This is a genomic window from Nitrospira lenta, assembly GCF_900403705.1.
GTDB lineage: Bacteria > Nitrospirota > Nitrospiria > Nitrospirales > Nitrospiraceae > Nitrospira_D > Nitrospira_D lenta.
In genome coordinates, this window is record NZ_OUNR01000002.1 from 1 (window position 1) to 90088 (window position 90088).

General features: G+C 57.4%; 85 protein-coding genes and 1 tRNA gene. 42 read left to right on the top strand and 44 right to left on the bottom strand.

The genetic code is table 11. The features are described 5' to 3' along the window. The first annotated feature begins 549 nt into the window (after positions 1–549). The gene (locus tag NITLEN_RS05340) at positions 550–2940 is read left to right on the top strand and encodes a YncE family protein (RefSeq protein ID WP_121988571.1); all 2391 of its coding nucleotides are present in this window, start codon (positions 550–552) and stop codon (positions 2938–2940) included. Positions 2941–3178: 238 nt separating this feature from the next. Here the strand turns inward: NITLEN_RS05340 and NITLEN_RS05345 are convergent, their stop codons facing one another. Continuing rightward, positions 3179–3820, bottom strand: a complete 642-nt coding sequence (locus NITLEN_RS05345) for a zinc metalloprotease (RefSeq protein ID WP_121988572.1) — start codon at positions 3818–3820, stop codon at positions 3179–3181. Between the two features lie 343 nt (positions 3821–4163). Between NITLEN_RS05345 and NITLEN_RS05350 the strand changes: the two genes are divergently transcribed. Next, entirely contained in the window at positions 4164–6590 is a 2427-nt protein-coding gene (locus NITLEN_RS05350; protein ID WP_181416645.1) for a metallophosphoesterase family protein, read from the top strand. A gap of 553 nt (positions 6591–7143) precedes the next feature. Here the strand turns inward: NITLEN_RS05350 and NITLEN_RS05355 are convergent. Then, positions 7144–7365, bottom strand: a complete 222-nt coding sequence (locus NITLEN_RS05355; RefSeq protein ID WP_121988574.1) for a hypothetical protein — start codon at positions 7363–7365, stop codon at positions 7144–7146. A gap of 475 nt (positions 7366–7840) precedes the next feature. On the opposite strand from NITLEN_RS05355, the gene NITLEN_RS05360 reads away from it, so the two are divergent. The 4 genes from NITLEN_RS05360 to NITLEN_RS05375 all read left to right on the top strand — a co-directional run bounded on the left by NITLEN_RS05360 (position 7841) and on the right by NITLEN_RS05375 (position 13579). After that, positions 7841–8416: a hypothetical protein gene (locus NITLEN_RS05360; protein WP_121988575.1), complete on the top strand. Its 576-nt coding sequence runs from the start codon at positions 7841–7843 to the stop codon at positions 8414–8416. Between the two features lie 133 nt (positions 8417–8549). Then, positions 8550–9239, top strand: a complete 690-nt coding sequence (locus tag NITLEN_RS05365; protein WP_121988576.1) for a hypothetical protein — start codon at positions 8550–8552, stop codon at positions 9237–9239. 411 nt (positions 9240–9650) lie between these two features. Then, complete coding sequence (locus NITLEN_RS05370) at positions 9651–12263, top strand: response regulator (protein ID WP_181416646.1); 2613 nt, start codon at positions 9651–9653, stop codon at positions 12261–12263. A 251-nt stretch (positions 12264–12514) separates the two neighbouring features. Continuing rightward, a complete protein-coding gene (locus NITLEN_RS05375; protein ID WP_121988578.1) occupies positions 12515–13579 on the top strand; it encodes a phospholipase A in 1065 nt (354 codons plus the stop codon). Here NITLEN_RS05375 and NITLEN_RS05380 read toward each other — a convergent pair. Continuing rightward, entirely contained in the window at positions 13563–14516 is a 954-nt protein-coding gene (locus tag NITLEN_RS05380; protein WP_121988579.1) for an AraC family transcriptional regulator, read from the bottom strand. The genes NITLEN_RS05375 and NITLEN_RS05380 overlap by 17 nt on opposite strands. 228 nt (positions 14517–14744) lie before the next feature. Here NITLEN_RS05380 and NITLEN_RS05385 point away from each other — a divergent pair, with 228 nt between their 5' ends. Continuing rightward, positions 14745–15692 carry an alpha/beta hydrolase family protein gene (locus tag NITLEN_RS05385; RefSeq protein WP_121988580.1) on the top strand — a complete coding sequence of 316 codons (948 nt, stop codon included), beginning with the start codon at positions 14745–14747 and terminating at the stop codon, positions 15690–15692. 120 nt (positions 15693–15812) lie between these two features. Here the strand turns inward: NITLEN_RS05385 and NITLEN_RS05390 are convergent, their stop codons facing one another. After that, positions 15813–17075 (bottom strand): threonine ammonia-lyase, encoded by a 1263-nt coding sequence (locus NITLEN_RS05390; RefSeq protein ID WP_281267786.1) that lies wholly within the window; start codon positions 17073–17075, stop codon positions 15813–15815. Between the two features lie 376 nt (positions 17076–17451). On the opposite strand from NITLEN_RS05390, the gene modA (NITLEN_RS18050) reads away from it, so the two are divergent. Both modA (NITLEN_RS18050) and NITLEN_RS05400 read left to right on the top strand, forming a co-directional pair. Continuing rightward, positions 17452–18243, top strand: coding sequence for a molybdate ABC transporter substrate-binding protein (gene modA, locus NITLEN_RS18050; protein WP_181416648.1), 792 nt, complete (start codon positions 17452–17454; stop codon positions 18241–18243). Between the two features lie 155 nt (positions 18244–18398). Further along, positions 18399–18992: a Tll0287-like domain-containing protein gene (locus NITLEN_RS05400; protein WP_181416649.1), complete on the top strand. Its 594-nt coding sequence runs from the start codon at positions 18399–18401 to the stop codon at positions 18990–18992. 196 nt (positions 18993–19188) lie between these two features. Here NITLEN_RS05400 and NITLEN_RS05405 read toward each other — a convergent pair whose 3' ends face one another. From NITLEN_RS05405 to NITLEN_RS05430, 6 genes are all read right to left on the bottom strand, one after another. Beyond that, a complete protein-coding gene (locus NITLEN_RS05405; RefSeq protein WP_121988584.1) occupies positions 19189–19938 on the bottom strand; it encodes an SDR family oxidoreductase in 750 nt (249 codons plus the stop codon). An 86-nt stretch (positions 19939–20024) separates the two neighbouring features. Further along, positions 20025–20375 (bottom strand): cupin domain-containing protein, encoded by a 351-nt coding sequence (locus NITLEN_RS05410; RefSeq protein WP_121988649.1) that lies wholly within the window; start codon positions 20373–20375, stop codon positions 20025–20027. A 192-nt stretch (positions 20376–20567) separates the two neighbouring features. Beyond that, complete coding sequence (locus tag NITLEN_RS05415; protein ID WP_121988585.1) at positions 20568–21068, bottom strand: RrF2 family transcriptional regulator; 501 nt, start codon at positions 21066–21068, stop codon at positions 20568–20570. Between the two features lie 489 nt (positions 21069–21557). Next, positions 21558–22625 (bottom strand): alkene reductase, encoded by a 1068-nt coding sequence (locus NITLEN_RS05420; protein ID WP_121988586.1) that lies wholly within the window; start codon positions 22623–22625, stop codon positions 21558–21560. 57 nt (positions 22626–22682) lie between these two features. Then, entirely contained in the window at positions 22683–23105 is a 423-nt protein-coding gene (locus NITLEN_RS05425) for an Rrf2 family transcriptional regulator (RefSeq protein WP_121988587.1), read from the bottom strand. Positions 23106–23354: 249 nt separating this feature from the next. Further along, on the bottom strand, positions 23355–23606 hold the full coding sequence (locus tag NITLEN_RS05430; protein WP_121988588.1) for a hypothetical protein: 252 nt from the start codon (positions 23604–23606) through the stop codon (positions 23355–23357). A gap of 271 nt (positions 23607–23877) precedes the next feature. On the opposite strand from NITLEN_RS05430, the gene NITLEN_RS18810 reads away from it, so the two are divergent. Continuing rightward, on the top strand, positions 23878–24366 hold the full coding sequence (locus NITLEN_RS18810; RefSeq protein ID WP_121988589.1) for a thiol-disulfide oxidoreductase DCC family protein: 489 nt from the start codon (positions 23878–23880) through the stop codon (positions 24364–24366). 106 nt (positions 24367–24472) lie between these two features. Here the strand turns inward: NITLEN_RS18810 and NITLEN_RS05440 are convergent, their stop codons facing one another. Next, positions 24473–24829, bottom strand: coding sequence for a hypothetical protein (locus tag NITLEN_RS05440; RefSeq protein ID WP_121988590.1), 357 nt, complete (start codon positions 24827–24829; stop codon positions 24473–24475). Positions 24830–25430: 601 nt separating this feature from the next. Further along, positions 25431–25664: a DUF2630 family protein gene (locus NITLEN_RS05445; RefSeq protein ID WP_121988650.1), complete on the bottom strand. Its 234-nt coding sequence runs from the start codon at positions 25662–25664 to the stop codon at positions 25431–25433. Positions 25665–26215: 551 nt separating this feature from the next. On the opposite strand from NITLEN_RS05445, the gene NITLEN_RS05450 reads away from it, so the two are divergent. Next, the gene (locus NITLEN_RS05450) at positions 26216–27679 is read left to right on the top strand and encodes an RNB domain-containing ribonuclease (protein ID WP_121988591.1); all 1464 of its coding nucleotides are present in this window, start codon (positions 26216–26218) and stop codon (positions 27677–27679) included. Positions 27680–28116: 437 nt separating this feature from the next. Here the strand turns inward: NITLEN_RS05450 and NITLEN_RS05455 are convergent, their stop codons facing one another. Then, positions 28117–28977, bottom strand: a complete 861-nt coding sequence (locus NITLEN_RS05455) for an acyl-CoA desaturase (RefSeq protein ID WP_219999394.1) — start codon at positions 28975–28977, stop codon at positions 28117–28119. A gap of 327 nt (positions 28978–29304) precedes the next feature. Next, positions 29305–30660, bottom strand: coding sequence for a hypothetical protein (locus tag NITLEN_RS05460; RefSeq protein WP_146216106.1), 1356 nt, complete (start codon positions 30658–30660; stop codon positions 29305–29307). A 466-nt stretch (positions 30661–31126) separates the two neighbouring features. On the opposite strand from NITLEN_RS05460, the gene NITLEN_RS05465 reads away from it, so the two are divergent. Together NITLEN_RS05465 and NITLEN_RS05470 are read left to right on the top strand one after the other, a co-directional pair. After that, positions 31127–31465, top strand: a complete 339-nt coding sequence (locus NITLEN_RS05465) for a YajD family HNH nuclease (RefSeq protein WP_121988593.1) — start codon at positions 31127–31129, stop codon at positions 31463–31465. A gap of 191 nt (positions 31466–31656) precedes the next feature. Then, positions 31657–31938 carry an antibiotic biosynthesis monooxygenase gene (locus NITLEN_RS05470; protein ID WP_121988594.1) on the top strand — a complete coding sequence of 94 codons (282 nt, stop codon included), beginning with the start codon at positions 31657–31659 and terminating at the stop codon, positions 31936–31938. Between the two features lie 140 nt (positions 31939–32078). On the opposite strand, the gene mrtJ is transcribed toward NITLEN_RS05470, so the two are convergent. Further along, a complete protein-coding gene (gene mrtJ, locus NITLEN_RS18815) occupies positions 32079–32627 on the bottom strand; it encodes a JDVT-CTERM system glutamic-type intramembrane protease MrtJ (protein WP_425464137.1) in 549 nt (182 codons plus the stop codon). A 25-nt stretch (positions 32628–32652) separates the two neighbouring features. Next, a complete protein-coding gene (locus tag NITLEN_RS05480) occupies positions 32653–35796 on the bottom strand; it encodes a S8 family serine peptidase (RefSeq protein WP_121988596.1) in 3144 nt (1047 codons plus the stop codon). A 1009-nt stretch (positions 35797–36805) separates the two neighbouring features. On the opposite strand from NITLEN_RS05480, the gene NITLEN_RS05485 reads away from it, so the two are divergent. The 6 genes from NITLEN_RS05485 to NITLEN_RS05510 all read left to right on the top strand — a co-directional run bounded on the left by NITLEN_RS05485 (position 36806) and on the right by NITLEN_RS05510 (position 41728). After that, on the top strand, positions 36806–37717 hold the full coding sequence (locus tag NITLEN_RS05485; RefSeq protein ID WP_146216107.1) for a hypothetical protein: 912 nt from the start codon (positions 36806–36808) through the stop codon (positions 37715–37717). Between the two features lie 160 nt (positions 37718–37877). Beyond that, entirely contained in the window at positions 37878–38969 is a 1092-nt protein-coding gene (ychF, locus tag NITLEN_RS05490) for a redox-regulated ATPase YchF (RefSeq protein ID WP_121988598.1), read from the top strand. A gap of 8 nt (positions 38970–38977) precedes the next feature. Continuing rightward, a complete protein-coding gene (locus tag NITLEN_RS05495; RefSeq protein ID WP_121988599.1) occupies positions 38978–39208 on the top strand; it encodes a VF530 family protein in 231 nt (76 codons plus the stop codon). A 67-nt stretch (positions 39209–39275) separates the two neighbouring features. Beyond that, positions 39276–39824 (top strand): YaeQ family protein, encoded by a 549-nt coding sequence (locus NITLEN_RS05500; RefSeq protein WP_121988600.1) that lies wholly within the window; start codon positions 39276–39278, stop codon positions 39822–39824. Positions 39825–40607: 783 nt separating this feature from the next. After that, positions 40608–41228, top strand: a complete 621-nt coding sequence (locus NITLEN_RS17845) for a hypothetical protein (RefSeq protein ID WP_146216108.1) — start codon at positions 40608–40610, stop codon at positions 41226–41228. A 137-nt stretch (positions 41229–41365) separates the two neighbouring features. Beyond that, a complete protein-coding gene (locus NITLEN_RS05510; protein ID WP_245924389.1) occupies positions 41366–41728 on the top strand; it encodes a translation initiation factor in 363 nt (120 codons plus the stop codon). Between the two features lie 42 nt (positions 41729–41770). Here NITLEN_RS05510 and NITLEN_RS05515 read toward each other — a convergent pair whose 3' ends face one another. Next, positions 41771–42022 (bottom strand): hypothetical protein, encoded by a 252-nt coding sequence (locus tag NITLEN_RS05515; protein ID WP_121988603.1) that lies wholly within the window; start codon positions 42020–42022, stop codon positions 41771–41773. A gap of 238 nt (positions 42023–42260) precedes the next feature. Between NITLEN_RS05515 and NITLEN_RS05520 the strand changes: the two genes are divergently transcribed. Beyond that, positions 42261–42336: transfer RNA gene (locus tag NITLEN_RS05520), tRNA-Met, on the top strand. Between the two features lie 480 nt (positions 42337–42816). On the opposite strand, the gene NITLEN_RS05525 is transcribed toward NITLEN_RS05520, so the two are convergent. The 13 genes from NITLEN_RS05525 to NITLEN_RS05590 form a co-directional block, all read right to left on the bottom strand. Next, positions 42817–43611 carry a DNA polymerase domain-containing protein gene (locus NITLEN_RS05525; protein WP_146216109.1) on the bottom strand — a complete coding sequence of 265 codons (795 nt, stop codon included), beginning with the start codon at positions 43609–43611 and terminating at the stop codon, positions 42817–42819. Positions 43612–44011: 400 nt separating this feature from the next. Then, positions 44012–44278 (bottom strand): hypothetical protein, encoded by a 267-nt coding sequence (locus tag NITLEN_RS05540; protein WP_121988607.1) that lies wholly within the window; start codon positions 44276–44278, stop codon positions 44012–44014. Positions 44279–44481: 203 nt separating this feature from the next. Continuing rightward, positions 44482–44664, bottom strand: coding sequence for a hypothetical protein (locus tag NITLEN_RS17850; protein WP_146216110.1), 183 nt, complete (start codon positions 44662–44664; stop codon positions 44482–44484). Continuing rightward, positions 44645–44893: a hypothetical protein gene (locus NITLEN_RS05545; protein ID WP_121988608.1), complete on the bottom strand. Its 249-nt coding sequence runs from the start codon at positions 44891–44893 to the stop codon at positions 44645–44647. The genes NITLEN_RS17850 and NITLEN_RS05545 overlap by 20 nt, the downstream gene beginning before the upstream one ends. A gap of 19 nt (positions 44894–44912) precedes the next feature. Continuing rightward, positions 44913–45458 (bottom strand): transcriptional repressor LexA, encoded by a 546-nt coding sequence (lexA, locus tag NITLEN_RS05550; protein WP_181416653.1) that lies wholly within the window; start codon positions 45456–45458, stop codon positions 44913–44915. A gap of 256 nt (positions 45459–45714) precedes the next feature. Then, positions 45715–46803 carry an ABC transporter ATP-binding protein gene (locus NITLEN_RS05555; RefSeq protein WP_121988610.1) on the bottom strand — a complete coding sequence of 363 codons (1089 nt, stop codon included), beginning with the start codon at positions 46801–46803 and terminating at the stop codon, positions 45715–45717. Beyond that, positions 46788–47462: a molybdate ABC transporter permease subunit gene (modB, locus tag NITLEN_RS05560; protein ID WP_121988611.1), complete on the bottom strand. Its 675-nt coding sequence runs from the start codon at positions 47460–47462 to the stop codon at positions 46788–46790. Before modB ends, NITLEN_RS05555 begins: the two co-directional genes overlap by 16 nt. 13 nt (positions 47463–47475) lie before the next feature. Then, positions 47476–47805: a hypothetical protein gene (locus NITLEN_RS05565; RefSeq protein ID WP_121988612.1), complete on the bottom strand. Its 330-nt coding sequence runs from the start codon at positions 47803–47805 to the stop codon at positions 47476–47478. After that, entirely contained in the window at positions 47783–48544 is a 762-nt protein-coding gene (gene modA, locus NITLEN_RS05570) for a molybdate ABC transporter substrate-binding protein (RefSeq protein WP_121988613.1), read from the bottom strand. Before modA (NITLEN_RS05570) ends, NITLEN_RS05565 begins: the two co-directional genes overlap by 23 nt. 11 nt (positions 48545–48555) lie before the next feature. Further along, positions 48556–50280 (bottom strand): porin, encoded by a 1725-nt coding sequence (locus NITLEN_RS05575; RefSeq protein ID WP_121988614.1) that lies wholly within the window; start codon positions 50278–50280, stop codon positions 48556–48558. Positions 50281–50352: 72 nt separating this feature from the next. Then, positions 50353–51015, bottom strand: coding sequence for a hypothetical protein (locus NITLEN_RS05580; RefSeq protein WP_121988615.1), 663 nt, complete (start codon positions 51013–51015; stop codon positions 50353–50355). A 58-nt stretch (positions 51016–51073) separates the two neighbouring features. Beyond that, positions 51074–51931 carry a molybdate ABC transporter substrate-binding protein gene (locus NITLEN_RS05585; protein ID WP_181416654.1) on the bottom strand — a complete coding sequence of 286 codons (858 nt, stop codon included), beginning with the start codon at positions 51929–51931 and terminating at the stop codon, positions 51074–51076. Between the two features lie 34 nt (positions 51932–51965). Beyond that, positions 51966–53108 (bottom strand): substrate-binding domain-containing protein, encoded by a 1143-nt coding sequence (locus NITLEN_RS05590; RefSeq protein ID WP_181416655.1) that lies wholly within the window; start codon positions 53106–53108, stop codon positions 51966–51968. Positions 53109–53578: 470 nt separating this feature from the next. On the opposite strand from NITLEN_RS05590, the gene NITLEN_RS05595 reads away from it, so the two are divergent. The 9 genes from NITLEN_RS05595 (at position 53579) to NITLEN_RS05635 (ending at position 63346) form a co-directional block, all read left to right on the top strand. After that, a complete protein-coding gene (locus NITLEN_RS05595) occupies positions 53579–55195 on the top strand; it encodes a hypothetical protein (RefSeq protein ID WP_121988618.1) in 1617 nt (538 codons plus the stop codon). A 42-nt stretch (positions 55196–55237) separates the two neighbouring features. Next, positions 55238–56062, top strand: a complete 825-nt coding sequence (gene modA, locus NITLEN_RS05600; RefSeq protein WP_181416656.1) for a molybdate ABC transporter substrate-binding protein — start codon at positions 55238–55240, stop codon at positions 56060–56062. Between the two features lie 65 nt (positions 56063–56127). Continuing rightward, the gene (locus NITLEN_RS05605) at positions 56128–56853 is read left to right on the top strand and encodes a hypothetical protein (protein WP_121988620.1); all 726 of its coding nucleotides are present in this window, start codon (positions 56128–56130) and stop codon (positions 56851–56853) included. Positions 56854–56928: 75 nt separating this feature from the next. Then, positions 56929–57912 carry an ABC transporter substrate-binding protein gene (locus NITLEN_RS05610; protein WP_121988652.1) on the top strand — a complete coding sequence of 328 codons (984 nt, stop codon included), beginning with the start codon at positions 56929–56931 and terminating at the stop codon, positions 57910–57912. A 1-nt stretch (position 57913) separates the two neighbouring features. Further along, positions 57914–58720, top strand: a complete 807-nt coding sequence (locus NITLEN_RS05615; RefSeq protein ID WP_121988621.1) for an ABC transporter ATP-binding protein — start codon at positions 57914–57916, stop codon at positions 58718–58720. Next, entirely contained in the window at positions 58717–59487 is a 771-nt protein-coding gene (locus NITLEN_RS05620; RefSeq protein WP_121988622.1) for an ABC transporter permease, read from the top strand. Before NITLEN_RS05615 ends, NITLEN_RS05620 begins: the two co-directional genes overlap by 4 nt. Before the next feature lie 81 nt (positions 59488–59568). Then, positions 59569–61128, top strand: a complete 1560-nt coding sequence (locus NITLEN_RS05625; RefSeq protein WP_181416657.1) for a sensor histidine kinase — start codon at positions 59569–59571, stop codon at positions 61126–61128. Beyond that, entirely contained in the window at positions 61128–62471 is a 1344-nt protein-coding gene (locus tag NITLEN_RS05630; protein WP_121988624.1) for a sigma-54-dependent transcriptional regulator, read from the top strand. The genes NITLEN_RS05625 and NITLEN_RS05630 overlap by 1 nt, the downstream gene beginning before the upstream one ends. A gap of 260 nt (positions 62472–62731) precedes the next feature. Continuing rightward, positions 62732–63346, top strand: coding sequence for a pyridoxamine 5'-phosphate oxidase family protein (locus tag NITLEN_RS05635; protein ID WP_121988625.1), 615 nt, complete (start codon positions 62732–62734; stop codon positions 63344–63346). A 31-nt stretch (positions 63347–63377) separates the two neighbouring features. On the opposite strand, the gene NITLEN_RS05640 is transcribed toward NITLEN_RS05635, so the two are convergent. The 7 genes from NITLEN_RS05640 to NITLEN_RS05670 all read right to left on the bottom strand — a co-directional run bounded on the left by NITLEN_RS05640 (position 63378) and on the right by NITLEN_RS05670 (position 70229). Then, on the bottom strand, positions 63378–64253 hold the full coding sequence (locus NITLEN_RS05640) for a hypothetical protein (protein WP_121988626.1): 876 nt from the start codon (positions 64251–64253) through the stop codon (positions 63378–63380). Then, positions 64250–64705 carry a hypothetical protein gene (locus NITLEN_RS05645; RefSeq protein ID WP_121988627.1) on the bottom strand — a complete coding sequence of 152 codons (456 nt, stop codon included), beginning with the start codon at positions 64703–64705 and terminating at the stop codon, positions 64250–64252. The genes NITLEN_RS05640 and NITLEN_RS05645 overlap by 4 nt, the downstream gene beginning before the upstream one ends. A gap of 301 nt (positions 64706–65006) precedes the next feature. Then, a complete protein-coding gene (locus NITLEN_RS05650; RefSeq protein WP_219999395.1) occupies positions 65007–65822 on the bottom strand; it encodes an MOSC domain-containing protein in 816 nt (271 codons plus the stop codon). A gap of 99 nt (positions 65823–65921) precedes the next feature. Next, the gene (locus NITLEN_RS05655) at positions 65922–66365 is read right to left on the bottom strand and encodes a group I truncated hemoglobin (RefSeq protein ID WP_121988628.1); all 444 of its coding nucleotides are present in this window, start codon (positions 66363–66365) and stop codon (positions 65922–65924) included. A gap of 35 nt (positions 66366–66400) precedes the next feature. Then, complete coding sequence (locus NITLEN_RS05660) at positions 66401–67069, bottom strand: MarR family winged helix-turn-helix transcriptional regulator (RefSeq protein WP_219999396.1); 669 nt, start codon at positions 67067–67069, stop codon at positions 66401–66403. Positions 67070–67085: 16 nt separating this feature from the next. Then, complete coding sequence (locus NITLEN_RS05665; protein ID WP_181416658.1) at positions 67086–67340, bottom strand: DUF2024 family protein; 255 nt, start codon at positions 67338–67340, stop codon at positions 67086–67088. A 465-nt stretch (positions 67341–67805) separates the two neighbouring features. Further along, positions 67806–70229 carry a Tex family protein gene (locus NITLEN_RS05670; protein WP_121988630.1) on the bottom strand — a complete coding sequence of 808 codons (2424 nt, stop codon included), beginning with the start codon at positions 70227–70229 and terminating at the stop codon, positions 67806–67808. Positions 70230–70547: 318 nt separating this feature from the next. Here NITLEN_RS05670 and NITLEN_RS05675 point away from each other — a divergent pair, with 318 nt between their 5' ends. Continuing rightward, complete coding sequence (locus NITLEN_RS05675; RefSeq protein WP_121988631.1) at positions 70548–71417, top strand: DnaJ domain-containing protein; 870 nt, start codon at positions 70548–70550, stop codon at positions 71415–71417. Between the two features lie 18 nt (positions 71418–71435). On the opposite strand, the gene NITLEN_RS05680 is transcribed toward NITLEN_RS05675, so the two are convergent. Both NITLEN_RS05680 and galE read right to left on the bottom strand, forming a co-directional pair. Continuing rightward, the gene (locus NITLEN_RS05680) at positions 71436–71900 is read right to left on the bottom strand and encodes a tRNA (cytidine(34)-2'-O)-methyltransferase (protein ID WP_121988632.1); all 465 of its coding nucleotides are present in this window, start codon (positions 71898–71900) and stop codon (positions 71436–71438) included. Between the two features lie 116 nt (positions 71901–72016). Continuing rightward, positions 72017–73036 carry a UDP-glucose 4-epimerase GalE gene (gene galE / locus NITLEN_RS05685; RefSeq protein ID WP_121988633.1) on the bottom strand — a complete coding sequence of 340 codons (1020 nt, stop codon included), beginning with the start codon at positions 73034–73036 and terminating at the stop codon, positions 72017–72019. 323 nt (positions 73037–73359) lie between these two features. On the opposite strand from galE, the gene NITLEN_RS05690 reads away from it, so the two are divergent. Beyond that, positions 73360–75132 (top strand): tetratricopeptide repeat protein, encoded by a 1773-nt coding sequence (locus NITLEN_RS05690; protein ID WP_121988634.1) that lies wholly within the window; start codon positions 73360–73362, stop codon positions 75130–75132. Positions 75133–75162: 30 nt separating this feature from the next. Here the strand turns inward: NITLEN_RS05690 and NITLEN_RS05695 are convergent, their stop codons facing one another. Continuing rightward, positions 75163–76242, bottom strand: coding sequence for a glycosyltransferase family protein (locus NITLEN_RS05695; protein WP_181416659.1), 1080 nt, complete (start codon positions 76240–76242; stop codon positions 75163–75165). 204 nt (positions 76243–76446) lie between these two features. On the opposite strand from NITLEN_RS05695, the gene NITLEN_RS18055 reads away from it, so the two are divergent. The 4 genes from NITLEN_RS18055 to NITLEN_RS05715 all read left to right on the top strand — a co-directional run bounded on the left by NITLEN_RS18055 (position 76447) and on the right by NITLEN_RS05715 (position 79061). After that, positions 76447–76614, top strand: coding sequence for a hypothetical protein (locus NITLEN_RS18055; protein WP_181416660.1), 168 nt, complete (start codon positions 76447–76449; stop codon positions 76612–76614). Positions 76615–76680: 66 nt separating this feature from the next. Next, a complete protein-coding gene (locus NITLEN_RS05705) occupies positions 76681–77430 on the top strand; it encodes a hypothetical protein (protein ID WP_146216111.1) in 750 nt (249 codons plus the stop codon). A gap of 14 nt (positions 77431–77444) precedes the next feature. Beyond that, positions 77445–78425: a hypothetical protein gene (locus tag NITLEN_RS05710; RefSeq protein WP_121988638.1), complete on the top strand. Its 981-nt coding sequence runs from the start codon at positions 77445–77447 to the stop codon at positions 78423–78425. 87 nt (positions 78426–78512) lie between these two features. Further along, positions 78513–79061 carry a GNAT family N-acetyltransferase gene (locus tag NITLEN_RS05715; RefSeq protein WP_121988655.1) on the top strand — a complete coding sequence of 183 codons (549 nt, stop codon included), beginning with the start codon at positions 78513–78515 and terminating at the stop codon, positions 79059–79061. A gap of 15 nt (positions 79062–79076) precedes the next feature. On the opposite strand, the gene NITLEN_RS05720 is transcribed toward NITLEN_RS05715, so the two are convergent. Beyond that, positions 79077–80021, bottom strand: a complete 945-nt coding sequence (locus tag NITLEN_RS05720; RefSeq protein ID WP_181416662.1) for an aldose 1-epimerase — start codon at positions 80019–80021, stop codon at positions 79077–79079. 138 nt (positions 80022–80159) lie between these two features. Here NITLEN_RS05720 and NITLEN_RS05725 point away from each other — a divergent pair, with 138 nt between their 5' ends. The 5 genes from NITLEN_RS05725 (at position 80160) to NITLEN_RS05745 (ending at position 84684) form a co-directional block, all read left to right on the top strand. Continuing rightward, positions 80160–80426, top strand: a complete 267-nt coding sequence (locus NITLEN_RS05725; RefSeq protein ID WP_121988640.1) for a GIY-YIG nuclease family protein — start codon at positions 80160–80162, stop codon at positions 80424–80426. Between the two features lie 103 nt (positions 80427–80529). After that, a complete protein-coding gene (locus NITLEN_RS05730) occupies positions 80530–80952 on the top strand; it encodes a hypothetical protein (protein WP_121988641.1) in 423 nt (140 codons plus the stop codon). Between the two features lie 119 nt (positions 80953–81071). Further along, complete coding sequence (gene aepX, locus NITLEN_RS05735; protein WP_121988642.1) at positions 81072–82706, top strand: phosphoenolpyruvate mutase; 1635 nt, start codon at positions 81072–81074, stop codon at positions 82704–82706. A gap of 258 nt (positions 82707–82964) precedes the next feature. Then, positions 82965–83711, top strand: a complete 747-nt coding sequence (locus NITLEN_RS05740) for an OmpA/MotB family protein (protein WP_181416663.1) — start codon at positions 82965–82967, stop codon at positions 83709–83711. 28 nt (positions 83712–83739) lie between these two features. Then, positions 83740–84684 (top strand): tetratricopeptide repeat protein, encoded by a 945-nt coding sequence (locus NITLEN_RS05745; RefSeq protein ID WP_181416664.1) that lies wholly within the window; start codon positions 83740–83742, stop codon positions 84682–84684. 61 nt (positions 84685–84745) lie between these two features. Here NITLEN_RS05745 and NITLEN_RS05750 read toward each other — a convergent pair whose 3' ends face one another. Then, positions 84746–85831: a hypothetical protein gene (locus NITLEN_RS05750; RefSeq protein WP_121988645.1), complete on the bottom strand. Its 1086-nt coding sequence runs from the start codon at positions 85829–85831 to the stop codon at positions 84746–84748. Positions 85832–86159: 328 nt separating this feature from the next. On the opposite strand from NITLEN_RS05750, the gene NITLEN_RS05755 reads away from it, so the two are divergent. Next, the gene (locus tag NITLEN_RS05755; RefSeq protein ID WP_121988646.1) at positions 86160–86576 is read left to right on the top strand and encodes a hypothetical protein; all 417 of its coding nucleotides are present in this window, start codon (positions 86160–86162) and stop codon (positions 86574–86576) included. A gap of 14 nt (positions 86577–86590) precedes the next feature. Here NITLEN_RS05755 and NITLEN_RS05760 read toward each other — a convergent pair whose 3' ends face one another. Together NITLEN_RS05760 and NITLEN_RS05765 are read right to left on the bottom strand one after the other, a co-directional pair. Beyond that, on the bottom strand, positions 86591–87493 hold the full coding sequence (locus tag NITLEN_RS05760; RefSeq protein WP_121988647.1) for a hypothetical protein: 903 nt from the start codon (positions 87491–87493) through the stop codon (positions 86591–86593). A gap of 197 nt (positions 87494–87690) precedes the next feature. Further along, positions 87691–89214 (bottom strand): PAS domain S-box protein, encoded by a 1524-nt coding sequence (locus NITLEN_RS05765; RefSeq protein WP_121988648.1) that lies wholly within the window; start codon positions 89212–89214, stop codon positions 87691–87693. A gap of 385 nt (positions 89215–89599) precedes the next feature. On the opposite strand from NITLEN_RS05765, the gene NITLEN_RS17855 reads away from it, so the two are divergent. Further along, positions 89600–89905, top strand: coding sequence for a hypothetical protein (locus tag NITLEN_RS17855; protein WP_146216112.1), 306 nt, complete (start codon positions 89600–89602; stop codon positions 89903–89905). Positions 89906–90088 lie beyond the last annotated feature (183 nt).

Consider the following 90088-nt stretch of genomic DNA (forward strand, 5'->3'; position numbering starts at 1 on the left):
TCAGCGACTCCATCAGAGTCTGGCGTATCTCAGTCCGCTGGAATTTGAGCGACGGAGCAGTGACTCTTAACCTGGTGTCCACGAAACCCGGGCCAGCTCAGGCTACTTTTCTAGCAGTTTCCTCGACCTCCCCCCGCTGCCGTAGCGTCGATTCCAAGCCCAGCGTCGCCGCAATCTTTGCTTGCCAGTCTTCCCTTCCAAATGGCTGCTGCCGATTCACGCAAGTGAGAAGCGTGACCAGTTCATGTTCAAACAGTGATTGATCGATCTTGGCTGAAGACGGTCGTCCCCCCGTCCCCTCGATTCAGAACATGGCAGGCGTGCTCGGCGATTTGTCCGCGCGGAATCTGAGGCATGGATCAGTAAGGTCCGCGAAGCAGCTGTCACATCGCAAGAATAAGCAGTCTGTCCCCTCTTCTTTCCACCTTGCTCACTGTCGAGATCCAGCATTGAGGGAAGTTTCTCCTATTTTTTCAATCCACCTAAAGTAGGTATTGATTCTAATATCATACTTAGGCACCCTACTAGCATTTGTCACAGGAGCGGCTAATGCTACTATCTCACCTGCTTCTTGTTCTCATCGCAGGCAGTCTCATTTCATGCAGTGGGGGAGAAGGAAGCAGTGGGGGATCCGCTCCGCTGAGCGGCTCTTCAGCCGCTGGCACGACGGTGTCTGGATCCGTCCAGGCTCCCGGTGGACAGATCGCGCTAAACCTAAAGAGCCCCGCACAGTTCTTTGCCAATCTTTTCTCTTCAGCAGCCTACGCTGGCATCTCTGGATCCAGTGCCGTGCCGGACGGTACAGTCGTTCAGCTCGGGCGATTGACTGGAAACGGTTCCGGGTTCTCCATTATTTCTACTACACAAACCACAGGGGGAAGGTATTCTTTCAACCTGACAAACCTCAATCTTCAATTCGCCAGCGATCTCATCGTTCGTGTCATCAGTGGAGCGGTCCAGATGCGCGCCTTTGTGGTGTCGGACTCCATTGATCTTGACCCCGTTTCAGAAACAGCCGTGCGACTGGCTCTTGAGCAACTTGCCTCGAATCCTCCCTCGACCTTGAATAACTTTACCGTGCAAGAATTGGCTGACCTGTCCGGTGCGATCTCCGTGATGACAACGGCACGATCCTTAACAAGTTCTTCTACCATCGATGCGACCGTCACAACGTTAAGGAGTGCTGTATTGGCCAATGGACCCTTAGCTGAATTTCTCACAGCAGCGGCCAATCCAGGACAAACCATTGACGGACCAGGTGACGTGGGCAATCACTTTCCCCTTAGCCCAAACAGTTTCTGGGACTACACAGGAACTCAATCCGGCACGGGACAATCTCCCGTCACCTACGCCAACAGACGGACCATCAGCGGAACACGAATCATTGGCACCACCACAACCGTTGTTGCAAGCGAAACCAATGGTCTCAATACCGGCTCCTCCAGCGAGGAGTATTTCATCAAGTCGAACAGCGCGCTCGCAAATTGGGGAAACAATGACCCCGGTGATTTTCTTACCCCTCAAGTCGCCCCATACCCCGAAGTGCGATTTCCCCTCTACCCCGGCGCGATCACTTCCTCAATTGACAAGCCAGGAATCAACTTCCCGCAAGATCTCGATGGCGATGGCAAAAATGAAACCGCCTCGTTCAAGCAGGTCGTCAAGGTTATCGGCTATGAGAATGTGACTGTACCGGCTGGCACCTATGCAAATACGCTTCGAATCGAATCTACTATTACCCTTGCGGTGACGATCTCAAGCACAAGAGAATCGTTTTCCCAAAACGAGGTTCAGACCATTTGGGTTGCCTCAGGATTTGGAGTTGTTCGACTCCTAGACGTTGTGACATTTGACAGCATCACTGAGACCACGGTTGAGGAACTGACAGGTGCGATCGTAGATGAGCGAGGTACAGGTTCTGCCGCCGATGTGCGAAGATTCCCTATTATCGCCAACGACCTTGCCTATAACCCCATCAGCAATGTGTTTTATGTGTCCCGTCCGGGCAATCCTGGAAATGTGGCCGTAGTAGACCCCACGAACGGTTCCATCCTCGACTCGCTCTCTCTCGGTAATGGACAGGCCTTTAATTCTGTCGGGCCAAGCACCCTCGTGATATCGGACGACGGACACTATCTGTATGCAGCACTTAATACTGAGTCCGTGATCAAACGCATCAATCTTCAGACGTTTACCGTCGACGCAACTCTCCAGCTTGGGCCCGATGTTGTTCAGCCGCAATGTATCTTGCAAGTCGCCAGTATGAGAATTCTCCCCGGCAATCCTCGTGCACTGGCAGTCTCGAAAATCACAGGCTCTCCTCCTGGTGTGAGCTGTGGTGAAAACTTCTATGAAGTGGCCATCTACGATGATGCGGTTCAGCGGCCTAACACGGTGAGGTTCCCGACTCCCCCCTCATTCAACGGCATCAGGCTCTCAATGAACCAGATAGCCTTCGTGAATTCGGCTCAGAGACTTTATGGGTTCGACACGGGATCCACGGGAGCGGGTTTTTTTGAAATGGCTGTCAGTGCGAGCGGCCTTGCCGTTTCAAATGCTGTAAGCCTGCAGCCGCTGACATTCCAGAAAGTCATGCAGTCCGACGGCATCCGCATTTATACCAGCGAAGGAAACGTTGTTGATCCGGCCACCCTCACAGTTCTCGGCAACACGCCCCTCTTTCCAAACAATTTTACCCATCTCGTCCGACCAGACAGCACTGCCAGGCGTGTTTTCTACTTGAAACAAGATGTGTTTGCACCAACCGCCCTATTGCAGGCATTTGACACAACCACTCTAGGGCTTGTCGGCAGCAACGAGGTCCCCATATCCAATACCCCGGCGTTCCTCACAAGTTTGACCCGCTATGGCACGAACGGCCTCGCCTTTTTGAGTCAGAATAGAGAAATGTATGTGATTCGGACTTCTTTATTGCCGTGACATCTTGTTGAAGACTCCAGGGAGGGTATAGAAAAAACTAAGGGGACAAAAAAAGGAAAAGGTGACAGGCTACTTTTCTAGCGGCTTCCTCAGCCTCCCCCGCTGCCGCATCGTCGATTCCAATCCCAGCATCGCCGCAATCTTTGTTCGCTAGTCTTCCCTTCCAAAGGGCTGCTGCCGATTCACTCAGGTCCGCAGTCTCGTCAATTCATGGTCGAAGAAATGGACACATTTCCGGTCATAGATCCTCTTCCATGAAATCAAGCTCCTGTGGCCCACCAATCTTGCTAAATAATGGGCTGCGACAATTCGAGCTCAATGATAGGCGATAGTGAAGCACACCTATGTACTTCGTGACCATTTTGCGCAGCCGTTTCCCTTTCCATTCAGAATCAATTGGCCACACAGCCATAAATCGAGTATCCATCCTAGCTGAGGAAACAATGGCTCGCTGATCTGATCTATAACCAAATGCATACCTCCAGCTAGACTCACGGATGTAGAGATCCTGATCCGTAAACGCAATGAGGGTGGAATTGGGTTCCCAGGCGGCCGTCGCTTGCTCTAAGATGGCGATGATTTCTTCTGCAACATACTGCCCTCGCTCCTCATTGAATGCGTGCGCTACTACTGCTGGCAGCGGTGCCGAAAGTACGGATATGTTCAAGCCATACTTATTTCGATAATAGGTCACGAGCCTATTCAACACGTCCTGAGGAAAGGTGCCAATCGGCACAAAATAGACCTGACCGATGCCCTGGAGTGCATTGAGACCGACTGGCACATAAGGTTCTTGTATTAGGCAGGCAACATTCGAAACCTTCCCAAAGTAGAGAAGGAGAATAAATAGGGTAACCTGCAGCCAGGTAAAATAGCTCATTTTCAACGTCGTCTAGCCAATGCCCCCATGGAACCCCAAGCAATGGTCACGCAAAAGATTACCAGCGGCCTTCTCATTGAACAAGAAAACGAGAAAGAACTGAGACATTCTGAGTTTCCCAGCGCGTAGCCGTCCGGCGTCTTCCTCGACTCCCCACCCCTCAGCTCTCCCCCATCACCTCCGGGAGGAAGAAAAAGGTGTCAGGAACCATTTCCCGGCGTGGGCCGTCCGGTGCCTTCTTCGCCTCCCTCACTTCACCACCCCTCCCCTCAGTCGCCCGTAGACCAAGATAGCCTGAAAAAGTAGAATGCCCCTGCTTCTTCGCTCAAATCAGGAGATACCGATGCCCTCGCCTCATACCTTTCGTATTATTCACTGTTCAGATCCCCATTGGGGACGACAATTCAACCCGGAGATCTGGAAAGACTTCGTCCTCAAAGCGGTGGATCGACAGCCTCATCTCTTGCTTATCACTGGTGATTGCGTAGACACCCCCTGGGGCTGGACCCTCAATTCAGCCAAGCGTGACCTTGACGAGTTGGATACCAAACTCAATTCCGGCCGCGGAGATACAGACCGCTGTCATATTCGCATGACCCCGGGAAATCACGATGTTCGGCTGACCGGCCTTATTCCGGTTCAACCTTGGGTGACCATTCCCCTGACCGGCCTCTTCTTCGGAGCCATCCTTTCACTCGCCATGTGTTTGGGACTCTTATCGTTTTGGACTGTCTTCCTCCTTACCACCGGCATGATGGTCATTCTTGCTCTCCTGCACTTCTTGTGTATCAGTCAATTCAGCAGGGTCTTTCACAATCGCCTCAGCTCCACTCCCGAGCAGTTTCTCATCAACAACATCTGCGTAGAGCTCTTTTATTTTGACTCCGCTACGGAGCCGATCCTCTCGGCAGAGGGAATGGTCCGGCTGCGGGATTTCATCACCGCGACACAAACCCCCGTCCCCGTTCCTCCTCTGACCAACCCCACACCTCAACCACCCAATCAGCTGGCCTATCGAATTGCCATGACCCATCATCACGCCATAGGGATCCCCCATGATCACCAGCAGGAACGTTTAATGATCATGCGCAACTCGGGAGCCTTTTTGAGCGAACTGACCGCCCAGCACATTCGGCTGATCCTGCACGGGCATAAACACCATCCTCACTTCAGCCGGTTAACCGTCAATGCAGAACGGCCGGAGGAATTTCAAATCGGGGTACTCGGGGCAGGGACGCTCACTCGAGGCAATCCATTGCCGGAGCCTCACGGGTTTCATTTCTACTATCTCGAACTCGACGCCAACCTGAACATGAACGCCACTCCGTTCCTCAGTCACGGGGGAGCGTTTCATCCCCAACCATCGTTCTACATCGAAGCCATCCATGAGGCGATACGCCGGCAGCGCACCTTTGCAGAGACGGCGTATGGCATGAAAGCCAAAACACTCAAGAGTGTGACCACCGTCTTTCCCGATGGCGATACGCGAGAACGCGTAGAATTCCTGAACTTTCAAATCGTCAATCAAACACAACGCTATACCCAACTGCCGCAAGTGTCCCAGGCCAGCGTTGACCGTGGACATATTGAGGGATTCATTGCCGGGCCGCTCGATGCGCAATGTCCGCCTTCACTCCATCTTCGCCCAGACCCAACACGATTTAACTTGAGAGAACAATGTGGTCAGGTCGAATTCGGAACTGGCATCTATGCGAACAATCCTCCCTTTAGTTTCTTCACAGAATTCCACGCGCTGAATAGCGTGGCAATGAGCGTACAACAACACGAAGAACGGTACGGCAAGCCCCCTCAGCCTCGCACAGAATCAACGGTTCTTGTCACACCCCCCTATCCTGTCGATGGTCTGGAAATCATCATCGAGTTTCCAGCCAAATTCCAGATCGCGGGACGGCCTGAACTGAATGTCGAAAATTCCGACAGCCAGCGCCTCAATATCATCGAACAGGAATATCGAGCCGGGCTGGTCTACGACACCGCAACGAATGTCATCAGACTAACTGTCAATAATCCGTCGCCTGATACCACCTTCCTCATTCGCTGGGGGCTCTGTCATGTCGAACCGCCGGAAGCTCGTGCGGTCGCACACCTCAGTGGAACGACGAAGCAACTCCAACGCACTCTCCTGGATTTGTCCTGGGGCAAGAATCGTTCCGGGCTCAACCGCACAAACTGGGATGAGTTTCAGAAGGTGGCTCGAGTGGCAGAAGATCTCATACGAGATAAATTAGGAGTTGGCTCTTCAGCCCATGACCCGCTCGAAGTCAGCCTGATGGTGTACGATCATGAAAAAGCATGCTTGCGGATTATAGGCGGCAATTATTTGGTGACAGACGAACGCGCAACCAAGACACTTGCATACGGAGACGGAATCGCAGGCCGATGTCACAAGACCAATGCCATGCGGCTATTTATTAAATCCAACAATCAAACAACTCGAGCGCCTTTTGGCTATCTCCCATGGGCCAACTACCCCTCTCCGGCTGGGATACCGCATGAGGTTTTATTCTGTTTGCCCCTCACAAATCCCGATGAAGGATCGCTCATCTATGGTGTCTTGAACATTGGCTCCAAGCGTGCTGATTCGAAGCTCCTTATGCTTGAAAGGCCAGCAGACGAGACACCTCAAAAAACCAAAGAACGTGATGACTTATTCCTATTGCTCAACATGATTTGCTTTACCGCCTTAAGCAAAACGATTGAGGATCCTCCCTTGACAACCCACCCTGCCAGCGATACTCTGACTCCATAGGAGCTTTTATGAAGGCGACAAGCATTTCTCCTGCTATCATCAACATCAAGACTCCCTCACAAGAATCTCTGTCGGTCGAGAGAAAAGCCGAATTACTTCGGCTGATTGAAAAGTACAAACCTGCTCAGCCCATTCGGATACTTCGAGAAGAAGATCAGAACTCTTAGTCATTTTCTGACTACAGCTTTCTCGCTCGCATGTAAGAAAATAAAAGGGCCAGGCGGAGCTGGTCCCTTTCTAATCCACGCCTCGGTCCCTGCTACTTCGGAAAGGTCGCTGAAGCCGCCGCCAGGGGGGCAAAGTCAAGCAACGACCCCACTCTTCCATGCGAAGGTGACTATCGAATCGTGTAGACGATTCAAGACAAGAAACTGATTGTTCTGGTCGTGAAGATTGGAGACCGCAAGGAAGTCTACCGCTAATCAACAGGAGTGACAGCGGCGACGTCCACCTCGTCGGCAATAAAACGATGTCGTGAATCGCAAAGGAAGAAAGAACAGGATATTCAGGGGCAGGAGGGATGCAAGGCAGGAAAGGACAAATATCAACGCCCCTATTGCTCGAACTTCATCTCTGCTGACTTGGCCGCATGCCGCTGTATATCGCGATCCGGAATGATGATATTCACGACCTCGCCGTCTTCATAGACGTCTGCAACATTGAGCGCTCCGCTCAATATCAAAGCGCCAACTGTCTCTTCGCTGATATTCAGGCGTGTCGCGGTCGCAGCAGGAGAATGCCCCCGCAGACCGGGATCCCGCTCAAGCGCTGCCATCCATTCTGATGGTGAGTACCGTTTCCTCATGCACTGCAGTCTATATAAGGGTCCGTACTAATTCAATCGACGGCCACGCCCGAGAAGATGAGTAAAACCCACGTGTAGACTTGTGGAAAAGAACAGCTGTCAGGCTCCCTTTCCCCCAGCCGCCGCCACGCCCTCCAGCTTTAGGCTCCCGCCGATGAGATGGTCGATTCCGTGGCAAGTATTGTAGCCAGACCCTAACGGTCTTGGAAGGAAGAGCTGGAACGGAGGGAAAATGGGAATGTTCTGAGTTTCCAGGCGCAAGGCCGATCATCGCCGTTGCACGGGCAGGACACAGACCTCACACAACGCGGAGACGCCCGGGGCACTCACACCAGCATGCACGGCCATCCTCACCGCGCAGAATCGTGAAAGTATTTTACCGAAACCCTCTCCTCTGGATAGAGTACGAACAGTCTGGTGTGTACACATGCGTTGGAGGTGGCCGATGAGCGATAAGGACCCCGCAGCGGAGCAGACGGTCCGGCGCACGCCCCTGCATGCATGCCAGACATCCGCATTCTCCGGGTTTCACTACACGATCAGAGATCCCGCGGGGCAACTTCTGGGGGAGGTGACCTGGCCCATGATGGCCCAGGCGACAAACGCGCGCATTCGGTGGAATGGCTCAGACTCGTCGAATGGCACGATCGTGATCACCTGCGCCAGCCATCGGTACGACATCCAATTCGAGTACCTCGATCGCGGGTGGATCAACGATATACGCTTTACGCTGACAGATGGAACGACAAGCCTCGCGGTCGCGGAGCTGCGCTTCCCGCCTCGCATCTTCGCGCGCGGGCGCGTGCGATTTCTGGAACCGTTCGAGGGTACGCTCCTGCGGAAAAATGGCTGGTTTCGCCGCCGATACTCAATTGACAGCGATGCCGGCGTCATTGGGACCATTGAAGAACGTGCCGCGATCATGGCGGTCCGGGAGATGCGAATCAACTTGCCTGATACCATGGGTATCCCAACCAAGATTTTCGCCTTCTTCTTGGCCGTACACCTGCTCCAAGCCTAGGCATGACTAGCGGTGCGCGGCGATCCGACGTCTTTACCTTTCCCCTTCACAACACAGACCGATGGACCAGTCGGTCGGGAAAGAGTAGAGTGACCCACGGCTTTCTGCTAGGCATCGAGACGCAGGAGCAAAGATGACAATAAAAGAAAGTTGCTCTTCTTCCCGTTCTACGTTTTTTCTGCTCATCCTGGTTCTCTTTCTGCTCGGTTCGTTCTTGCTCCCTTCCTTCGATCTGAGTCCAAGCCAAGCCCGCGCCGCAGGCAAAGGTCAGACGAAGTTCCAGCGCATATCGACACAGTACATCGCGGCGTTGGGCGATCCAGGTGCGACCTCTGGGAGCGGCGCGCAATCGTGGGGTCTGTGGCCTCTGGACCCGGGTCCTCGGGGCGTCGAGCTGACCAGCTATAAACGGTTGAAGGATGCAGGGGAAGTTGCCCCGGCGCGCTGGACATTCGACGCCACCGACTGGTGGCTGGAGGAACACGGCTTAATCATGGAGCAGCCGACCTTTCCGCTCCCTCCCGGCAAATACATGGTCACGGGCCGCCGCGACGTGACGGCGGTGCTGACCATTCATCCCGCCGACAGGAATGGCGACCGGCGCTGGGAACTCGATAAAGGCGCGACGCTCTACGACGTGACGCACCTGGCCTGCCGCTCCGCGCGCTATACACCGGCAGCGACTGGTAGTTCGTGCTCGCCGGCAAACGTGCAGAAGACTGCGTTTCCAGTTAAGCCAGGGGGAGCGATGCCTCCGGTCGAGGGCTGCGCGAAACAGGACTATGCGGTTCTACTCGTGATCGGCGTGGGCGTGAACGACTAAACGCCGGTGACGACGGACGAGACTAAGAAAAAGGTGCCTGAGCCTTCTCCATAACCTTCATCTTTCGGCCACTGGAAGCTTCGAAGCTCTGAGGATACAAGAGAATCCGTTTTTCGGAAGCCCGCTCCCCCTTTGCATACTCCTCTTTCATAGCTATCCGGTCCTACCTTTGCCCGGCCGAGAGGCGACAGAAATAGTCAGAAAGCCAAGGGGTTACAAGAAAAATGTATTGCACCAAGAGGAAAGACTGAGCTGCAAGAGCAGAGGCCTTCGCGGCCAAGCACTCATTCGGCTTCGCCGCCCCCACTGCCTCAAGACTCTTTCCTAAGAAACCGAGAAGACTCGTAGCGCCCTACATCCTGCATGGCAGGACCCCTTCAATCTTTAACCTTGATAGATGCCGATACACTTGTGACTGCTCGTATAAAAAACCCCGGCATCTCCACGGCTCGATTTGTCCGGCACCTCTGGCTGATCTTGGGATTGTTCGCGGCCCTGGCAGGGCAGTTTGCCCTCTATGTCCAGGTGCAGCATGAGGTCGCCGAAGCGAGTGCCGTGCGTGAGACAGCCCTCCAGCTTGCGCAGGAATTACGCCAATCCTCCGACGACCTCACGCGAATGGTGCGCACCTATCTGACTACCGGCAACCCGCTCTACAAAAAACACTTTCAGGAAATTATCGCGATCCGGAATGGGACCAGCCCTCGCCCGGTCGACTATCACCACGTGTATTGGGACATGGTGCAGCTGGATGACCGCCGCCCGACGCCAATGGGGCCACCGGAAGCGCTTCTAACAAAGCTCGCCGCGGTTGGAGTCACCGACGAGGAACTGGCCAAGCTGAAAGAATCGATGCAGCGCTCCGACGATCTGACCACCCGTGAGTTTGCCGCGATTGCCATGGTGGAACAGCACTCACCGGTACCGCTCTCGACACGGCTGGCCGCCATCAATCTGGTGCACGATGAGACCTATCTCCAGGCCAGAAGCCGGATTATGGCCCCGATCGGTGAGTTTGCGCGCCTGATCGATGCCCGCACACTGAACGCCGTTGAGCGTCAGCAGGCCCATGCCGATCGAGCCCTGTGGATCTTAATCGGTATCGGCATGCTCCTCGTGGGGGTGCTCTACAATACGCACCGAAGTCTCTATCACATCCTCGGCACGACGGTAGACCGGCTCTACACGCATATGGACCGACTCGGACAGGGACACTTCACTGAAGCGATCGCTCTCAACCCAGCACAGGTCCCTTCCATTCTCGGCAGGCTGGCAGAAGCGCAGCGCAACTTAGCCGCACTCGATGGAGAACGCCGGCAGGCAGAGGAGGACCTGCAGCAGCATCAGGCCCGGCTCGAAACCCTCGTGGCCACACGCACCGCTGACTTAGAGATCGCGAAACAGGCGGCCGAATCCGCCAGCCTGGCAAAGAGCGCATTTCTCGCTTGCATGAGCCACGAGATTCGCACACCGATGAATGCCATCATTGGTATGACCGAACTGCTCCAGGAAACAGCCCTCTCTGAGGAACAGCAAACCTACGTCGACCGCTTCGGCCGCGCCACGAACGCCCTCTTGAGCCTGATCAACGACATTCTGGACCTGTCAAAAATCGAAGCCGGCCAGATGGAATTGGAATGTATCTCGTTCGATCTGGTCGACGTCATCGAATCCGTGGGGGAACTCATGGCGCAACGCGCCTCCTCAAAAGGGCTTGAGCTGATCCTTCACTTGGACCCCCGGCTCCCCCGATATGTGCGCGGCGATCCGACGCGGCTGCGGCAAATCTTTGTCAACTTAGTCGGTAACGCCGTCAAATTTACCGTGCGAGGCGAGATTGTCTTGCGGGCGGAACCGTCTCTGTCTGAGTCCGAATGCCTGTCATTTCACGTCACCGACACAGGGATCGGCATTCCCGCCGACAGGGTCGATCACATCTTTGAACGGTTTACACAAGTCGATTCCTCGACCACGAGACAATACGGAGGAACGGGATTAGGACTCAGCATATCGAGACACTTAGCCGAATTGATGGCGGGGCGGATATGGGCCACCAGCACGCTTGGGATCGGTACCACCATCCATCTCACGATTCCCCTACCCCCGGCGCACACGCTCACGGCCGCGGCACCCCATCTCACCATGCCGGTTGAGCGGCGAATTTTGATCGTCGACGACAATGACACCAATCGCCTGGCGCTCCGCACGGTGCTGTCTCAGACTGGAGTGATCGTGTCGGAAGCCCGCTCCGGGCCGGAAGCGCTCACTCAGTTGGAGGACGCGCGGCAGAATGAGACGCTGCCGCACCTCCTCCTCTTAGATTGTTATATGCCGGACATGGACGGATTCGTGGTAGCCGAAGCGCTGCAAGCGAAGCCGGAACTGGCGGCGATTCCTTCGATCCTGCTGACCTCCGACCTGCGAGCCGGCGACCGGGCTCGCGCCACGCGCGCCGGCATTCGACGGTTTTTGAACAAGCCCATTCGCCGCTCCGCCCTGCTGAAAACCATCGACACGCTACTGACCGACCCCAGGCCGGAATCCTCCGCGGCCAGCGCCGACGTTCCAGCAGCCGCACCGGCGCAGGCGGCGCCCCCCGCGCCACCGCCGGTATCGCCGGCACAGACAACCGGCCGTATCTTGCTGGCAGAAGATATCGAAGATAATCGCGAGATCGTCAAGCTGTTCCTCAAGTCCACCGGCTATCAGGTAATCAGTGTGGAAAATGGCGCGCTCGCGGTCGAACACTTTCAATCCGCCAGCGTTGATCTCGTGCTGATGGATATTCAAATGCCCATCATGGATGGGCTCACGGCAACGGCTATCATCCGAGCATGGGAACAGCAGCAGGGCCGCCCGATGACACCCATCATCGCCCTGACGGCCAATGCCTTTCAGGAAGATATCACGCAATGTCTGGCGGCCGGATGCTCGGCCCATCTAGCCAAACCGATTAAGAAGCACGCACTCTTGAGTCTCATTCAAGCCTGCCTGACCTCCGCGCCTTCTCGACAAGCGGCCTAGACACACCCTTCACTCACACTCCTCCGAGCTTCGATAACCAAGTGGGCCCGGCAAGCGTTGCCGCCAACGCCTTACCTTCATTGGGGTAGCAAAGATTTTCCGACTGCGCGTATGATGATCGCGCAAACATCGGAGGAGTGTCTGCCTTGGCAACACAGAACTCAACGCGGACCCTACCATTGCTGAATAGCTCTACCCGCAGCCCTCTATGGCGGCGCGACGCCGCATCGCAATCCTCTCGATCCGCGACAATGACAGCCTGCAACGACCATTCGCTTCCGCTTCACAAGAAGGCCGTCCGCGCGCTGGCCGTCCACTGGTTGATCCTCTGTTGCCTGCAGGCCCTCGCGGGCGCCGTCACGACAGGCGTGGCCCACGCCGAGAATGACACCTCCACGGCGGCGGCACCGCGCACCGCGACATGCCAGACGATTGAGTCGGACGACGCACGATTGAGGTGCTACGACCTGGCAGGCTTAGAGGGCGCCGCGCAAACCACGGATAGCCTTCCGACGCCATCGCTGATGGGGACCCGGTGGGAACTCGACCCCGGCACACAGCACGATCTGTTTTCGATTCGCCCGCATAAACCGATCTATTTCCTTCCGGCGCGCTATACCTCCGGCGTCAACAATCAGCCGTCCAGCCCCACCCAAGGAACCGTTCCCCGGTCGCTCGGCTATACCGACACCGAAGTGAAGTTTCAACTGTCCTTCAAGCTTAAAGCGCTGACGCTGAAGGAACGTTTCGACCTCTGGCTGGGCTATACGCAACTCTCGTTTTTCCAAATGTATAACAAGTCCAAGTCGGCGCCCTTCCGTGAAAGCAACTACGAACCTGAAATTATGGGCGTGATCCATACGGACTACGACCTCTTCGGCTTGAAGGGCCGCTTCATCAACCTTGGCATTGTCCACCAATCCAACGGGCGGACGGATCCGCTGTCACGAAGCTGGAATCGGGTCTATGCGCAATTCGGATTCGAGCGAGGTGCCTTTGGATTGACCATCAGGCCCTGGCACCGCATCCGGGAAGACTGGACCGACAATAACAATCCCGATATCACGGACTACATTGGACGGGGCGATATCCTGGCTACCTACGCCATCGGCGGCCACAATCTTTCACTGTTGCTGCGCAGCAACCTCAACTTCTGGAACTTTCATGGCGCCACACAGCTGAACTGGAGCTTTCCGCTCTACCACCAGATCAAAGGCTACGTGCAACTCTTCACCGGATACGGCGAAAGCCTGATCGATTATAACCACTACCAAACAACGGTTGGCGCAGGAGTCCTGCTCATTGACTGGATGTAGGCGAGCGCGAGGCCGCGTCTCGCAGCCGCTCAATGTCGCGCATGGGAGGCGCGCCGAACGAGCGGCTGTATTCACGGCTGAATTGGGAGGGGCTTTCATATCCGACCTGCAACGCCGCAGTGGTAGCATCCAGCCGCTCAGCGAACATCAAACGCCGCGCTTCATTCAACCGCAGCCACTTTTGGTACTGCAGCGGACTCATCGCCGTCACGGTTCGGAAGTGGTGATGAAAGGTCGAGGCGCTCATATTGACTTGATCGGCCAGCGCCTCAATACGAAACGGCTTATTGAAATTGTCTTTCAACCAATAGATGGCCTGCGCAATCTGCCGGCTCTGAGTGCCCGCCAGCGCCATCTGGCGCAGATGGGCTCCTTGATCGCCCACGAGTAACCGATAGACGATTTCCCGTTGGATGATCGGTCCGAGGATCGGGATATCCTTCGGCTCATCAAGCAGATCGACCAATCGTTGAAAGGCCGCCAGCAACGGCAGCGTGACGTCGCCGATCGCCATGCCGCGACTCGATTGCTGTGCGCGCGGCGGTGGCAAGTTATTGTCCGCCATCAACAGCGCCATCTCCCGTTGATCGATCGTCAGGAGGAGGCTCAGATACGGAGACTCCCGGCTCGCGTCGAGCACCCGGCATACGACGGGGAGATCCACGGAGGTGATCAAGAACTGACGCGAGTGGTGCACATACGTATCGTCGCCGAGCAGCACCTGTTTGACCCCTTGCGCAACCACGCAGATGCTTCGTTCGAACAGATAGGTCATCGGCTGCGTCGGGGCGTCCCGGCGGAAGAGCGACAAACCCGGAATGGCGGTTGAGAGCCGGTCGCCGGGCTCGGTCCATCGGGCAATGCTCATCTTCAATCCGTCAAGCGCCACGGAAAAGCCGGCACTCGTAATCCCCTGTTCATTCAGCCATGCATGCATGGTTTCCACGGACCGAAGGTTACCAGATGGCAGAGGGCGAGACAAGTCGGGCTCTCAACGATTCAGAGTATCAGGCAATAATTGAGCAGGATCAGTCTAGCGACCCTGCGCTGCCTAAAAGTACAAAGAGTAGACAGCGCGGTCGGCGCTTCAATCTCAGAATCGCTCGCAGAGCGATTGGTGCATACCACAGGAGGTGCCTAGATGAGTCGAATGTCGAAGGAGAGAATGGACAAGGCCTTGGAACAACTCAAGACGATTTCTCCAGCGGATCACGCCAAGGTGAAAGGGCTGGCCAACATTGTGAAGCCCCTCCGCAGCGTGCTGTTTAAAACGCCTGACGATCACGGCATGACCGGCTGGAAGGATCTTGTCATTCCGTCCGATGACGGCACTCCGTTGGAGGCCTGGTACATCCCAGCCAAAGGCGGCGAGAGCAACAAACTCGTGATCTTCAACCACGCATTGCCGATGTGTCGCGCCGGATTCCCCGGGCATCTGGGCGAACCCTGGAGCCTGTACGACGCGGTGGAAATCGACTTCGTGCTCCAGTACAAACATCTCACCGATGCGGGCTACAACGTGCTCACCTATGACATCCGCAATCACGGCAACAGCAGTGCCGCAAACGGCGGCTTGTGCGGCATCGGGAATTGGGAGTGGCGGGATTGCGTCGGGGTGAAAAAATACGTAGACAACCATCCAGCCCTCTCGACGATGAAGGTCGCGCTCTACAGCCAGTGCATGGGCGGTAACTCCCAATATCATGCCATCCACCGCCGGCCCGATCTGTTCACCAACGTGCGCTGCATGGTGAGCCCCATGGTCGTCTCCATGGGGGCGATTTACGATGCGTTCTCGGATTTACAGGGCGTGCGGCAGTATCAGGAATTAATCGATCTGGAACTGCTCAAGATGGGTGCGTTCGTCGCCGCCGAGATGACCCCGCACCTGTGGGCTGCCAGCGTGAAGATGCCTGTGCTCATGGTGCAGGTGCGGAAAGACTCTTGGACGAGAAATCCCGAAGATGCGCAAAAGACGTTCGATCTCCTCGGCAGCAAGGAGAAGGAATTATATTGGATCGAGAATACGACCAGACGATTCAAAGACGGGTACAACGACTTCGGTCGGCGTCCTGAAACCGTCCTCACCTTCCTCGCGAAATATATGAAGTAGAAGACCGCCGCACCGGGAGCGTACTAGTAATGGTACGCTCCCGGCATATGCGGATAACCGGAGTGCGGCGCTCGGACAGTCGAGCACCGAGTCGTCCAGCCATTCCTGGCACCCCGCCGCCTATTGGATCACGTTAAATTCGTAGCGCGCCGCCGTAAGCGCTTCCAGCAATTCGGACGCATGATCGCGGCCGCGCGTTTCCATGGTGATATCGATGGCGGCTTCGTTCAGGCTCACGCCATAGTGCGCGCGGTTATACGAGGTCTCCACGATATTGGCGCGCGCCTTGGAAATAACCGCCGTCAGCCCCTCCAGCGCGCCGGGATAGTCCGGCAGCAGCACGCGCAAGCGCAAGCGCCGTCCATCCCGCACCATCCCCTGCTCGATAATTCTCGCCAGCAAATTGACGTCAAGATTGCCGCCGGACACCAACACTGCGATGTTCTTACCGCGATACCCCATTTTATTTTGGAGGACAGCGGCCAGCGCCACGGCGCCCGCCCCTTCCGCCACGGTTTTCTCGCCCTCCAGCAATATCAAAATCGCTTCCGCGATGTCGGCCTCATCGACGGTCACGATCCGATCGACATACCGGCTCACGAGCGGCAATGTGCGCTGGCCAGCCCGCCGAACGGCGATCCCGTCCGCCAACGTCGATTTTGCGGGAAGATCGACCGGGCTCCGGTTCTGCAACGCCGTTTGCATCGACGGCAAGCGCGCGGTCTGGACGCCGATCACCTCAATCTGAGCACGGCGCCCTTTGACCGCGCAGCCGATGCCGCCAATCAGCCCGCCCCCTCCGACCGGCACGACAATCACGTCCAACTCCGGATTCTGCTGGAGAAGCTCCAACCCGATGGTTCCTTGCCCCGCAATCACGTCATCGTCATCGAAGGGATGGATGAACGTGGCCCCTCTCTCCACACTCCGCTCGACCGCCGCCTCGCAGGCTTCGTCATAGCTGTCTCCGTGCAGGACGACATCGGCACCATAGCCACGGGTCGCGGACAGTTTAATCAGGGGCGTCATCCGCGGCATCCAGATCTGGGCTGGAATATTGCGTTGGGTCGCATGATAGGCCACACCTTGCCCGTGGTTGCCTGCCGACGCCGCGATGACTCCCTGCCGACGCTCGGCCTCCGTCATGGTCAAAATGCGATTCAACGCGCCGCGCTCCTTGAACGATCCGGTCATCTGCAGGTTTTCCAGCTTCAAGAAAATTGCATTCCCCGTCAGCCTGGACAGCATTTTCGAGTGCACCAGCGGAGACTCGTAGATCGACGGTCTGATCCGGACAGCGGCGGCTTCGATCGATTCAGAATTCACCATGACCCGGCTCTCCTTTTCATATGCATCTCCCTGTTCGTATTGCGCGCAGGCCATAAAAAAGCCCCCGGCGGAATCGAATCCGCCAGAGGCCGTTTGCTGCATCGATATCGCTCTCGGGGCAGACGGGCTCAGGCGGAAGCGACGATCATCATCGCCGCCAGGCTCATCCCGATACTCTGCCGAATGCTGTTCATCGTGTCACAACCCGCTGCGGTGTACTGCTCGCTACTCGCAATTTATAGCACCCACCATCAGGCGTATCAAGCCAGTTCACGGTATGAGCTCTCCCCTCCTAGCCAAATCACCTTCCCAAACGTTTCACTTCCCCAAACGTTCCTCATCCTATTATAATCTCGCGAGCCTCCGTGTTAACACAGTCCGTGCTCTGGTACGCAGTCACGCGCTTCATGAGACGGACGAAGGAGAACTGGTGGCACATCACACGACATTTCCCCGCCTTCTGTCACCATCCTTGGTTGCCGCGATCGCCGGATTGGCAGCCGTCCTGGGAATCTGCGCGCCCGTGCGGGCTGAACCGCTCACGGTCGGGGCGCCCCCCAGCTTACGGCCAGCTCTCATCGAAATTCTGCCGATGTTTGAACGGGAATACGACGCGCCCGTGCAGATCGTCTACACGCCATCGAAAACGCTCGTCCGGGAAATCGAAAATGGCGCTTCGATCGATGTCTTGCTGACTGGGGGCGTTGACGAAATCGAGTACTTGCACAAGAAGGGACTGACGCTCAACGGGAAGCCTCGAATCTACGCCAGAACGTCTCTCGTCCTGGTCATGTCGACGAACTCTTCAGCCGCGTTGCTGTCCCTTGACGATGCCCTGCAAAGCCGAACCACACGCATCGTCCTCGGCGATCCTCACACCTCCTCGTTGGGAGAGATCTCCGCGCGGGCGCTGGCAAAAATCAATCCGACGTATAAAACCCATGCCAACATTCTCTATGCCCCGCATAGCGAGGACATCATCCAATTGATTCGTACGGGCAAGGCTGATGTGGGTCTGGTCTACCGCGTCGATACCATCAATAGCGGACAGGTGCGCATCAGCGATGGCACCCCCATCGGATCACAGGTACCGATTCAGTTCGGCCAAGCCGTGGTATCGACCTGTCGCCCCGCGTTACGGCCTGTCGCAGAACGGTTTTCAGATTTCTTGATGACCCCGCGCATACAAAAACTCCTGGTGAAGTACGGATTCGACCCCTGAGTGAGGTGCCATGTTCCCTGTCGGCCAGAACCATCCGTGCGGCATCCCGGCGTTGATAGGCTATGGGCCGATGCACCGCAAAAATTCCACGACGCGGCAATCTGAGGAGTTCTTTACTGCGGCCTAATTCCCGTCTAGAGGAAAGAGAGGGCACGATGACGAACAAAACTTTGACCTGGATCGCCGCCGTGGCAACGCTCGCCGTGCTGGCCACCCCGAATGTCTTCGCCGTCTCGAAGAATACAGACTCGCTTACGGGCATTTCGCCCAGAACTGTGGCTGACTATTTACGCGCCGTCGTCATGGCTCACCGGCACTTCTATACGCTCCAGATCATCAACCGCCTTGTCCCGGAGGGGAAAGTGGCGGTGTCCGAACACTGGCAGACCGCACATGCCCTACCGTTACCGGTGCAACTCCTCCAAGAGACCAGTGAGATTGCTGAATTGACCGGCCCCAATGTCCGTTATCATCTGGTCAGCCAGTGGCCGATTAAAAAAACCAATGCGCCGGCCAATGAATTCGAGCGGAAGGGTCTTGAAGCCGTGCAGGCCTATCCTAACAAACCCTATTTTGGCACGATCGAGAGTGACGGAGGCCCGTTGTTCGGAGCGGTCTATGCTGATGTGGCGGTCACAAAAGCCTGCGTCGAATGCCACAACTCACACCCCAACACTTCGAAATCGGATTTCAAACTCGGTGATGTGATGGGAGGACTCGTCATCAGCTTTCCGCTCAGCCATCCATGAGTAAACGGCTAGTATGTGGCTCGGCCAACGGCTGCTGACATAGAGTTTGAGCGAGGAGATGCGCCACGCACGCTGCGGGAATCGGCCAATCCAAGGGCACGGGATCCTTCAGGCTCTGGGATCGCTGACGTACCCAGAGCGGATCCATCACCAACCTGCCTATACTCGCCGAGACAAGAGCACCAAAATAGAGCCGCTATCCGGTGTGACTGCCCAGCCAATCCTCAAAGTGGGTCATGCCCATAAGATGTGGACCGACCGGCACTAACGATTGATCATCCAGCTTTCCGCCGAAGTAGAACGCCTGGGGATCCGCAATGACCTGACGCGCGTCACGCTTGGCATTGAGGAGGCGGCGTACAACTTCCACAAGGTGGGTTCGATCGGGGCCGGCCAAATCGACGAGGCTATTGGATGGCGCGCCCGCTGCAATGCCCGCGAGCACCGTGACCACATCATCCGCCGCGATCGGCTGCATCTGAACCGGAGCAAGTCGAGTCGTATCGCCTTCGGTTCCCCCATCGGCAATGACACCGAGGAATTCAAAGAACTGAGTCGCCCGAACGATCGTGTACGGTATCGGGCCGGCTATGACCAACCGTTCCTGGGCGATCTTTGCGCGCATATACGCAACCTCCGTCATACGGTCCGCGCCGACGACGGACAACACGATGTGATGGCGCACCCCCGCTTCCGCTTCGGCAGAGAGCAGATTGCGCGTGGACGTTTGAAAGAAATTCATTACCGCCACGGGCTCGAACGACGGAGCATTCGTCACATCGATGACCACCTGGGCATCCTTGAAAGCCGCGGCTAATCCGGCACCTGTCATAGCATCAACGCCCGAAGTGCGTGATGCCGCCACCGCCTCATGCCCGAGGTCCTTCAGCCGCTTCACCAACTTGGCCCCAATGAATCCGCCGCCGCCAATCAGTACGACCTTCATGCAATGACCTCACTCCTCTATCGTGGGACCAACTTGCGAAATTGCGGGCATCCCCCTGACTCAGGAAGATGCCCGCGCAACCAGGATTACTTCACCGGCACTAGGACCGGCGCGCCTTGATTCTTGACGAACATTACAAGAAACTTTGCCGGCTTGGTCGTGCTGGCGTTTCGCCCTACCGCATGCACATCGTTGGGCCCCTCGTAAAATGTTTGCCCAGGCGTTAACGTCACGGCCTGTCCACCCTCTACCTGCATGATAATGGAGCCTTCCAGCACATAAACGAACACATGAGCATCGTGTCTGTGGACCGGGTCAACTGCACCTGGAGGATATTCGACCGTAATCATGAGCGCTTCCTTTCCGGATAGGTCAGCAAGCGCCTTGGACATGAGTGGAGTAACTTCCGCCTGCTGGGCCAGCAGAGGACTCCACATGAGACTCCATAAACTGATCGTCAACAGCAGTACCTTCATCACCATCTCCTTTCAATAGGGTCAATACTGATGCACACACACATCGACTAACATCCTGGGCACACCACCCGCCTCAACCACCCACGCCGTCGTTAGCCGCGGAATATTGAGGGCCGTCCATCCACTATGCGCACGACTCAGACAACGGGCTCATCATTTCTTTGACCGTTCAAACCAGGCGTTCACACCGACCAGAAACTCGTTCGGAGCTTTTCGTTCGACTCGGCTCGCCAAATCCGCCAGCGTGTGCGCGCGAAGGGTTTCCCTCATGCGCCCCTCGGCCTCTTGCATAACTGCCTGGATGCTGCACACTCCTTTCGTTGCCCATGCGGGCGGCGACGAACCGAAGAGGGCGCAGCTCTGACGGATTTCAGTACACTTAAAGAGCGCTTTCTTTCCCTCCAGCGCCTCGACCACATTCCACACCGTAATCCGTTCTGCGGGACGGGCCAGTTCGTATCCCCCGCCGGCGCCTTCATTCGCGATGACAAGACCCGCCTTCTTCAATTTGGTAAACAGCTTGGCCACAAACGAAGGCGAGAGGCCTTGCAATTGCGCCAAGTCAGCAACACTCGTCTTGGCCGGACCCGAACGTCCGACGAGGAAGAGGAGGCAATGCAACCCATATTCAACACTCGATGCGTAGAGAGCCATATACATACTCAGACTATTTTTATCCGAGTATAGGGTGCTAGACCAGCACTGTCAAACAAAGAGTCGACCGGCAACCAGATTGACCGGTCCGTCGTAGAGACGGAAGAGTTCAAGGACTTCTGCGGGAGGAAACAATACCTAAATGGATAGTGACGCCTGACTAGAGAGAGATCCGATAGCTTCTTGCCGAGCCACTCGCGGACGGTAACTTCATCGCCCCGCAGAACTAGCGCGGGCATGAGTTGAAAAGAAACTATCGTGCGATGTTTCGCCCGGACCTCGTATGGCACACAATCGGGTGGTCGAACACTCGCACTCGGCTTGCGAGACTTCCGCAACGGCAAAGCCGTTGCGGGAATCGTTGCCTGGCCGCTTTAGTATCGAGGTCATCGCCGCCCGATGCGAGCGATACCCAGTTCATCAACTACATTGAGCCCTGCCAATCTCTCACATGACAGGTTCTCTCCGTACGGACCGGTCTTCTGTCCGTCAATAATCTGTATACCCGGCAGCTCCCGGTGTGTAGAACGTGGCCGGATCCGGAAGTCGCAGTTCTCGGCCCGCGCGCAGCTTGCGGACAAGGTCCGGATTGGCAATGAAGTAGCGACCGAACGCGACAAGATCGCCCTTGCCGTCAAGAAGATCCCGCTCGGCCGTCTCCGCGGTATAGCCGCCCGATAAAATATAGAGCCCTGTGAAATTGCTCCGGATCGTGCGCTTGATGCTCCACGGTACCTGCGGCGCTCCCATCGAGCCGTGATCGACCACATGAATATAGACGAGTCCCAGCTGAGACAATTTCCGACTCAGTTCCGCGTAAAACTCTTCGATCCCCTCAAATGCTCCGGTATCGTTAAACACCCCATACGGTGAGACCCGCATCCCTGTCCGTGCTCCACCGATACGTTCGGAGACTCGCCTTGCCGCTTCCAGCGCGAATCTCATCCGGTTCTCCGGAGTCCCTCCATATTGATCGGTCCGGCGATTCACATGAGGATTGAGGAACTGCTCGATCAGATACCCGTTCGCGGCATGAAGCTCGACGCCATCAAACCCCGCTTGAATTGCCAGTTCGGCGGATCGCACGTACTCCTCGAGCGTCGATTCAATTTCGCCTTCGCTCATTTCAATGGGAACCGGATGATCCTGCAACCCATAGCTATCGGTCCACATTTTTCCGGACAGCTGAACGGCTGAAGGGGCTAAGATCCTGGCCCCAGATGGCAGGTTTGCCATATGCCCGACTCGCCCCGTGTGCATGAGTTGTATGAACATATGTCCATGCTTCTGATGGACGGCGTCAGTAACGGTCTTCCACGCTTGGGCCTGCTCCTGGTTGAAGAGGCCGGGAATGCGTGGATACCCAAGTCCGTTGGGTGAGGGCGAGACCCCCTCTGTCACGATAAGGCCGGCATCGGCCCGAGCGGCATAATAGTCCACCATCAAATCGTTCGGCAGATTACCCAGAGCGCGAGATCTGGTGAGTGGCGCCATCACTACTCGATTGGCCAACGTCACAGCGCCGAGTTGAATTGGTTCAAACAGTCGAGCCGTCATATCCTCTCCCTCCCGAGTCTGTCATATACATGGTTATAGCTTTAATCGCGCACACGCCTACATTTTCCTTGCAAGTTTCGCGATCAGATCTGCCAGATTGATTCCTTTAAGTCGTTCACTCACAGCATTTGTCACAGACAGGAACACCGGCGTCAGAACGGATTTGATTTCGCAGCTGAGGGCGCATTGCCGATTCGGATCATTCGGGTTGTAGGCAAACAATCCCGAGTCTTCAACCGCCGAAAATATTTCGTACAACGTGATCGATTGAGGAGATTGGGCCAATTCTGATCCACCGGAACGACCGGCATGCGTGTGGACTAAACCGGCCTTGCGTAACTCACCTAAGATTCGGCGAACTACCACAGGATTTGTATTGAGACTGCGGGCCAGGTAAGTTGAATTGATCACCTCATTTCTCCGCAATCCCAAAGCGGTCATGATGTGGGTGGCCATTGCAAATCTGCTGTTAGCCGCCATAATGAAACATTAATAGTTACAATTAATGGGGATGTCAAGCCCGAGAGGAAAGACCAGTCGATTCCAATCACCGGCGTCTCGGCAATAGCCGCTTGCCATTCCCCTCTCCGACTCGGATTTCAGGGGGGGGGGGATACCACCGGCACCATGAAGAGGAGCGGGCTCGTTGCGGAGGAGACTTGCTGCATCGTGGAGAACTATGCAGCGAGCTGGGTCTTCAACAGACGCGCGGTAGGATGGCGACGGCGGTTACTCGATAGGCGTCAAAGTTGCCGGCAACCGGCTTGGCTTTTTCCGTTTCTCAGCATCTTGATCAATCATTTTCAGAAGATCCAGTTGAGATTCTAATTCATCAATACGCTTCTCTCGCTCTCGCAATTGTTTTTGGAGCGCCTGCACGACGTTCGACTCAAGGGCCGCCGGTTCGCCCTTGTGCACCTCCGGAACGACCGGCGCCGTGCCGCAGGCGCTCAGTACGGTCGTCAGACAAAGACCGCTCATCAGGCGGCCACAGCACTTTCGGCATGAGGGATTCATGGTCTACGTGTGCCACCAGGCCCCTGATCCCGCAAGAATATTCCTATTCTTTACCGATACGAGGACAAAGCCCGACACCCCCTCACGCGATACTCCTCTCCTCCAAATCCCTTGAGCGACATGGCTTCATCTGGTGTCTACCGAATACAATGTTTCTACATTTCTGATCGTACCATCAAGAGCGCTATCTTGCGGTGGGCGGAGATGCGGATGTTCGGCGAAGAAACGGTAGCGGATGGAACATGAACTCGCCCCAGGATCCCATGAGGGGACCAAGCACGAGCGAGCCATCGTGTTTGACGGCGTTTGCCAGTGGTGTAATTTTGGGGACAATTTTGCAATCGATCGCGATGCCCGTGGGCAGTTCACGCTCGGGACACTTCGATCTAAACACGCAGGAGAGATACGGCAAGAGCTTCAACTAGCCCCGAATGACTTCGAGATCTTTCTCCTTCTAGAGCGCAGCCGTGTCTTCACAAAATCCACGGCTGCGCTGAGGGTCGCAAAACAGTTCTCGGACCTGTGGCCCCTACTCTACCTCTTCGTCGTCGTTCCACGCCCACTTCGCGATGCCATTACGATGCTGTGGCGCACTACCGGTACAAGTGGATGGGAAAGGCCGAGACCTGCCGCGTTCCCACTCCGAACGACCGAGCCAGATTTGTGTAACCACGATGAGCGGACGCAGATCCTGCCTGCCCCACGACGCAATGCGAACGTCTGAACGCTTCATGACGAATGGCTGATTATAGGCGGGCACCCGGCTTCAAATTTCTGCACGAGAGGCGCCGGACCTCTCCATTCGACTATCGGTTCAGCACGTGGTCGAATTACTCCTGACTCGACGGCCGCTGAACCGCGGTGCGTTGAACTTCTTTCATCGGCAATCGACCTTCGGTCTCTATGCACGTCGTCCAGGGGTGCAGCGCGGCGCCGACCCCGGCCCCGGCCATCGCCACTGGAATCGTCACAATAAAGAGCGGGACCCCGATACCGTACCCCAGCCATTGCAGAGCCATGCTCTCACGCTTCTGGCCTTCCTCGACCACGCGCTCCGCCGGATACAGCAGGAAGGTGCCGTACTCGCTCCCCATACTGGCGCTCTCAGGCAAATCCCGACAACGTGCGTCACTCAGCGACGGCACCAGAATCATCGTGACCATCAACAGCACTGCATACATTTTCATGCCCCCCTCCGCACCATATAACCTGCATCACTCGTGGAGTCTTCACCGATTGCGCCGGTCCAACAAGCGGCCATTACCATCTCTCTGCAAACAGCGAACCTCATTTCACAAAGGATTGGAGTGATCGAAGAAGCACTACCTGGCGCAGGCTAACCACCTACTTCGCATTCAATCCGGAGCCGACGCCCGTACGAGTCTCCATGCCATGAGTGCTTTCGCTCGCCCCGCACAGTGCGGATGGCCACCTTCACGCCTGGAGAACGAGCGGCGATCAGGGTTGCGTTGCAAGGGCAATCCGTTGCCGAGCGAACGCCGTGCAGAGAGACGAAACGCTCTACGCGATCCACGGCGGGACTTCATGTTACAGGGGGTCTTGTACACCACGAAGTACGCATCAAGGCGCCGAGCCGTCAGACCGGCGTCCAGGAAATCTGGCGGGTATTGGATTACGTCGCAACAGTAGTGACCGGTGATGAGCGTGGCGGCAATTCTGGCCGCAAGAGAGGCACAACCGTGTTGCACCAGGTCCGGCGCAACACGAACGCGGCCTCCCCCAGCATTCTTCCCCCTCTAGCCCTCTCTGCGTCCGGCCCGTCTTATTCTACTGCTCATAATTCTCAACCACCTCGGGCGGACGAACCGCCGCCTCATTCGGATCACGCCCAACGTCGCGAAGCGCTCGCCGCTGACGCAAGAGATCCCAGCACTGATCCAGTTCGACCTGGACTTGCGCCAGACGTTTCTGATCGGTTGCGGGATGCGCTCTGAGCTCGTGCAAGCGATGCTCTTCCTTGACCAGGCGCTGAATGCGATTGAGAACCGGCTGATCTTCCATTTGATTTTCCACGAGAGCCTCCTCTAACGCAGATGTCACCGCTCTGATTGTTTTTTTGATCGTACGCCCCTGTCATTCTGCGGTCAACTGGCACTCCGGTCCATTTGCCGACCGAAGAAATTAGAAATACGCGACCAACGCACGGGCGCGACTCATACATCGTCAGGCCGACAGCCCTCAGTATAATATTCTAGGATTTCTTCTGTCGTTGGATCGCGATAGACAAAAGAACGGCTAAGCGAAAGGGCTGGCGGTTATCGAGTATGCCTTAGGCGCCTGCTGGATCGAGTCGGCAAAGGCGTGCGCAGCAGGCCGCGATGGTCACGGATGCTGCGCCGGTTGATCTCCGAGGGACCGCCCACGGCGCCTTCGACGACCTTGTCGAAGCATGATATGTACAGTACCCGGACAACCCGTCGATGGATTCTGGGCCAGTCGGAAACACCCCATGAAGATTCATGCCATCCAAACCTCGCTCGTGCTATAGCTAGCATCATACATATTTATGTTTTTCGCGATCCAATCCACACTGGCTTTATATTGAGGGACTTATGACCAGTCATCGTTCAGATCTCAAAAGCATCGCCCGTCGTGCCATGATTGAGCGTGACCTTCTGCCGGACTTTTCAGCTGCGGTGATGGCCGAATTAAGCCGTATCCAGACACCCGCCACTGACCAATCCTCTTCCCTGCGCGACTTGCGGGAACTGCTGTGGGCGTCGATCGACAATGACGACTCCAGGGACCTGGACCAGCTCACAGTCGCTAAGCTGCAACCGAACCGGTCGGTGAATATTCTGGTCGCGATTGCCGATGTTGATGCGCTGGTCACCAAAGATTCCGCTCTGGACGCACATGCCCGGCACAATACGACATCGGTCTATACCTGCGGCGACCTCTTCCCCATGCTGCCAGAAAAACTCTCGACGGATCTGACGTCCCTGGGCGAAGGGCAAGACCGTCTCGCGCTCGTCATAGAGTTCGTGGTCTCAGAAGATGGCACGGTGCTCAGCTCCACGCTCTACCGGGCGGTGGTCCATAACCATGCCAAACTGGCGTATCACGCCGTGGCTGCATGGCTGTCAGGAACTGGGCCCGCCCCCGAACGAGTCACGGACGTGCCTGGACTTGACGCTCAACTCCGTCTTCAAGACCAGGTCGCGCAACGGCTCAGAGCACGACGCCACCAGCAAGGCGCGCTCAGCCTTGAGACGATCGAGCCGCACGCGGTCTTTGACGGCGAGACACTGACCGCGCTCACCGTCGAGGAAAAGAACCGCGCAAAGGAACTGATCGAAGATTTCATGATTGCGGCTAATCAGGCTACTGCGTCCTACCTGAAGAGTAAGGGCATACCGTCGTTCCGTCGCATCCTGCGCTCGCCTGAGCGCTGGCAGCGAATCATCGAGGTCGCGGCACGCTGGGGCGAATCTCTGCCGGGTGAACCCAACGCACAGGCACTCGAAGCCTTCCTCGTCAAACGGCGGCAGGCCGATCCTCTCAGATTTCCGGATCTATCCCTGGCGATTGTGAAACTGATCGGACGAGGCGAATATGTGCTCGATCACTCGACGGACGACGCGCCGGAACATTTTGGACTGGCCGTGAAAGGCTACACGCATTCTACCGCTCCCAACCGGCGCTTTCCCGATCTCATCACTCAGCGGTTAGTGAAAGCCGCACTGGTCGGCGCCCCTGCGCCCTATCGTCCTGATGAACTGGAGTTTCTGGCGGGCCACTGTACCGAGAAGGAAGACGATGCAGAACGGGTCGAGCGACAACTTCGCAAATCCGCCGCGGCCCTCTTGCTGGAGCCGATGGTCGGACAACGGTTCGATGCGATTGTGACCGGCGCTTCGAATAAAGGCACCTGGGTGCGGCTCCTCGATCCGCCGGTGGAAGGGAAACTGACGACGGGCGCGAACGGACTCGATGTAGGAGACACCCTGCACGTACAACTCGTGAGCACAAACGTCGAGCGCGGGTATATCGATTTCTCCAGAGTCGGAATGTGAGGGTGACTTCAGCCCATTCTATGAGCCGCAGGAAGAAATGCCTGGAGCCAACATGGAATACACGCGAATGAACGAGCCGATGAGCGACTGTTTCAGCACGCATTTTTCCTATAAGTCTTTCAGTTTGGCCGCAGGATCATATCGTGCCATGAGCGCCCGGCAGACGGATCCACGAGGATCGATTCTATACGCGTGTTCTTACTGAGGAGTCGCTTGGGCTCGGAGAGTTCAACATGGACGCCTGGTGGTATACATGAGCCCGCTCGAATAATTCCTGAACCGTGCGCTGTGAATTCATAGCCACAGCTCCGGTTTCATCTCGTCTCGCGGATGGGCTGCCGCGTACGCGTCACACCGGTGACGGCGCGCCCGCGGCGAGAGGGCTTACGATACGGACACGAAAGGATTGACCAGCCGGCTGAACGCTCCCGGAATATCTAGTTGCCGGGAACGTAGACGTTAGCCTTGATATGATCAGGAGGGGTGCGAAGATCCCACACAATCCGAAACCAGGACAGCAGAACCAGGAGATAATAGGAGGAGTCTACTTCCCACCAGCGCCACCCCTGATTGACCGACGACTGATAATAGTGATGATTGTTGTGCCAGCCTTCTCCGCAACAGACTACCGCCAGAATAAAGCTATTCCGACTTCCATCGCGGGAGTCGTATCGCACGCTGCCGATGATGTGAGTCAGCGAGTTGATAAAGAAGGTGCAATGATAGAGCACGGTCGTAGAAATGAAGAATCCCCAGACGAGTCCAGGAAATCCCCATATCATATAGATCAGCAGTGCGTATAGAAACGGCGGCACATAATGAAACCGGTTGAGGAGGCGCAACTCCGGATATTTCATCAAGTCCTGGACATTGGAGAACTCTGTCTGATCGTATTCGTTGGTCAGGATCCATCCGACATGGGAGTACCAGAACCCTCGTTGCACCGGGGAGTGGCGATCTTGTGGCTGGTCGGAATATTTGTGGTGATGCCGGTGGTGGGCAGCCCACCATAACACCCCCTTCTGAGCCGAGGTCATCGCAAGGAACGCCAAGAGAAACTGAAAGACACGGCTGGTCTTATAGGAACGATGGGAGAAGTAACGATGGTACCCCGCAGTGATGGCCAGCATCCTCAGGTAATAGCTGCCGATCGCCAGGAGAACCAACTCGAGAGTGACTCCGGTCTGGATCGCCCAGAGACTCATCAGATGAACAAGAAAAAAAGGAATCGCGGTGGCCCATTGAATGGCTTCAGATCCTGACTGAGCACTGATAGAAGCCTCGGATTGTCTACTCATAGATTGCTCTCATCGTTCACCGCCCTCTCCACATGTTCGTGTAGGGTTAGAAACGTCGGATGCTGGAAGCGAGATTATTGTACTTTATCGGACGAAGTCTGAAAAGGAGGTAATTTTCAGGAACGGAAATTATTTCCCAGCTTCTAGACAGCAGCTGAAACGGGCTCTAGCCATTCCCCCTGCTACATCTCGACAGCGCCGCCCCACTCTCACCCCTGTCTCCACTATACAGCAAGAGACATCGCGGTGGCACGACATAGACAGACGGGCCTTCGCTCTGACGTCTTAAAAATTGCTCTGAGGTTGTCCTATTCCAGTCCCTCAGGACTATGGAACGCTTAGTGGCTTGTTGTGATCCAACCCACCAGCGCCTGTGGGATCATTTTTGATAGGGTCGTGGTCTTTGAGGAATTGCAGCATCCCACCGGCCGGAGCAGTCACCGTTGGTCTTGATGGACAACTCGGCGTGCTAACCGTACCTCCCAACCAATAGGGAGTATTGCGTTGGATCACGGTGTAATTGGCTTTCAAATCAAACCGCACACGATCATAAAGATAGTCATAGGTCGGGTGAACAGGGTCGCACTCCGTTCCAGTAACGCTCTCGAAATCGTCACCCTGAATTTCAGGGGCCAGCACAACTCTGCCACTGAGGCCAGGATAGTACGTGAGAACTCCTGGCGTCGAACACGATGGGTTTGTGGTTGCACTACAATTGAGTCCGTGATCCATATTATTGTTCGGACTTCCGAGACCAACCTTCTCCTGCTGCAAAACATTGTTTACCATATTGGCAACATGTGGCCGATCGTAATTCAGCTCCGACATGACCAGACTATGGATAAAATACTTCTTCAGGCGCCTGATCACCTCAATCTGGCCGGCAAATTGAAGGGCCGCGCTTTCGCCGGCGACGAAGGGGATGACAGGCTCTCCAATAGCTGATTCAGTGGTCGACACCATCGTCACGTTCGGATGCTTGTCATACCGTTGTGCGAGTGCGGCAAAAAAGGCATCGAGACGGGCGATGATCGCTGGATCCCACAACTTGATGTCGTACGCATAACTTCCTGTCACATTGCTCACTTTATAGGCCCACAGACGGTCATAATCGATATGCGACCAGTCCGGAGCGGCGAGATCTGGGTCATTCCAAAGCGTCCCGCCCTGCAGATCGTTCGGAAGTATTTCCGATGCCCCCTTCACGCTCTGAAATTCGCGCCAGGGAAACGATACAATAAGGTGCTTATCTTTCCCTTTGAGCGCAGGATCGTCCGCCAGCTTGGCCAGAATTTCGTCAATGCGCGAAAAATCATAGACACCTGGACTCCCTTCATATCGCCCCCACTTGAGCACGATCTTTATGCCGCGCAGGCCAGGCGTCGTCGCAAGCTCGTTATAGATTTTTGCCATTTCAGTGTCGTTGATTTGATTGACCTGTCCTTGCTTGTACCACTGCCAATCCTCGACCTTGACGTAAATCCCTGGATGCCATTTATCAATCACGACTGCCTGCGCCGGAGACGCTGGCAAACCGGGCTCAGCACTGCCGCCCCCGCCGCAACTCAGAATCGAGCCTGCAAGAAGAGTCAGGCTTACGGCAATCGTTACCATTTGATACATCCTGAATTGAGAACTCCGTGTGGCAATAACAATCGGCGTAACCTGCGGCGCACTATTCATCTTCATTCCCTCTACTTATCCAAACTTCCGCTTATCCTGGTAGTCCCGGATTACATGGCAGGATTCGCGGCATGCCCAAATGACATTTGAACCGCTCCACAGAATCCATCAACTACCTGCATGAAGTACACCTACTCCGAGCAGCTCATTCGATCAGCGACAAGCACATCATCCCGTTGACTGATACCGTCAAATAGCTTACCTACGTTCCAAGCGACTAGCGAAGCATCGCATAAAACGTTCCCGTGCGGTAAGCCATGATCGTACTCTATCGCCACAAGTGTGCACGGCGACAAGGAAACCTACCAGCACGCTTCTTGTTCTTCACCCATAGATCTGACGCAGACAACGCCGAGGGAGAAGCATCACGACGACGACCACAAACCCGTCGCACAACAACCGAGGGGTTCGGTCACGATCTATAGTACAATCCTGCTATCACAATACGGGTACACCCGAGGTGAATATGGCACGAGAGAACCGGTCTCAGCGAAAACACACCCCGCGAGAACAGGCACTCAAACTCTTTCCCTGGATCTGCGCCCACTGCGGGCGCGAATTTGACGGCAAAAAACTGAGCCAACTCACCGTCCATCATAAGGATCACAACCATCAGAACAATCCGCCTGACGGAAGCAACTGGGAACTACTCTGCCTCTATTGCCACGACAATGAGCATCAGCGGAACCAGGTGGCTGACACGCCTGATACGGCGCCGACGAGCCAGCCGCAGGATCGCCCGTCGACATTCACGCCTTTCGCGCACCTCGCAGCCCTGCTGAAACGCCCCACCTCACCCACGTGAAATCAATACCCTGCACACAGCGCATATACGGCGCTGGAACGCCGCGTTTTTCTCACAGCCTGACAGCACCACGACAAAATCTCACCCCTCACTACATCCTCCGGGTGATGAATCCCCTTCCCCCTATGCAGTAGACTCGCTGTATCCAGCAATTCTGTCCCCTACACCAACACGCTGTCATTGGAGTTCACATGCCGCATGTGCTGATCATTCATGAAGTCGAGGATTACCGGACCTGGAAAGCAATTTTCGACCAGGCGGCCAGCATCAGAAAGACTGCCGGAGAAATCCGCTATCAGCTTCTGCGATACGATACCGACGCCAACCGCATCGTCCACTTTTCAGAATGGTCGTCCCTGGACCAGGCCCGTCGTTTCTTTGAGTCCCCGGAACTGGTCGAGATCAGAAAGAACGCCGGGGTCAAAGCACCGGACTTTCTCTATTTGCACGAAATCGAGCACGGCATACTCTAAATGGATATCGGTCGAGCCAATGCCCCATCACGAAGCGATAACTGAGAGGGCACCGTCATAGCAGAGCTTGTCTGCGCAAGGATGATCTGACGTTCTCCGGCGAGATTTTGGAGTAGCCTTCGCAACCAGACTTTCCGATGTCAGACGGCAGAGGAGCCGCCTGCCATGAGGAAATATCCTATGTTATAGAAGACGTGGAGAGCGAGAGAAGGAAACACTGACCCCGACCGATCGCGTAGAATTCCAAAAATCAGAGAAGGGAACAGCGTTAGCAATGCCCAAAGAAGCGAATGCGTCGGGATGTGGGCACCGCTGAACACGATCGACGTCACTAGATTCGCTAGACTTATCCCAATGGCGCTACGCCGTCCCCAGGCATGGCGTACCAGAACTCCTTGCAAGCACCCTCGGAACAGGAGCTCCTCGACAACCGGCTGCCACACCACAGCCATGAAGAACGCCACAGACACAATGCGCGGCCAGGGTAGCGGCTGGACAGCTACCAACAAAGGGAACACACCAAAGAAAACCACGCCTACGACCAGACTGGAGAGGAATACAGGAGAACGATAAAACCCCGTTACCGGCTTTCTCCCCAAGAGCTCATGGAGAACTGCTGCAACTGAAGTCATGGAAGTACGGCCATCTCGCCGAGGCTCCAGAAGGTTACCCGAAGACCTCGGCAACATAACGCCAGAGAAGAGAGTCCCCACATTAGCAATCCCGACTTCGAGCTCTCCAGCATAATGCACCGAGCGTCAGCAAAAGCAGGCTCGGCATGAAAGCATCATTTGAGCCAGCCGGCGCAATGGTACAGCCTCCACCACCACCGGAAGAACCCTGAGGGCCCCCGCCCCCTGAACTTAGACTGTCAAACGTCGCGGTCACAGTCGCAGCAGTAGTCACATCGCAGGGACCGACTCCCGTGCACCCACCGCCGCTCCAACCAGTGAATGTAGAACCGGAGTTCACCGTCGCCGTAAGCGTCACAGAGGTGAGGTTGGTAAAGTTGCCGCTGCAAGAAGCAGCACCCATACCACAGTTAATTCCCACCGGGGTTGACGTAACTACCCCTGAGCCGGTTCCCACCGTTGAGACCGTTACAGTAAACGTATTGAGTGGAGGAGGAAGTGCAAAGGTCGCCGTCACCGTCACATCCCCGGTGAGTTGACAGGTGCCTGTGCCGACACAATTGCCCCCGTTCCACCCGGAAAACACGGACCCGGCCGCAGGGGTTGCCGTAAGGGTCACGGTCGTGCCCTGACTGAATTGATCCGTACAGATTGCGCCGCAGTTGATACCCCCGTTGTTCCCTGGCGGCGCAGACGTCACCGTCCCACTTCCGACCCCGCTCTTGGACACCGTCACGGTAAACGGTGCCGGAGGCGCCAACGTGAAGGTCGCCGTCACTGTCGCATCCCCGGTGAGTTGACAGGTGCCTGTGCCGACACAATTGCTCCCATTCCAGCCGGAGAACACAGACCCGGCGACAGGGGTCGCCGTGAGGGCCACGGTCGTGCCTTGGCTGAATTGATCCGTACAGGTTGCGCCGCAGTTGATACCCCCGTTGTTCCCTGGCTGCGCAGACGTCACCGTCCCACTTCCGGCCCCGTTCTTGGACACCGTCACAGTAAACGGCGCGGGCGGTGCCAATGTGAAGGTCGCTGTCACGCTAGAGGTCGTGGACAGTGAGCACGTGAGAATACCTGTGCACCCGCCCCCGCTCCATCCTGAAAATACTGATCCAAGAGCAGGAATAGCCGTCAGCGTTGCGCTCGAGCCTGCAGGAAACGAGACATTGCAGGTGGCGCCACAGTTGATCCCATTCGGTGCCGAGGTGACCGCTCCCAAACCAGTTCCCGCCTTATTCACGGTAACGGCAAAGGCACTGACGCTGTCGAGCGCCGCACGAGCATTCAGCCGGCGACCAGTCAGGGTTTTTCCAGCAAGCGAAGGGAGCACATCCCCTGTATTGATGATGGCATTGCGAATCTGCGCCACCGTTAGATTTGGATTGACGGAAAGGAGGAGCCCAACGACACCCGTCACGTGCGCAGTGGCCGCCGAAGTACCGCCCGTGAAACCATAGTCAGTCGCCCCAGATGGGGAACCCGATACGCAGTCAACACGCAGGTTGTCAAGATACGCACCGTCATCGGTGCCGGAAGCGTCCGAGAAGAAGTTGATCCGGAAGCGATCGGATAGGTTGCCATCGCGTATTTCTTCCAGGGGACGGTTCCTGAATAGTCCGGCCGAGGAAGAAGTAAACTTGTTCCCCGTTGTCCACGTGGTGCCTCCGTCTCCGGAGGCCTGCACCAGGATACCGTCACCATTGCCCGCAGAAGCCAGGCGCACATCGCCGATCAACAGACAGCCATGCCGACCAACCGTACTAAAGACCGGACCCGTGGCAAATGAATTGGTATTGTTTAGATAGTTGCCACCCGAACTGTCCGTGAGACTATTGGGAGGACTCGCAGCTTGCACATTCGTGAAGCCCCAACTGTTATTGGTCCCACTGAAGGTATACCCCAGCAGGTTAGGGTTCGAATCAAAGTCATGCAGAAGGACGTTGGTGACATTCTGGGTCGGATAAGTACTATAGGTCTCATCTGTCCCCGGGGCTGCGATTTGAACGGAGGTTGCCCCAAAACTCGAGAAATAGGATAGACCGTCGTTCTGATTTGTCGCAGCTACCGCGATGATATTCGGGAGGGCTGGCCCACACGGAGTCGTCAGGCTATACTGCGCTGGATACCATGGCACCAGATCGTTATCCTGAGCATTGTTACCTGCTGCAGCAAGGACCATAACGCCCGCTACATTGGCGGAACTCAGCATGTTGTACTCTGCCTGACTACACGCTCCCCCAAGTCTCCCAAAACTCGCATTGATTACCCGAGCGCCTTTGGCGATTGCATAGTTGCCCGCCGGAATGAATCCAGCGGCAGTTACCCCGTCAAAGGCCATTCCGCTTCCTGCTTTGAGAGCCATGAGCTTTGCTCTCTGCATGACGCCGCTTATACCAAGGCTATTGTTCCCGGCGGCAGCCATGGTGCCCGACAGGCCTGTACCATGCCCTAGCATACCGGCGGGGAAGTGCACGACATCCATCGGATCACTATCGTTATTGAAAAAGTCATATCCATAATAGTCATCCACGTACCCGTTTCCGTCGTTATCCACGCCGTCATTCGGTATTTCTCCAGGGTTCGTCCACATATTAGACGCAAGGTCCGGATGGTCGTAGGCGATTCCCGTATCTACGACAGCGATAATAACGCTTGAACTACCGGTGGTAATGTCCCAGGCTTCTGCGGCGTGGATGTCTGCGCCGGCAGTACCCGTCACACCTCGAACCGCCTGGCCCGTGTTATGAAGTCCCCATAGCTGGCTGAACAGTGGATCATTGGGAATGCCGGCGAGTTCATAGATGTAGTTCGGTTCGGCATACTCGACAGCGGGGTCTTGCCGATACGTTGCCAGCGCGTCTTCGACCGAGACGCCCTTCCCGAGCTTGAGATGATGCAACCGATGGGAGCCTGCGGCAAACGACTTCATCGCATGCGTGCCTGTCTTTGTCTCGGCAGCGGCAATGGTGGCAGCCGAAGCTCCATCGCGGAACTTGACAATCACTTCTCCGTCCTTGTACCGGCCATGCGCATTGGGACCGCTAGAAATGGACGTAACGCCGTGATCTGGGCGGGTGATGCGAACAGGTTCAGCACTAGCCCAGACACACCACAGTGCGGATAGTGCGACCAGCGAACCCAGGCTTATCCGAGTCGCCAGTCTTCTCGACCAATAGTTATCGACCCTATCTTTGGAACTAGCCCATGACCTTCGGCTTGCCATCATTGATCTCCCAAACCGCCTCAGGGTGAAAAAACGCACTAATCGAAATAAGGAAGTCCTTCGTGGTCAACCCTTCGCACTTCTGGACGACCCTCTACAGAAGCCATCTTCATGGAGGGGAAACGACATACGTACTCACAACCGCTGTCTAATGTGTTGAAGAGTACCAAGATTGACGGTGAGTTGTTACCCCTCTTCGGAGGAAACCAAGCTTCTCTAAGGGGGGGGGCTACAGGAAACCACTCCCTCGTGCAATAAGACCATACAATTAAACCGTGAGAGCTTGCACCTGGGCTCAACGCCGTATCGGGTTACGACTTGATTGTGTATTCCTAGACGATTTTTCCATCTAACCCGTGCCGTCCTCGATACCCTCTATTCAAAGGCCTCCCGCGGTCAGAAACCTGGCCACGCTCGTCAATAGTCTAAGGGTGTAGACAAGAACATCGCCCCGCGGTCTCCCAATGCTCGAAACCCTTCAAGCCAGAACCTGTTAGCCATCGCCTGCGTAACCCCATGAAATGACTTAGAAATAACTTGCCGTTTATCCGCTACTCTCCAAATGACTACCGCGCCAACCTCTACTGAGATAACGGCTCAAGAGGCTCTCCCATCATGCGGTTTACGATAATTTCTCAAGTGCTACATTTAATAGTACTGAGCCTCCACCTGACGTGCAGGAAACATGCGTCTGCCCTGGATTCTTATACTCATACTCACGCTCACATTGGTGCCACCTCCCACGCTCGCGCGGGGAGGAGATGGATCGCCGTCAGGGCAAACCCTTGCAAACTGGACCGCGCTGTTTTCCGAATCAACGCCTCAGACTGATCTCACGCCTACATCCCCTGCGCTCTATCAAACCAGTCTGACATCGACATACTTTGCCCCTCCGCCCACGGTGACCGCCACGCGACTACAGAATCTGACGCCGGAAACGGAACAACCCCGTACACGCGGATTGCTCTCCTCGATCAACGTACTCAACGGCAGGCTTGTAACGGAAGCTGAAATGGCACACAGCGAGGGCGGCGCGACCTGGTTACAGAATAAGATTGTCGGTGATACCAGAGATGACGCAGCCGGTCGGATGCTGCGGCTCGGTATTACCGGCACGACAGGCTCCGTACGATACGGCGCGCTCTATCGCTCAGCCGGCCAAGCCTTCCTGAATGGGCCAGATCTGGCGGTGCGTGAAGTCTGGGGAGAATGGAAATCCGGACAGACGACGCTACGGAGCTCCGTTGGGCAGCAATGGAATAATGTGACCGGCGACACGACCCGCATCAGGCTTGGACAAACCTATGGCCGTCTGGGGCTTGCCTGGAAGAGCCCGGGATTGCCCGAGTTCCTGCTCACCTACTCGAACGCTGGTATTAGCAGTTCCGTGGAACCACTCGGAACAGCACCACAACGCAATCATACTCATACCCTTGAAGGGGCATTGGCCTACGCCGGGACAACCTGGAACGCCCGTCTCACCTCTGCGTACATACTGGGGAACGATCTGCAACGCGGTGGCGCGGAGAGTACCGTTCGCGTGCAAACGCTTACCGCTGCCATTCGCCCGCTGAACACCCTGACCATCACCCCTACGTTGGGATACCGGGAAGAAATTCAGGACTGGTCAGGCACGCGAATCGAATCGCCATCCGCTTCTGTGGCGGTGCAATACCGGCACAATCAACGCGTGTGGATAAGTGCCACCGGTAACTATGCCAGCACGCACTCCAACGATCGGCTGCTTGAGACGCAACAAGTCGGTGGGAAGGGCATCCTGGCCTGGGACCTTCAACGCTCGCAGGTCTGGGCAACACTGTTGTCCTTCGAAGCCGGCTATACCCGCCTCACGAACAACCTATCACCGGCAGCCGACGTCAAAGACATCTCCGGCATCATCAAGCTGATACTGGCCGCTCACTAACCCCCGCACGATCACCTCGGCCTGCCGCACAGAGGAGTGGACCAACCAGACCCCGACCACGTAGAATGCGCGACCGGCCTTCGTTGACGGATCCGTCTCTGACACGGCAGAGACACCGGCAGGGCTCGGCTACTATTACCGTGACTATAAAGGGGTTGTCATGAGTGTGAAATGTGGAATCGTCGGGCTGCCCAATGTGGGCAAGTCTACCTTGTTCAATGCACTAACCAAATCGGGTATCGCCGCGGAGAACTATCCGTTCTGCACGATCGAGCCGAATATCGGCATCGTCGAAGTACCGGATATGCGCATGCAGGCGCTGGCCGACATCGTCACACCGCAGCGCATGCAATATGCGACAACTGAGTTTGTGGATATCGCCGGGTTGGTGGCCGGCGCCTCGAAGGGTGAAGGATTGGGCAACCAATTTCTGGCCACGATTCGGGAGACCGACGGGATCGTCAACGTTGTGCGCTGCTTCGAAGACGACAATGTCATCCACGTGTCGGGCAAGGTCGATCCGTTATCTGACATTGGCACGATCGTGACAGAGCTGGCTCTCGCTGACCTCACTACCGTAGAAAAAGCTCAGGAGAAAAATCTGAAAGCGGTTCGCGCCGGTGAAAAGGACGCCGCCAAGCTGGGCGAGCTGATGGTCCAAGTCGCCGCCTGCCTGAATGAAGGCAAACCCGCGCGCACGATGACATTGGATCCGGCGCAACGCGCCTTATTGAAGCCGCTCTGCCTGCTCACGATGAAGCCGGTGATGTACGTAGCCAATGTCTCTGATAAAGGCTTCACGAACAACCCCCTGCTGACCCGCGTGGAGGAATATGCCGCGAAAGAAGGCGCCCCGGTCGTGGCCATTTGCGCCGCGCTGGAATCAGAGATCGCCGTGCTCTCGGATGAAGACAAGAAAGAGTTTCTCGCCGACACCGGCATGACTGAGCCAGGCCTTAACCGCCTGATTCGCGCCGCCTACCAGCTGTTGGGATTGCAGACCTACTTTACGGCTGGCGTAAAAGAAGTTCGCGCCTGGACCATTCATGTCGGCGACACCGCCCCGCAGGCGGCCGGCGTCATCCACGGCGACTTTGAAAAAGGGTTTATTCGCGCAGAGGTGATCGGGTACGCCGACTACATCACTTGCAAAGGAGAAGCCGGCGCGAAAGAAAAAGGCAAGATGCGGCTGGAAGGCAAAGAGTATATCGTCCAGGACGGCGATGTCATGCACTTCCGGTTCAATGTCTAGCCCTGATCATGGATCAGCCGCCGCCCAAGTCTCATCCGCGCGACCCACTGCACGGGATCACGCTGGAAACGATCGTCACCCAACTGGTTGAGCGCCACGGGTGGGAAGAATTGGGCCGGCGGCTCCCGGTGCGCTGCTTTCTCAACAACCCCAGCATCAAATCCAGCCTCACGTTTCTTCGCAAGACCCCCTGGGCACGCGAGCGGCTTGAGCTGATGTACATCGTAGAACGGACATGACCGACTCATCAATCCAGCAAACCTCGACAGGCTCCTGACCGCCGTTACCAGAAAGTACGCCGACACCATGGCCCCCAACGCCACCATCTTCAAAGCCACACTGCATATCGCCGACATGGATCGGCACTACTATGAAGATCACGCCCTTACGTTGGCTCGCCATCCGTCCGAAACCGATGAGCGCATGATGGTAAGACTGCTGGCCTTCGCACGCCACGCACACGACGCCCTCCTGTTCGGCCGCGGCATTGGCACGGAAGACGAACCGGCGCTCTGGCAAAAAGATCTCACCGGTGCGATCGATCTTTGGATTGAAGTGGGTGAGCCCGATGAAAAGGTCATACGACAGGCCTGCGGTCGTGCAGGCCGGGTTGTCGTCTACTCCTACGGTGGAAGAGGAGCCGATCGGTGGTGGGAAAAGACCTGCACCGCCCTCTCTCGTTGCACGAATTTGACCGTGATCAACATCCCGCAGGACGAAAGCCGCGCGTTGGCCCAGCTGGCACAACGGAGCATGGATCTCCATTGCTCCATCCAGGACGGACAGATCTTGATCGGCGATGGCACCATTGCCGTGCAAATCGAGCTCGCCACCATGCATCCAACCGTAATCTGACCAGCCTGAATAAAATTCCGGTTTGGCTCAAGGTCTCACATCCCTCTCGTCCGCCTCGATCAACTTCTTCCATGTGCCTCGAAACAGAGGTACGGCCACCCGGCTCTAGGCCCCCGCTACCCAAACCGGTACACTCTCCTCCCAATCTACGGGAGGTCAATCATGAGGGCTAAGGAGACCGGTCCTTCGTCCAGTAAGCATGAACCACCAGCCAGCTCCCTCTGCACCCACAGCCGCATGGTCGAAGATGAACAGATGCCTGACGGCAATAAATCCGGCCGCCTGGTCTGCAGGGAATGTGGCGCGGTACTCACCAACACTCCGCCGATCACTTGATAGACAGTGATTCACGGACACTGACTGTTCGCTCCAGAGATTTTCTAGGCCACGCATCTCTCGCGTGATAGGCTTTCGTCTATCATGCTCGCTAGGCTCTCCCGGATCGCGCTCTTCCTTCTCCTAGGATGTGCTTTCCCCAATAACGGTATAGCTGCCACGTCCGCCTACGTTCAAACCACAGAAGGCCTTGATCTCAATCGGGTACAGTTCATAGTCTCCGCACCGCCGGAATTCACTTCACGGTTATCTCGACAGGCCAGATCCCTCATTGCTAAGGCCGGGCTCCCTCTGCACGATTCAGAAGACCAGGACAGGCCACTCATTGCCACACTCACCCTGACACTCGATCCGCAACCGTTGGGAAACGACTGCCCGGGACACATCCTCTACACCCCCTCTCTCACACTCACTGAACCAGTTCTCATCTCCAGAAACTCAGTCATCATGGACAATATCACCTGGCTCGCCCACGCAAGGGCTCAGGTACGGACGTCCGTCACGATCACCGACATCGAGCATGACCTTGAAGAATTCATGCACCAGTTCATCACAGACTACCGTGCGGCAAACGCCGCATCACGGTCCTCAATACCCAGCTCTCTCTCCACAGTGCCACATCCGGAAGCCTCACATCCTGCCATTACCCCAACGGCTCCGGAGGCCCTTCACCGCGATTCCACATTGAAAGCCCTACGCATCGATCAGCTTCAGCTCTCCGTATCAGCTGGGCGATTCAGCCGCGAGCTCACAGCCCAAGCCCTGCAACAATTCAGGAATGCCGGACTGGCCCTCTCTCGCGACCAGCCCCACAATGACCAACTCACACTTGGCGTGGAACTGACTCAGCAGTCTCTGGAAGACCACTGCCCAGGGAAAATCCTCTATGAGTCTGGCCTCTACCTTGTCGAACCCATTCAGCTCACACGCAACCCGCGAGTATCGATCTGGAGCGATACCTGGTTGCGTGAGACAACACAAGTCGTTGCCCCACGTTCACAAGAACAACTCGAGTCCGACCAAGATACCTTACTCCGACAATTCATCAATTCCTTGAAAACACACTGATCGAGGCGATGTTCCTTCGTTGCTTCCTCAGTAACGAGGATTTACAATTCCAGTCGTCATCTCCTCTATTAGTTATCGACACACCACCAGACAACCATCATGAAGTTGAAAGAATGAAGGAAAAGAGACGCATTTCCATGGATGGCGAGCCAATCCCCTGGAAGAGTCCATTTGCAGCGCTGGGAAAGATCGCTCTTCCACCGACCACGGCTAAGCAATCTCCGACTACGCATGCAGAACCCACCCCCAAGAAACACCGCGGACGGGTGGATATCATCAGGCAGACCGCTCATCGAGGGGGGAAGACCGTCACCGTGGTGACAGGTTTTGTTGGAATCAGCCAGGCTGAAAAGGAACAGCTCGCGAAGAGCATCCAGACAGCCTGTGGAGCTGGCGGTACAGTCAAAGAGGGACGGATCGAGATTCAGGGTGATCAGCGAGAGCTGATCGCACGCATATTAACAGACGCCGGATTTCGGCCGGTGCTTGCCGGAGGATAAACCGTATCCTCACCTTCCCCCAGAGGAAAACACCCCACGCGTTTAGATAGAGGCGCCCACCGTGGGTGAGACTCGATCCAGTACATGCTGAGGGAGGAATGCCCTTAGATCCTGCGGCTGTATGACGGACAGCAGCCGTTCAATCCGCTGTTCGTTGCTCCCCCCCATCGGCATATCCGCTGCCATCAATGCGTCCATCAATTCTCGCGAAGTGAGCTGATGGAGAAACTTCGGAGCCAATTGATTCAACTGCGCCTGGGGAAAACCCTTTTGCCCACCTACCTGTGCGTCCATGTTCAGCTCCCTTCGTATTGTGTATTACCCATCAATAACCGCCAACAATGAAAGAATACCGAACACCTTGAATTTGCGCATTCCCCAGTGTGGTTACCTCAAAAGGAGGGTACGGCACCCCTTGCCGGCGCTTTACGGTTCAATCCCCCTGTGCTTTCAACACCTTCTATAGGTAGACATTTCCACCGTGCTTCGGCTATCATCCCCTTCCGCATTTCCTCAGCAAATACAACCAAGTGGCGGTGTAGCTCAGTTGGTAGAGCAGCGGACTCATAAGCCGCGGGTCTCCCGTTCAATCCGGGACACCGCCACCAATTTCCCCCATTCCAACTATAAGATTCCCAATAGGTGTACACATTCTGATTACACAGCGAAATCCCTATGTCTACCATCGCTCAAATAACCCCGTTGCGCAGCCGTCGTACTAAAGAATCAGTGCTGTCTACAGTGAAGCAGAAGCAGTAGGGTTTCACAGAGCGAAGACTTGGCCTTGAGGATCACGATGTCGCTGGCGAGGAGCATGAGGTTGAAGTGATTCTGAACAGGGGGCTGGACAAAACTGAGGTCAGTTGTCCGCACTGTTCGTCAGTGGAATGTCGCCGGTCCGTCCGACGTAGCTGGCGAGACTTGTTCTTTCGAATATTTGGCATGTTTCCCTGGCACTGCCATGGGTGCAAGAAGCGCTTTTATCGGCGGAAACGTTCCCTGATCTAATGACCTCGTACTCGATCGGCTCGACACTATGGATACGACTATTCGCTAAGGCGATCTTCACGTGATGCCGTGCTGGGTGGTCACCCGAGTGTTGCCAGCAAGCCCCCTACCGACTTCTGAATCAATATCACATAGGCGTCGATATCGTAGGCAATAGTGCCCTCGCCCTCTGCCACGGCACGCACGCGATCTTCAGGCAATGCCGCTTTACTCTGGCAGATCACATAGTGAACGGTCTCTCCCGGCTGCACCGGCACACCACGACGCTGAAGCTCTTTTGCCGCAATGCTGGTGTGGGTGGCATGACGATAGTCCTCCGGCACTTGAGTCAACCTCTTTCCGATCACCACTTCGCCAATCGACGCGCGCCCCTCGCGCAGATAGCGGCAATAGTCCTCCGTTAAGGCCTCGATCTCCGGAATCCGTATCCGCAACTCCGCAATCGTCTGCCGCTGCACCATCTCTGATTGAAACCGCTTCACAATGAGCGGGGCATCGGATCGCCGCACTTCGAGTCCGCACACCTTCATCCGCCCATTGTCGAACAGTCCAACGAACTGATTGTGCACCGGCATACGCGGATTGACGCGAGACGGAAGAAAACTGATCCAGCGATACAGGCCTTCGACGACAATCGGCAATTGTGTCTGCGCCCTGATATCGGCCACCAACCGGTCGTAGGCGTCTCGCCCGGGGCCTCGCTTCTGCAACCAGAGCGAATCGACGATGGCGTGCAGAAAACGAAAGCCCTGGGACTCGGCAATCTCTTTGGCTCGCAGCAACACCTCGCGGCTATAGGCCGTGACCGCCTCATGCGATTCAATCCTCTCAACGCGCGCATTCTTGTAGCCGAGAGAGCCGAACGATACGACCAATCGCCACTTCAGCGCCGTTTGGCGCTGAAGCGATGCTCTGACGCATCGCTTCAGCGGACGCCATCTTGAGCTGCTGTTTATACTGCGTTCGTTTGGCAAGAAACGGGGCCAGCATCCGGGGAATCAATCCCTGTGAGATCCGGCAGGTGTGATGGGCGATCTCGGGACTCCAATACCGTTCAGGCAACCTCCCAGACCTAACCTGCCTCTCGATCATTCGGCTCTTCCTCAAGCCTGATAGTCCCCTGGCCCTGCACGTCACTCACACGAATAACACGATCCGCCTGGCCACGGAGTTGGTCGATGAATCGATGACGTGAAGGCATGACCGCCGGTATCGGAGGACAGAGACACACGAGCACATACCCACGCTGGGCCATCAGACGCAGATTCTGCATCATTAGACCAGCCAGCCGTGGACTTCCTGAGATGGTACGGTCTCATCGTAAAACGTTTCAAACAGCCCGGAGACAACGGCGATTCTGGACTGATACCGCATCAACGCCTCCTCCAGACAATCCGATACCAACCGCTCCATTTGATGACAGGTGAACGCGCGGGCAACGTGAACCAGAGAGAGAATCCTCCGAGGCGTTTGGCGGTGTGCTCTGGCCAATCGCCCAATCACAAAGAGGTCGAACGTGTTGGCCCCGTCAAGATACACCACCGGCTCTCCAGTCAAGGCACAATACCAACGGATAACCAGGCAACACCATCACGCTGTGAGCAGTCTGAAAAGGGATCCGGGCATGACGCAACGGCAGGAGCCATTCACTGAGGCATCGGTTCGTTTCCGACATGTCGGCGGATGATCCAGCCCATCAGGAAACAGCACTAGACTTGATGCAGTCGCCGACATTTCTCTCTCCGTTACCCGCAACAGCCCGCGCTAAACACCTGCCGCTGACGATAGGCATTCCAGCAGGTCGCACAAAGCTCCACCGTCGAATGGGTCGCGACATCGACACAGGCCATGCGCCGGTCGACAAGCGCACCACAGTCTGCACAGGACCCGCTCACAACACGATCGACATTACGCTCTTGAACGACCATGAGACACCACCTTTGTGTTAGGGCGCACGTTGCGATTACACACCGTCGACATATATTCCTGTTCAGATCTGCTCCCCACCAGATTGCGCCACAACCGGATCGGCAACGGCGCAACCTTCGTGTGTCCGAGTTCCCATTGCACCTCGCGGAGCTGCCCGTTCAGCGAATCAATCGTCCGTTCGAGAGAGACTAACCGCTCCGTCACCAATGTTCGTCCACTTGTCAGCATGGTCTCCTCCTTGGTTGAACTAAATCGCACAATGACGAATGACGCCGATCAATAGCCCTTCGATATGGAAATGATCGTTCGGCCCAACAATGATCGGCTGCATCGCCGCGTTGGCCGGATGCAGTTCGATGTGCGTCTCTTTCTTGAAGTAGGTTTTGATCGTCGCGTCCTGATTCACCAGGGCAACGACCGTCTGCCCGTTGCGGGCATGCTCCTGCTTGCGCACGATCACCAGATCACCGGGCAAAATACCGTCCTCTTTCATCGACTCCCCTTTCACACGCAGCGCAAAGGTATCGCCCCCACGCAACATGCTCGGCGGAACGTCGATCAGATCGGATTGCGGCACGGGTTCAATCGGAGATCCGGCCGCTACGATTCCCGCCATGGGAATTTCCGACCGGCGCTGAAGCTGCTCTAACGCCACCCGCACCATCCCGGGAATTCGGCGCATCCCGGCTTCATACCGCGCCACCGACACACGGGTTGTGCTCAACGCCTCAGCCAATTGCTGCTGCGTCAGCCCCAATCCTTCTCGAATCCGCTTTAGATCGCTCGACTTCATGATGTAACCAATGGTTACACAACAGAATCGCCTCTGTCAAGCAGAAGAATCCTGATATTTCTCCTAAAAATTCGAGCATCTTGCGCATAAGGCCTGTGCCAATCGCAGCACTAACTACGCACAAGGCACGCTGTCAGCTGGCCGGCGACGGCACGCCCATCCCGCAACGCAGGCAATGGTGCAAGCAGAGTTATCCGTAGAAGCTGAGGAGTTCAACCGGAAGAGTGAACGGTAAACTAGAAGAAGAGCGATGCCGTCACTGACGAGAGATGAGATGCACCGAACCGGCTTTGAATGAGGCTCGAACCGCGGCCCCGACCGTCAATCCAAGCTCCGCGAGCGCCGATCGCGTAATGACCGCGACAAGAGGAAATCCGCATTCGATCGTGACTCGGGCCAGAGCTCCGAGCGAGGCAATGGCGCCGACCGTTCCATGAAGGTGATTCCGCGCGCTGGTGAGCCTGACGCCTATTGGTTCAAGCGTCACATCTTCGGCCCTGATACACACAAACACATCAGGGCCGACATTCTCGACGGCCACCGCCGTGAGAGAAAGTTCCGCCACGCGCACCGTCGCCAGCCCTTCACGCGCATCAATCAGCGTCCCTTGCACCACCGTTTCAACGCCGACGACTCGCGCGACGTCCGCATTAGCCGGCCGACTGAATACCTCTTGCGGGGTTCCGACTTGCAGGATCATGCCCTCATGCATCACCGCCATGACATCGCCCAGCGTCAGGGCTTCGGCCCAATCGTGCGTCACAATGATTGAGGGGATCGCCAATTGCTTCAGCAACCCTCTGAGTTCTCCACGAAGCTGCAACCGGGTCGGCGCGTCCAACGCGGACAGCGGTTCATCCAGCAAGAGCAACTGCGGCCGAGGCGCCACCGCTCGAGCCAGTGCCACCCGCTGCTGCTGCCCTCCGGACAATTCGCGCGGCTTCGCATCTTCAAGCCCGGTTAAACGAAACAGCTCCGCCATCTCCTTCACCCGTTGCATCCGATCGGCGGGCGAAAGACCACTCAAGCCATAGGCGATATTGCCGGCCACTGAATAGTTAGGGAACAGCGCATAGTCCTGCGCCATGTACCCGATATGCCGGTCTTGCGGCGGCACAGCGATTCCTGCCGCACGATCCAGCCAAATCCTTGAGGCAAACTGAATCGTCCCTTCCTCCGGCCACTCCAGCCCTGCCAGCGCACGCAGAACCGTCGTCTTGCCCGAACCGGACGGACCGAACAGGATCAACACCGTCGAGGCCTCAACCGGATAACGAAAGTTGGCGCGAATGGGCTTTCTTCCGGGAAAAGTCTTCGTCACCTCGACGACTATTTCTGCGGCCATACCGCCCAGACCTTTCGATTCATGGCATACACCAGCAAGAGGACCAGATAGGAGATCACGAGGAGAAACGCGGCGGTCTTCGCCGCTCCGGCGTAATTGAGTGCTTGCACCTCATCATAGATATCGATCGAGACCGTGCGCGTGACTCCGTCGATATTGCCGCCCACCATCAACACCACGCCAAACTCTCCCAACGTATGGGCGAAACTCAAGACCGCGCCGGTAATGAGTCCTGCCGTCGACAGCGGCAGAATGAGCTTGAAGAACGTCCTCACCTTCGACAGACCCAAAGTCCACGAGGCTTCGATTACCTTCCGGTCCACCTGCTCGAACGCAGTGGCAAACGGCTGAACGGCAAACGGGAGGCTGTACAAGATCGACGCGAGGAGGAGGCCTTCAAATGTGAACGGCAGCGGATGGCCGACAAGATCCGTATAGAATCGGCCGATCGGGCTATGCGGCCCGATCGCCACGAGAATATAAAACCCCAGCACGGTCGGCGGCAACACCAACGGCAAGGCGACAATCGATTCGACGACAAACTTCCATCGCCAGGTGGAATAGGCCAGCCAATAGGCGATCGGCAACCCGATCACCAACAACGCGCCCGCAGTGAGGCTGGCCAATTTGAAGGTGACCCAGATGGCGATCCAGTTCATCTCCAGGCGCGTCCTATTTGCATATGAACTGCATCCCCCAGCGCCGGCCGGTCGCCTCGCCCTCCTGCCCTTCCACGCTGGACATGCTGCCGTACCCCTGCACTTCCCCTTCTTTCAGCACGACATAGCCAGAGGGACACTTCTTCTCCATCACCTTCAACGCGTCTTTCCGATGGGGAGACCCCATTGGTCCGCCGCGCTCTTCCTTAAACAGATAGCTGATCACGCCGCTCGTCGGCGTTTCCTTGACCAGCGTGACGGCATCGGAGCAGCCGGCCATCACACCCAACAGTGCGCCAACCAACACCGCGTTGAGCGCCTTATTCCGGCAACATAAATCCATACCGCCTCATGATGTCCTGGCCCTGCGAGCCTTGTAAGAATTCCAGAAACCGCCGCGCCGCTTCCGGATTCTTGGATTGTTTCAAAATCACCGCGCCCTGCTCTAGCGGAGGATACGCCTCAATCGGAACGTCCCAGTATACGCCTTTCCCACTCATGGCCGGCGCCACGGCCAGCGACAAGGCAATCACCCCAATCTCGCAGGCCCCGGATTCGATGAACTGCGCGGCTTGTGAAATATTCTCCCCCAAGATGAGCTTGTCTTTGACTGATTCATAGACCTTAAAGGACTCCATCGCCGCCACCGCCGCACGACCATACGGGGCATGCTTGGGATTCGCAATTGCAATCTTTCGGATACTGGGATCCCGCAGAATATCAAATCCCTTGGACACATCAAGGCGCGACGCGGTGCCTGCCCACAACACGATCCGTCCCACCGCATAACGATAGAGCGACCCCGGCACAGTGAGTCCGGCTTCTTCCAGCTTTCTGGGATACCCGATATCGGCGGAGAAATAGAGATCGAACGGCGCGCCGTTCTGAATCTGCGCATAAAAGTTTCCTGACGACCCCAACGACAGTTTGACATGGGTGTCCGTGGACTTTTCATACTCGGCGATGAGTTCCTTGAACGCGAAATTCAAGTCCGATGCTGCCGCAATCGTAATGTCCTCTGCACCGGCCCGGGTCACACCCGAGAGAACCAGCGCACAGATGATGGCAATGATTCGAAGCATAGCGCGACTCCTCAAAAGAATATTTGATAGTTCACACGCACCGCGTTTTCAATCAACATCCCCGCACGCGCATCAAGCGGCACGGCTCCGGACGGACAACCCGCTGGACACGCCCCAGTAGCCGGCAATGGCGCGCTCCGGCCGATCGCAAAACCACCCTGCCCCATCGCAATGTTACTGTAGGTCAGCATGATTTGGTGATCGTAGGTTCCACCGAGGAACCAGTTCAACGACACATCGACTTCCTTGATGAGATCTCCGCCCGACCTGGTATCCGGATCCCACCAGGCGTAGCGGGCGGCCACTTCAACCTTCCTCGGAATCAGATAGTAGCCGGATTGAACATACCAGCCAGTGGTGTTGCCGAACTGTCCCGGCGCATAGGCGGTGCACGGCCCTCCTACTCCCGTCGTCACCATACAAGGCAATCCTTTATTGTGCCTCGTCACATTCCTAAACCAATACTCGGCCTGCAGCGAGAATCCGCGGTACTTGAAGGCGTAATCCAGCGTCCAGGTAGAAAAGTCGACGACCCCCTGCCCTAACATCCGTCCGTTACCGAGCGCGGCGAGTTGGCGCCGGACGCTGAGATTGGCCAGATCGATCCCGATAAATCCGTTATTGGTGCTGGTGTCGATCGATGGATTGTAGGCATAGGCGCCCCCGATGACCATCTGCGGCGTTTCGGAATAGGCCATATCCCCTTCACCATATCCGGCCCGCCCCATAAGGTTGGCCTGGAGCCGGGCGACATACATAAGCTGGTTCACATTGCTCCGCAAGTTGCCATTCAAATTCCGTTGATTCACGGAGCATCCGGCAGGAGAAGGAAAGGGATTGCCGCCGGTCTGACCGCCGGGGCACCCCAATGTCGGCTCCTCGCTGGAGAATTGCGCGAACCGGTTCACCAACGGGCCCGCGCCGTTGAAGACGCCCAGATAGTAGGTGACCGGATACACTTCTTCGTCGTTCATGATCGTGATACCGACATCGCGCCGGTTGAGTCCGTTCGCCGTAAATGCATCCATCGCCAACGCGCGATTCGCAAACTGCATCGAGGCGGTCGAATTGATCTGCGACCGGCTGAAATACACCTTGTATTGCCCGACCTGCACATTCAGCCAGGGAATGTGCGTACTGGTGACATTCATATCGAAGACGGACAACGCACCGGGCGCCTGAGCATTTTCCGCCGTCTCTCCGGCCAACTGAATGTAGTATTTGAAATCCGGATTGAAGAGATGCCCCATGAAATAAATTCTGGCGGTCCTCAAATTGAACGTGGAAGCCTCTTCACCGGACCGGGCCGCGCGATAGTCGCCGAACACCCCCAACAACTCAGGAAAATTCTTCGAATCGCCCGACTCGCGATAGGCGTCGTTGCGATAGCGCTGGGTAAATCGAGTCGCGAACCGGCCACGAATTTTGAGGAAGAAGTCGTTATCGTTCATCGAGAAATTAAACCCGCGGTCGTACCAGGCCTTAAAGCTGGGCTGCAGCAGGTACGTGCGATCCTGCGACTCCTTGACCACGTGATCGTACTCGTCCTGCGTAATCGTGCCCTGCTTGACCGCGCGCTGGAGCAGCAGCTTGGTGGCCGGATCCATACTTTCGACAAACACATAGCGTCCGTCTTTTTCGACAAGCTTTCCGGTATCCGCAGCCCAAACCGGACTCATCCACAGCCCCAGTAGAATCAGAACCCCGACAACGAACCCTCGAGCGCGATGCGACATAGCGGAAATCTCCTCAAGCAACGCGAATGGACAATAGAAACTGAACACCGGCGACAGCAAGGCAGCGGATGATTACGGCCCCGGAGACGATCTGACTTTCGGCGCGTTCAAGAACGCGCGGTAGTCCAGCGCCGACAGACCATTCGGATCGGTAACCCAAAAGCGACCGGGTTCAAAATACAGCAGGTATTCGACTGGCGGCGGCGGCGGCGTGGGATAGTTATAGTCGTAGAGATCCGCTTTTCTCGTTGGGATCTGCACATGCACATATTCAAGCGTCACATACAGGTAGCGTTCCCGGACCGCCGCCCATCCGCCGACCACATCGCGGCGGGCGCTGGGATTGAAACCCGGCGCCCGGAGTTCGAAATGCACGCGTTCTCCCGGTCCGGCGGTTCGCAATCCCTCAGAAAGCCTTCCAACCAATGCGTCCAGTTCATCCTGACGAAAGACCGGCTTGGGAGGATTCTCTTCGGCGAACCAGCGTAGCGGCATGCGCTGCTTGGGCCGAAAGGAGAACCCCTGCAAAATATCCGTCAACTCCGCGGGCGTCAGTTTTACCGGATGCGAATAGGCCGAAGCGTCAACGTCTCGTTGAAGTACAACGACCACGCGCGCGTCTTCATGCACGACGTTGGTAGTGTACGGCAGGCGCGCACAGGAAGCGGACAGGCCCAGGACCGTCACGCAAAGGATCATCCGCCAGAACATGAAAATACGGCATCGATGACGCATACGTTCTCTCCGAGAATAGAAATAGAATAAGAAGCCGCCTTCGCCTTTGTCCGTCCGCTCAGGGGATAGAAACGCGCACCATGGATTCGGGTGGTTTCCCCGGTCCATACCCCAACCGTTTCAACACCGACTGCCCATCCGGACTCGTGACAAACCGTAAAAACTCTTCGCAGAGCGGACGATCAGGGCAATACCGCTCCATCGCAATGGAATGCGGAATCGGCCGATACAGACCAGTCGGAGCTGCGACCACGACGCGCACGCGTTGTTGAGCCCGCACGGCGTCCTGACCGAACATGATGCCGACATCGGCCTGACCGCTCAGTAGATGATCCAAAATCCCCGCCTGATCATTCGCCAGATCGATACGGGCTCTCTCCGCACCATCAATCCCCAACGCGGACAACAGCCGACTGGTTTCCACGCCCAACCGAGTCTTCTGATCGGCAATCGCAATCCGCACATCCGGCATCGTGGCCAATGCCTCAAATGACTCAGGGGCCTCACTCAACGATTCCGGCACCACCAGCACCAGCCGTTCCGTCGCATAGAGTGCTTTCGCCTCCGGCAACAGATAATATTTCTGCTCCATGCGCGTAATGACCTCATCACCACCAGGCACCACAAGATGAATCGGCCCCGAGCCAATGAAGGATCTGCCTCGATTCTCCATTGCGGCCACGGTCCGCCGAAGATCGAGTGACGTATCAACCGAGAGCTGCACGCGAACATCCGGATGACTCGCCTCGAACACTCGGCCGAGTTGCACGATGGCCTCCTCCATGGTCGGCGAGGTCACGATGACCAGCACCCGAGCAGCCCCCGCCTCTCGCACCGAACTGCGCACCGGCGTACAACCCACGGTAATCGAAAGCGTGCCGACCAACACACAGACACCCACCATCGCAGTACTCATCCATCGAATTCTCATGAGATTTCCGCCCTCATCATTACAAAGCCTGGAGCTTGCCCGTGTCCGTCGTGTCATACCCGCCGATGGCGGCGATCTCGGACCGGAAGGGGCGGCTGGCCAACGTGTCAAAGAGATGATGTAAAGACGGGTGACTGGAGAGATAGACTTTGGGCACGACTAAATCGTACCGCGCCGACTGTAGCGGAATGAATTCAAGATCGTAGGATTGCGCGGCGGACCTGATGCCCATGCCAGCATCCGCCTGTCCTTCAGAAACCAGACGGGCAACATGAAGATGGGATGTCGCGGTGCGAGCATACCCCTTCACCTGCGAACCGGCGAAACCGGCCGCACCCAATCGCTGATCGAGCAGCAGGCGCGCCCCGGCACCCTCTTCCCGATTGATCACCGTCACATCCTCGCGCACAAGATCGGCAACCGATCGAATCTGCTTGGGATTGCCCGGACGTACGACTAATCCTTCTTCCCACGTCGCAAACGTAATCACCTCATAGGCACTCGCCTTCAAGTAACGACGGAGAAACGGCAAATTGCTTTCACCGGTCGAATCGTCGGTCAGGTGAATACCGGCCACGTGCACCTCGCCGCGCTGTAAGGCCTGCAACGCGGCGGTGCTTCCCATCGTCCAACCCACCACACTGGTCTGATCCTTCCGGCGTCGAAGATGTTCACCCGCCAGGAAGATCGCCGGATCACACCCCGCGACCGCAATTTCCTGCTCAATCGAATTCCGATCACGCGAGAGCCGCACCTGCACGAACGACGCATCCGATCGCCCGCGACGACTTGCCTCCCGCGATTCAAGAAACCCATCGGCCGCGACGGTATAACTCAACACTTCACCGAGACCGGTGACAGGTCTCGCAAAATACTGCCCATTCACCTTCACGACCTTCACCCGAGGCAATGGACCGGCGGACAGTGCCGGCCTGACCCCATCGATCAATCTCGCTTCAATCACTTCGCCTGCGGACTGCAGAGAGAACAGATCCTCAACCGACGTATTCAACACCTGCGCAAGTTGGAGCGCCACAACCGTGGTAGGGAGATACCGATTGGCTTCGATTGATGAAATGGCCTGGCGAGTCACATCTGCCCGCGCCGCCAACTCACCCTGCGAGAGCCCTCTGGCAGTACGGACTTCCTTGAGTCGATTCAAACAAAAAGACGAAAGATTAGGAGAAGATTTTCGCTGCACCATGAAAAGTAAATAGCAATTATGATTTACAATTGTCAATCATTAAATACATAAACTTGAATAAACATTGGATATATCCACTCACACAAACATCTATTCAGAAAATTGAATAGACTTAATAAATATATTGTTGACAATGTAACTCCATTTACTGTATTTAACTGGTCGCTAATCTTGATCGGAATAAAGAGCTTTACGCGCGCGAGTGGATTTACGCCATGACACCCAATAGAAGACATCAAAAGAGCGCAATGAAAAGAACCCTTCCGCTTAAACTGCACCACCCAGACTTCGCCAGCGAGACGCCCCTGGCCGCCTCACATCGCTGTCGACGCTCACGCTAGACACCAGCGCGTTACCGGCCCACTCCATTTTTACGCAACAAGCTATTCGCACTCTCAGAAGCGGTGCGAACCCAAGGGGGAACGATCATGAGATTATCCGCTGTATTTGTGTTCATCATATCCGGCCTCACACTGCTGGCAGGCGCTACGCGCGCGTTGGCAGTCGAAGAAGGTCAGCTCGTCAAGAAAGAAGGTAAGTGGGAGTACTACTCCGGCGAAGATCCAGGCTTGAAGTATCTCTACCTGAAGGGACTCATCACCCAGGAGGAATACGATAAAGGCCTGAGGGTGATTGAGACGAAGGAACGACTCTCTAAACCAAACTTTACCATCGACATCAATAACGGCCTTAATTTCCGTGTCGGCGAAAAGTTCTTTTTGAAACTCCGGCTGCTGACTCAAGTTCGCTACAGCTACCATACCTATAACGCGGCATGGGGATCGATCGGAGACTCGCGCAATCCTGAGATTTTGGGAGGCCAAGTCGAATATCGGGCCATACGCCGCCAGAGCAATACCAGCGAGTTCTCCGTACCCCGCGCCCGGCTTCAATTTCTCGGCTATGCGTTTGATCCGGACATTCGCTACAACTTCTCCTGGGCCTTAGATCAGAACACCTGGAATCAGGAAGGCAGCAGCGGGACATCTAAACTGCTCGACGCCTATATCGCCTCCTGGCACATCCCCTTCGCAACCGTCCAAATCGGACAACAGCGCGTCTGGTTCAACCGCTCACAGATCGGCTCGATGGCCACATCGACGTTCGCCGACAACATGAGGGTGCAAAACGCCTTCTCGGCGAACCTGATCAATAGCCGCGATATCGGTATCAGCATCCTCAGCGACGAGGATCAATACAAGCTCAACTATGCGATCGGCATCTGGAACGGAGCCGGAACCAATCTTGCGCGGGAAGGCACGGCCATCAGCCAGGCGCTGGACACGAATGCCAGCCTGCCCAACTCGCAACGTCGAACGTTCAATTACGACACTCGCCTCTTTACCGGCGAAATGATGTATACCGCCCGGCTGCTCTACAAAATCTCCGGCAATCCCGGATATGGCCAGGGAGACATCTTAAACTCGCGCACCCCCCAGGTGGCGATCGCCTTCGGCTACGCGTACAACCCCGCACAAAACTACCTCAGCTCAATCCGGTCGGACATTGTCGACCGGGCGTACCGCCAGGCCGTCGCCAAAAACGGCAACGGGCGGCTCCTCGGGGGAGGGGTCTATGACTTTCAAACCTATGAAACCGATTTCATCGCCAAATACCAAGGCTGGTCGCTTCAAGCGGAGGGCTATTTCCGCCACCAGCGGGTACGCAACACCGATGCGGGCAGTATTCCATTCGACCCCGCAACCGCCGTGGTGTTAGGCCCGCCGGTTAGCCTCGGGCAGGCCTGGGGCTGGTACGTGCAGGTAGGGAAATATGTCATTCCCCGTAAACTTGAAGTCGCCGTCCGATATGGAGTGATGGACCCCTCCACCAAACAAAAGCAGGACCTCACCAAGGAGCTCGGCGCCGCCATCAGCTACAGCTTTGACGGCACCTATAACAACCGTCTCGTCATCGATTACTCGAATATCGCGATGGGAAGCGGCGGGCGCGCTCCGGACCGCTACCCGTTCGAAAGCCTGCCCGGCTTCGGACAGACGCTCATCGAAAACCGGATTAATGTGCAATACCAGTTCTACTTTTAAGACAGCCTGACTGACTCAACACGAATAACCATGAGGACTCCCATGACAGACCACAGTTACCGGCTTCGGACCGTGTTGTCCTTGGCCATACTGATCGCCACATTCTGGATGGCCCCACCCGTACAGGCGCAGCCAGAAACTCTGACTATCGCCGCGGCCAACAGCGTCAAAGATGCCTTGCGGAAAGTCTTGCCGCTGTTCGAATCTCAACACCGTGACGTCAACGTACGGGTCATCTATGGCCCGTCTCAAACCCTTCGGAAGCAAATCGAAGAAGGAGCACCGGTGGATGTATTCCTCCCCTCTTTGTCCGAGGAAATCGACCAACTCGAAAAGAAGGGCCTCGTCATTCAGGGCAGCAAACGCGTCTATGCCAGCACCTCGTTGGTGCTGATTACCAGCACCACACTTCCCGCGCCGATCGCCTCGATCCAGGACCTGCATGCCGTCCCGGTCCGGCGCATCGCCATCGGCGACCCCAAAGCCTCATCGGTGGGAAAAGTCGCCGCGCAGTTTCTCAAGTACAGCAAACTCGAACCGCAACTGAAGTCGCAATTTATTTACGGCGAGCACTCGCGCGCCGTCCTCGACCTAGTCGCCAAGGGCGAAGCCGAGATCGGCATTGTCTATCGGACCGACGCCGTGACGGACAAACACGTCCGCATTCTCGATACGGCCCCGGAAGACTCGCACACCCCGATTCGGTATGGAGTCGCAGTGGTATGGACCGCCAAGAACCTGTCCGGAGCGGGAGACTTCATCGAGTTTCTCCTGACCCCACACATCCAAGCACAACTGAAAGAGCATGGGTTCGATCAAGCATCCCGTCACGTCGGCATCGTGCAATCGCAAGAGGGCAAACCATGAACCACACTATATATTCAGCACAGCATCTCCATCCTTGGCAGCGCTCAACAGCAGGAGGGAAAACCATGAACCGCGCAATCCGTTCAACCCGTCACACCCATCCATGGTCAGTGCAAGGGCTGTTTCTTCTAGCGGGACTGGCCATGATCGCCGGTTGCGCCACACCGCCGGTTGCGGCGCCGAAGGCGATCTATGAATCCGGCCTCAATACCATACGACTGGAAGATGATCCCGATTCATCGATAAACTCGCACCCGGCCACGCTCACGCCGACCGAAATCGGCACATTGTTGCGAAACGTGCGGGTGTGGGAACGACGGAACGCCATCCACCGTTTGTTCAGCGGTGATGCGGACCGGACCAGGGCCTTCAGAGATGAAGAAATAGTACTGCTGGCTCCGCACCTGGCGAAGGGATTGGCCCAGGCTACACCGGCTCAGCGAGTACGGTTTCGCCTGAATCACGCAACGGACCAGGGAGAAGAGGAAACGACCGCGGGATGGCTCTCCATCCGTGGCAATCTCCTCGTCCTCGCGTTAAACGAAGTGCACGATCGGCATAGCCCCGGCCCTGACATCAGCAAATACGACCGGCAAATGCCGAATGTGCCGGAGCGGTCCTCCGCCTTCGATGCCGCCTTCGAGCCGGAAGAGTATCTGGCCAAGGTCAGCTCGGGCGGACGCCTGTTTGCACCGGATCAACAGGAGGAGTTGTACATTCGTTATCGGGAAGCCCTGGCCGCGCTCCCCGTCTATCCAGGACTGGAACAGGGACGGCAGCCACGTCCATAAACGATGCAGGTACCCATCGAGAGCAAACCGCACCTGCCCTCGATGGGCCTCACTCTCACATCAATGGGAAACATCATGAAACGATTATCATCGACCGCTCTCGCCTTCTTCTCCCTTCTCTTGGGAACCGGCACGTTCATCGCGCACACCGCACTCGCCGCCGACACTATTCGCGTCGGGCATTTTCCGAACATCACCCACGTCCAAGGCCTGGTCGCGCAACACCTCTCACGCACCGGCCATGGCTGGTTTGAGGAACGGCTCGGCAAGGATGTGAAGATCGACTGGTATGTCTACAATGCCGGACCGGGCGCCATGGAAGCGCTCCTGGCAGGCTCCATCGACCTCACCTACGTGGGGCCGAGCCCGACGCTGAATGCGTACAGCAAATCGAACGGCGAGGAGATCCGCATCATCGCCGGCGCCGCGACCGGCGGCGCCGCATTGGTCGTCCAACCGGATTCCGGGCTCAAACAGCCGGCCGACTTTCGCGGGAAAACCATCGCGACGCCGCAACTGGGCAATACCCAGGACGTCGCCTGCCGGGCCTGGCTGGCCAACGGCGGGCTGAAAATCACCCAGACCGGCGGCGAAGCCTTTATCGTTCCGACTCCCAATCCGGATCAGCTCTCGCTGTTTCAGCAAAAAAAGCTCGACGCCGTCTGGACGGTCGAGCCCTGGGTCTCACGCCTGGAACGCGACGCCGGAGGCAAGATCTTGCTCGAACAGCCGAAGGACAGCATCACAGTCCTGGTCTCGAGCGTGAAGTTCCTCAAGACCAAACGCGAACTCGCCAGAAAGTTTGCGCAGGCCCACCGTGAACTCACCGAGTGGATCCTCGCGCATCCGGCAGAGGCGAAGCAGATGGTCCAGCAAGAACTGGCCGCCGAGACGCAGGCCAAAGTCTCAGCCGAATTGATTGCACAAGCCTGGACGCGCATCGGCCTCACCACAGAGGCCTCACCGGACGAGTACCGGCAATTCGTCGCCAATGCTCAGCGCGCCGGTTTTATTCGCACGGCACCCGACTTGTCGCGTTTAATCGAAAGGCTGAACTGACATGCTGACATCGGAAAGTCCATCGGCCAACACCGCCTCCAACAAACTCGTCATTGAGCACGTGTCGAAGTTCTTTCGGACGAGTTCGTTGAATGTGCAGGCACTCGATGACGTGACACTCCAGATCGCCGAAGGCGAGTTCGTCTGTCTCGTCGGCCCCAGCGGCTGCGGCAAATCGACCTTGCTCAACATCATTGCCGGTCTCGACCGGCCCGATCGCGGGCTGGTTCAGGCCGACGGCCACACCATTGCCGGCCCCGGTCCTCACCGTCTCATGATGTTTCAAGAAGCCGCGCTCTTCCCGTGGCTGACCGTGTTGGGCAACGTCCTCTTCGGACTGAAACTCAGCCACGGATTGAATGCCGCGGAGCGTCAGGAGAAGGCCGAATATTTTCTGGAACTCGTCGGGCTGAAGCGGTTCATGCATTCCAATGTCCACGAACTCTCCGGCGGCATGAAACAACGCGTCGCCCTGGCTCGCGCCCTAGCGCCGAACCCCAGCGTGCTCTTGATGGACGAACCCTTCGGCGCACTCGATGCCCTCACGCGAGAGCAACTGTACGGAGACATTCAACGCATCTGGAGCCAGCATCGCAAGACCATCGTCTTCGTCACGCACAACGTGCGCGAAGCCGTGTGTCTTGGCGACCGCGTGATCCTGTTTTCGCCCAACCCCGGACGCATTCGCGAAGAATTCGCCATTCCCCTTCCGCGCCCGCGCGACATCAACAGCGTGGACCTCGCGCGGTACGCCACGGAGATTACCCGTGTGCTGAAAGGGTATGTTCAAACAGAGGTGGCCGGATGATCGCACGATGGTTGTCCGCCTCGCTGTTTTTCCTGGCACTCCTGGCGGCATGGCACCTTGCCGTGGAGGCTAAGATCTGGTCGCCGCTCCTGCTGCCGTCTCCCCTAAGTGTCTTCGACTATCTGCGGTCCGCCGTGGACGACGGCACTCTCTGGGAGGCCACCGTCGTCACCGTGCGGCGGCTCCTGATCGGATACGGACTCGGCATTCTGGTCGGGCTTCCCCTCGGCCTTCTCACCGCCTCGTCCCGCTGGGCGCAAGATACCATCGGAGTCCTCGCGCTGGGGCTCCAAACGCTTCCGAGCGTCTGCTGGGTGCCGCTCGCGCTGCTCTGGTTCGGTCAAACCGAATCCGCCATGCTCTTCGTCGTGGTGATGGGAACGCTCTGGTCGCTGATTCTGGCCACCGACAACGGCGTGCGGACCATCCCGCCCATCTATACCCGCGCCGCCCGCAGCATGGGATCGACCGGGCTGCATACTTGGACGCATGTGGTTCTGCCGGCCTCGCTGCCCTTCCTCCTGAGCGGTATGAAGCAAAGCTGGGCCTTCGCCTGGCGGTCGCTGATGGCGGCGGAAATCTTTGTCACCATCTTGACCGGATTCGGCCTCGGGCATCTGCTGCACTACGGCCGGGAACTCAATGCTATGGATCAAGTTGTCGGCATCATGTTCGTCATTGTGTTCATCGGGCTGGCGGTCGACAAAGCGCTCTTCGCTCCGATCGAGCGATTTCTTCACCGCCGATGGGGAACCGGCCGCCCATAACCAGCGGCACACGCCATGACCAATTCTCTCCCGGGGTTCGGATCGGCTGACACCCGTCCGCACCCTATGATACCGTACGCCATGTCATCCGCACCGCCCGGCTTCATAGCCCGTCTGTCCATCGGCAAGAAACTCGCCGTTGCCTTCGGCCTGATCCTGCTGCTCCTCGTCGGGAGCTTCTCCGCCACACTCGTCTATCTGTCCCGCGTGAACAGTTATGTCGATCGCCATCAGCGCATTACCATCCCCGGGGTTGTGACGGCTGCGGAAATGCTCCGCAACGTGGGAGAGATCGAAACACGCATGCACCAGGTCCGGGAACATCTCTCCGGCGCGGACCGTACCGCGGGCTTTGCGGCGATTGCCGGAATCGAACGGCGCACGCTGGCATCGCTCGATACCTATCAAGCGACGCACGCCGCCCGCACCCATCCGATTCTCTATGGCATGCTGGAACACCATGGGCGGACCGATCTGGCCGAGCAGGAAGACCAGGCCATCGTCGCCATTGCGGACGGCATCACCGCCTTACGCGCACAGAGGGAAGACCTAGCCGCTACGCGCGTCCCCACACCCGCCGGACCAGCCGCCACAGAATCCACCTACGAACAAGTGGCCGCGCGTACACAGGACGCCATTGCCTCCTTGATTGACGTGCACCGAAAAATCGATGTGGAAATGAAGATCGAAGGCGACAGGCTGGTCGACCAAGCCCGGACCATGGTGGCCGGCATCATCGGCGTGCTCGGACTCCTGATCGTCACGGTCTATGCGATCATGAAACGTCAGGTCGCCAATCCGCTCAAGCGTCTGGCGGCGACCGCCGATCGTGTCGCGCACCACGAACTGGCCGCGCAATTCGAGCCCTGGCCAAGCCGCGACGAAGTCGGCGCCCTGGCCGGTTCGCTCACCACCATGCTGACGAGCCTGCGAGAGCACAGCACCGCCCTGATGCGGAAGACCAAGGAGCTGGAAGCCTTTACCTATTCGATCGCCCACGACCTCAAGGGGCCGTTGCGCGAGATCGAAGGGTTTTCCTCGCTGCTCGAAAAACAGTTCGCCGATTCGAACGACGCGCAACTCCAGCATCACATCGGCATCATCCGCACATCAGCCCTGCGTCTCACCCACATGATCGACGCGCTATTGAAGTACTCACGACTGGAACAACAAAACCTTCCCCGCCTTCGCTTTAATGTCATGGAAACGATCTCCAGCCTGCTGGTCGATCGCCAACAGTTCCTGACAGGAACCAAAGCGAAGATCACGGTCAACCTGCCCTACTCGGACCTCTATGGCGAACCAGTCAGTGTGCGCCAGGCCATCACGAATCTATTGGACAATGCACTGAAATTCTCCCGGCACACCGCCGCGCCAGCCATCACCATCGGCGGCCAGCAAACCGCCACTGAGCAATGGCTTTGGATCCGCGACAACGGCATCGGCTTCGACGCCGGCCAGGCCGATAAGATCTTCGGCCTCTTCGAGCGGCTCCATAGCCCCGGCGAATACGAAGGCACCGGCGTCGGCCTTGCGATCGTGAAACTCGTGATGGAGAAACACGGCGGGCGCGTGTGGGCGGAATCCACGCCCGGTCAAGGCAGCACATTCTTTATCGCCTTTCCCACACAGGTGCCGTGATGCGCACACTCATCATCGACGACGAAGAATATGTCCGCCTGGTCCTTGAGCAGGCCCTGCGCGAGGAAGATTGCCAGGTCACCGCCGTCAAACAAGGCCAGGCCGGCATCGATGCCTTGCAAGCCGCGCCGTTCGACTGCGTCATTACGGATCTGCGAATGCCCGGCATCGACGGACGAGCGGTCCTGAAATGGATCGCCGAACATCAGCCCGATGTCGATGTGCTGATGCTGACCGGCCACGGCGACGTGAAAGATGCGGTCGATGCGATCAAGCACGGCGCCTGGGATTTCCTCGTGAAAGAAACGCCCTTCGACGCCGGCGTCGTCAAGGTGGCCCTGACCAAGCTCAGGACGGTCCGCGCGCTGAGAAAAGAGAACCTGGCGGCCCGGCACGGAGGCTTCTCACGCGATGTCATCGTCGAAGGACCGAGCCAGGCCTGGCAGAAGCTCAAGACCCAAATCGCGCAAGTCGCGCCCTCCCACGCACCCGTCCTTATTCAGGGAGAAACCGGTTCGGGCAAAGAAATCGCCGCGCGGCTGCTCCATGACCTGAGCCGGCGAGCCGGTGGTCCGTTCCTGGCCATCAACTGTGGCGCGGTCAGCCGCGAGCTGCTGGAGAGCGAACTGTTCGGCCATGAAAAGGGAGCCTTTACCGGCGCCACCGGAACCAAGATCGGCTTGATTGCCGCCGCAGAAGGAGGCACGCTCTTTCTCGATGAACTCGGCGAGATGCCGGGCCCGATGCAGGTCAGTCTGCTTCGCTTTCTCGATCGCAATGAGTATCGCCCGGTCGGCAGCACCCGTACCTTGCAAGCCGAGGTGCGCATCGTCGGCGCCACGAATCAGGACCTTCAGGAACTCATCCATCAGGGCCGCTTTCGCGACGACCTACTCTATCGCATCAACACCGTCACCCTGCGCGTGCCTCCGTTACGTGAACGGACTGAGGATCTGACGGCACTGATCGACCACATTCTTCAGACTCTCCGGATCCCCGGAGCCACCAAACGAACCATTGCCACAGACGCCTTGCAACGCCTGGCCACCTATGCCTGGCCCGGCAATGTGCGTGAGCTGAGGAATGTGATCGAACGGATTATCTTGATGAGTGCCGAAACCGGGCTCATCACCCAAGCTGAGGTCGACCAGGTACTGCCGAAAGCCACGGGCGCTCTCCGGACAGACGATCCCGCTAATCTGACGCTGGAGGACATCGAACAGCGCCATATCCTGCGCGTCCTCGACGCGAGCGGAGGCAATAAAACCGCTGCTGCCAAAATATTGGACATCGACTACAAAACGCTGCTGGCCAAGCTCAAGAAGTTTGCCATCGACAAATAACGTGCGTCTCCACCGCGCACTCTGCGCCTGAGCCGGGAACGACGCCACAACATCTTCCCTTGGCCAGCACGCGATCGCGCTTCCTCAGGGAGCCTCCGCTTGCTCTTGGCCTGGCATACCGCCTGATCCTGTAAATCTCACGTGGGCTCCCTCCACACTCCTTCTGATTTCTGCCGATCCAGATCGACAATCGCCCCCCGGCTGATAGAGAATAGCCCAGGTCTTTCGTCTCACAGCCCCGCGGGCAAGGAGTTACGCCTATGGACCGGCCAAATATCTCAGGGGAACAGCAGGCGCAAGAACAATTCGGCACATCCAACCGAGCCGCCGCATTTCACGCCAATCAGGTTCTGGATCATTTGAATGGTCCGATGCAGCAGTTCATCGCTCGCCAAGAAATGGCCTTCATTGCCACGGCCAGCGCCGGTGGCGCATGCGATTGCTCCTTTCGTGCCGGCACCAGAGGATTCGTTGCGGTGCTGGACGAGAAGACTCTGGTGTATCCGGAATATCGAGGCAACGGCGTGCTGGCCAGTGTGGGCAACATCCTGGAGAACCCCCACATCGGCATAATTTTTCTCGACTACTATCTGACGACGATGGGTCTCCACGTCAACGGAAAGGCGCACATCCTGACTCCGGGCGAGATCGAAAGCCTGCCGCATCTCCCTGCGGGCATGCTCGAATCCATACAGACCAAAGGCGGCCGGCGGCCGGAAGCCTGGATCCTGGTGAACGTCGAAGAAGCCTATGTCCATTGCTCCAAACATGTGCCGCTCATGAAGCGGCTGGATAAGCACATCGCCTGGGGCAGTGACGATGAGTTCGTCAAAGGGGGAGACTATTTTCAGGTAAAGAAAAAACCGAGGAGTTGAACAGGCAATCGGCCCGCTCAGGTTGGACTCACTACGGACAAACCGCCACCGCCGCGATCTCGCTGAGTGACGATTGGATATCGCTCAAGATCTGGTTCCGACTATCGTCAAACGACAAATAGCCCATAAAGCTGTGACCGCCGGAGTACAGCGGCGTGAACGACGTCAGAATCGGATTCGGCCCCCAGTTGGTATTGGCATCGAGCGTCGACGGCAAGATTAGGTTAATCGCTCCGATCAACAGATCCCCATTCGATGTTCGATACCGGCCATTCCCCTTCACCATGGTATCCGGCGTGGCGACCCCGACAATCTTCAGCGCGCCGGCCGCAGGGGTTGGCGACGGCGACGGTCCCACCGCCGCATCGTACGCGGCATTGGCATAGAGATTCCCCTGGGAATGCGGCACGACGACCACGCGGCGACACAACGGCGGAGTCATCTGCGCTCGATACGCCGCCGCATGACGCTGCACCGCCGCCTGATCGATCTGGTTCGCCTGCGTCATGGGCCCCTGCAACAGGGCCGCCATTGTCGGGCCGAGTGAGGCGAACGTTTCCAGCTTTCGCCACATATCGGACGGGTTCACACCCAACCGTTGCTGTCCGGCCTCCGTGAAATCTTTGACTGCTCCCGACGTGGGATTATAGTTCAAGAAGAACAGATAACAGGCGGATTGAAGGGGCGCCGGCATCGCAGGCAATCGAGCCAAGAACTCCAGTTCCAGCTTCCCGCCGTTCAATCTCGCCTCATCGAGCGTCGTCGTCACGCCATTCACGTAGTAGATCGACGTGCGTGGAGCGGAGCTATTTTGACAAGCCGTCTGCGGCGCAACCTGCGCCCAACTCGGCGCGGCCCACACCATCACCACCGCCAACAGACTCGCCTTCAGCGGCACCCCATTCATAGGCAGGCTCCCACCCATTGCTCAGCCGGACGCAGCGGAATGTTCACCGCGGCAGCCTGACCATCGGCTTTCAGATAGGCCTCGGATCGTGGATTGGTATCTAAGATTCTCGCCCGAAGCTCGACAAACACGGGATGGAAATCCGTCGCACGCCGAGCCATCAGGCATTCCAGCGCGCGAAATCGATCGGTCACATGGGCAATGGATTTCGCGGCATCATCTGCGTCCAGGATAGACGACTGTGCCGCCTTGGCATATTGCCGCAAGGCCCGATTGGTATCGGCATTGGCGGGAGCCGGATAGGTCGCATCGATATAGGTCTCGATATCGTCGCGGACACCGTCATTGTTGGCATCGGTTCCCGCCAGCGACAAGACCGCTCCAGCAGGCGGGGCAGAGGTCTCACTCCCGCATCCGCCGAAGAACGTCACCAGCAAGATCGCACCAGCCATTCTCTTTAGCCGTCCCATGAGCATGTTCGACAGGCCTCTGTATTCCGTAGGCAAAACCCTGTCGATCTTACTGCTCGATTGCCCGCAAAAGCAATCCTATGGCCGCTGGCCAGAATGCCGAGCATGGTTCTTCCGCAGAGGGAACGAACCGGACCTAGCCCGATATGTCCGGCAGACAACCGGCCTCGACAATACGCAATGACCGGTGCGAGGCCCCTCACGCCCTCTCGCACCGCAGAGAATTATGTCTTCGTGATGAGATTCCGCTTCATCGGACCGCACACCGTCACACCGAACAACCTTACGCCTCGATACGAACGACGTCCCCCGTATGGACTATCCCCGGCGTCACGACGGTTGCCAACACACCCACGTTCCCGTGGTTATGCTGAACCGCTGTTCGAAGTATGGCCAAGTCTTGAGGCAATCCCTGCTGCGGCAACGTCGTCATGACGCAGCGCGCACAGAACCCGGTCACCGCTAAACGAACGTGAGCGCCGATCGCCACGGTTCGCCCTTTCCAATCGTTTTCGACAAACATGGGGATCGCGGTTCCGGTATCGATGACCACATTGGGACGAAAGCGCCGCGCGTCAAAACGCCCAGCCGGATAGTGCGACTCCAACGCGTGGAGCGTCGCCGTCGTCAAGAGATGAACCGGCGCCTCATCGAAGAATGTCGTAGGAGGAATCTTTACCGTCGTCTCGCTGTCCCGCTCGGACTGGCCGTCAAGATTGGGCGCATATTGCTCCAGCACAGGCTGAGCCGGCGGCACGCTCGTAAGTCTGACCTTGCGCCCGAGCCGCTCCGACAGGACCGCATCGACCTCTCGCATGGATTCCGTCACGATCTGTCCGTCCGGAAGCGTCACCTCGATGCTCATCGAGGATCCAGGAACGCTGCGAGCCTGAAATGCGAACAGGGAGGGCCAACGGCGCGGGTTTTTCGCACTGACCACATGCCCGGTCTCCACATCGATCAACGCATACTGGCGATCGCCCTGCAGCCCCCGTTCCGTCACCGTCGCCGTGGCCACCTGCTCTCCCAGCATCGACTTCACGGGATAGCGCCAGAGCGAAGACACAGACCACATCAGCGAACTTTTCGACAGAGCCACGACCGCCTCCTCTCCTCATGAATGATCCCGACCGATTCACCGCAATCAACCGCCGACTGGTCCGGAGGCCCACCGCGTGGGCCTCCGGACCATACTCCCTTATTTCTTCTCTACGATATCACTTTTCATCGGACCCAACACGCTCAGCAACTCGTCCTTTTCAGCCTTGCCGACCTTGTGATGATCCAGCGCAGCCACCAAATCCTCGACGAGCGCGCCGAAGGCCGCGTCACTCACTCCCATCCCGTCATGCGTCTGCTTCATGGTGCGCCCGGTATACGTGCAAGGACCGCCGCTCGCCTGGCAGATCTGATTGACGAGATGCGCCTTGAGTTTCACGAGATCCGTGCTCGCGAAATATCCGTTGATCCGCTTATCGCCTCCGACATTACCCACGAACGTCTCGACTACCGCCGTGATCGCCCCCTTACCCCCCAACCGCTCATACAGCGGCTTGCTTGGAACAGAGTTCCCCGCGCAGGCCGTCCCCGCCATCAACACCACACTCAGCACCGCCAGACTCATCACACGCTGCATCTTCATGGCACACTCCTCCTGTATTGATAAATAAATGGGCCCTATTGCCCCTGCCCTCCACGCACAAACGTTTGCCAGCGCCGTTCCTGGTCGCGTTCGACTCCTGGAACAAAGTCCGGACAATCCAACCGCAGCTGCCCCTCCCCCAGCGGCGCATCCACAAATCCACAATGATGCGGCCGCGCCGAATCGGCGTGAACATACGGCTGAAAATACGCACAGCCCGCGCACATGCGCGCGATGGAGATCACGCCCTGCTGTTGCAGGGAGTGCATGACTTTGGTCAGACCTCGCAAAAATACCGCCTGCTCATCCGGGGTGAGACTGCTGACCCCGGCTTGCACCACCTCTGTCCATCCCGACGTCTGCTTGGCCTCAAGCAGCCCCGCCGCCGTCAGCGTCAGGGCCAGCGCCCGCTGGTCTTCCGCCGAACGCGCTTTCTTGATCAGCTTTTTGTCGACGAGCGTCATCACCGCATCGCTGACCGTCGCCGCCGTCAGACACAACTCCCCGGCGATGTCGTTCAATCGGACAGCCGTCCCAGATCTCGCGGCGAGAAAAAGAAGAATTTGGCCCTGCGTCGGAGTCAGCCGTCGCTCAATCCCACCCTCCCAGGCCTGGCTCCGTAACGCTGCGGAAACCTTCCCCAAACCCACCGTAATATGCTCAACGATGGTCTTTTCTCCGTGCATCGGCAGACGCTTCCCCATTGGGCGCTCCTTTATGCTATGCGGACAGCGGCACGATGAATCCGCCTGACCGCCGAAACTCCGCTTGCTGCGATTCCGCGAACATGACCAGCGGCTCCTGGTGGCAGAATCGGCACTCCTCTGCCGTCACCGCAACCGCCGCGTGCCCCTGCGCCGCCACATACTCATTCGCCAACCGGAGCGCCGTCTCCAGGTCTCCCGTCATCACGTCAAAGTGCAACGTCTTTCCCGGCACCTCCACCCACGTATCGAACACTCTCAAAGCATCCACGACCGCCTCCTTTCTGGCGACGACACGCCATATCATTCAGGACTCCTCAATATATAGCAAGGAGTCCTTCTGTTTTGCAAGCCCTCGATCGAGGAAAGGCTCTGCGGCCAATTGCCGCCACCCGTTTCACCGTGCAAGTTGTTGAATTGAAACCATCCGGACGAAAGAAATACGGGCAGGACGATTCCATACCGCGAGAAAGGCCGCCTCTTCGGCAAGCCTAACTCGCAGACGGACCTTATTCTCGACGTAAAACAGGCCGAGGAACGTGAAGATGAATCGATGAGTGGGGAGAAATCGCGCAGGCGGGCTGAGACATCAGCACTGGACTGGACCGGGCCGAGGCCCCTCTCGCGGCAGCTGACTCGGCGCGTTCCTGCAAACCGGCGCAGCCTGCCGGCGGCCCGGCAGGTCCGACACCGAAACCGTACCCGCTGCTACAGGCGCGCGCCGCCCGCCATCAGATCACGACGACTTCTGCTTGGCGCGCGCCAAAGCCATCGCCATGGCCATCGTCCCGCCGGGCGGCGGCTGCCGATCCATAGGACGTTGCGCCGTTGGCTGGCGGCGCCCCTGCGACTCGCGTGATGCCCCCGCGCCAGCCTCCGCTTGTGGCGGACGAGAGGCGGCGCTGCTCCCAGGCACATCGTCAAGACGCATCGTCAGAGAGATGCGCTGGCGCTTCACATCGACCTCCAGCACCTTGACCTTGACGATCTGACCGGGCTTCACTACCTCATGCGGATCTTTGACGAACTTGTTCGCCAAGGCAGAGACATGCACCAGCCCATCCTGATGCACCCCGATATCGACGAACGCACCGAAGGCGGCGACATTCGTCACGACCCCTTCCAGGATCAGGCCGGGCTGCAGATCGGTCAGTGATTCAATCCCTTCCTGGAACGTCGCCGTTTTGAACTCAGGGCGCGGATCGCGCCCTGGCTTTTCTAACTCCGTCAGGATATCGCGCACGGTCGGCACACCGAATTTTTCATCCGTAAAATCAGCCGGCGATAACCCTTTCAAGAAAGCCGGCTGCCCCATCACATCGGAAATACCTTTCCCGACGCGCGCAAGAATACGCTCGACGACCGGATAGGCCTCCGGATGGACCGATGAGCGATCCAAGGGGTTATCGCCGTCGTTGATCCGCAAGAACCCGGCCGCCTGCTCAAAGGTCTTTTCACCCAGGCGCGGGACTTTGCGCATCGTCATGCGATTTCTGAACGGCCCGTTCGCATCGCGATATTCGACGATATGCTTCGCCAGCAGCTGATTCAGACCGGACACCCTCGCCAGAAGCGGAACAGACGCCGTATTCACATCGACACCCACCGCATTCACGCAATCTTCCACCGTCGCATCGAGCGAACGCGCCAGCAGATGCTGATTGACATCGTGCTGATACTGGCCGACGCCGATCGCTTTCGGCTCGATCTTCACCAGTTCGGCCAGCGGATCCTGCAAGCGGCGGGCGATAGATACCGCCCCTCGCAAACTCACATCCAGTCCAGGAAACTCCGCCGCGGCGAATGCGGACGCGGAATAGACCGAGGCCCCGGCTTCACTGACAACGATCTTGGCCAGCTTCTGCTCCGGCTTCTTCGCCGCAATAAGCTTGACCAGCTCTGTCGCCAGCTTGTCGGACTCGCGGCTGGCGGTGCCGTTGCCGATCGAGATCAGCTCCACTCCGTGCTGAACCACCAAGCGCCCCAAGGTGGCCAGCGAATCCTGCCACTCATTGCGCGGTTGGTGCGGATAGATCGTCGCCGTTTCCAGCAGCTTGCCTGTGGCATCGACGACCGCCACCTTGCACCCGGTACGGAGCCCCGGATCGAGGCCGAGCACGGCCTTCGGACCGGCGGGCGCCGCCAACAGCAGTTCATGCAAGTTTCGGCCGAAGATTCTGATCGCTTCTGCTTCCGCCGCTTCACGCAACTGCAACAGCAGCTCAGTGCTGAGATGCAGATGGATTTTCACACGCCAGGTCCAGCGACACACGTCGGCCAGCCATTTATCGGCAGGCCGGCCGCGATCCTCGACCCCGACATGCGCCGCAATCATCGCGGCACAGGGATGCGGCACGACCGCCTCCAGTTGCTCCCCCAGTCCCAGTTCCACTTTTAAGACCCCCAACCCCCAACCGCGGAACAAGGCCAGCGCGCGATGGGATGGAATGGTGCGGATTGTCTCGGAATAGGCATAGTAGTCGCGGAACTTTTCTTCCTCTGCCGTCTCCTTTCCCTTCACCACGGTCGAGGTGACGTAGCCCTGATCCCACAACCTGGTCCGAAGCGCCGCCAGCAACTCGGCGGTCTCCGCAAAGCGCTCAACTAGAATGTCGCGGGCTCCTTCAAGCGCCGCTTTCGCATCGGGCACATTGATCGCCTCGACCCCGTCGCCGGCCGGCTTCACGATCAGATACTTGGCCGCTTCCTGTTCAGGATCCAGCATCGGATTGGCCAGCAACACATCGGCCAATGGCTCCAATCCTGCTTCACGAGCGATCTGCGCCCGCGTGCGCCGCTTGGGTTTGAAGGGCAGATAGAGATCTTCCACGCCTTGCTTGGTGGTGGCTGCATCGATACTCGCGCGCAACGCGTCGGTCAGCTTTCCCTGTTCCTCGATGGACGCCAGGATCGCCGCGCGCCGCTCTTCCAACTCGCGCAAATACCGCAACCGCTCTTCCAATGTGCGCAGATGCGTATCGTCCAAATTCCCGGTGGCCTCTTTTCGATAACGCGCCACGAACGGAACGGTCGAGCCTTCATCGAGCAACGCAACCGCGGCCGCTACCTGATGCGGCCCCACGGTAAGTTCTGCCGCAATGAGTCGAATGATTTTTTCTTGAGCCGAATCCGAAACGACGACCTTAGATAAAGAAGCCATAGAAAAATATGCCGGTACTTTCCGGAAGCGGCCCGGTCGTGAAATCCATCACGCCAAGACCAAGCACGCGTTCCTCTGTCTGATGGTGGAGAAAGAATCGATTGTATAAGAACGGCTGAGCATCCTATCGGGCTCACGCACCGCCAGGACGATTCCGGGACGCCGGTCAGTGTCGGGCGCGAATCTATCAGATGCCTCCCCTCGCGGCAACTCACCACAGACTCCCCTCCAGCAAGCCCTGGGGACCGCGTACACGGTAGATCTCTGCGCCTCAACTCCGTTACACTCGCAGGAAAGAAAACCTGTCAGAGGAATTGCATGCTCACATACTATCAAGTGCTCGAACTGCCGACCACGGCCACCGGTGAAGACATTAAGAAGGCCTGGCACGAGCAACTACAAGTCTGGCATCCGGATCGATTCACGCATGCTCCAGGCCTGCAGCGCAAAGCCGAAGCCCGTACGACCTTGATCAATCAGGCGTATCAAACGCTCAACGATCCAAGCGCTCGCCAGCGCTACGACGCCACGACCGGCCCCACGCCGGTGCGCCCGCATACAACGGCCTCCCCGACTCCTCCGCCGCGCCCGACGACCTCTGTGCACCCGCAAACGCCGCCCCCCAGATCGCGCAGCGAACAACGTGGCCCACACCTTCCGGTCATGCTGTCCCGAAAAAACCAGCCCAAAATCGCGGTGCCGGCGATTCACATCCTCGTCGACACCCGCGAACACATGCCGTACATCTTCTCCGGCTTGAGCAGAATCGCCGGCACCACCCGCCAAACCCTGCAGGCCGGGGACTATGCCATCGCCGAGGCACCGGACATTTTCCGCGTTGAACGCAGACGGGCCGAGGAGCTCAATACGATTTTCTCCAATCCCTCAGAAAACCGGCAGCGGTTCATGCGCGAACTGGAACCGCTCCTCAAGATTCCCCATCGCTTTCTAGTGATCGAAGGCGCGCTCTTCCAGCGCCTCGCCAGCGGACGCCTGGGCCAGTATCACAAAAATGGGCTATTGGATTTTCTGGATGCGCTGACCGCGCGCTTCGGGCTGCAGATTATTTACGCGGAGCATCGAGACGAGGCGGAAGAGCGCGTCGCCAATCTGGCAACGCTGCACTACGCCTATTACTACGCTGAGCAGGAAGGACTGGGACGCTACCTGACGGACAACGACGTCTGATCGGCGCCCTCTTCCGGATTATCGGCACCCCTCGAATCCCGTCTGTCGCAAGGCTTCGTAGATCACCACCGATACCGCGTTCGAGAGATTCAAGCTCCGGCTGCCGGGCCGCATCGGCACGCGAACGCGCTGCGCCTCAGGGACCGCCTCAATGAGCTCGACCGGCAACCCTCGCGTTTCAGGCCCGAAAAGAAACACATCCCCTGACGCATAGGCATTGAGGTCATACCGGCGCGTGCCTTTCGTCGAGGCCGCAAAGATGCGGCGACCGGCGAACTGCTCCGCACAGGCTGTCCAATCGTCATGCACGGTGAGCGAGGCGAATTCGTGATAGTCCAGTCCGGCGCGCAATAATTGCTTGTCCTCCAGCGAAAAGCCGAGCGGCTTCACCAGATGCAGACAAACGCCCGTGTTCGCGCAGAGGCGGATGATATTGCCGGTGTTGGGAGGAATTTCAGGCTGATAGAGAATAAGGTCGAACATGAAGCAGGTGACCGGACAATCAGAATGTGACGATAGGGACGCAGTCTACCACGGACGCCCCTGATGCCATCACCACTTTCCCAGGCCCACCGAAGAAACCAGAGTCAGGAGCATTCTCACGCCGCATAGCCCTTTGGATTCGTACTTTGCCAACGCCAGGCATCGGCACACATCACATCGAGCCCCCGTTCGGCGCGCCAGCCCAATTGTGCCTGCGCCTGCTTCGGATCGGCGTAGCAAGACGCGATGTCGCCGGGCCTCCGAGCTGCCACCTGATAGGGAACCGGTTTCCCGCTGGCCCGCTCAAACGCCCGCACAATTTCCAGCACGCTATACCCGTTCCCCGTTCCCAAATTCACCGTCAAACACTCCGTCATCTGCTTCGATCGCTCCAACGCCTGCAGCGCCTTGAGATGGCCAAGCGCCAAATCCACGACATGAATATAGTCTCGCACCCCAGTGCCGTCAGGAGTGGAATAGTCGCCGCCCCACACATTGAGACTCGCCCGCCGCCCCACGGCAACCTGCGCGACAAACGGCAACAGATTATTCGGCACCCCCCGGGGGTCTTCCCCGATCAACCCGCTGGCATGCGCACCCACCGGATTGAAGTATCGTAAAATACAGAGCCGCCAGGACTGATCGCTCCGCTGCAAATCGCGCAGAATCTCCTCGACCATCAGCTTCGACCGGCCATAGGGGTTGGTCGCCGAGAGCGGATGATCCTCCGTCAGCGGCAACCGTTGCGGATCGCCATACACGGTGGCCGACGAGCTGAACACCAACTGCTTCACACCGCATTCACCCATCGCCTCCAACAACCGCAAGGTGCCGACCACGTTATTGTCGTAGTAGGACAACGGCTGCTCGACGGACTCGCCCACGGCCTTCAGCCCGGCAAAATGGATAACCGCAGTAGCCTTGCTCGCCCGTAAGGCAGCCACCAGAGCTGCACGATCGCGACAGTCGCCGCGGACTAACGGGACAGACTTTCCCGTGATGCGCTGCACGCGCGCCAAGGCTTCAGGGTGGCTGTTACTGAAATTATCGAAGACGGTGACCTCAAATCCTGCTTGCAGCAACTCCACACAGGTATGCGATCCAATATATCCAGCACCGCCAGTGACCAGAATCATTGCCCTACCTCCAATCGATCAGTCCCGCCAGCGCCGTCTCGCGAGCCCCACACATCACAGCACACACGTTATCCGTGCCCAGCTTATCAAACTGGGGACGAAGGTCAAACGATGCCTGCCATCCTGCGCCGCCCCCACGCTCCATTCATCCCATCAAGATCGGACCACGGCACTATCTCGAAGGTCCACGGCGAAAGACGATGAATCCCTTTCAATCTCACGGCCTCTCATAAGCCAAGCCGTTTCGATCCTGCCACCCACAGTGGTGTATTACAGAATCCCCGTGTATCTTGAAGCATCGACCTTCAGGCTAGAGGAGCAGAATGTTCGAACAGCGCGCGATCGTAGGGCATAGATTTCAGACCTCCCCCTTGATCCGATGCCGATACGGAATCGTACTTCAGATCGTCTGGTTCACAGCGATCCTCGCGACACCCCTTGCCTCCTGGGCCCAGGATCCACAACCACTATCTCCTGAGCGCCTAGCGGAACAAGCCAAAGCGGTGTGGGATAGCGGGGCAGTGATACCAGCACTCGATTTGCTCAAAGAAGGGATTCATCGCCATCCTGAAGCGCTCACGCTCCATAAACTGCGCGGCGATATTCTGGCCGCCGCCCGCGGCCCTCAGGAAGCCGTGCAGGCTTACGAGACCGCCCTCGCCCAACAACCGACCGCCTTGGACATCCGCTGGGCCAAATGGAGTGTCTTGATGCACTGGGGCCAGGCGGAGGAATCCCTTGCCGAACTGCAACGCATTGCGGAGATCGACCCTCAGAATCCGCTGGTCCATCTGCGGCTGGCTCAGGAACTGCGCAAGCTCGACCGCCTGGAGGATTCGCTGAAGTCCTATCAGCACGCGGTAGCCCTGGCGCCGGGGTTACTGGGGTGGAGACTTGCGATGGCGCGCGCGCGCTTCGATGTTTTAGACTATCGCGGCGCCGATGCCGACGTGCAATACGTCATTGCCACGGCGCCCCCAGGCTCTCCGTTGGAGCTCCCGGCCAAGAACCAACTCGCGCAACATTACGAGTCGATGGAACGAGGCCGCCGCTTTACTCCGGCGCTGACACCGGATGCGACCGAGCAACAGCTGAAAGAATGGGCCGCCATTCGCGCCGATGCCTGGAGGCTGTTCTCGACCGGTCATTTCCAAGAAGCCGAGCCGATCTACCGGCGGATTGTTACTCTCAACCCCAGAGACACGCTGGCCACCCATCAACTCGGGCTGACCCTCATGCAGCTGGGCCGATGCAAGGATGCGCTGGCCATCTTTGGAAACGTGCTCAACATGAACCCCAGCGAAGACGACTACGCGGATACCGTCTTTCGGATGGGCCAGTGTCTGGTGGAATTAGAACAGTGGGAAGACGCCTTCGTACATTTCCAAACGCTCTACGACACCGCCGTCGAGTTTGAACAAAACAACAAAGACGTCCAACTGCCTGCCGGCACACGCGTACTCGCAAAAGACAAACTCGCCCGATGGCTCGACAAGATTCGCCCGCATGTCCCTGAATTAGCCCGGATGAGCACCGCCGAAGCGGCGGCGGTCCCCGCTCCGTCCGGCGTGAAATCTCCGGCCGCGGCACTGGCGGAGGAAGCCCTGTTTGAAAAGGCGCTGGAACGGCTGACACCACAGAAACCGTTGGACTCGCAAGCTTCGCTCATGGGCCGCGACGCCGACTTCAGCTGGTTTCGCTTCGTCATTTCGTCCGGCAAAGTCATCCGCGACGATTACCCAACCGGCGCGCACGAATTCATTCCGCTGAATCCGAATGACACCTTCCCCGTCACGCAACCGGACATCTATCTGGTATTCGGACTCGTCTCAGCCTCGTATGACGCCGTGCCACTATCCGCGCAATGTTTTTTGGAACTCGCCGAAGTCACCGGCGAAGCCACGCCCGTCGCGCAGGACCAGGTGATGATGGCCATGAATGACCAGTCCGGCTACTTCCGTCTCTCTGCGCCCAAAACAGGATGGGCCCCGGGCCTCTACCGCTGTGGATTATTCGCCGGAGAACGGACCTCCGCCTACACGCAAGCCGACGAAGTGCGATTCAGGATTATCAACCCACTACGGTCGGTTGAATAACCCGCTCAACCCAAGCTTCGAGAACCAGAACTACGCTGCGACGAGAGGATCGAGTTGGCTCCGGATCGTCTGGGCCAAGGCGTGATAGCCCTCTGACATCTCCAGGAAATGCCGCCGCCGTATATCCTCTTCAGCTCGCGCCCCTGCCTGGCCATAGGTGCGCGCTGCGCTCTCATAGACCGATGCCAGAGACCAGCGAATCGGCGCCTGACGCAGCTGGCGCTTGGCGACATACTCATGGAGCGGCTGCCGGGCGATCATGTCCAGCAGGGCTTGCGCCCGGTGCAAGCTGGTATGAGCCGCCATGACGGTGTCGTGCCCCTGCCGGGCGATGGCTTTCCGCTCGGCTGGATGCGCATGATAATAGTCGGTGAGCTCAACGATACGATCGACATTCCCCTTCTCATACAGCACGCAATGCGTCCGGTCCTGGAATAAGTCGTCGAACCCGTTCCCCACACGCTCCGTCAGCAGCAATGCGCCGCAGGCCATGGCCTGGAATGTCCTAAAGTTTACGTCGTTTGCGACGGATTGGTTCAACACCAGCATCGATCGGTTGAAGGTCTCAAGATAAGGCCCGGACTGCACCACCACCGGATACCGAGTCTGCAGACGCCGGATCAGGTCGACGCGATCGGGGTTTCTGGCAGCATTGAGCGTGCCGATGAACGACAGCGGAATGTCTCTGGCGAATCCACGATCCTGGTCCTGCGACCGGTGGCAGAACAACGGCATCCACGAGACATGCTGCCGGTCTCCGTCAAGTTGATAGGCTGGCACCCAGTCCTTCTGCGCGACAAAGATCGCATCGAAGGCCGTCGCGTAGTGGAGATGCCAACTAAAATGGATGTGCGAATCGATCACATACCAGACCACCGGCACCGGAATCGCTTCCAGCCCCAGCACCAGAGGATAGGTGCTTTCATCCCCCAGCACAATCAGATCCGGGAACCAGTTGGATGGAAGGCGCGCCAGCAGATCCTTGGCGTCAAGCAACGAGCGCAGAAGCGGGACATCGGCTGTCCGATGGTACCCGGCCCATTTCACATCATGACCGAGCTGCCGGAACGATTCTAGAAAGTAGGCGTTCCCGAGATGCAAAATCTTCATAGTGACTCGATGATCGTGACTGCCGGGTGGTCTAGCAGTCCCCTGTGCCGATAATGAGGCAGCGGGAAACTCTACCGCGAGCATGAGTGACCGTTGCTGCTAGTTCTTCAATCGGCTAGAACCGCGGCGAACTTGAGAATTCTCCCTTCGCGGGCGAATTCCGATCGACGGGGCCCTCTCTCGCTCAAGGGGACTCATCACCGCATGAATGTCTTGCCTACCCTGACGGCCAAACGGTTCCTTCTCCGGCAAATTCTTCCGAGCCCCCATCACGACAGCCATAATCGGCTGCCGACGCCCCTTAATTGGCACGGCGTGCTCCTCCCGGGAAACCGGCATCCCGCCTCGCATGCCCGCGTGCGCCCCTATTGACTCATCATCTGATTCTCGCTAGCCTTCGCGCATTGACCTTTTGCACGCCGATAAGGAGAAACGATCATGACCCCAGCTCGTCTTGCCATGCTACTGGTGATAGGCATGTTGCTGCCCTCGGCAGCGATGGCCGCCTCGCCGGTCCGTGAATCACACGTCGAATATTCAGCCGACAGCACGATGGAATCGGACGGTGGTATGAGCATGAAATCCCGCGTCTACCACACCCCCGACAAGGATCGGACAGAGATGGGCGGCGCGGACGGCAGCATCATGATTATGCGCAGGGATAAGAATGTCATGTGGCAGCTGTTCGGCGACATGTATATGGAATTGCCGCTGGCCCAGTCCAACGCGGGCGGCATGGAAGACTTGGAGATTCTCGAACAGAAGGACGTCGGAGAAGAAACGATTAATGGAATCAAGACAACAAAATCAAAAATCATCGCGGTAAAAAAAGACGGGAACAAATTCGGCGGATTCTTCTGGACAAGCCGCGAAGGCATCACCGTGAGAATGGATCTGCTTTCAAAGGAAGGCGATAAGAAGATCCGCATGTTCAGTGAGCTGACGAACCTCAAGATCGGGAAACAGGATCCGGCCCTGTTTGAAATCCCCGCCGGCTACACCAAGAACGACATGGGCGCCATGATGGGCCAGGGGGGCATGCCCAACCTGGACGAAATGATGAAGAACGCGGGAGACGAGCGGCCCAAAGAGAAACGGCCGGCGAAAGAGAGCAGCCGGAGCAAACCCGCCGAGAGTGACAGCCCCGTGGACATGAATAAGATGCTGAAGGGCATCTTCGGCCGGTAAGGGAGAATCCTACGATGCACCTACGCAGAATATTCGGCTATACCGCCATCTTCCTGGTTCTTGCCGCTCCCGCTGTCCGCGCGGACGATATCTGCCTGGGCGATGAGGAAGAAAAAGCGGCCAAGGCTCAGGTGGCCGCGCTGCGCAAGGCGGAATCGTCAGGACAACCGGCCGCTCTGTTCATCGCCTACCGATCCATTATGAACAACGACTGTATTGATCGGTACGATAAGACCGCCATGGCCACGGCCAAGGCAAATCTGACGAAGCTCGGGCGAGACCTCGCCAAAACCGCCGAAGCGAAGGGGGTCTTCTACTCCCCTGAGCCGGTGCGACCGGATGGACACACGTCGGCCTTTCGCTATTTCGACGCCATCGGAGACTATCCGGAAGCCAACCGGGTCATGCTGAAGGCCATGCACCTGAAACCGGAAGATCTGCAATTATTCAAAATAGCCTGGGCCATCGACCAAGGCCGTACCGCCGGCTCACGAGACCCCCGCACAGGAGAACAGCCGCCCTATGTCTCGCCACCGGCCTATCGCCAGGAGCTGACGAAAATCGCATCGACGAACGCCGACCGGCTCATGAAGGCCGAGGAGAAAGACGCGCCGGGCCTCTCCGGCAGCGCGGCAGACGTCTCGGTGTCGACCATGAGTTCTCTCCAAAAACTGAGAACGGCCGCAGAATGGATGACCTATGCGCCGGGGGGCGACAAGCCCGCGAAGGATCGAGCCGACCAGCGCGGCGACACCATCATGAAGCGCTCCGACCCCACGTTTACCCACATGAATGCCACCCTCTACTATGAATTCTCCGGCTCTCCCAAGGGGAAAGAAATCGCCGCCCAGCTCAAGAAGAAGGGCGAGGAATCCCAGCGCGCCATGGAAAAGACCGGGAATAAGCTGAAAGAGGCGATCACGGAGCAAAGCGCGGCCGATCAGAAAAAGTTCGACAAGAAGAAGGCCGATCTCGAAAAAGAATTAGGGTTCTAGCGGACGGCTTCCGGCCCCCGGCTTGATGGAGGGAAGCACCAGGCGCAGGGGCCTGCTCCCCATCGGATGACCCGAGACGATCACACCATGGCTGCCGTCCCTTCCCTTACGACCGCACGGCTGCTCCTTCGGCCGTTTCACCTCTCGGATGCTCCCAACATACAGCAACTCGCAGGAGCCGAAGAAGTCGCCGCCGGCACATTTTTTCCGCATCCATACGAAGACGGCATGGCCGAGCAATGGATCGTGGACCAGGAACAGGCCCATGAGAGCGGCACCGCCGTCAGCTTCGCCATCACCCTTGCTGACCATGCGACATTCATCGGATCCATCAGCCTAGACATTGTCTCAATCCACCAGCACGCGCGACTCGGCTACTGGCTCGGTGTCCCCTACTGGAATCACGGCTACGGGACCGAAGCCGTGGGCGCGGTCCTGCACTACGGCTTTATGCAATTGAATCTGCACCGCATCTACAGCCCGCACTTTCAGGGCAACGCGGCATCGGGGCGAGTTCTACAGAAAGTAGGGATGACCTACGAAGGCCGGATGCGAGAACACTACGTCCGCTTCGGCAGACCTGTCGATCTCGAACTCTACGGCATGCTGAAGCGGGAATTCATGGAGCGCACCTGAGAAACGACGGGTAGATCAGAGCTCGATCCGATGGCGGATCGTGTAGCGGCCTGAAAACTGTTCGCCGGGAGGCAGGCGCTTCAACCCCCACTCAGGATGATTGAAGGCATCCGATGCACAGGTCATCGGTTCAATGGCGAACGCGCGGCGCGGCGCATCGGCAATCGCATCCCCGGTGTACACCACAATGGCGGAGAACGAACGGTCCATCGTTACCTCAATTACCCGGCCACTTCCGGCGTGACGCAGCGAGGCCGTCGCCATTCCCTCCGCATCGCGATCGAGTTGCACGTAACAATGATTGAACTTCTTCTCGCCGATCCGGCGAAAGTCTCGACAATCCCACTCGGTGCCTGTTGCGGGGAGAATCGTTCCCGTCGGTGTGAGCTGGTCATTGAATTCCAGAAAACCCGCGGCCGGAATCCTGGTTTCGGCTTCGTCGATTAATGGAGTGCCCACCGTGAAGTAGGGATGAAACCCCACCCCGACCGGCGCGGGGCGCGTCCCGGCATTCTGCACAGTGAACGAGCAGGATAATCCCGTTTCGTCTAAGCCATAGGTGACTTGGAGCATGAGTGAAAACGGATAGCCCTTGCTGCCGTATTGTTCCGCCTCAAGGCGAACATCAAAACTGACGCAGCTCGCTTCCGAACGAGACACCTGCCACGGCAAGGTCCGGACAAAACCGTGAATCGCGTTGGGACCTTCCTTATCGTTTCGTTCGAGCTGAAACGGCTCGCCGTCGAATGTATAACGGCCTGCCGCGATGCGGCCGGGAAACGGAATCAGCACATCCCCTTGCCCGCCCTTCTTGTGACTGCCACCAGAATAGCCCCAGACGATGTCCATCTCGCTGCCGTCGGCTTCCACCAGAAAATACCGGCGTAGTGACGCGCCCCAGGGGGAAACAATCGCCCGCTGGTTGCCGAAGGACAGCAGGATCTCTGTGTCGGGAGTCATAGTCATCGTCATGGAACCGGAGTATAGCATTGAGCGGAGCACTCATCATACCGGCCTATTTCATTTGCCGCCGCCGATAGGCAAGATACCTGTCGTACAGTGGACCCCGCCCCTCGCGGAGAACCGGGAAACAACAGCATGTGGCTTGTGTATATCGTCGAATGTGCCGATAAGAGCCTGTATACCGGAGTCACCAGCGATCTGGAGAAGCGGATGGCCGCTCATGCCGCCGGCAAAGGCGCCAAGTACACCAAACCGCGCAGACCACTGATCCTTCGCTATACCGAGACCGTCGCCTCACGAGGGGACGCGTTACGGCGGGAAGCCGCGATCAAGTCCCTGAACCGATCCGGCAAGCTGACGCTCATTGACTCATACAAGCAACAGGCGGTGAGCCTGACGTAACCAGCGCCGGTCCCCAGGTGGCCGTCTCTATTGCCGTTGGGCTCTAGCCTAGGTGCTGCTCCCATGGCATAGTGCCTAAGAGATTTTATTCAGGAGCCCGTACATGCCGCACTTACTCTCGCTTGCCAAGATCGTCCAATCACTGTTGGAACCGGGCTCCGTCGTACCAGCCCGCCTGCGCGATCGTTTACCTGAAGACACGGCCCAAGCCGTAGAGCGAGCCCTGCGCGCCCTCGCGGAAGTGGCCAGGCAGCAACATCACCAAGCGCGGGCGTCAGGGACCTATGCGGCCCTCCATGAAGAGCAGGATACCCTTCTCGCCGAGATCGCGATTCAGACGCGAGCCGTCAGATCTGACCTCACCCTCACGCCCCAGGAAGCCGTCCGCCGGATTCTCTTGATCGTGGGCTTTGCCAGAACAGTTCTGGATAATGATCCACAGCTCGAAGAACAGCTGGGGCCCGGTGTCGGCGCGTTCTTTGAGAAATTGGACCGAGTGGAATTCAGAGACGGGACCGGCGGCTGAACAAGAAGACTCCGCGAGGGTCGACGCCGCAAAAGGCCGCGTGATTTCTCTCGGGAAAACCGGTATCCTTCCTGACCGATGCCGATACTGTATTCCGGCCGGTACAAGGAAGGAAATCCATGAGCTCGACACCCGGTCTCAGCACCACCAAGCAGTTTCGCAACCTCCTCCTCTCCGACCAGCTGGAATTCATCTGTGAAGCCCACAACGGTCTGAGCGCCAAGATCGTCCAGGAAGCCGGCTTTAAAGGCATCTGGGCCAGCGGCCTGTCGATCTCGGCCCAATTCGGCGTGCGCGACAACAACGAAGCCAGTTGGACGCAGGTGCTCGAAACCCTGGAGTTCATGTCCGACGCGACCACGATTCCAATTCTCCTCGACGGCGATACCGGCTACGGCAACTTCAACAACATGCAGCGCCTCGTCCGCAAGTTGGAGCAGCGCAAGATCGCCGCGGTCTGCATCGAAGACAAGCTCTTCCCTAAGACGAATAGTTTCATCAAGGGCGACGCCCAACCCATGGCGGATATGCACGAGTTCTGCGGCAAGATCAAAGCCGGCAAAGACGCGCAGAGCGACCCAAACTTTTCCATCATTGCCCGGGTCGAATCCTTCATCTGCGGCTGGGGGCTCGCCGAAGCGCTGCGCCGCGCCGAAGCCTATCGCCAAGCCGGCGCCGACGGCATTCTCATCCACAGCGCATTGGCCGTGCCCGATGAAATCCTGGCGTTCAAGCAGGAATGGGGCAATCGCTGCCCGGTCGTAATCGTGCCGACGAAATACTACGCCACGCCGACCGATGTGTTTCGGCAACACAACTTCTCGATCGTGATCTGGGCCAACCATCTGCTCCGCAGCTCCGTCACGGCTATGCAGAAGACTGCCCGCACGTTGAAGGAACAGGAACATCTCTTGTCCATCGAAGATAAAGTCGCGCCGGTGTCGGAAATTTTCCGCCTGCAAAACGCCGCGGAACTGCAAGAGGCCGAAGACCGCTATCTCCCGAGAGGCGCCGAAGATACCTGCGCCATCGTTCTGGCCGCTTCACGCGGCAGCGAATTGGGCGAACTCACCGAACACCAGCCCAAGACCATGGTCAAGATCCAGGGCACACCCATCCTCACCCACATCGCCGACGCCTACAACGCCGTCGGCATCAAAGACATCGTCGTCGTCCGGGGCTACAAAAAAGAAACCGTGAACCTCCCCAATCTCACCTACGTCGACAATGACGAGTATGCCGAGACCGGCGAACTCGCTTCCCTGCTCAAAGCGCTCCAGTCGCGCAAAGGCCGCGCACAGCACACCATCGTTTCCTACGGCGACGTACTGTTCAACAAATACATTCCCCAGTCTCTCTGCCAGGAGTCGGATGACTGCGTCATCTTCATCGACAGCAACTGGCGTGAACAAAGCCGCTATTCCCGACTCGGCGGCTTTGCCGAATGCAGCATCCCCAACTCCCGACGGGCCTTCAACGCCAAGGTCTACCTCAAACAGCTCGGCAACAAGATCCCCGAATCCAACACCCACGGCGTCTGGATGGGTTTCCTCAAGGTCTCCCCGGCCGCCGCCACGCTCATCACCACCATCATTACCGAACTGCTCGCGCAGCCCGGCAATCGCAAAGCCACGATTCCTCAACTGTTACAAGAACTCCTCAAGCGCCAGCAGCCCATTCGGGTCCTCTACACCGTCGGGCACTGGCTCGACATCAACAATCTGGAAGATGTGGTGCAGGCGGGAGAGTTTTAAGCACAGGAGCCACTTCCAGAACCACTTGGACTACCGTATAAACGAAGTACCGGTTATGTGAAACCATCGCCGTCGACCCAACCTCGACTGAACCATCCTGCCAGCCTTACCCCCTGTTCCCCTCGGTCCAAACCACTGCCGCCCCATACGAAGGTACTATTGTGCCGGCTGAATTCCATTCCGCATAATCCCCACTCCGGCAGACTCAACCATCCTGTCCGGATAGACAATCTCCCCTACGGAATGGAGTCTCCCGCGATGGCTGTCCGCACCACACACACCGCACCCACGTTATTCATCCTTGGTGTCCTGCTGACAAGCTGCAGCGCCCCTCCGCCTCCCGTCGCCACTCCCGCGCCGGTCAGCCAAGAGGTCCAATTCCACACCATGTGGGACGACATCTACGAACGACTCAAACCAGAGATTCAAAACGGCTCCATCATCGTGGAACGAGGAAAGGTCGGCACAACCACGCTCGCGCCAGCCGATTCACACAAGGTTCGGCATGAGGTCCGCCTCCCCTCGGCCACACAGGCGGCCCATATCGACGGCGCTCCGTTGATCATACCTGCCGACAACACCACGGACGCAGCTGCGGCACTCTCCCGTGAGGCCTCTCTCAATGAGTTCATCCGAATCCGGTTATCCGATCGGGTCCTCTTTGCATCCGGAGACGATCGCATCAGTGAAGAAGGCACCACCGTTCTCGCGCGGCTCGGCGCGATTCTGCAAGACGAGGCGAATATCCAGATAGCGATTCAGGGACACACTGACAACAAACCGATCCGAGACCGGCTCCGCCATCGATTCACAGACAATCAGGCCCTGTCTCAGGCCAGAGCCTCGAATGCCGCAGCCATATTGAAGCGCAGCGGAATCCCCCTCTCGTGGCTGACCCTCCAGTGGTTCGGTGAGAACCAACCTCTTTTGCCGAACGACTCAGAAGAGAGCCGCAAGAAAAACCGCCGCGTCGAAATCCTGATTACGCCGAAAGAACATCCGTAAGCGAATGATCGCAGAGAAACACACCGCCATGTCAGCTCCGCCCCGGTGGGTCCGCAGCATACGCGTCATACTCCTGGCACTTGCCGTCTTGGGAGTTCCAGTCGGCTGGGTCACGCTCGCATCCCCCGGCACGGAATCAGCCAAGCCGACACGACCAGAAGGCAACCAGCCTGATACCGACCCCGCAATCGCGCTGGTTCGTGAAGGCCTCGCGCTTCTGGACAAGAAGAACGCCGGAGGAGCTATCGAGGTCCTAGAGCGCGCGGTCGCCCTTGCCCCCAACCTCGTCGAGGCGCACTACCAGCTTGGACGGGCCTTTGAGGAAGCGCACAACAGCCGACGAGCCATCACAGAATATGAGACCGTCTCCACCCTATCGCCGGATCATCTGGACGCCCATTTTCAGCTCGGCCTGCTCTACGCCCAGCAAGACGACCCGAGCCGAGCCATTCAACCCTTCAGCGCGATTCTTCGCATCAATCCGCAACATCCATCCGCACGATACAACCTCGGACTCGTGCTGAAGAAAGTCGGACGACCGGATCAAGCACAACGCCATTTTGAACTCGTCCTGGCACAGAATCTGTCTCACGCTGGAGCCCATACCAATCTCGGCAATATCTGGTACGACCGGCAGGATACTCAACGTGCTGTCGCTGAATACCGGGCCGCCCTCCTTGCCGCGCCTGACCATCTCATGGCTCGCCGCAATCTGGCGATGGTACTGCTGGAACAAGGAGATGTAGACGAAGCCCTGGCCGAGTACGCCCAGGCCATGGCCGTCCATCACGGCGACCCTGCGCTGCATGCCGAGTATGCGACACTCTTGCGCCGGGCCGGACGTACGTCGGAAGCAGAACGCGAATATCGCCAAGCCCTGGCGTATCTACCGAGCACCCCGGAACAGTCTGATCGGCGGACGCAGATTGAAGCTGGCCTTCGGGAACTCTCCACCGCACAGAGTACGCAGTAGTGGCATCGCCCTCGCGGGCCGATCGCGCAAACACGGACTTCTTCTGGTGAGGAACTGCGCGTTAGGGAGTCTTTTGCTTCACCACGATGGCGCGAAGAAGCGATTCGAGCTTGGCTCTGGCATCCTCGCTCGACCCGTTCGACGTCAGCGACGCATGCAGGTCGATCCAGGTGCCCGCCTGCACCCAATGGGCATGCAGATGGGAATTCGTGATGTTGGGAACCGCACGCTCATAGGCGATCGTCTCCCAGTTGCCCAACCGGCCGAACACCACGCGCTGCGCGTCAGGGAGTCCGTTCTTCTTGGACACCGTGACCTCGTCCGCCCAGACCTTCTGGAGACCGGGGAACGCCTGGTCGGACTCGAACCATCCGGAGATGATCACCTGTTTGGCATCGTCCCGGAAATGAAAGTAGCGCGGGTTGGTGGTCGATCCTCCGATCGCACTGTTTGTCAGCGACAAACCGCCGAGAGGAAGACGCATGACCAGGCGGCTCGCCGGAACCGTGAGCACGTGTGCCTGTTCGGTCGAGGTAATCTGAAGCGCATCCGAACGCACGGAATGCTCCTGCGTCCCCGACGCACCGGTCTTCCCGGCCGTATGAGCCGCCCGCTCCAGCATCACCATCGCCTGCTGATTGACCGGATCCGACGCCTCTTGGGACAGGATCGTGAACGACACCAGCAAATCTCCCACCCGCAACATCCCCTGTTTCATTCGCTTGAATTCGCCCGGCTTCGAGTCCCGATCGGTCACCGCATAGTGGTAGCCGAGCCCGGTCGTGCCGGTCATCTCCACCACGGCCACGTCGGATTCAATCGCTTGCGCCTTGGCCTGCGACGCCGCCTGCTCTACCTTCTTTCGAATCTCCGCAGCCACCGGAAGCACCGCCCCTGAACGGTCGGACCAGATGGGCGTAAGCAATACTCGAAACGCGGCCCCGCGCTCTGGAACGAAGGCAATCGTCGGCGGAAGCCCATTCGGCGGCTGCGTGACGCTGTCTTTCCAGGAGACAGGCACATTGAGCTGGAGACTGCCGTGCTGGCCCAGCGCGTAGTCCCGGGACGCCGTCGCTTCGGCAAACGCCGTGGCTGCCGTCAGCACGACCCCGAGCACCATCACACATCGAATCACATTGCAACGCATCACTGCACCTCCAAGAAATCAGACCCTTCGCCTTTTGTCCGAGGCGGCCAACCACCAACAGTACACGAGACCAGTCCTCAAACCCAATCCTTCATTACAGGCCCACGCAGTCACATCAATTGCAGAAAGGTGGCCAGCCGCATGAAGAAGCAGAGGAACGGTGAAGCATCCTGTCACATCCGCCTCTCTCCGGATCCTCTGCGACATCGAGAGAATAGACTGTCGCCATACTGAATCACCGCGCCCACGCTCCAAACGGCCGATTGAAAACAACCGCACACCTGTACGACAATCACCACATCATTCAAATCGGCGAAAGGATACACTCATGGAAACTCCCTTGCTCGACACGCCCCCTGACAATTCGGTCCACAGCTATGTCCCGCTCGGTTATATCGCCGTCTACGATGCCCCATTGAATTGCGATTTCGCCTTCGTCGCCTACAAGGAAACAGACAAGGATTCAGGCAACTGGCGGGTGCGCATCCGCTCGACGCAGACAGTGGGAGCTGCCCTTGAAGCTCCGGCGATTGCGAGCAAGGCCAAGGAAACCGACGCTCAAGGGAAGCCGTTTTTCCTCTGGGGGTACAAGCTCGAACCCAGAGCGACCGATCAACGTCAAATCGAGTTTCGCGTGTATCAGGAAGGCGGGATACCGAAAGAAGTTGAAATCTTTATCCAGCTGAGGCAATTCGACCAGAGCGCGGACACACCGCAGAGCCTCCGTTTTCCATGGCCGGCATAACCCCGGGCCAGGCGTCAGCGTCCCTTCGCGGGCTTCACCAGCCCGCGAAACGTCACCCCATCAGGATAATGCAGGTCGTCCACCAGCCACGTCGTGCCCGATAGTTGCAGCCGGTACTCCACCACTTTAGAGCGGCCCTCCTCATCGAACCGCACAGGCACCGTCGCGCGTGAACCAACACGCAGAACGGCTCCCACGGTAAAGCTCGACGGATACTCCTGTGAATTGGTAAAGGGATCGCCATCGATCACCGGCACCTCATCCCGAGGAATAGGCCGGGCGAAATAGCCGGCGATGGCTCTCGTAAGACTTTGGGTCAACAGAGAGGCCTTCCGTGCCGCGCTGCCCTTGGTAAAGGCCATGTCTCGCGTCATATGCTGACGCAGAAGCTCAAGCACGGCCGCCTCAGGCGAGAGCTCCAGATTAGTCCGTCGCACGTGCCACACCACATGATCCAGTCCTAGAAGCGCCCCCTGCTTCGACACCAGATGATAATCGAAGGATCCGTTCAGACAGGTCATGCGCCAGGTAAGGACCGGCATGGAGGGCATGCCAAGCGCTCGGGCCGCCCGCCCCGCAGGAGCCGGAAGCCCCCCTTCAAACAGCCCTTCAGCCGGCATGACGATGAACGTATGTTGCGCCTGCTCGCAGGCCAAGGAATGAGGCGCCGTGACCGCCTTGCCCTCGACCAGAATGGCCTGTCCCGCTAACCCGGCGTTCTCCAGCACCGTGGTTCCAAGTTTTGCCCATGGCGCCACGCGACCAGATTCAATCAGCCACCGTTCCTGCGGCTGCCACGGCTCAAAAGCCCAGGCCGATTCGAACACACCGACCAACTGTAGCGCGAGCAGAGCTGTAGCCGTGCAGAAGACAACCGGCAACCACCGACCACAACCGATAGGAATTCCCAATGACACACCCTCGCCCCTTCTTAGCCCGCCCACTCAAGAGCTTTGCGCATAGAGCGGGGTTCCGAACATGAATGCCGAGAACAACGCGACTACAAGCGCGCCGTTCATGACAAACCCTCCTCTGTGAAAGACCAAAACACAGCACCCACTCATCGTTGTTTTGCCACTTTCTTCCTCTCTACCTGAACCAGATCGAATAACGGTTATGCGAGGTCTCGTACAATAGCAAAGTAGCGATCATCGGACATCTTCGTGGCACTGATTTCGACCGGAATGACAGTCCCATCTTTTCGCTGTACCAATCGGTTAAAACGCAAGGGCTTGTCATAGCGAACCTGTTCGAGGCGTTGCTGCGCCAAGGCTTTTTCTGCGGGGAGATAGGTGTCCTTCACATGAAGTTGGAGCAGCTCCTCTCTCGTGTACCCAAACATTTCACAGACCTTCGAATTCACCATCCTAAAATGTCCGTCTAGATCTAAAACAACAATGCCGTCTGAAGCCTCCTCCATCAAGAGTCGATACTGACGTTCACTTTCTTGTAGCGCCGTTTCTGCTTGCCTGCGCTCAGTAATATCTTGAGCAAACACCAGAACCCCGATCACGTTCCCCCGGGCATCACAGTAAGGCACCTTGTCCGTCTGTACCCAGCGCTTTTGGCCCGGCGACGTTTCATAGAGTTCCACAATCCCGAGTTTAGGCATACAGGAGGTAATGACGGCGAGATCATCCTGATGATACTGCTCCGCTTCCTCCGGATAGAGATCATAGGTGGATTGGCCCTCAACCTCCGCCACCGTCCTGTTGATCGATTCGGCCGCGCGGCGGTTGGCCCGCAGAATACGATTCTGTGAATCCTTGTACCAGACCATGGCGGGAATGAGATCCAGAAGGACCTGTTGCTCAATCTGCTGCTGCTGAAGCTTCGCTTCCGCCTCTTTTCGCAACGTGATGTCGCGCACAATGCCGCAGATGAACATCTGGTCGCCGAATTTCCATGTGCCGAGCGACAGCTCGATGGGAAACTCGCTTCCGTCTTTCCTTAAGCCATGCAGTTCGATCGTTGTACCAGCCAGGGGTGACACGCCGGTGGCCTGGACAGGCTCAAGCTTGAGTCGATGACCCTCCCGGTATCGGGTCGGTATGATGGCGGTCCACGACTGCCCCAGAATCTCACCCTCTGCATGGCCGAAGAGCCGTTCGGCAGCAGCATTCCATGAGACAATCTTGCCGTCGCCGTCGGCGAGCACAATCCCGTCCGGCGCCGTCTGGACAACATGGCGAAACTGCGCTTCACTCCCACTCAGAGCTTGCTCGACATGGATCATCTTGAGCACCAACTTCCGCACCTCGACCGCTTGACGGAGAATGAATTTGAGCTCATCCCGGTTGTAGGGTCTGGTGATATAGGCAAAGGCGCCCCGACGGAGGGATTCCACGGTGTGACTTTCCTGCGCGGATGCGGTGAGGACAATGACCGGGAGGAGAGGGTCCAATTCCTCCAGTCCCCGAAGGACCGCGAACCCGCTTAGATCCGGCAGCCCCAGATCCAAAATCACGGCCCCATACGAACCCTGTTCGGCTTCATGCAGCGCCGCCCGTCCCGACATCACAGTGCGCACTGTATAACCGAGATGACGAAGATGGTCCTCAAGAGCCAGGCAGAGATCCGGATCATCGTCCGCAATGAGGATGGAAGAAACGTGGGGAGGAACGCGCTCGACGTTCATGGTTTCACCGAATGCGGGGTGAATCGGGAACCAGCATGATTGTGAACGGATCGCTCCCAGGAAAGCAATCGGGGCTCAAAGCAAACAGTTTCTGCGCTTCTTCTATTCCTCAAGCGTTACGAAATACGGAGGGTCAACAACTACGCCCACAATCTCCGAAAAACGCTTTATTCTGACTCCCCTTCAAGATCTCATCTGCGAAGAGACCAGCTAACTCAGCAGCCAAATATTTACTCACATCTATTTGCCTACTTAGTCTATCTAGGTCCTTTAATACCTAGCTATAGGGTCTTCTATCACTGACCGAACGAGGGGCTCGTATTGGCTCCAATCTAGTGGTACCGTCCGCCCCCATCTAGAACGTTCAATCACAACGAGGCTCTACATGATCAAAGATTTTGTTCTCTGTGCCCGCGCGGTGGAGAAGAACAAATTCCTCTCTGAACCAGGACCATCCTTCCCTCTGCTTGCCACTCGAAGCACTTTCGTTTCTTCTGAACAGTCGAAGTGGTCCCTCCCACATCCTCATAACCGCAAGGCAATGGGTGAATCAGTTCAGGGCCAATACAGCATCCATTTGGATTCACCAGACGAGTCCACACCAGAGCACAACTCGATTATTCGCAAGAAAAACACAATTACACGCGACGGCATTTGCTTTGCTAACTCACGCAGCACAACCAGACGGTGAACTCAGCAAAGAACCCCGATCAATCGTATCAGGAGAACACGTCGGCGTTGATCATCACCATGAGCCAATTCGAACCAGCAACAGGATTCCTATTCACATCTTACTTTGCTTGCACGCGGACAACACTGCTCAACTCCGCATTAAGAGGATCGTGACAGCAGCAACAGTCAACAAATGGTTCCT

Coding starts and splice junctions, on each gene's coding strand:
- NITLEN_RS05565 (WP_121988612.1), bottom strand. CDS start 47,805: ATGGATTTATGTTGCCGGAATAAGGCGCTCAACGCGGTGTTGGTTGGC.
- NITLEN_RS05660 (WP_219999396.1), bottom strand. CDS start 67,069: ATGGGGAAGCGTCTGCCGATGCACGGAGAAAAGACCATCGTTGAGCAT.
- NITLEN_RS05755 (WP_121988646.1), top strand. CDS start 86,160: ATGGAAACTCCCTTGCTCGACACGCCCCCTGACAATTCGGTCCACAGC.
- NITLEN_RS05340 (WP_121988571.1), top strand. CDS start 550: ATGCTACTATCTCACCTGCTTCTTGTTCTCATCGCAGGCAGTCTCATT.
- NITLEN_RS05495 (WP_121988599.1), top strand. CDS start 38,978: ATGGATCAGCCGCCGCCCAAGTCTCATCCGCGCGACCCACTGCACGGG.
- NITLEN_RS05610 (WP_121988652.1), top strand. CDS start 56,929: ATGAAACGATTATCATCGACCGCTCTCGCCTTCTTCTCCCTTCTCTTG.
- NITLEN_RS05715 (WP_121988655.1), top strand. CDS start 78,513: ATGGCTGCCGTCCCTTCCCTTACGACCGCACGGCTGCTCCTTCGGCCG.
- NITLEN_RS05750 (WP_121988645.1), bottom strand. CDS start 85,831: ATGCGTTGCAATGTGATTCGATGTGTGATGGTGCTCGGGGTCGTGCTG.
- NITLEN_RS05620 (WP_121988622.1), top strand. CDS start 58,717: ATGATCGCACGATGGTTGTCCGCCTCGCTGTTTTTCCTGGCACTCCTG.
- NITLEN_RS05690 (WP_121988634.1), top strand. CDS start 73,360: ATGTTCGAACAGCGCGCGATCGTAGGGCATAGATTTCAGACCTCCCCC.
- NITLEN_RS17855 (WP_146216112.1), top strand. CDS start 89,600: ATGATCAAAGATTTTGTTCTCTGTGCCCGCGCGGTGGAGAAGAACAAA.
- NITLEN_RS18810 (WP_121988589.1), top strand. CDS start 23,878: ATGGAACATGAACTCGCCCCAGGATCCCATGAGGGGACCAAGCACGAG.
- NITLEN_RS05500 (WP_121988600.1), top strand. CDS start 39,276: ATGGCCCCCAACGCCACCATCTTCAAAGCCACACTGCATATCGCCGAC.
- NITLEN_RS05365 (WP_121988576.1), top strand. CDS start 8,550: ATGACAATAAAAGAAAGTTGCTCTTCTTCCCGTTCTACGTTTTTTCTG.
- NITLEN_RS05645 (WP_121988627.1), bottom strand. CDS start 64,705: ATGGCTGGTGCGATCTTGCTGGTGACGTTCTTCGGCGGATGCGGGAGT.
- NITLEN_RS05580 (WP_121988615.1), bottom strand. CDS start 51,015: ATGCGTCATCGATGCCGTATTTTCATGTTCTGGCGGATGATCCTTTGC.
- NITLEN_RS05585 (WP_181416654.1), bottom strand. CDS start 51,931: ATGAGTACTGCGATGGTGGGTGTCTGTGTGTTGGTCGGCACGCTTTCG.
- NITLEN_RS05730 (WP_121988641.1), top strand. CDS start 80,530: ATGCCGCACTTACTCTCGCTTGCCAAGATCGTCCAATCACTGTTGGAA.
- NITLEN_RS05515 (WP_121988603.1), bottom strand. CDS start 42,022: ATGGACGCACAGGTAGGTGGGCAAAAGGGTTTTCCCCAGGCGCAGTTG.
- NITLEN_RS05640 (WP_121988626.1), bottom strand. CDS start 64,253: ATGAATGGGGTGCCGCTGAAGGCGAGTCTGTTGGCGGTGGTGATGGTG.
- NITLEN_RS05510 (WP_245924389.1), top strand. CDS start 41,366: ATGGATGGCGAGCCAATCCCCTGGAAGAGTCCATTTGCAGCGCTGGGA.
- NITLEN_RS05415 (WP_121988585.1), bottom strand. CDS start 21,068: ATGGCTCTCTACGCATCGAGTGTTGAATATGGGTTGCATTGCCTCCTC.
- NITLEN_RS05615 (WP_121988621.1), top strand. CDS start 57,914: ATGCTGACATCGGAAAGTCCATCGGCCAACACCGCCTCCAACAAACTC.
- NITLEN_RS05720 (WP_181416662.1), bottom strand. CDS start 80,021: ATGACTCCCGACACAGAGATCCTGCTGTCCTTCGGCAACCAGCGGGCG.
- NITLEN_RS05400 (WP_181416649.1), top strand. CDS start 18,399: ATGACGAACAAAACTTTGACCTGGATCGCCGCCGTGGCAACGCTCGCC.
- NITLEN_RS05705 (WP_146216111.1), top strand. CDS start 76,681: ATGACCCCAGCTCGTCTTGCCATGCTACTGGTGATAGGCATGTTGCTG.
- NITLEN_RS05635 (WP_121988625.1), top strand. CDS start 62,732: ATGGACCGGCCAAATATCTCAGGGGAACAGCAGGCGCAAGAACAATTC.
- NITLEN_RS05430 (WP_121988588.1), bottom strand. CDS start 23,606: ATGAGCGGTCTTTGTCTGACGACCGTACTGAGCGCCTGCGGCACGGCG.
- ychF (WP_121988598.1), top strand. CDS start 37,878: ATGAGTGTGAAATGTGGAATCGTCGGGCTGCCCAATGTGGGCAAGTCT.
- NITLEN_RS05625 (WP_181416657.1), top strand. CDS start 59,569: ATGTCATCCGCACCGCCCGGCTTCATAGCCCGTCTGTCCATCGGCAAG.
- aepX (WP_121988642.1), top strand. CDS start 81,072: ATGAGCTCGACACCCGGTCTCAGCACCACCAAGCAGTTTCGCAACCTC.
- NITLEN_RS05630 (WP_121988624.1), top strand. CDS start 61,128: ATGCGCACACTCATCATCGACGACGAAGAATATGTCCGCCTGGTCCTT.
- NITLEN_RS05745 (WP_181416664.1), top strand. CDS start 83,740: ATGTCAGCTCCGCCCCGGTGGGTCCGCAGCATACGCGTCATACTCCTG.
- NITLEN_RS05410 (WP_121988649.1), bottom strand. CDS start 20,375: ATGTGGAGTCCTCTGCTGGCCCAGCAGGCGGAAGTTACTCCACTCATG.
- NITLEN_RS18055 (WP_181416660.1), top strand. CDS start 76,447: ATGAATGTCTTGCCTACCCTGACGGCCAAACGGTTCCTTCTCCGGCAA.
- NITLEN_RS05375 (WP_121988578.1), top strand. CDS start 12,515: ATGACAGCCTGCAACGACCATTCGCTTCCGCTTCACAAGAAGGCCGTC.
- NITLEN_RS17845 (WP_146216108.1), top strand. CDS start 40,608: ATGGACAATATCACCTGGCTCGCCCACGCAAGGGCTCAGGTACGGACG.
- NITLEN_RS05360 (WP_121988575.1), top strand. CDS start 7,841: ATGAGCGATAAGGACCCCGCAGCGGAGCAGACGGTCCGGCGCACGCCC.
- NITLEN_RS05350 (WP_181416645.1), top strand. CDS start 4,164: ATGCCCTCGCCTCATACCTTTCGTATTATTCACTGTTCAGATCCCCAT.
- NITLEN_RS05455 (WP_219999394.1), bottom strand. CDS start 28,977: ATGAGTAGACAATCCGAGGCTTCTATCAGTGCTCAGTCAGGATCTGAA.
- NITLEN_RS05575 (WP_121988614.1), bottom strand. CDS start 50,280: ATGTCGCATCGCGCTCGAGGGTTCGTTGTCGGGGTTCTGATTCTACTG.
- NITLEN_RS05460 (WP_146216106.1), bottom strand. CDS start 30,660: ATGAATAGTGCGCCGCAGGTTACGCCGATTGTTATTGCCACACGGAGT.
- modA (WP_181416656.1), top strand. CDS start 55,238: ATGACAGACCACAGTTACCGGCTTCGGACCGTGTTGTCCTTGGCCATA.
- mrtJ (WP_425464137.1), bottom strand. CDS start 32,627: ATGTTGCCGAGGTCTTCGGGTAACCTTCTGGAGCCTCGGCGAGATGGC.
- modA (WP_121988613.1), bottom strand. CDS start 48,544: ATGCTTCGAATCATTGCCATCATCTGTGCGCTGGTTCTCTCGGGTGTG.
- NITLEN_RS05765 (WP_121988648.1), bottom strand. CDS start 89,214: ATGAACGTCGAGCGCGTTCCTCCCCACGTTTCTTCCATCCTCATTGCG.
- NITLEN_RS05655 (WP_121988628.1), bottom strand. CDS start 66,365: ATGAAGATGCAGCGTGTGATGAGTCTGGCGGTGCTGAGTGTGGTGTTG.
- NITLEN_RS05405 (WP_121988584.1), bottom strand. CDS start 19,938: ATGAAGGTCGTACTGATTGGCGGCGGCGGATTCATTGGGGCCAAGTTG.
- lexA (WP_181416653.1), bottom strand. CDS start 45,458: ATGAAGTCGAGCGATCTAAAGCGGATTCGAGAAGGATTGGGGCTGACG.
- NITLEN_RS05385 (WP_121988580.1), top strand. CDS start 14,745: ATGGACAAGGCCTTGGAACAACTCAAGACGATTTCTCCAGCGGATCAC.
- NITLEN_RS05445 (WP_121988650.1), bottom strand. CDS start 25,664: ATGGAAGATCAGCCGGTTCTCAATCGCATTCAGCGCCTGGTCAAGGAA.
- NITLEN_RS05555 (WP_121988610.1), bottom strand. CDS start 46,803: ATGGCCGCAGAAATAGTCGTCGAGGTGACGAAGACTTTTCCCGGAAGA.
- NITLEN_RS05425 (WP_121988587.1), bottom strand. CDS start 23,105: ATGGCGGCTAACAGCAGATTTGCAATGGCCACCCACATCATGACCGCT.
- NITLEN_RS05680 (WP_121988632.1), bottom strand. CDS start 71,900: ATGTTCGACCTTATTCTCTATCAGCCTGAAATTCCTCCCAACACCGGC.
- NITLEN_RS05695 (WP_181416659.1), bottom strand. CDS start 76,242: ATGAAGATTTTGCATCTCGGGAACGCCTACTTTCTAGAATCGTTCCGG.
- NITLEN_RS05740 (WP_181416663.1), top strand. CDS start 82,965: ATGGCTGTCCGCACCACACACACCGCACCCACGTTATTCATCCTTGGT.
- NITLEN_RS05390 (WP_281267786.1), bottom strand. CDS start 17,075: ATGGCCTGCGCGCAATACGAACAGGGAGATGCATATGAAAAGGAGAGC.
- NITLEN_RS05450 (WP_121988591.1), top strand. CDS start 26,216: ATGACCAGTCATCGTTCAGATCTCAAAAGCATCGCCCGTCGTGCCATG.
- NITLEN_RS05670 (WP_121988630.1), bottom strand. CDS start 70,229: ATGGCTTCTTTATCTAAGGTCGTCGTTTCGGATTCGGCTCAAGAAAAA.
- NITLEN_RS05420 (WP_121988586.1), bottom strand. CDS start 22,625: ATGACGGCTCGACTGTTTGAACCAATTCAACTCGGCGCTGTGACGTTG.
- NITLEN_RS05605 (WP_121988620.1), top strand. CDS start 56,128: ATGAACCGCGCAATCCGTTCAACCCGTCACACCCATCCATGGTCAGTG.
- NITLEN_RS05725 (WP_121988640.1), top strand. CDS start 80,160: ATGTGGCTTGTGTATATCGTCGAATGTGCCGATAAGAGCCTGTATACC.
- NITLEN_RS05545 (WP_121988608.1), bottom strand. CDS start 44,893: ATGCTGACAAGTGGACGAACATTGGTGACGGAGCGGTTAGTCTCTCTC.
- NITLEN_RS05440 (WP_121988590.1), bottom strand. CDS start 24,829: ATGAAAATGTATGCAGTGCTGTTGATGGTCACGATGATTCTGGTGCCG.
- NITLEN_RS05465 (WP_121988593.1), top strand. CDS start 31,127: ATGGCACGAGAGAACCGGTCTCAGCGAAAACACACCCCGCGAGAACAG.
- NITLEN_RS05485 (WP_146216107.1), top strand. CDS start 36,806: ATGGCACACAGCGAGGGCGGCGCGACCTGGTTACAGAATAAGATTGTC.
- NITLEN_RS05595 (WP_121988618.1), top strand. CDS start 53,579: ATGAGATTATCCGCTGTATTTGTGTTCATCATATCCGGCCTCACACTG.
- NITLEN_RS05380 (WP_121988579.1), bottom strand. CDS start 14,516: ATGCATGCATGGCTGAATGAACAGGGGATTACGAGTGCCGGCTTTTCC.
- NITLEN_RS05355 (WP_121988574.1), bottom strand. CDS start 7,365: ATGGCAGCGCTTGAGCGGGATCCCGGTCTGCGGGGGCATTCTCCTGCT.
- NITLEN_RS05470 (WP_121988594.1), top strand. CDS start 31,657: ATGCCGCATGTGCTGATCATTCATGAAGTCGAGGATTACCGGACCTGG.
- NITLEN_RS05345 (WP_121988572.1), bottom strand. CDS start 3,820: ATGAGCTATTTTACCTGGCTGCAGGTTACCCTATTTATTCTCCTTCTC.
- NITLEN_RS05480 (WP_121988596.1), bottom strand. CDS start 35,796: ATGATGGCAAGCCGAAGGTCATGGGCTAGTTCCAAAGATAGGGTCGAT.
- NITLEN_RS05675 (WP_121988631.1), top strand. CDS start 70,548: ATGCTCACATACTATCAAGTGCTCGAACTGCCGACCACGGCCACCGGT.
- modB (WP_121988611.1), bottom strand. CDS start 47,462: ATGAACTGGATCGCCATCTGGGTCACCTTCAAATTGGCCAGCCTCACT.
- galE (WP_121988633.1), bottom strand. CDS start 73,036: ATGATTCTGGTCACTGGCGGTGCTGGATATATTGGATCGCATACCTGT.
- NITLEN_RS17850 (WP_146216110.1), bottom strand. CDS start 44,664: ATGGTCGTTCAAGAGCGTAATGTCGATCGTGTTGTGAGCGGGTCCTGT.
- NITLEN_RS05710 (WP_121988638.1), top strand. CDS start 77,445: ATGCACCTACGCAGAATATTCGGCTATACCGCCATCTTCCTGGTTCTT.